This window comes from Methylobacterium sp. 190mf (genome assembly GCF_900107945.1).
Classification (GTDB): Bacteria; Pseudomonadota; Alphaproteobacteria; order Rhizobiales; family Beijerinckiaceae; genus Methylobacterium.
The window spans coordinates 1-105,646 of sequence record NZ_FNVI01000023.1; the positions used below are offsets into that span (position 1 = coordinate 1).

Here is a 105,646-nt window from a genome sequence, read left to right on the forward strand (position 1 = left end):
GATCAGCGTACGCAGGAACGTCTCGTACGGGTCGAGCTTGGAGCGGCGGGCACGCCCCTGCGGCCGGGCGGCCACCGTGCCAGTCGCGGCGAGCGCCGCCATCCAGCGGATCGCGGTTGCTTGGCCGACCCCGAAGCGGGCGGCCGCCTGACGGCGCGAGGTCGCCGCAGCCGCGGTCACCACCCGCTCGCGCAGGCCCAAGCTGTAGGGGCGGCCCATGCATCACTCCGGCTGTCGACCGGCCTGAGTGAATCAGCCTCCCAGCGCCGCGTGAACCCTACCAACCCGACTCAGCCCAAACCGAAAACGCTCTAGTGTTACGAACGATGATCAAACTGAGCTGAAGCGTTCGGCCTGATTCATCCTTCCTCTGATTCTTTGTAGTCAGAGACGCACAAGTCTGGGGGGCCGCCGGTCTGGGAGTTCGCGGCTTGGGTCAGCCGAATCGCCTGACGGGTCGCGGCTTTCCGAACGTCGTCCACACTGCTCCACTACGATCTCGCGCGGCTCGGCGGCTGGTCGAAGCGCGCGGGCGCCTGAGCTTGTTCCGTTTTCGTTCGCGAGTGGGGGGGGGGGGGGGGGGGGGGGGGGGGGCCACCAGAATTGGGCACCTGGGGGATGCAGGGCCTAGTCGGGTGTACGTCGACTGCGCCACCTGCAAGCGCTCGGGCCGCTATACCGTGGTCAGCCTGATCGGTCGCTACGGGGCCGACATCTCGACGCTCGACCTGCTCCGGCACCTGACGGCCGCGTGCCGCTATCAGCGCGCCCGGGTGCCGCTTACGCGGAAGTACGAGCACCTGTGTCTGGCCGCGATCACGCTGCCGCCGGCCGCCAAGCAGATCCCGCCCGTGCCGCCGGGTGTGCCCTACACGGTCGAGATCTGGCGAGAGACCAGCGGCAATGTCGAGCTGCACCTCGCGACGATCTACCCGCTGTCGATGGCCGAGGCGGCGTTCGATGCAGCCTGCCTGGAATGGCCGACGCACGAGGTCACCCTTCGGGACCGCGCGCGGGTCATCGTGAGGCGGGAGAGGCCACCGCGCTGGGCGCTGTCTCGGCGCACCAAAGCCGCCACATCTCGCTAAGGGCCAGACCAACCTCCCTGGCATGGCCGGCGTGATCCATGTGGGGGCTGGCGACCAAGCGCTCGCGCAGGCCGCTACGCAATTTGAGAAATTCGTCCGGATCGCTGGCGAGACGGCAGGCGATGGCGACATAGCTGTCGACATCGCGGGCGATGAGATCCGGCAGCCCTAGGATCCCGAGAATGGCGGCGCCCACCCGCGAGATTGTCTGGGGTCCGGCAAGCGTCACTACAGGGACGCCCATGTAAAGAGTGTCGAATGTCGTGACGTTGCCGTTGAAGGGGAACGCATCCAGCGCGATGTCGACACTGCCGTGCATCGCATAGCGATTGGCAGCATTGCGGGGCGCGAAGTCGACGCGGTCGAGTGGCAGGCCGCAGGTCGCGAGACGTGCTTCCACTGGCCCGCGCGTCCTTGGATCGTCGATATCGGTTACGATCAGCTTCAGCCGGGCGTTGGGCACCGCTGCTAGGATCGCGGCCCAGGCCTTGATTGCGGCGTCGGTCATCTTCTCGAAGCGGTTGAAGCAGCCGAAGGTGACGTGCCGGTTTCTGGTGACGGGCGCTGTCTCGGCAACATCCGGCGCCGGTAGGAACGGCCGGTAGCAGGTGCCAGTGCCAGGCATCCGCCAGAGAACCTCGGAATGCAGGTGCTCGGTCTCGCCGATCGGATCATAGACAGCGTCGGTAAGGCGGTAGTCTATGGCGGCCAGCCCCGTGGTGACTGGCAGTCCGATCCAAGTCACCTGAACTGGCGCAGGCTTGCGCGCGAAAACCATTAAGCGGTTGCCGCCGCTATGGCCGGCTAGGTCTATGAGGATGTCGGTGCGATCGGCCTCGATGAGGTTCGCCGCGGCCTCGTCGTCGAGAACATCGATTCGGCGCCAAGAGTCGAAACGGGCCTTCAGCGTCTCCGTCACCGCGTCTTCGCGACTGGTGTTGCTATAAGCGAGGAGGTCAAAGCGTTCCCGATCGGCATAGTGGAGGAAGGGTTCGAGGAACCGCACCACCGGGTGATCGCGAAAATCCGCCGAGACGAAGCCAATGCGCAGGCGCCGATCCAGATTGCGATCATTGGCGAAGGGCCGGATGCGCAGCAGTGCGTCAGCATGGCAGCGGCCGTAGGTCTTAGCCTTCTCCGAGAAGCTTTCCACCGAACTATGCTCGGCAAAGAGCTGCGCATGTGCAAGGTTGCAAAGCGCGAAAGCGGCGGCGGGATTGATTTCTAGCGCCTTCTCCAAATTGGCGATCGCCTCTTCGGTGCGCCCAAGGCGGTGTAGCACCGCGCCGAGATTGTTGTGAAACTCGGCCGAGCCGGGAACCCGAGCGATCAGATCGCGCCAACAGTCAGCGGCGTCCTGCTGGCGCCCAGTGTCCTGATACACGATGGCGAGATTGGCGCGGGTGTCATCCAAGGCAGGGTCGAGTTCGAGCGCCTTCTCGAAGGCCGAGCCAGCAGCGACCAGGTTGCCGATTGCCTGGAAGGCGAGACCGAGATCGGCGAAGTACGTAGCGTTGCCGCTGTCGCGGTAGATCGCGATGGTGATCAAATCGATGGCGTGCTGTGCACGCCCGGTGCGCAAGGCGGTGAGCCCGGCAAGATGCACCGCGTCACCATTATCTTTGTCGATAGAGATTAAGAGTTCGAGGAGGCACTCGGCGTCCTCGAGCCGCCCAGCGGCGAAGGCGAGGCGAGCGTTCGCGCCGAGCACCTTAACCAGCGGCTGGCAGTGCTCGGACACGATCTGGGGTGAGAAGCCGTGCACCAGAAAGTGATCGAGGATGCTACGGGCGTCTGTCACCCGGTCGCAGGCGAGGAGCGCCCCGATTAGTGCCACCCAGCGAGAGGCCTGCTCAGGTGCCGAGCGAAGCGCCGCGGTGTGATGAAGGACCGCACGGGCATGATCGCTCAAGAGCGTGGCGATGAGGCCAAGATTGTAATGCGCCGCTGCGTGTCCCGGATCGAGATCAAGGCATCGTCTGTAATGCTGATCGGCTTCGTGCAGGCGCCCGGCGGCATGATGGGCGGTGGCCATATTGAGAATGGGTCCCACCAAAGCCTTCGGCTCCCGCAGGGGCTCGCCCCGGCTCATCGCAAGTCCTTCCGACGTCACGGCACCATCGGTCGACATGCTTAATGACGTGTAAACTAAATTAAGGCTTCTATCGCGGAGCGCCACCGGGTGACGTTCCGGTGTAGCTCGCTGACCGCGAGGCCGTCAGCTCCTCAAACTCGCCTACTCGGCGTCGAGCTCCTGTTGGACCTTCTCTGCCCGTTGCTGACGGGTCGCGTGCTGCGCTACGGGCGTGAACAGCCGGCCGAGAGCGGCTGGAATGAGCTCAGGTACTCGGAAGCCCCGCGTTGCTATTCGCTGACGTCCGGATCCAGGCTCCCGCCTCGCCGGACCGGCGGCGCCCCGAGATACACGAACCGCCGCGAAACCCAGCCCTCGCCCCTCCGGTAACGGACGAACACCCAGTTGCCATTGCGCTCGCCAGTCGGGACGATGCCGCGCCCGTCGGGTGGAATCATGCCTACGATCCGCGCGTCCGAGGTTGGAAACTCGCGGACGTTCAGCACGTCGTTCGGCGCGGTGTCGATAACGCGAAGCGTCGCCTGCGCATATGCACCGCTCGCTCCGGTGACGGCTGCGAAGAGGCCGGCGAGGAGTAGGCGCCTCATCTCAGGTGGCCCTTCGACATCAAGATTCGGCGTTCTCTGGGGCGAGCCGCATCGCTCGCAGCTTTGCCGTTTGCTCGTCGAACGCTTGTCGCTCTGCCTCAACCTCCGCCCAGACCTCGTTGGCTTGATTGTGCCTCTCTGCAGCCTTCGCCGCCTTCGTCTCCCGATAGCCTTGAACGTGGCTAGGATTCTCGGACATCGACGCTCCTCTCAACCTACAGGCGAAAAACCTAGGGCGCGTTTCGCCTACGTCAGTAGCCGAAAGGCTCTCGGTTGCGGTGGATGTCGCCTTCCGGAGCCGCAATCCGGGCCCCTCGCCGATCTCCTTAATGAAGGTCACGCCAGCTGCTCTGACGTGGTGGGCCCGGCAGGACTCGAACCTGCAACCAAACCGTTATGAGCGGTCGGCTCTAACCATTGAGCTACAGCCCCCTAGGCCCGGATAGCCGTTGCGGCTTAGCATGTGCAACTCGGGCCGCTGCCACGAAGCAGGGATGGGGTCAGTGCCGCACGGTCGGCACGACGCCCGCGAAAGATGCCATGCCGTCCGCTTCGACCGTCGCGGTGAAGGCCTCGTAAGCCTCACGGTCCGTCGTGAAGGTCTCCTGCCAAGCGGTGCAGCCGCCAGACGACAGATCGATCACCACTAACTGCCAGGGGTCCTGCGTGTCGGCGTAGCGGTAGATCTCGACGTCGACGATCGCACCATCGCGACTGAAAGAGCCCGACAGCGGAGAGTGCTCGAATTCTCGGTCCTCATCGTCCACTGACCGCTTCCATTCGCTCTACGGCCTTGCCCACGGCCTCACGCAAGACGGTCGGCCAAGCCACATCATGGTCGTGGAGAAATTGGGCGGCGCTGATGAGGGCCTTAAGCCTCTCCGGACGGGCGGACTCCTCCGCCTCAGACTGCAGGAATTGCTCTGCCAGCGCCGTCGCGAGCCGAAGGATTTCTTGGATCTCATCGGGCTGGGCGTCAGTGTCGCTCACTTCAGGTAGCCCTTCGCCTTCAGATGCTCGGTAAGGGATTCGCCTATGGCGTCGTGCATCACGGCTTTTTTGCCTCAGCTTTGGCGGCGTCCCGTTCAAGGCGCGCGGCCTTCAGGCGTGCGGTGTTCTGGTCCGCCGCACTGACTGCCGGCTCATCAAAGGCCTTGCTGCCAAACCGGTCCTGCATCTTCGCAAAAGCTGCCTCAGCCTGAATACGCTCTTTGCTGTGGTTGTCTGCCATACGGCAATCCTCAATTCGCTCCCTCTGGAACGTCGCGCTACCACACGCGACGCGACCGGAGCACCAGTTAATGCGCGACCGCGTCGTCGCGGAAGCCGCGGGCGTCGAAGATCCGCCGGACGATACCGGTGCGCTTCGCCTCGTCCAGCCACGCCGTAACGCAGGCGAGGGCGGCGGGGCGCCCCTTAGGCACGGCGACGGCGACCTGCGTCTGCTGGAAGCCGCCCGCGACGATCCGGGAACCTGGAACCTGCAGGACCACCGGCCGCAGCGTGTCGCGCGAGAGGGCAATGGCGTCCGCCTGCCCGGCGCGCATGCGCGCGACCGCCTCGGCCACGGACGGGACGGGGAGGGGTTGCGTCCGGGTCAGCGTGCGGGCGGAGGCGCGGAACGTCGTCGTGCCGTCGATCGCCACGACCCGGAGACCCGGCCGATCCACCTGCGCCACGTCGGTGATGCCCGACCCGACGCTGACCAGATAGGTGCTCTCCAGGTCGTAGTAGCCCGGCCCGAAATCGATCACCTGCCGCCGGGCCACGTCGACCGGCATGAAGCTGACATCGATCGCCGCGGCCTCGAGGGCGGCGGCCGCGGCGCCCGAGTTCGGGAACAGCGTGACGGCCAGCGGCAGGCCGACCTGCCGGGCGAGATCCGCGCTCAGATCGGCTGTCACGCCGTCGAGCGCTCCGTCGGCGGCACGGCTGACGAAGATTAGGCCAGCGGACGGCGCCTCAACGAGACCGACTCGGAGCATACCGGTCGGAGCGAGTTCCGCTTTCACGGAGGCATCCTGCACGGGGCTAGCTATCGTCATACCGGCGAGAGGAGCAGAAGCGAGCAGAGAAGTGGCGCGCTTTGGGATCGCAGCGGTGACACCTTGGTGACACCGACCATTCCAAGATCAGCGCTGACGCCTGCTAAGCCATTGATAATATTGGCGCACCCGACACGATTCGAACGTGTGACCTTTGCCTTCGGAGGATTAGCCTAACATGTTTTCCCGTGATTGCTAGAGTTTACTCGTTATTGCCAAACCGCTGCTGCCCCTTGTGAAATTGGCGCGCCGGGCATTTCTCTCGTCTCCGCCGGATGGGCTCGGTTTGCTTCCGCGTGCTTCCGCAGTGCTTCGGCAGAACCGGAGGGGAGGGCATGCCCAAGCTCAGCAAGCGCGTGGTCGAGGCGGCCGAGTCGCAAGGCCGGGACTACTTCTTCTGGTGCGATGAGCTCCCGGGCTTCGGGGTGCGCATCTTCGCATCCGGCCGGCGCAGCTACCTCGTGTAGTACCGCGCCAGCGGGCGGTCGAGGCGCTTCACGATAGGGCTGCACGGCGCCCTGACGGCTGACGAAGCCCGCCGTGAGGCGAAGGGGCTGCTGGGCCAAGTGGCGAAGGGCGAGGATCCGGCAGAGGAGCGCGCCACGCGGCGGGGCTCCATGCAGGTTGCGGGAGCGATGAGTGAGACCGGCCAAGCCTGAGCGATCAGATGGTGGCCGGGAACTCGGGCGCCGCAGCAATGACATGCCGACCCTGCAGCATCACGAACGGTCCCGACGGTACCGAGACGCCCAACGCATCCGGTCGGCTCGCTCACTGGCAGCTCGGCCTGTGCACGGCCCTCATGGACCGCTGCATCGATCGCTTGGGCGACGTCGCCGAGGCTGCCCGCCGCGACAGCGAGGCCGACCTGCTCGCCACCGCCGCTGAAGCCCTGAGGACGAGGCTCTGAGACATGGGTGACGAAATTCGCTTCCAGATCCGCTCGAAGCCGGCTCGCATGGAGGAGCAGACGCGCGTCGCGCTGGCGCTCCTGCGCAGCAGGGGTGGGTGGCCCCAGGATTGGGCTGCACTTCAATCCGGCGCTGCGTCGTGCCCTGGCGCGTGGCGATTGGGCGCCGGTGTGGCCAAGGACGCGACGGCGCTCGAGCCGAAGCTGGTCAAAGGCCTGGACGGCAAGGAAGGCCTCGATCTCGGCGACGGCACGATGAAGATGCCGGACGGGTCGATCCGGTCAATCGTCCCGGCGGCGCCAGCTGGTGGGATCGGTGGCGGTGGCGGCCGCGGAATGTCCGAACTCCGTGAGCACGTGGCCGAGTTGGGCCGGCACATCGAGCGCTTTGGCCAGTCCGGCTTCCACGCTCAGATCGAGGTGACGGGGCTGCGGCAGGCGGGCCTGCGAGCCACTTCCATGAGGATCAAGGCCCGTGGCGGCCTGAGTGCCGACTTGGGGGTGACTGAGCCCGGCGCCAAGGAAGACATGAGCGACTGGACCTGAGGGCCTAGATCTCTCTCAGACATGTTCAGAAACTATCCTGGAAGCCGGCATATATCCAACGTTCTCCGTCGTCCCAGCATAGATACGCCTTGACTAGGCGTCGTTGTTGCTGCGTGAGTCTCAGCCACATACGCAGGAGGCTTCAATGGACGACATTACATCAACCTCGGCTCTGGATCAGAGCAACCTAATCGAGCTCACGGCCGATATCGTGTCCGCTTACGTCTCGAAAAACTCTGTGCCTACGTCCGAAATGCCGGCGCTTCTGTCCGCGATCCATGGCGCGCTCAACGGCTTGAACAACCCCGCCGCTCCGGCCGAGGCTAAGGTCGACCGCGCCACTCCGAGCCAGATCCGGAAGTCGATCAGCAACGACGCGCTGATCAGCTTCGAGGATGGCAAGTCGTACAAGACCCTGAAGCGGCACCTCAAAGGAGTGGGCCTTACCCCGGACGAATATCGGGCGAAGTGGGGCCTGCCGGTCGACTATCCTATGACCGCCCCGAGCTACTCCGAGATGCGCTCGGCCCTGGCGAAGAACACCGGCCTCGGCAACCTGCGCAGGAACGCAGCCCCGAAGGCTGCCGTCACCGACGAGAAAGTTGCGGAGGCGCCCAAGGCCCGAGGCCGGAAGAAGGTGGCCGAGCCTGCGGTCGCGCCGGCCGGGAAGCCTGTCCGCGCTCGCAAGGCGAAGAAGGCTGCTGTCGCCGCGGAGTGAATCTGCCTAGCGCGAGAGCGGTGGGAAGTCGCCAGCCCGCGCGCGGGTCTACCCAGCATCCCTGATGCGATGACCTCGAACCGCCCGGCTCCGGCCGCGGCGGCTTTTTCGTGTCGGTAGCCTCCCCCGAACGGGTGATGTCACGGCGCCCGCTACGCTGCTATCCCGTTACCGAGACTCACCACCTTCGGCCCCGCCGGCACCGCCGCGCGGGGCTTTTTCGCACTCTGCTCTGCTCTTCAGATGCGCTCTAATTGCAGGTCAACTTCCGGCCCTCGGCCATCCCGACCTTGCGGTAGTGTTCCAGACCGGACTTGATCGCCCGGCCTATGACCGCCCGGCGCACATCCGGATTGCAGCGCAGATACTCCTCCTCGTTGAACGCGTAGTCGCCACGCCCGCCCCGCGAGCCTCGGTCATAGTCCCGATCGTAGTCGCGGCGGTCACGATCGCCGTAGCCTCGATCTCCGTAGCCTCGATCTCCGTAGCCTCGGTCGCGGGGTCCATAGTCGCCGCGATCGTAGCCGTAGTCGCGCCCGCCGTATGGCTGTGCGAAGGCCGGAGCGGTTCCGCTGAGTAGCGCCAGGCCAAGGACGGTCGCTGAGATCACCTTCATGTCGTGCTCTCCGTTGTTGCGGGGCGTGAACGCTTTCAAAGATGGGTAGTTCGATTTGCCTGGGCGGGCGTCGGGTCCTCGCTTCCAGCGTCACTACCGTTGGGGGGAGGGCTTGCCTTTCCCTGCTCCTAACCCACTCTCAGTTTCAGGTTTGGCGGGATTACTCCCTTGTCGGTGCCGAGCCTAAGAAGCCCGCCCGGTCCGCCGGCGCGGGCTTTTTCGTGCCTGGAATCCTGGCGCGGGACGGCTCGCCCGCCGGCATCCGCACGACACAGAAACCAAGGCCGGCCATTCTGTCGCCGGGCCGCGTTGCGTATCGGCTCCCGCAGGTGAGGCAATCGTATCCCATGCCGCCGCATAGCGAGCCGCTCGCTCCCACCACCCGAGGCGAAAAAGCTGGCCGGCTCGCAGCGAGCGAGATGATCAAGACGCTGAGCCCGCAGACAGGTAGCGTTCAGGGCCTCGTGCGCCGGGTCGAGGAGGTCGGCATCATCGTGGCCCAGGAGCATCTGAAAGCCGGCATGCTGCCCGCTGAAGTCCGGGCTTGGCACATCGGTTTCCAAGCGGGGATGAGCCTCGAGCTCGGAGATTTCATGCGCCGCTTTTGAACAGCCTCCTGACGCTCTCGAACTGATGCCTGCAACATTCCTGAAAGTATCTTCACGCTCAGCTTCCCAGAAGAGTTTGGTCATGAAAGTTTCGAAGATATCGAGGCGTGGTTAGATTTTCAGAAAAACCGCCTTAAGAGGTGGGCGAATCCGAATTAGTGCTCAGGTACTAACTGCTCAATGCATCCGGCGCCCGCTGGGATCATCAGCAGGCGCCTTTCCTGTGCGTGCCCGTTGTTGATAGTACGATAGGGCGCCTTGCTCTTATCTCGCCCCGTTACCCGCCGGTATGTCAGCAAGCCCCGCAATCGATCTTCCGCTCGCCGTCGCCTCCTGGCTTTCGCTCGATCGCTGGCTGCACGAGAATAGCGCACCGGTCTCGGGCGCCGCACGGGTCAGCCGAAACCCCTGACCGGTCTTTGCTTTCCGAACGTCGTCCACACCGCTCCACCACGATTCCTCGCGCCGCGGCCGCCGTCGGTTGAAGCGCATCGCCGCCTCAGGCTTGTTCCGTATTCGTTCGCGAGCGGAGGGCCACCAGAATGGGGCGCCTGGGGGATGCGGGGCCCGGTCGGGTCTTCGTCGACTGCGCGGCCTGCAAGCGCTCGGGCCGCTACACCGTCGCCAGCCTGATTGACCGCTATGGGGCCGACACCTCGACGCTCGACCTGCTCCGGCACCTGACAGCCTCGTGCCACTACCAGCGCGCGCCCGGGGCGCCGCCCGCGCGGAAGTACGAGCACCTGTGCCTCGCGGCGATCACGCTGCCGCCAGCGCTCAAGCAAATCCCGCCGGTGCCGCCGGGCACCCCCTACACGATCGAGATCTGGGACCGGATCGGCGGCAAGCTCGAGTTGCACCTCGCCACGATCTACCCGCTGACCGCGGCGATCGCCGCATTCGAGGCCGCCTGCCTGGAATGGCCGACGAACGAGGTCACCCTGCGGGATCGGGCTCGGATCGTGCGGAAGCGGGAGCTGCCGCCGCGGAGCGCCACCGGGTGACATTCCGGCCTCACACGCGGCCTCGGGCCGCGACAACGGCTTGCCGCCGGAGCATCTACCCTAGAACGGCCGTATGCCGACCGCCGCCTACCTCGCGCCGCGCGCTCGCCGCCGAACTCATGATGAGCGAGAGCACCGTGGACGATTACGTCCGACGGGACCTCCTGCCGCCGCCGATACGCATCTCGCCCAGCTGCGTGCGCTGGCGACCGTGGACGCCATCCTCGGCCCCTGAGAACCCGAGATGGTCGGTTGAGGATCCGAGCCCAGAGGAGCGTGCGGCTTGCGCGATCGAGGCGTCGCGGCAGCCTACGCTTTCGGATCGAGCAGCCGCGGAGGGTGTCGCTCGGATACTCGCCGCCTCGAAAGAGCGGTCTCGGCCGACGAGGAAGGCTAAGGGCCGTTCAGCCGCCTAGCGATCACATTTGCGGTAACGCGATTTGGGACAGCACCGGCTCGGAAGAACGCACGATGCTTCCGCAGCGCTTCCGCGGCAATCTCTCAACCGCAGGGCTTAGCCCCCTAGGTCATTGAGAAAATTGGCGCACCCGACACGATTCGAACGTGTGACCTTTGCCTTCGGAGGGCAACGCTCTATCCAGCTGAGCTACGGGTGCTGGCCGTGGCCATTCCCTAGCCCAACCGCGCCGGGAGCGCAACGGCGCCCGCACCGTCGCGTGCGAACGCGGGCGACGCGGCCAGATCTCCGGCGCGTGTTGCCCCGGCGTCCTTGCCTTCGCGCGCCGTTTCCCGGCCCCTGGGCGGCGGGCAGAGGCGTCGCGGAGCGGGCAGGGGTGGCGGAGACGACGGGCGGCCGGGATCCGCGGGCGAACAATTTCGGGTCCCTGCGCCTCCTGTTCGCGGGCCTCGTGATCCTCGCGCACGCCCCCGAACTCGTGGACGGGAACCGGTCCCGGGAGTTGCTGACGCAGGTCTTCGGAACCCTGTCCCTGGGGGAGATCGCCGTCGACGGCTTCTTCCTCGTGAGCGGCTACCTGATCACCGCGAGCTACCGCGCCAAGCGCTCCTTCGGCGACTATCTCGCGCGGCGGGCGCTGCGGATCTACCCGGCCTTCGTGGTCGCGTCCCTGCTCTGCATCGCCGTCGTCGCGCCCCTCGGCGGCGGCAACCTCGCGGCCGCCTCGCCACTCGAGACGCTGCTGCGGCTGTCGCTGCTGCTGATGCCGGTGGTCCCGGGCGCCTTCGCCGAGTTGCCCTACCCGCTGCTCAACGGCTCGATGTGGACCATTCCGTGCGAGTTCGGCTGCTACCTGCTGCTCGGCCTCGTCGGCACCGCCCGCGCCCTGCGCCGCCGCGGGCGCTATCTCGGCCTGCTCGGGGGGCTCGGCAGCCTCCTCGCCCTGCGCTGGCTCTTCCTGCCCGTCGGGCATCCGGGCGACACCCTCGGATCCCTGTCGGAGATGATCCGCCTCACCTTCGTGTTCTGCTGCGGCGGCGCCTTCCGGCTGTTCGCCGACCGGATCGCCTACACGCGGCGCGGCGCGACCCGCGCCGCCCTGCTGCTCCTGCCGCTGATGTTCAGCCGACCGCTGGCCGAGCCGGCCTTCGCGATCCTCGGCGGCTACCTGATCTTCTGGTTCGCCTTCGCGGTGCGCCCCACCGCCCTCAGCCGCGCCACCGCCCAGGTCGACCCGTCCTACGGGCTCTACCTCTACGCGTGGCCGGTGCAGAACCTGCTCGTCGCGCGGATCCCCGGCATCTCGCCCTGGACGGTCGCCGCCCTCGCCCTCGCGGCCGCCATCCCGCTCGGCCTGCTGAGCTGGTACCTGATCGAGCGGCCGATGCTCCGGTTCCGGCCGGGACCGGGCGGCGCGCGGCCGGAGCCCGACGCGATCCCGGCGGCCGCGCCCGCCCTCGGGGCCTAGCGCCTAAACGCCCGCGGCCGCCGGTAACCGGCGCCACCCCGGCGCGTTCTCGATGGAGCATCGGGACGCGGTCGCGGAGGCGGGACATGACGCAGGCTCTGGATCGCGCGACGCTCGACCGGCTGGTCGCCCTCGGCCGCGACCGGGGCCTCCTCACCGCCGACGATCTGCGCGCCGCGCTGCCCGTCGAGCGCATGGACGTCGACGCCCTGGTCCTCGTGATGCTGGAGCTGGAGGCGGCGGGCGTGAGCGTCGAGCCGGAGGCCTTCGGCCCCCCGACGGACCGAGCGATCCCGGTCTCGGTCGCGCTTCCGGCGCCGCGGCCCGGCACGCCGCCGGTCCGGGCCGCGGAGGCGGGGCAGGGCGCGGCCTTCGCGCCGCCCGCATCCGCCGCGCCGGCCGCCCCGGAGCCGGTCCCGGACGACGGCGCCGATGCCGGCCGGGCCGTCCGCCTGGCCGGCCTGGCGACCGTGCTGATTCTCGGCGCCGTGCTCCTGATGCTGTGAGCGCCCGGCGCGGAACGCATCGGGCCGCGGCTCCGTTGGCGAGAGCCGGCCGGTGACGGCCCCGAGGATTCTCGTATCCATGCGTCAGACCCCGGACGGAACCCTCGCCCTGCTGATCGCGGCCCTGCGCGAGGGCACGGCGCATGTCGAGGCGCTGCTCACGCTGGCGCGGACGGAGGTCGACGGCAATTTCCGGGCGATCGTGTCGCTGATCGCCATCGTCGGCACGATCCCGGTGCTGCTGATCGTCACCTTCTTCCTCGGCCTCGACGCCGTGGTGAAGCTGCTGGCCGTGCCGTTCGGTGCCGAGGCGCCGGCCGCGCTGATCGTCGCCGCGCCGTTCCTCGTCATCGCGCTCGGCCTCGGCTGGATGGGCGCCCGCCGGATGGCGCTCTCGAACCTCGAGCCCTGGCGGACGTGGCGGCAGGTGAAGCGCGATGTCCAGGAGGTGACGCGCGCCGGCGCGTGATATCTGGACCGGAAAACCCAAAGGTATCAACGCGTTTCAGATGAATGCTCGCGCGCGGCCTGAGCGCGGGTCGACCGCGCGCGACGCGCGGCGTGCGGAGGAGCGCTTTCAACCGATCTGCCAGGATCCGTGCTCAAAGCTCTGCTCTGACGACTGAATCCGTCCCAGCCGGCCCGCACCTAGCCCGTCGGCGCCAGCATGGTGCCGAGACCCGGATCGAGCGGGACGTCGAGGCGGCAGCGCAGGCCCTCGGCCTCGAAGGCGAGGTCGACGGTGCCGGCGAGTTCGCGCCGCACGCCGCCGGCGATCAGCCGCGTCCCGAAGCCTACCCGGGTCGGCGCCCGCACCGGCGGGCCGCCGCGCTCCTCCCAGCTGAGCCGCAGGCGCCGTTCCCCGGCCGCGCCGGCGGCGAGCGACCACGCCACCCGGACGCGGCCCTCGCGGACCGAGAGGGCGCCGTACTTGGCCGCGTTGGTGGTCAGCTCATGGACCGTCATGCCGAGGGCCAGCACCTCGCGGGGGCTCAGCGACACGTCCGGCCCGTCCAGGCGGATCTGGTCGTCGCCGGTCCGGTAGGGTCCGAGCTCGCTCTCCAGCACCTCGCGCAGGGGGGCCCCGCTCCAGTCCTCGCGGGTCAGGAGGTCGTGGGTCTTGGACAGGGCCAGGATCCGCGCCTCCAGGACCTCCGCGGAGCCGCGGGACTGCCGGGCGAGGGCCTGGACGGTGGCCAGGGTATTCTTCACCCGGTGGTTCAGCTCGTGCAGCATCGTGCCCTGCTGCGCCTGCAGGGCGCGCCCGCGCTGGATCTCCGCGCGCAGCTCGGCGGTGCTGCGCTGGAGGGTGCCGGCCATGGCGTCGAGTTTGCTGCCGAGCCGGTCGAACTCCGCGGCCCCGCGCAGGCCGGTGCGGGCGGCGAGGTCACCGGCCTGCCACGCCGCCGCGGTGCGCAGGAGCCGGTCGACCGGGCGCCGGATGAACACCCGCCCGGCCACGAGGGCGGCGGCGAGCGCCAGGGCCGCCCCCAGGGCGATCAGAACCAGCCCGCGGCGGGTGGCGGCGTCGATATCCGCGAAGGCGGTGGCGTAGTCGCGCCCGACGACGACGCGCACCCCGGCCAGCGGGCCGTCCGGCATTGCGGTGGCGATGATCCGCTTCCGGCCGTCGAGGCCGGCGGCGACGCGGACGTCGCTGCCCTGGGCCTCCAGCATGGCGGCCCGGTCGGCTGGGATCGGCCTGCCGATCCAGGCCGCCTCGTCCGGGCGGCGGGCGATGATCAGGCCGTCCCGGTCCGTCACGGTGATCGCCGTTTCCGGCTGATGGAGCGCCTGCTCCAGGTGATCGGAGAGCCAGTCGAGGTCGACGGCGGCGAGCAGGACGCCCGCCGGGGCCCCCGCCGACTCGCCGACATGGACGGCCCGGGCGAAGTGGATCGACGGCCGCTTCGTCTGGAAGCCGACCGCGTAGCCGCCCATCGCGTAGCCACCCCGCTCCAGGGCGCGGCGGTGATAGGCCCGGCCGCGGCTCGAGTAGGAGCCCGCGGGCGCGCCGGCGCTGTCGCAGATCACGGCCCCGTCGGGGTCGGTGAGGGCGATCAGCAGCACGTGCGGCAGCCGCGCGGCAGCCCGCCGCAGGTAGGCGGTGCAGGCCGCCGGCTCCCGCACCTGCACGGTGGCATCCTCGGAGATCAGGTCGAGGGCCTGCTGCATCCGCTCGGAGATCTGGGCGAAATCCTCCGCGACGTCCCGCGCGGTGGCGCGGGCGTCGGCCCGCACGGCCGCGTCGCGGCTCGCCCGCAGGGCGACCTCGTTGTAGCCCTGGATCGCCAGCGCCGGGGCGAGGGCGAGCAGGACGAGCAGCAGGATGCGGGTCGTCAGCGACAGCGGCATCGGCGGTCAGTCGCGACCGGCGATCGGCGCGGGCGCCCGCGCGGCCAGGGTCTCCACGGAGCACGGCTCGGTGATCATCCGAATCCCCGATTCGAGTCCGCAGGTGGCGAAGGTCGCGTTCTCGGCGGAGCCGGCGACGCGCAGGCCCCTCGGATCCGGCCGTCGCGGCCACCGGGCAGGCCGACATGGCCGACCAGCAGCCCGGCCGCCGCGTCCGCGCCCATGGGGCGCCGCCGGATCGGGCGGATGCGATCGGCGCGCGCGTTGGCGAATTCGAGGGCCGGACGCCGTCTCATGTCGGCGTTGTTGCAGAACCGGTCGGCCCTTGCCAGTGCGCCGCGCGGTCGGGGCGGCGGGAGCGTGGGCCGGCTCGCCTCAGCGCCCGCGGGGCCGGCCGGCCTCCGGACGCAGGTGCAGGAAGCTGCGCTCGCCGGTCGCGGCCTCGGCCACGTGCTGGATCGTGTCGAGCAGATCGGACACGGCCCGCGGCCCGGCCGGCCGGAAGCCCGCCCTCGGCTCGACCCAGCGTCCCTGCGTGCGGTCCGCGGCGATCTGCGCCTCGCTCAGCGCGTCGAAATCCCGGCGTCGGGTCATGGCTCAGCCCTCCACCGGGGACTCTGTCGGGGGCATGGTTGACGAAAGGTTAACGCCAGATCCGTCGGGGCGGCGCGCCGCGAATACCCGCCGGCTTGATCCCCGGCACAGGCCTCTCTAAACAGCGAAAACCGAGGTAAATCAATAGATTAGTGTGATTATAAACTGCGGTCTCCGGACCGGCCCGGATCGCGGCACCGGTCGAGGTACGGCGTGCGGGGGGCGATGACCGGTTCCGCCGGACCCGCCATCGGCACCCGGGTCGTCGACACCCTGGCGGCCCTGCGGCCGCTGGCGCCGTTCTTCTGCCTGTACGTGACCTTCGGGGCGACGCTCGGCTTCCTGTCCGGCGGGGCGCCGCTGATCCTGCGGGCGCGGGGCGTGGAGCTGGCCGAGGTCGGGCTGCTGCAGCTCATCAACCTGCCGGTCGGGCTCACCTTCCTGTGGGCGCCCCTGCTCGACCGGCTCCGCCTGCCGATCCTCGGCCACCGGATCGGCTGGATCGCGGCGGCGCAGGCCGCCTCAGTGCTCCTGCTGGTCGTCCTGAGCCTCGGCGAGGCTTGGCCGCTTTCGGCGCTGCTCGCCCTGGCGATCGCCGCCTGCGCCTGCGTGGCGACCATGGACATCGCCCTCGAGGCCCTGGTGGTCGAGACCGTGCCGGCGGAGCGGCGCGCCTTCGTGGCCTCGGCCAAGCTGTGCGGCGCCTCCCTCGGCGGGATCCTGGGGGTCGGCGTGCTGATCGGCTCCTACGACAGCCTGGGCTGGCGCGGGGCGGTCCTGGCCTGCGCGGCCCTCGACGCCCTCTGCCTGCTGCCGATCCTGGGGTACCGGGAGTCGCGCCTGCGCGAGACCCGGAGCGACGGTGCGGGCACCGCGGCCGGTGCGGGCCCGGAACGCTGGTCGGGCTCCCTGGCGCGGCTGCGTCGCCTGGGCGGTCGCGTGCTGGTGCTCGGCGCCTACTTCGCCGCCTCCTACCTCGTGGGCGGGCCCAACACCCTGGCGCTCCTCGATCTCGGCGTCCCGCTCGGGCAGGTCGGCACGCTCACCGGCACCGTGCTCCCGGCCGTGAACCTCGTCATGGCGCTGGCGGCCGGATGGCTGGCCGCGCGGTTCGGCACGGTCCGGCTGATCGCCGTGGGGGCCCTCGGCGTCCTGGCCTCCGGGGGCCTGATGGTCGTCGCCTGCGCGGGCCGGGTGCCGGATCTCGGCATCGCCGCCGCTGTGCTGGGCTTCGTCGCGGGCGGGTTCCTGGGCGTGCCGGTCTTCAACATGATCTACCGCTGGGCCCAGGGGCCGAAGCCCGCCACCGACTACGCGCTCCTGTTCGGCGCCGCCTTCTTCGCCGCGATGCCGCTGCGGGTGGCGGCCCCGGCGCTCGCCGGCTGGATCGGCTGGCCGGGCTACTTCGCCGCCACCCTGCCGCTCTACGCCGCCGCTGTGGCGTGGCTCGCCGTCGCGGTGGACCGGACCCTGCGCGACGACGGGGCGGCGCGATGATCGCCGAGGTCGCCGCCCAGGTTCCCGACACGCTCGCGGCCTACCGGGACGGGGTCGCCGAGGGCCCAGGCGGCCCGGACGCGCTGCCCCTCGGCGCCCTGCGGGACGAGGCCGTGTTCGACGCGACGCTGGCCGCCTTCGGGGCCGGGTTCGGCGCGGAGTTCCGGACCGCCGACCCGCGAGTCCGGGTCTCCTACTGGAGCCAGTTCTACCTCGCGGCCCTGGCTACGCCGGCGCTGACCGCCCTGGTGCGCCTCGGCCGGCCGCTGCCGCTCGCCTTCGACGCGGTCAGCCTCGAGCTCGACGCGGCCGGCCGGCCGCGCCGCTTCCGCCTGCCCGCGGACGGGTCGGCCTGCGCGGCCTGCCCGGCGCCCGGCCTGACCGGGCTGGTGGAGGCGCATCTGCGCCCGTTCGTCGAGCTCTGCCACACCCGGTGCGGGATCGCCCCCAGGGTCCTCTGGGGCAACGCCGCGGTGATCCTCGACTACGTCGCCCGGGAACTCGGGGACCCGCTCGCCGGGCTGGCTGGGGACGGGGAGGGGGCCGGCACCACCTGCGCGAGCGCCTGTACCACCACCTGCCCTACCGCCCGCGCCGCCGCCCGCGCCGCCGCCTGTGACGACGTCGCGGCCTGCCTCGGATGGCGCGCCGGCCCCGGCTGCGCTAGGAGCCCGCTCGAGAGTCCTCTTGCGCAGGCGCTCTGCCCGGGACCTTCGGGCTGCCGGCGGCGGCGCGTCTGCTGCCTGCGCCACCGCCTGCCGGGGGTGCCGTCCTGCGGCGCGCTCTGCCCCGTCGAGTGCGCCGCCCAACGTTGATCCGAGCCGCGCGATGCTGAAGGCCTTCCTCGCCTATTACCGGCCGTACCGGACGCTGTTCCTGGTCGATTTCGGCTGCGCGGTGCTGTCGGGCCTGCTGGAGCTCGGATTCCCCATCGCCGTGAAGGGCTTCATCGACAGCCTGCTGCCCCGGCAGGACTGGGGCCTGATCCTGCTCGCCGCGGCCGCGCTGGCGCTGGTCTACGTCGCCAATGCCGGCCTGATGGTGGTGGTCACCTACTGGGGCCACGTGCTCGGCATCAACATCGAGACCACGATGCGGGCGCGGGCCTTCGACCACCTGCAGAAGCTCTCCTTCCGCTTCTACGACGGCCAGAAGACCGGCCACCTCGTGGCCCGGGTGACCAAGGACCTGGAGGAGATCGGCGAGGTCGCCCATCACGGGCCCGAGGACCTGTTCATCGCCGTGATGACGCTGTTCGGCGCCTTCGCGCTGATGCTCTACGTCCACGCGCCGCTGGCGCTGATCACCGCGGCGATCCTGCCGCTGATCGCCTTCGTGTCGATCCGCTACGGCGGCCGCATGACCCGCAACTGGCAGGCCCAGTACGGCCGGGTCGGCGCCTTCAACGCGCGGATCGAGGAGAATGTCGGCGGGATGCGGGTCGTGCAGGCCTTCGCCAACGAGCCCCACGAGCGCGCCCTCTTCGCCCTCGACAACGCCCGCTACCGGGACACCAAGCTCGAGGCCTACCGGCTGATGGCGGCCGGCCTGTCGATCAACTATCTCGGCCTGCGCCTCGTCCAGATCGCGGTGCTGCTCGGCGGCGCCGCCTTCGTGGTCCGGGGCGACCTGACGCCCGGGGGCTTCGTGGGCTTCCTGCTGCTGGTGGGCGTGTTCTACCGGCCGCTGGAGAAGATCGGCGCCGTGGTCGAGACGTACCCGAAGGGGGTCGCGGGCTTCCGCCGTTACCAGGAACTGCTGGCCACCGAGCCCGACATCACCGACCGGCCCGGCGCCCGCGCGGTCGGCGCCCTGCGCGGCGACATCCGTTTCGAGGGGGTGGGCTTCGGCTACGGGCCCGGCCGCCCGGTCTTCGCCGGCCTCGACCTCGCGGTGGCGGCCGGCGAGACGGTGGCGTTCGTGGGTCCCTCGGGGGTCGGCAAGACCACCCTCTGCGCCCTGCTGCCGCGCTTCTACGAGGTCGAGGCGGGCCGCATCACCGTCGACGGGATCGACATCCGCGACATCACCCTGGCGAGCCTGCGCCGCCAGATCGGCATCGTCCAGCAGGACGTGTTCCTGTTCGCCGGCACGATCCGGGAGAACATCGCCTACGGCCGCCTCGACGCCGCCGAGGCCGAGATCGACGCCGCCGCGCGGCGCGCCCGTCTCGGCGGGCTGATCGACAGCCTGCCGGAGGGCCTCGACACCGTGGTGGGCGAGCGCGGCGTGCGCCTGTCGGGCGGCCAGAAGCAGCGCATCGCCATCGCGCGGGTCTTCCTCAAGAACCCGCCGATCCTGATCCTCGACGAGGCGACCTCGGCGCTCGACACCGAGACCGAGCGGGAGATCCAGCGGGCGCTCGCCGAGCTCGCCCGCGGGCGCACGACCCTGGTGATCGCCCACCGCCTCGCCACCATCCGGGACGCCGACCGCATCGTGGTCCTGGGGGAGGGCGGGGTCGTCGAGGAGGGCCGGCACGCGGCTCTGCTGGCCGCCGGCGGCCCCTACAGCCGCCTGCACGCGGCGCAGTTCGGGCGCGGCGAAGCCGGCGCGGGCGTCCTCGCGGCGGAGTGAGAGCCGGCCTCGCTAGGGTGCCGCCGGCGCACTCGACTCGCGCACGACGAGGCGCGCGGGGAACAGCGTCTGGGCGAAGTCGTCCGGCGCCCGCGTCCCCTCGATCAGTTCGACCAGCGTCGCGAAGGCGGACCGGACCATGTCGAGCACCGGGACATCGACCGAGGTCAGGCTCGGGACCGCGTAGGCCCCCTGGCTGAGGTTGTCGAAGCCGACGACGCGGATCTCCGCGGGGACCCGCACGCCGCCCTCGTGCAGCGCCCGCAGCACGCCGAACGCCACCCGGTCACTGGCGGCCACGACGGCGTCCGGCCGGGCGCCGGGTCCGGCCTCCAGGAGAGCCCGCGCGGCCCGGTAGCCGCCCGCGGCGGTCCCGTCGTAGGAGACCACGAGGGCGTCGCGCAGGGGCAGCCCCGCCTCCGCGAGGGCATCCCGGTAGCCGCGGAACCGCTCGGTGGCGGCGGCGGGCCGGCGCGCGTCGCTCGCGAGCAGGCAGATCGACCGGCTCCCCGACGCGATCAGGTGGCGGACGGCCCCGTGGACCGCGTCGCGCTCCGCCAGCGCGACGTAGTGCGTGCCGGGCACCTCCAGGCCGAACACCACGAACGGGCATCGCTTGGCCTGGAGCAGGCCGATCAGCGGGTCGTCCCGATCCTCGGCGAAGACCACGAGGCCGTCGACCCGGGCCTCGCTGACGAGGCCGGCGATCCGGCCCGGGCCGTCCGGGTCGTCGGCGCGGCGGCAGCGGTGGACCAGGGTGTAGCCCTGCCGGTCGGTGACGGTGGCGAAGGTCCGGAGAACGTGGCCGTGATCGGCCGTCTCCCCCGGGCGACCCCCGTCGGCGGCGGGCTCCGGCGCCGGAGCGAACACGCAGGCGATGCTGCGACTGGGCTTCTTGCGCAGGGACCGGGCGGCGAGGCTCGGCACGAAGTCCAGGTCGCGCATGGCCGTCTCGATGGTCTCGCGCGTGGTCCGGGCGACCTTCTGCGGGTGGTTCAGGACCAGCGAGACCGTCTGGAAGCTCACGCCGGCCCGTCGGGCGACGTCCTTGATCGTCGTCTGGCCCATCGTCACCTCGAGAGCCGGTCCGGATGGCCGCGCCCCCGCGCGGCGCCGCCTCGTTCGGTGCGCCAATCTAGATCTGTATCGATCGGAGATAAAGCCGCGGGCCGGGCGGCGAAGACGGCGTATGCCCGCGCAAAGGCTGCGCAGGACCGGTCATTCGCGCGCGAAATCCGATCCATCCTGCGGTTTCTCGGTGCCCCGATCCCGCCGTTCGGACGGCCCGCCGGGCAGGAACCTTGTCCCCCCTGTGCGGTTCGCCGGGCAGCACCTCAAGCGATGATCGGGGCGTCGGGTGCCTCACCCAATCCGGATGCCACTCCCATGATGCACCGTCGCATGCACAGACGCGCTCTCCTCACCACGATGCTGGGCGCCACTGCGGCCCTGGCGGTCACCCGCACAGCCCTCGCGCAGGTCACACCGGCCGGCGTGATTCCGACCGGCGCCTATCTCCAGATGGCCACCGGCGGCGGGCTGTTCCTGGAGAACACGGCCCGCGACGCCCACGCGAAGACCACCAATCCCGCCGTCAAGAAGTTCGCCCGCGCGGAGGTGGTCGAGCAGGTGAACCTCGCCCGCAAGATCAGCGCCTACACGGGCGGCGCCCCGATCCCGGGCCCGGCCGCGGCGGGCCCGGGTGGCCTGATCGGCGGCCTCGTCGCGGCGCCGGTGGCGGTGGCCGGCACGGCCGTGAATGCGGCGGGCAGCGTCGCCGGCAGTGTTGCGGGCGGTGTGATCGGCGGACCGGCTCCGGCCCAGGGCATGACCACCGACGCGCAGAAGGCGCAGATCCTGGCGCAGCTCAGCGCCATGCCGCCGGGGCCGCAATATGATGCCACCTTCGTGAACGCCTCGCTCCAGGGCCATCAAGAGGCGCTGAGCATCCACGGCGCCTACGCCCGGTCGGGCGAGGATCCCGGCCTGCGCGCGATCGCCCGCGGCGCCCTGCCGCTGATCAACCTGCACATCGCCCGGCTCGACCGGATGCAGGCGATGATGGGCGCTCAGCCGGGGTGAGCGGCCGGACGACGGGGTCGGTGCGCCGCGCGGCGCACCGGCCTCCTCGCGGTTGTCTCGTAGTTGTCTCGCAATTGTCCCACCGGCCTCGAACAGGACCCCGTCAGCCGGCCCGATCGCGCAGGCGCCGCACCAATCTGAGCAGCACGCCGCGGATATGGGATCGAAGCTGGGTGTTTTCTGCCATGGGACGCCGTTCGAAGCGCCGGATCGCGGCGCCTCGAGAAACACATCCCTTGGACGGACCGTTGCTACGTAAAAAGCGGGATCGTTGCCGCGGCCGAGCCGCAGAACCACCCTCCAAGGACGTAGCCCGTGGCCCGGATCGACGGCGCCCCGCGGCCCATATGATGGGACCGGATCGTCGACAGCACGCTCCTGATGTGCGCGCGCAGCTTGTCCTTGCGGAGCGCGGCCGTCTCGGCGCACGGGTCGGGCGGGTTGGCGGAGGTCGACATGTCACGGGGCCCCGGCTCAGGCGCGCCACCGCTCCGGGCCGTCGGACGACGGCGGGGGGACGCCGGAGATTCTTGTACTTGATAACGTGAGCGGAATCTCGGGCGGACGGCGCAGATCCGAGCAAACTCCATGTTTTAGATGCATTAAGGTTTATCTGACCGAAGACCTTTCCCAGTCGTGTATCGCACTACGTAGAGATATCGGGACGATCGCCGCGGGGCTGCAGCAGGGGGGAGGTCGGTGTCCGAGCGCTTCTACTTCGACCTCGAGAGCGGCGAGGAGACGATCCGGGACGACGACGGCGTGGAGGTCGGCAGCCTGGCCGAGGCCATGGCCGAGGCGCGCAGCGTCATCGCCGAGATGGCCGACGAGGTCTGCGCGGCCGATCCCGACCGGTCCTGGAGCTTGGTCGTGCGCGACGCCGCCGGGCACGCCCGCCACCGGCTGCCGATCCGGCGGTAGCGCCCGACAAGAAGCCCGCCGCGGCCTGGCCGGGCGGGCTTGAAGGTGATCTCGTCTCGGAGAAGGCCCGACCGTAGACCCGGCACGGGGCGACCGCATCCCCCATCCGGAGGACGCCGACGCACGATCCCGCGACCGCAGGCCCGCGACTGCCGACCCGCGACCGCCCGCCGCGGCAGCTCGGACGCCGGAGGACCCGCCCCGCTGGAGGAAAGATCTGCGCAGGGGACTCACGTCCTCGGCGCCGGGTCGGTCAGCCCGCGAAGGCGCGGGGCGGCAGGCCGGCGACGCCGACGTCGAGCTCGAACAGCGCGCCGGCCTCCGGCACGTGCTCGGCCCCCCGCGCCGCCGAGGTGACGAACAGCCGGTCGAGGCCGGGACCCGCGAAGGCGCAGCTCGTGATGTTGGGGGCGGGCAGGGGGATCGCGCGCAGCAGGCGCCCCGCGGGATCGAAGCGGCTGAGCCGGCCGCCGCCCCAGTGGGCGATCCACAGGCAGCCCTCTTCGTCCGTGGTCATGCCGTCGGGCCAGCCCCAGTCGTCGGGGAAGCGCAGGAAGGGCCGCTTGCCCGTCAGCGCCCCGTCGGCGGCGAGGTCGAAGGCGTAGACCGTCCGGGCGGCGCTGTCGCTGTGATAGAGGATCCGGCCGTCGCGGCTGAAGGTCGGCCCGTTGGCGACGCCGTAGCTGGTATCCATCCGCCGCCACGTCAGGTCCGGGTCGAGCCGATGCAGGGCGCCCGACACCACGGTCTCGGCCTGGTGCATGCTCCCGGCCCAGATCCGGCCGGCGCCGTCGACCTTGGCGTCGTTCAGGCGGTTGTCGGGATCGTCGGGCTCGGGGTCGCCGATCGGCGCGAGGCGGTCCGCCTCCAGGTCGTAGGTCGCGAAGCCGCTCTTCAGCCCGACGACGAAGTCGCGCCGGCCCGCGCGGGGGATGATCCAGCCGAGCGGTTCCGGGAACGGGCGCGTGCCCACGGCCCCGTCGGCGAGGTCCAGCCAGTTCAGGGCCGGCGCCTCGATATCGACCCAAAACAGCACGCCCCGCTCCGGAACCCAGATCGGGCCCTCGCCGAGCCGGTCGCGCCGGGGCCGGTCGAGGATGCGGATCCGCGGGTCCATGGCGGGCTCCCCGATCTGGCCGACGCTCAGGCGCCGGCCGGCCGCGCTGCGGCGCCGGTCCGGCAGCCCCAGAGCGCGTAGAACAGGACGTAGAGCTCGCAGGCGGCGGTGATCAGGAAGGAGTGCTGCAGCCCGTACCGGTCCGCCGCCCAGCCCTGCACCACCACCAGCGACCCGCCCGCGATCGCCATGATCAGCAGCCCGGCGCCCTCCTCGGTGAGCGGACCGAGGCCGCGGATGCCCAGGGTGAAGATCGTCGGGAACATGATCGCGTGGAAGAGGCCGACCGAGATCAGCGCCCAGAGGGCGAGGTGGCCGGTCGCGAAGGTCGCCACCAGCATCACCGCGCAGGCGCCGATCGCCGCGCCGGCCAACACGGTCTCGGCCGGGCGCCGCTGCATCAGGTAGCTGCCGACGAAGCGGCCGACCATCATGCCGCCCCAGAGCAGGAACAGGTAGCGCGAGGCCTGGGCGTGGGTCAGGTCGCCGATCTCGGGCTGCGACACGAAGTTGATGAACAGGTTCGACACCCCGATCTCGGCGATCAGGTAGATGAAGATCGCCGGCACGCCGAGCACGAGGTTGCGGTGGCGCCAGAGCGACAGGCCGGCGCGCTCGGCCCTGGCGGCCCGAGCGGTGGCGCCGCCAGAGCCGCTGATGGCGGGCAGCGGGAAGCGGGCGATGACCGCAGCGAGGACGACGAGCACCACCGCCACGATCAGGTAGGGCAGCTGCACCGACTGCGCGTCGGCCAGGCGCTCGGCCGGGGTCAGGGTGGCCCCGGCGGCGGCGTTGCCCAAGGCCGAGCGGCCGAGGATCAGGTAGCCCCCGAACAGCGGCGCCAGGGTTGTCCCGAGAGAGTTGAACGCCTGCACGAGGTTGAGCCGCGTCGGGGCGCTCTCGGCCGGGCCGACCACTGCCACGTAGGGGTTCGCGGCGACCTGCAGGAGGGTGATGCCGCTGGCGATCACGAACAGGGCCGTGAGCGTGATCGCGTAGGAGACCCGGTGGGCGGCCAGGATCATCCCGAGCGTGCCCAGCGCCATGATGCCGAGCCCCGTCACCAGGGCGCGCTGATAGCCGACGCGCTCTATCAGCTTGGCCGCTGGGATCGAGGCGACGAAGTAGGCGATGAACCAGACGGACTCGATCAGCGTGGTCTGCGTGTAGTCGAGGTCGAACACGCTGCGCAGGTGCGGCAGCAGCGTGTTGTTGATGACCGTGATGAAGCCCCACATGAAGAACAGGCTCGCCAGCAGCGACAGGGCCGGGCGGTAGCCGCCCCGGTCGCGCGCGGCCTCCGCCCCCGTCCGGGCCGCCGCGGTCCCCGCGGTCGCGATCGGTCCTGCCATCCGGCGTTGTCCTCTGCCTCTCGGACCGCCTTGTTGGGGTCCCGTGTTGTTCCTTTTATTTGTCTGAGTATATACCGGGTTCGCGGACGTCAACGGCGAGTCCCGTCGCGGTCCGGCGCACGACCGACGCGGCGGGCGGAATCACGAAGGGGGAGAGCGCTATGCGTGGAGTGGGATCCCTGGCGCTGTGCGCCTGTGCGGCCCTGCCGGGCCTGACGCCGGCACCGGCCCGGGCGGCCGAGCCGACCCGGGCGGTGTTCGGCACGCTGCCGGACGGCCGGACGGTGGAGGAGGTGACGCTGACGAACGGCAAGGGCGTCACGGCGCGGATCCTGTCGTGGGGGGCGCTCCTGCGGAGCCTCGACGTGCCGGACCGCTCCGGCAAGGCCGCGGACGTCGTGCTCGGCTACAACGACCTCGCCTCCTATCTGGCCAAGGGCAACTATTTCGGCGCGAGCGTCGGGCGCTACGCCAACCGCATCCGCGCCGGGCGCTTCTCCCTCGACGGCCGGACCTACACGCTGGCCACCAACGACGGCCCGAACACCCTGCACGGCGGCGCGGCCGGCTTCGACAAGCGGCTCTGGACGATCATCGCGGTCAAGGGCGGCGCGGCCCCCTCGGTCACCCTGCGCTACGTCAGCCCGGACGGCGAGGAGGGCTATCCCGGCACGCTGACGGCGACCGCCACCTACGCGCTGGACGACACGAACACCCTCACGGTCACCTACGGCGACGACCGACAAGCCGACGATCGTCAATCTGACCAACCACAGCTTCTTCAACCTCGCGGGCGAGGGCTCGGGCCGCTCGATCCTCGACCAGATTCTGACCATCCCGGCGGAGCGCTTCACGCCGGTCGACCCCACCCTGATCCCGACCGGGGAACACCTGCCGGTGGCCGGGACGCCCTTCGACTTCCGCGAGCCCGCGGTGATCGGTGCGCGGATCCGCGACGGGCGGGACGCGCAGATCGTGCGCGGGCGCGGCTACGACCACAACTGGGTCGGGACCGACGCGCCCACGGCCGAGCCGCACCCCGTGGCGCGGGTCGAGGATCCGGACTCGGGCCGCGTCCTCGACGTGGCGAGCAACCAGCCCGGCCTCCAGTTCTACGCCGGCAACTTCCTCAACGCGACCGCGGTCGGTAAATCCGGCCTCGCCTACCGCCAGTCGGACGCCCTGGCGCTGGAGCCGGAGCTCTTCCCCGACACGCCGAACCAGCCGGCCTTCGGCTCGGCCCGGCTCGATCCCGGCAAGACCTACCGGAACGTGATCACCTACCGCTTCTCGACCAGCCCCGCCCACCGGACCCAGAAATGACCGACCGACCGATTGCACGGCCCCTGCGCTCGCGCGCGTGGTTCGACAACCCCGACAATATCGACATGACCGCGCTCTACCTGGAACGCTACCTGAACTTCGGCCTCAGCCTGGAGGAGCTGCGCTCGGGCAAGCCGATCATCGGCATCGCCCAGACCGGCTCGGACCTATCCCCGTGCAATCGCCACCACCTCGTCCTCGCGGAGCGGATCCGCGAGGGCATCCGCGAGGCGGGCGGGATCGTCCTGGAGTTTCCCGTCCACCCGATCCAGGAGACCGGCAAGCGGCCGACCGCCGGCCTCGACCGCAACCTCGCCTATCTCGGGCTCGTGGAACTGCTCTACGGCTACCCCCTCGACGGGGTCGTGCTGACCACGGGCTGCGACAAGACCACCCCGGCCTGCCTGATGGCGGCCGCCACCGTGAACATCCCGGCCATTGCCCTGTCGGTGGGTCCGATGCTCAACGGCTGGTTCAAGGGCCAGCGCACCGGATCGGGCACGATCGTCTGGAAGGCCCGCGAGATGCTGGCGGCCGGCGAGATCGACCACGACGGCTTCATCAAGCTGGTGACCTCGTCGGCGCCCTCGACGGGCTTCTGCAACACGATGGGCACCGCCACGACGATGAACACGCTGGCCGAGGCGCTCGGCATGATGCTGCCCGGCTCGGCCGCGATCCCGGCGCCCTACCGCGACCGGCAGGAGGCCGCCTACCTGACCGGGAAGCGCGTCGTCGCCATGGTGGCCGAGGACCTGAAGCCCTCCGACATCCTGACCCGCGACGCCTTCCTCAACGCCATCGCGGTCAATTCCGCGATCGGCGGCTCGACCAACGCGCCGATCCACCTCGCGGCGATCGCCCGCCACATGGGGGTCGCGCTCGACATCGCGGACTGGCAGACCCACGGCCTCGACGTGCCGCTCCTCGTCAACCTGCAGCCGGCGGGCGCCTATCTCGGCGAGGATTACTACCGCGCCGGCAGCTTGCCCGCGGTGGTGGCGCAGCTCATGCGCCGCGGCCTGATCCGCGAGGGCGCCCTCACCGTGAACGGGCGCACCCTCGGCGACAATTGCCGCGGCGCCGCGATCGAGGACGAGGACGTGATCCGGCCGATCGACCGGCCGCTCAAGGAGGCGGCGGGCTTCCTGGTCCTGCGCGGCAACCTGTTCGACGCCGCGGTGATGAAGACCAGCGTCATCGGCGCGGAGTTCCGCAGCCGCTACCTGTCGAACCCGGAGGATCCGGACGCCTTCGAGGGCCCCGTCGTGGTGTTCGACGGGCCGGAGGATTACCACGCCCGGATCGACGACCCGAGCCTCGGCATCACCGAGGAGACCCTGCTGGTCATGCGTGGGGCCGGGCCCGTGGGCTACCCGGGGGCGGCCGAGGTGGTGAACATGCGCCCGCCCGCGCAGCTGATCCGGGCCGGCGTGCACGCGCTGCCCTGCCTCGGCGACGGGCGCCAGTCCGGCACCTCCGGCTCGCCGTCGATCCTCAACGCATCGCCCGAGGCAGCGGCCGGCGGCGGCCTCGCCCTCCTGCGCACCGGTGACCGGGTGCGGATCGACCTGCGCCGCGGCACCGCCGACATGCTGGTCGACGCCGACGAGATCGCGCGGCGGCGCGCGGCCCTGGAGGCGGCGGGCGGCTACGCCTATCCGGCCTCGCAGACCCCCTGGCAGGCGATGCAGCGCGCCGCGGTGGGGCAGATGCACACCGGGGCCATCCTCGAGGGCGCCGAGGCGTTCCAGCGCATCGCGCAGACGCGGGGCGTGCCGCGCGACAACCACTGAGGCCACTCGGGCCACTCGGGCGATGCCCGCGCCGGCGGCGCCCCGCCGCCGGCACCGTCAGGGCCGCATCGCCAGCTCGGTGTCGGCGAGGGCGAGGCGGACCAGCTCGGTCATCGTCGCGCGGGCGGCGTCCGGGTCGCCCGCCACGATCGCGTCGTAGAGGGCGCGGTGATCCGGCATCGGGTCCCGGGGCAGGCCCTGGCGGCGGTGCTTGAAGATCGTCGTCCACGTGACTGCGGCGGCGATGGAGCTCGACAGGGCGATCAGCGCGCCGTTGCGGGCCGCTTCCAGGATCGTGTTGTGGAAGGCCTGGTCGGCCGCCCGCCCGGCCTCGGTGGCGAGGCCGTGGCGGCCCATCTCCTCCAGGGCGTGGCCCATCCGGGCGATGTCGAGGCCGGAGCGCCGCTCGGCCGCGAGCGCGGCCGCGGCCGGCTCCACGATCATCCGCAGCTCGAACAGGTCGCGGATGAAGGACTCGCTCGGCTCCGACTCGAAGGCCCAGGCCAGGATGTCGGGATCGAGCAGGTTCCAGCGGCTGCGCTGGCTGACGCGGGTGCCGGTGCGCGGGCGGCTCTCCACGAGCCCCTTCGCGCTCAGGATGCGGATCGCCTCGCGATAAGCGGTGCGCGAGACGTTCAATTTCTCAGAGAATTCGATCTCGCCGGGCAGCACATCCCCGGGCGCGTAGCGGCCGCCGAGGATCGCCGCGCCCAGATCGCGGGCGACCGAGCCGTGGATGCGGCGCGACCCCGAGGCGAGGGGCAGCGTCACGTTCTCCGAGCTCCGCTCCTGCCTCACCGCATCCACCTCCGGTCCGGGCCACCGGGTCGGGGCAGGAACGGCGTGATCGTATCCTGAAGTTGTAGGAGCGCAAAGAGGAACGCCCGCCGCACCGGGACCGCGGCCGCACTTGCGGCCGGGAGCGAACTGCTCTAGCTTATTTGTATTAGTAGTGAACCGCTAGGGCCCGTCTCGGTCCGCGGCGGCGTCCCGAGCGGCGCCGCCGAATCGGCCACGGCCGCGGTCTTCCGGGCCGCCGGCCCCGCGGAGGTCGAGGCCGCCTGCGCCCCGGCGGAGGCGGCGTTCCCGCACGTCTCCGGGGCGCCCCTGGAAACACGCGCGCGCTGTCGCGAGGCTGTCGCCGACGGCATCGCCGAACTCGGTGCGCCGCCGATCGAGCGGGCGATGGCCGAGGCGGGCCAGCCGCGCGCGCGGGTCGAGGGCGAGCGCGCCCGCGCGGTTGGGCAGCCGCGCCTGTTCGCGGATCCGGTCCGCTCCGCCCGCAGGTCCGGCCGGGTCATGGCGAAGGGCTGGCCGACCGGCGCGGAGGTCGCCCCCGCGATGGTGCAGGGCGGCCCGTTCCCGGCGACCTCGGACGGCCGCAGCAGCGCGGTCGGACCGCCGGCGATCGAGCGCTTCCTGCGCCCGGACAATCCCCGGCACCGCGCGCGCCGGATCGACAGTGCTCGCGCCCCGCAACCCGGCCGCTGACAGGCCGCCGCGCGACCCTCGACGGCCGCGCGTTCAGGACGCCCCGAAGCGGGCATCCCCGGGAGGACACAGATGGGACGATCACTCCTACAATTCCGCGCGGCCGACGGGCAGCGGGCCGTCGCGCTGCTCGCCGACGGCCGGGCGCGGCGGGTGCTCGGCGTCGACAGCGTGCTCGCCCTGGCGCACAGGGCCCTCGCGGCGGGGGACGATCTGACCGCGACGGCGGAGCACGCGGGGCTCGGCGCGCCCGTCGATCTCGACGCGGTCCGGCTCCTGCCGCCCATCGACCACGCCGATCCCGCGCACCTGATGCTGAGCGGCACCGGCCTGACGCATCTCGGCTCCGCCGAGGGCCGCGACGCGATGCACCGCGCGGCCGCGACCGACCCGGCGCCGACCGATTCGATGCGCATGTTCCGGATGGGCGTCGAGGGCGGGAAGCCGGCGCCGGGCGAGACCGGCGCGCAGCCCGAGTGGTTCTACAAGGGCGACGGCTCCGGCCTCGTCGCCTGCGGCGAGCCGCTGGTCTCGCCGGCCTTCGCCCGCGACGGCGGCGAGGAGCCGGAGATCGCCGGGATCTACCTGATCGACGCCGACGGAACGCCGGTGCGCCTCGGCTTCGCCCTGGCGAACGAGTTCTCCGACCACGTGACCGAGCGCGGCAACTACCTGTGGCTCGCCCATTCCAAGCTCCGCCCGGCCGCCCTCGGCCCGGAGCTGTGGCTCGGGGCCCTGCCGCCGGACGTGCGCGGCACGAGCCGCATCCTGCGCGACGGAGCCGTGCTCTGGGAGAAGCCGTTCCTGTCCGGGGAGGCCAACATGTCCCACAGCATCGCCAATCTGGAGCGGCACCACTTCAAGTACGCGCCGTTCCGGCGCCCCGGCGACGTGCACGTCCACTTCTTCGGGACCGCGACCCTGTCGTTCAGCGACGGCGTCGCGACCCGGCCGGGCGACGTGTTCGAGATCGCGGCGGCGCCGTTCACGCGGCCCCTGCGCAACCCGCTGGCGATCGCGCCGGCGGACGCGCCGTCCGTGCGGGTGCTCTGACATGGCGGCCCCGATCCGCATCGGCCTCGTGGGCGTCGGCAAGATCGCCCGCGACCAGCACCTGCCGGCCATCGCCGCCTCGCCGGACTACGCGCTCGTGGCGGTGGCGAGCCGGCACGGCGGCCTCGACGGGGTGCCGAGCTACGCCACCCTGGAGGCGATGCTGGCGGCGCACGGCGACCTCGACGCCGTCGCCCTGTGCCAGCCGCCGCAGGCGCGGTGCGCGGCGGCCCTGGCGGCGATCGCGGCGGGCCGCCACGTCTTCCTCGAGAAGCCCCCGGGCGCGACGCTGGCCGAGGTCGGGCTCCTGGTCGCGGCCGCGCGGGACCGGGGCGTGAGCCTGTTCGCGAGCTGGCACTCCCGCTACGCGCCGGGGGTGGAGCCCGCCCGCCGGTGGCTGTCGGGCCGCAGGATCCGGTTGGTGGCGATCGCCTGGCTGGAGGATGTCCGGCACTGGCACCCGGGCCAGGACTGGATCTGGGACGCGGGCGGGATGGGCGTGTTCGATCCGGGGATCAACGCCCTGTCGATCGCCACCCACATCCTGCCGCCGTTCTTCCTCACCGGCGCGACCCTGTCGGTGCCGGCGAACCGGCAGGCGCCGATCGCCGCCGACCTGCACTTCGCGGACGTCGCCGGCACCCCGATCCGCGCCCGGTTCGACTGGCGCCAGACCGGGCCGCAGACCTGGGACATCCGCGTCGAGACCGACGACGGCCCCCTGGTCCTGTCGCGGGGCGGGGCCGCCCTGTCGATCGCCGGCCGCGACCAGCCGCTCCCGCCCGAGGCGGAGTACCGCGGCCTCTACGACCGCTTCGCCGCCCTGGTCCGCTCCGGCACCAGCGACGTCGACCTGAATCCGCTGATCCACGCCGCCGACGCCTTCATGCGCGGCGAGCGCCGCGCGGTGGAGGCCTTCACGGACTGACCGGGAGGCCCCCTGCGAGACACGAACGCGACAGAGCCAGGCAAGGCCGCGCGGTAAAGGGGGAGTCACACATGGGAAAGCATCGGGGCAAGCATCGGGCAAAGCATTGGCGATGGGCCGCGCTCGCGTTCTGCGCCGCGTCGGTCACGGCGGGCGCGCGCCCGGCAGTCGCGCAGGTCGAGGCGACGGCCCCGGACGGGGGACCGTCCCTGGTCAATCCGGGACCGAAGGCGAGCCCGGCGCAGAAGGCCCGGTATCGGGCGAACCGCGCCCGGCGGCGGGTCATCCGGGAGGCGCGGAGCTTCTCGGGCGCCAGCAGCGCCGCCGCCAGCCTCGACGTGCAGGGCAGCAGCGCGACGCCGCCCAGCCTGCCGCCGGGCACCCTCGATCTCGGCAACGGGATCAGCATGGTCCTGAACTACACGGGGGAGTTCGCCGCCAACCCGTCCGGCGGCATCCGGCAGGGATCGGCCTATGCGGGCCAGATCGTGTTCGGCCTCGACGCCGATCTCGGCCGCCTCGCCGGCATCGACGGCGGCTCGGTCCACACGATCGTCACCCAGCGCCACGGCCGGAGCTTGGCGCAGGATGACATCGGCTTCAACGGCAGCGTGCAGGAGATCTACGGCGGCGGCCAGACCGCCCAACTGACGCTGCTGTCCTACGAGCAGAAGCTGTTCGACAACCGCCTCGACATCGAGGTCGGCCGCCTGCTCGCCAACCCCAACTTCCTGGCCTCGCCGCTCTACTGCAACTTCCAGAACAACGCGACCTGCGGCGCGCCCAAGTCCATCTTCAAGCTGACGAACTTCACCTACTGGCCGATCGCGACCTGGGGCGGACACGCCAAGGCCTGGGTCACCGACAGGGTGTTCCTGCACGCCGGCATCTACGAGGTGAACCCGCGCGACCAGCTGCCGACCCGGAACGGCGTCGACTGATCGACCAGCGGCGCCACCGGATACCTGGTGCCGGTGGAGATCGGCTACTCGACCAATTTCGGCAACGACCCGCTGCCGCGCAACTACAGCATCGGCGCCGTGTTCGACCGGTCGGACTACACGGATCCCGTTCTCGACCGGCGGGGCGCCGCCCAGGTCTTCAGCGGCCTCGACCCGCTGACCCGGTTCGGGCGGTCGGCGGTCTACGCCCGCTTCGACCAGATGGTCTGGCGGCCGGATCCGAACGGCGTCCAGGGCCTGTCGGTGTTCGGCGTCGCGATCGGCGGGACCGGCGGACGGCAGACCCAGGATTACTTCCTGGAGGGCGGCGCCGTGCTGACCGGCACCTTCCCGGGCCGGCCCTACGATACCCTCGGCCTCGTCTTCGCCATGGAGAAGCTCTCGCTCCTGGGCACGGCCAACATCCGGGCGGCGCGCGCGTCGCTGGGACTCGGCACCCGGACCGTCGAGTCCCTGCAGACCATCCTCGAGCTGAGCTACGGCATCCAGCTCACCCCGGCGGTGCGGCTGATGCCGAACCTGCAATACGTGATCGACCCGGACCAGACCCGCTTCCCGTTCCGCCCGAAGCCGATCCCGGACGCCTTCGTGATCGGCGCGAAGCTGTCGGTGGACCTGTTCACCCTGGCCGGCCTCGCGAAGGGCCCGGGCAGCCAGTGACGCCCTGACCGCCCCGGCGCCCGCTCCCTGCGGGCGCCGGGCACGCGGACCCGGGCGGGGGAGGGGCCGTCCCGCGACCGCGAGGCCCGTACACGCCGGCTCCCGGACCCGCGGGGGCAGCGGCCGCGCCGCGCCCGTCGGGCAGGCGCGCCGTGCCGGCCGCGCGGCGGCGTTTCGCGCTGCGCGCGGCTTCGTGTACGAGACCGGGCTCCGCGTACCGTCGCGCGGTCGACGGGCCGCCCGCCCGTGGGACGACGGCAGAGACCTCGACATGGCAGTGACCGATCACGACGCGGCACCGGTCTCCACCGGGGTGACCGGCCTCGACCATATCCTGGCCGGCGGCTACGCGTCCCAGCGCTCGCACCTCATCGAGGGGCGGCCCGGATCCGGCAAGACGACGCTGGCGATGCAGTTCCTCCTCGACGGCGTGCGCCGGGGCGAGCGCTGCCTGTACATCACGCTCTCGGAGAGCCGGCGCGAGCTCCTGAACGTCGCGGAGCGCCACGGCTGGTCCCTCGACGGCATCGAGATCTGCGAGCTCGTCGCGCCGGAACTCAGCCTCGACCCCGGGCAGCAGCAGAGCCTCGTCCACTCGTCCGACCTCGAGCTCGGCGAGACCGTCCGGATGGCGATCGCCGAGATCGAGCGGCTCAAGCCGCAGCGCGTGGTGTTCGACAGCCTCTCGGAGATCAGGCTGCTCTCGCAGGGATCGCTGCGCTACCGCAGGCAGGTCCACGCCCTGCGCAGCTTCCTGCTCATCCAGAACACCACGGCGCTGCTCCTCGACGATCTCACCGCCGAGACGGACGACCTGAACCTGCACAGCCTCAGCCACGCCGTGATTCGGCTGGAGCAGCTTGCGCCCCTGTACGGCGGCGAGCGGCGGCGCCTGCGTGTGATCAAGATGCGCGGCACGCCGTTCCGGGGCGGGTTCCACGACTACGTCATCCGGCGCGGCGGCCTCACGGTGTTCCCGCGCCTCGTCGCGGCCGAGCATCTCGGCACCTTCCCCGACGCTCAGTGCGGCACGGGCAGCCCCGAACTGGACCAGTTGCTCGGCGGCGGCCTCGACCGGGGCACCAGCACGATGCTGATCGGGCCGTCCGGCGTCGGCAAGTCGACGGTGGCGCTCACCTGCGTCACCGCGGCGATCGCCCGCGGCGAGCGCGCGCTGATCCTCAGCTTCGACGAAACCACCGGCGTCCTCAGTCGCCGGGCCCGCGGCCTCGCCATGCCGATCGAAGACGCGATCGTCGCCGGAGCGCTCATCGTCGAGCAGATCGACCCGGCCGAGGTCTCGCCCGGCGAACTCGCCGACATCGTCCAGAACGCGGTCGAGCACCGGGGCGTGACGACGGTCGTGATCGACTCCCTGACCGGCTATCACAACGCCATGCCGGAGGAGAATTACCTGCTCCTGCAGATGCACGAGCTGCTGACCTACCTGAACCAGCAGGGCGTGCTCTCGCTCCTCGTCCTAGCCCAGCACGGCATGATCGGGGCGATGGGCGCGAATGTCGACCTCACCTACCTCAGCGACACGATCCTGCTGTTCCGCACCTTCGAGGCCGACGGGCGGCTGCGGCGCGCGATCTCGGTCGTGAAGAAGCGGACCGGCAGCCACGAGGACACGATCCGCGAATTGCGGATCGACTCCGGCGGGATCCGCGTTGGCGAACCGCTCAGCGCGTTCCGAGGTATCATGACCGGCGTTCCGACATTCGAGGGTGAGCGGTCGTCGCTCCTGCCGACCCGCGCGGCTGATGACCGAGGCTGAACTGCCGGTTCTCATCTTCGCGCCGGGTGGCCGCGACGCCGCCGTCGCCGCGGCGATCCTCGGCGAAGCGCGGATCGCGACACAGGTGTGCGCCAGCCTCGCGGACGTGGTCTCCCGGCTCGACACGGCCGCCTGCGCGGTGCTCACCGAGGAGGCGCTGCTGTCCTCGAACCGCCAGACCCTGGCGGACTGGATCGCCGCGCAGCCGCCCTGGTCCGATTTCCCGTTCATCCTCCTGCGGCTGCGGGGCGCCGAGCCCAACGCGCAGCTGACCGATATGCTCGGCAACGTCAGCGTGCTGGAACGCCCGTTCCACCCGGCGACGCTGGTCATGGCGGCCCGCTCCGCCCACCGCGCCAAGCGCCGGCAGCTCGAGGCGCGCGCCCATCTCGAGGAGCGCGAGCGCACGACCGAGCGGCAGGCGCTCCTGATCCGCGAGCTGCATCACCGGGTGAAGAACACGCTGGCCACCGTGCAGGCGCTGCTCGGGGCCTCGGCCCGGTCAGCGACCAGCGTCGACGCGTTCTACGCGTCGTTCTCTGCGCGGGTGATCTCGCTGGCCAAGACCCACAATCTCCTGACCGAGGATTACTGGCAGCAGGCGCCCCTGCGCGAGATGCTGATGAACGAGCTCGGGCCCTACAACGACGTCGAGGGCGCCCGCATCCAGCTGGACGGCCCCGCGATCGACCTGATGGGCGACCTCGCGGTCCCGACCGGCATGGCCATCCACGAGCTGACCACCAACGCGGCCAAGCACGGTGCCCTGTCGGTCCCGGAGGGCCGGATCGCGATCCGGTGGGATATCGAGCAGACGCCGGCCGCTCGCATGCTCCACCTCGACTGGACCGAGCGGGGTGGTCCGGCCACGGCGGTGCCGACGCGGAAGGGCTTCGGCTCGACGCTGCTGCAGCGTGTCCTGAAGGTCCAGTGCCAGGCGGACATCGCCTTCGATTTCCAGCCGGCCGGGCTGCACTTCACCATGCGGGCGCCGCTGCCCGAGACGCGCGTCGTCCCGGCGTACTGAGGCGGTCAGGGTTCCGGACCCGGCGCCGCGCTGGTCGCGGGGTGTGCGCTTTCACACAGAAGTGTCTTGCCTTCTGCGGTTCTGATCGAACTTATCGCAGGTGCGAGATTTAGGATGTCGCAGCACAGCGATACGTCTTGCGATGAATAGATTTGCTCCTCTCGTGGCGGCCGCACTGGCCTGGGCCGTGTTCGGTACCTGGGCCGAAGCCCGTCGCTCGTCCTTGCAGAAGGACGTTCCGGCACTCCGCCCGGGGATCGAGGCCGATCTGGCCGCGAGAAACTGTCCGGCCGTCCGGATCGACACGGAGCGTTTCCGTCAGTTCTCGCGCGAGAACCATCTGAACCACGCGGACTTCTTCACGAAGAAGCGCTCGATCGCCCTGCAGCACGACCTCGACGCGGAACTGGCGCAGCTCCGGGAGCGTCCGGAGGAGGCCTGCGCGCAGATGTGGACCAAGTACGGCGACGACGGCACCGTGCAGCACCTCCTCGTCCGCAAGTAGGCACCGCCTGTTGATCCGGAGCCGCAGGGCGGGTCGACGACGACGACGCTGGCGACCGCGAGGGTGTCAGCGCGGGTGGCGTTCCGGTCGCGTCGGCCTCCCCCGCTGCCCCGGATCCCGGGCCTAGCGATTCGGTTCCGAGTCCGCCCACGTATCGAGAACACGCTTCTCCCGCCGGGCGCGTTGAGAGAATAAAACCCCGTCTCTCGCGCCAATGAACCGCCGACACGCAATATCTCGCGCCCATCCCGCGCGGCGATCGAGATGAAATTCCATATTGGACGCCCGGTTTCGGGGAGAACGTTTTTCCTTCACCGGGCAATTGGGAACGCCGTTTCATTGACGGCGGAAGTCGCAGCCATCAATTCTAGCGGCCTGTTCGGATGTCCGGCCGCGCAACCTCCGCTCTTCGGAGACGGTGCGGTCCGTCATCCCGTCTCACAGCAAGGCATCCGGAATGACACGACCGAGACTCGTCGGGCTGAGCGCCAACGTGCAGCGGCCCTCGAAGACCCGCACGCTGGTGGATGCCGTGCTCCGCGAGGCCAGCGCCCAGGCCTCTCTCGACGCGGAGATCCTCGACTTCGTCGATGCCGGGACCAGCCTCGGCGCCGCCTGGACCCGCGACCAGCTCGCGCCGGCCGCGCGCGGCGTGCTCGCGGCCATCGAGGAGGCGGACGGGCTGATCGTCGGCTCGCCGGTCTACAAGGGCGCCTATACCGGCCTGTTCAAGCACCTGTTCGACCTGGTCGATCCGGGGGCGCTCGCCGGGAAGCCCGTGGCGATCGTGGCCACGGGCGGCGGCGCGCGCCACGCCCTCGTGGTCGAGCACGCGTTCCGGCCGCTCTTCGGCTTCTTCGGGGCGCTCCAGATCCCGACCGCGGTCTACGCCTCCGATCCCGATTTCAGCGACGGCGCGCTGACGGAGGCCGGGGTGCGCGCCCGCGCCCGCGAGGCCGGCGGGCAGCTCGCCGCGCTGCTCGTGCACCGGGCGGCCGCGGCGCCACTCACCCTCGCCGCCGCCGAGTGAGCCGGCCGATGCTCGACCGTCGCGCCCTGCTGGCCGCCCTCGCGGCCCTGCCCCTAGCACCGGCCCTCGCGCCGGCTCTCGTCCCGGGCGCCCGGGCGGCCGAGCCCGGCGTGCTGCGGATCGGCTACCAGAAGAACGGCATCCTGGTCGTCGCCAAGCAGCAGAAGATCATCGAGAAGCGCCTGGAGCCCCTCGGATACGCGGTGCGCTGGGTCGAGTTCTCCTTCGGGCCGCCGCTTCTGGAGGCCCTGTCGCTGGACGGGATCGATCTCGGCCAGACCGGCGACGCCCCGCCGATCTTCGCCCAGGCCGCGCGCTCTAACCTCGTCTACGCGGCCGCCCAGGAGGCCGGCGGCTCCGGCGCCGGGATCCTGCTGCCGAAGGGCTCGGAGATCCGCAGCCTCGCCGAGCTCAAGGGCAAGCGCGTCGCCTTCGCCAAGGCGTCGAGCTCCCACAACCTGACCATCGCGGCGCTGGAGAAGGCCGGCCTGAGCTACGCCGACATCGAGCCGGTGACGCTGGCGCCCGCGGATGCCGCGGCCGCCTTCGCCCGGGGCAGCATCGACGCCTGGACGATCTGGGACCCGTACTTCGCCATCGCCGAGCAGGGGGAGGGCGTGCGCGTGCTGGTGCGCGCCACCGACGTCACCCCGCAGAACAACTTCTTCCTGGCGAGCCGGCCCTTCGCGGAGAGCCGGGCCCCGGTCCTCACCGCGGCGATCGACGCCCTGGGCGAGGTGGCGGCCTGGTGCACGCAGAATCGCGGCGCGGTGGCGGAACTCCTGTCGCAGGGCACCGGCGTGCCGCTGGCCGCGACGCGGCGGGCGGTGGACCGGACCGACTACGTGATCGGACCGATGACCGACCGCGTCGCCGCCGAGCAGCAGCGGGTCGCCGACCGCTTCCACGCCCTGAAGCTGATCCCCAAGCCGATCCGCATCGCCGACGCGGTCTGGACGCCCCCCGCCCGCAACGGCTGAGACCGACCGCAGAGAGCCATGACCGACCGATCGCCCCGCGCGCTGTCCCTGTCATCCGCCGGCGCCCCGAATCGCCGCCTCCTCCTGTCCGCCGGCCTCGGCCTCGCGGCGGCCGCGCTGCTGCGGCCCGCCCGCGCGGCCGGCAGCATCCGGATCGGCTACCAGAAATACGGGTCCCTCGTGCTGCTGAAGGCCCGCGGCACCCTGGAGAAGGCCCTCCAGCCCCTCGGCACTGCGGTGGCGTGGTCCGAGTTCCCGTCCGGCCCGCCGCTCCTGGAGGCGCTGAATGCCGGGGCGATCGATTTCGGCTCGGCCGGCGAGGCGCCGCCGATCTTCGCCCAGGCGGCGAGCCCGGAGCTGCGCTACGTGGCCGCCGAGCCGCCGGCGCCGCGGGGCGAGGCGATCCTCGTGCCCAAGGACAGCCCGATCCGCAGCGTCGCCGACCTGCGCGGCAAGACCGTCGCCCTCAACAAGGGATCGAACGTCCACTACCTGCTGGTGCGCGCTCTGGAGCAGGCGGGCGTCCCCTACGACGCGGTGACGCTCGCCTACCTCGCGCCGGCCGACGCCAACGCCGCCTTCGTGCGCGGCTCCGTCGATGCCTGGGTGATCTGGGACCCGTTCCAGGCCGCCGCCGAGCGCGCCACGGGCGCCCGGGTCCTGGTCGACGGGCGCGGGGTCGACGGGCACGCGCTCGCCCCCAACCGCCAGTTCTACCTGTCCCGGCGCGGCTTCACCGACACCAGTCCCGCGATCGTCTCGGCCGTGCTGCAGGCGATCGGGGAGATCGACGCCTGGGCCGAGGGCCATGCCGACGCCGTGGCGGCGGAACTGGCGCCCTCGGTGGGCATCCCCGCGCCGGTCCTCGCCGTGGCGCTCGGCCGCCTGTCCTACGGCGTCGCGCCCCTCGACGCGGCCGCGATCGCCGACCAGCAGAAGGTCGCCGACAGCTTCCACCGTCTCGGGCTCCTGCCGAAGCCCGTCCGGGTCGCCGACGCGGTCTGGACGCCGCCCGGGCCCGCGGACGCCCTCAAGTCCGAGAAGCGGACGGAGAACCGCTGATGCGCCCCTCGAAGCTCGATCGCCTGCGCGACTCCGCGGTGCCCTGGCTGCTGCCGGCCGCCATCCTGCTCGGCTGGCAGGCCGCGGTCTCGGCCGGCCTCGTCTCCAACCGCTTCATGCCGGCGCCCCTCGACGTGGTCCGGGCCGGCTGGGAGGCCGGGCGGACCGGGGAGCTCTGGACCAATCTCGGCGTCAGCACCCTGCGGGCGCTGGCGGGCTTCGTGATCGGCGGCGGCATCGGCTTCGGGCTCGGCCTCGCCAACGGCCTGTCGCGCCTGTCGGAGCGGCTCACCGACACCTCGGTGCAGATGGTGCGCAACGTGCCCCACCTGTCGCTGATCCCGCTGGTGATCCTGTGGTTCGGCATCGGCGAGGAGGCCAAGCTGTTCCTCGTGGCGCTCGGCGTGTTCTTCCCGATCTACGCCAACACCCTGCACGGCATCCGCTCGGTGGATCCGGGCCTCGTGGAGATGGGCCGGGTCTACGGCATGTCCCGCACCGAGCTGTTCACCCGCGTGGTGCTGCCCGGCGCCCTGCCGTCGATCTTCGTGGGCCTGCGCTACGCGCTGGGCATCATGTGGCTGACGCTGATCGTCGCCGAGACGATCTCGGCCTCGTCGGGGCTCGGCTACATGGCCATGCAGGCCCGGGAGTTCATGCTGGTCGACGTCGTCGTGCTGGCGATCCTGATCTACGCCGCCCTCGGCAAGTTCGCCGACGCCCTGACCCGCCAGCTCGAGCGCGCCTGCCTCGCCTGGAATCCCGCCTACAGGAGCGCCTGATGCTGCTCGACGCCGTCCGCCGCGAGGCGCTTCCCGACCCGGGCACGGACCCGCGCCCGGCGCCCGGCCCCGCCCGGGGGCACAGGCAAGCGGATCTGCCCGCGGATCTGCCCGCGGATTCGCCCCCCTCGCCGCCGGCCCGCGGGATCGCCGTCACCGTCCGCGACCTGGACAAGAGCTTCGACGGCACCGCCGTCATCGAGGGCCTGAACCTGTTCCTGCCGGCCGGCGGGTTCACCGCGGTGGTCGGCCGCTCCGGCTGCGGCAAGAGCACCCTGCTGCGCCTCATCCTCGGGCTCGACACGCCCACGGGCGGGCGGATCGACCTGGAGGGGCCGGAACGCTCCCCGCGCCGGTCCGAGCCGCCGAAGCGGATCATGTTCCAGGAGCCGCGGCTGCTGCCCTGGGCGCGGGTCGTCGACAACGTGGCGGTCGGCCTGTCGGGGCACGGCTCCCGGGCCGAGCGCCGGGAGCGGGCGCTCGCGGCGCTCGCCGAGGTCGGCCTCGCCGACAAGGCCGGGCAGTGGCCCGCCACCCTGTCGGGCGGCCAGCGCCAGCGCGTGGCCCTGGCCCGGGCGCTGGTGAGCCGGCCGGGCCTTCTCGCCCTCGACGAGCCGCTGGGCGCCCTCGACGCCCTGACCCGGATCGGCATGCAGGACCTGATCGAGCGGATCTGGCGGGCGCAGGGGTTCACCGCGCTCCTCGTCACGCACGACGTCGCCGAGGCCGTGGCGCTGGCCGACCGCATCCTCGTGGTCGAGGCCGGCCGGATCGCCCTCGACCTGCGGGTCGACGTGCCGCGGCCGCGCCGGCGCGGGGATCCGGACCTCGCCCGCCTCGAGGGCCGCATCCTCGATCACCTGCTCGGATCGCAGCCGACCGCCTGAACGCGGGGCCGCCGTTTCCCGGAAGCGGCGGCCCGCCCTAGCTCTCGACGATCACCGGACCCGCGCAGTCGGGTCCGGCTTTTCCGCATCCGGCCACCGGGCCGCACAGGAGATTCCGATGACAGCAGCCAATGACGGGCGCGCCGACGTCCTCTGGTTCCTGCCGACCCACGGCGACGGCCGCTATCTCGGCGCGCGGGAGGGGGCCCGGGACGTCTCGCTCAGCTATCTCCGGCAGATCGCGCAGGGGGCGGACGAGCTCGGCTATTACGGCGTGCTGCTGCCCACCGGACGCTCCTGCGAGGATTCCTGGATCGTCGCCTCGGCGCTGGCGCCGCTGACCAAGCAGCTGCGCTTCCTCGTGGCGGTGCGGCCGGGCCTGATGGAGCCCTCCGCGGCGGCCCGCATGACCGCGACCCTCGACCGGATCTCGGACGGGCGCCTCCTGATCAACGTCGTCACCGGCGGCGACCCGGTGGAACTCGCCGGCGACGGCGTGTTCCTGTCCCACGACGAACGCTACGCCGTCACCGACGAGTTCCTGACGATCTGGCGCGGCCTGCTCGCGGGCGAGACCGTGACCTTCCGGGGCGATCACCTGCGCACCGAGAACGGCCGGCTGATCTTCCCGCCGGTGCAGAAGCCCTATCCGCCGCTCTATTTCGGCGGCTCGTCGGCGGCCGGCATGGCGGTCGCGGCCGAGCATTGCGACGTCTACCTGACCTGGGGCGAACCCCCGGCCCAGGTCGCCGAGAAGATCGCCGCCGCCCGGGAGGCCGCCGAGGCGAAGGGCAAGACCTTCTCGTACGGCATCCGCCTGCACGTCATCGCCCGCGAGACCGAGGCCGCGGCCTGGGAGGCCGCCGAGCAGCTGATCTCGAAGCTCGACGACGCCACCATCGCCAAGGCGCAGGAGACCCTGAAGCGGCAGGATTCCGTCGGCCAGAGCCGCATGATGGCGCTCCACGGCGGCAGCCGCGACAAGCTCGTGGTGGCGCCGAACCTCTGGGCCGGCGTCGGCCTCGTCCGCGGCGGCGCCGGGACGGCGCTGGTCGGCTCGGCCGACCAGGTCGCCGACCGGATGAAGGAGTACATCGATCTCGGGATCGACCGCTTCATCCTCTCGGGCTACCCGCACCTGGAGGAGGCCTACCGGTTCGCCGAGCTGGTCTTCCCGAAGCTGCCGCTGCGCGCCACGACCGGGCGGCCGGCCGGCAATGCCCGCAACGACGGCCCGTTCGGCGAGATCATCGCCAACGACCTCGTTCCGACCCGCCGCGTCAGCGCGCACTGACCGGCGGCCCCGCCGGCACGGGGCATGGCTGATCTGCGTTCGGGCAGCCCGGGCGTCATGGTCATGCCATCCTTGGCGCCCATCCGCACCGCCCATCGCCGCGCGACCCGCTCGCGCGGCCTGGACGAGCGTAGGATTTCGATGACTTCGACCAAGACGGCCCTCCTGGCCATCGGTCTGTGCCTCGGCCCCGCCGCGGCCTTCGCGGAGCAATCCCCGGCCCGGGAAGCCCTCAAGCAGTACTGCACCGGCGACTACATGGATTTCTGCAGCGCCTACGCGCCGGGTGGCCCGGAGGTCGAGGCCTGCTTCAAGGCCAACCTGAAGAAGCTCTCCCCGAACTGCTCGGCGGCGATCACCGCCTACAAGAAGGAGCAGCGGGCGACCAAGCGCGTCAGCGAGGCGCGCTGAGGGCCGAAGGCCCGTCGCGGCGGCCGCGACCCGGGAGCCCCCGACGGCGCGGCGGATCGGCCGATCCGCCGCGCGATCCACCGCGGCGATCCCACAATGCTGCCGCGCAGAAGCGGCCTGCACGATAATTTAAGCCGGCACCTGCCATCGGTTGAGAACTGGCGTGGCCAAGGTCAGGTCCTGCGATTCGGCGACGATCCGTGCACGTGATCGCACGGGATCTGCACCGGGATCTGCGATCTCCGCGCCCATCGGGATTTCGAGACGCGGGTACCGTGCCGATGACGACAACCGACCTGACGTCCGCCGGGACCGCATCCCCGGCCGGCGGCCGCGCGGCGATCCTGCGCGGGGCCCGCATCGGAGCGGCGGCGGCCGTCACCGTGATGGTGCTGCTCCTCGACCTCATCAGCTACTCCCAGCTCATCTTCTCGGGGCCGCTGGTGGAGAGCCGCGCGGCCGGCCTGTCGGCGCTGCTCGCGGCCTACGTGCTGGGCAGCCTCGTCTTCATCGCGCTGCGCCGCACCGCGCGGATCTCGCTGTCCTTCATCGGCGCGGCCGCGATCGTGCAGGCGGCGATCGCCTCGGCGGTCGCCGGGCAGCTCGAGGCCGCGGGCGTCACCGATCCGGAGACGGTCGGCCAGCTCGTGCTCGTCGCCTGCGGCGTCTCGACCTTCGCCACCGGCGTGATCTTCGCGTTGCTCGGCACCCTGCGGGCCTCCCTGCTGGTGCAGCTCCTGCCCTACCCGGTGCTCGCCGGCTTCCTCGGCGGCGTCGGCCTGCTGTTCCTGCGCAGCGGCGTGCAGATCGGCGGCCATGTCGACGACCCGCTCGCGGCCCTGCTCCACGCCGTCGATCCGGCGAACCTCGATCCGGGCCGGATCGATGCCGGGGCGCTCGCGCGCATCGCCCTGACCCTCGTGATCGGGTTCTGCGCCTTCTACCTCCCCCGGATCGTTCGGCACTGGGGGACCTACCCGACGGTGATCCTGTCGAGCCTCGCGGTGGTCCATCTCGGGCTGGCCTGGACGGGCACCAGCGTCGCCGCCGGGCAGGCATCGGGATGGCTGATCGAGCCGCTGCCGACGGGCACGCTGCTGCGGCCGCCCGCCATCGGCAGCCTGACGGCCTTCGATCCGCACCTGCTCCTGCCGATCTGGCCCAAGATCGCCACCCTGGTCGTCGTGGCGGTGATCATCCAGATCCTCTACGTGGTGAGCGTCGAGCTGGAGATCCGGCGCGACCTCGACATCGACCGGATGTTCGTCGCCTCGGGCGCCACCAACTTGGTCGGCAGCGTGTTCGGCAGCTCCGCGATGGGCTTCGGCCGGACCTCGACGCTGCTGCTGCACAACATCGGCGGCGGCCACTGGCTCGGCTGGTGGCTGACCCTCGCGGTCATGGCGGCGCTCCTCATCGTCGGCGCGAGCCCCCTGGCGCTGCTGCCCCGCCCGCTGGCCGGCGGCGCCCTGATCGCCATCGGCATCGGGCTCCTGTTCAACCTCGGCGTCGCCAGCCGGACCCTGCCGGGCTGGGAGATCGCCATCGCGCTGGTCGTGTGCACCGCCACCGCGTATTTCGGGGCCACCACGGGCTTCCTCGTCGGCGTCCTGCTGGCGATCCTGATCTTCGGGGTCCAGTACGGGCAGATCGGCGCGATCCGCCGGTCGCTCTCCGGGGCGGACCGGCGCAGCAGCGTGATCCGCGGCCCCGACGCCGCCGCGCGGCTCGAGGCGGCCGGCGGCCGGACCCGGATCTACACCCTGCAGGGCTACCTGTTCTTCCTCAACGCGCAGGCGATCTTCCGCCGGGCCGCCGCGGAGGCCGGGGATCTGCGCGTGCTGATCCTGGATTTCCGCGAGACCGTGGGACTCGACAGCTCGGCGCTGATCGCGTTCCGCAAGGTTGGCCAGCTCGCCGAGCAGCGGCGCTTCGAGGTGCTGCTGGTCCACGTGGATCCGGTCGCGCGCCTGCTGATCACCCGCAACGGCCTCACCGCCGACCCGCGTGTCCGGATCCTTGACACGCTGGACGAGGCCCTGCGCGCCGCCGAGGCGACGCTCCTGGCGGAGGCCGGCGGCGCCGGCCCAGGGGAAGTCGCCGTCTTCGCCCGGCACATGGCCGACCGGCTCGGCAGCACGTTCGGCCCGGACGACTTCGCGCCCTACCTGACGGTCCGCGAGCTCGCGGCGGGCGCGGCGCTGATGCGCCAGGGGGAGGCGGCCGATGCCCTCTACTTCCTGGAGCAGGGCCTCGTCTCCATCGAGATGGAGGTCCCCGGCCGCGGCAACCTGCGCCTGCGCACCACCACGGCCGGCACGGTGATCGGCGAGATCGCGCTGGTCCAGGGCGGGCGGCGCACCGCCACCGCCGTCGCCGAGAGCCCCTGCCGGGTGGTCGTCATCGACCGTGCCGCCCTCGCGCGGATGGAGCGGGAGCGCCCGGACCTCGCGCTCGCCTTCCAGCGCTTCCTGATCCTGGAACTGGCCGGCAAGGTCTCCGACACGAACCGGCTGCTCGAGGCCGAGATGCAGTGAGGCGCCCGGCGGCGCCCGCTCTCCCGGTCAGGGGTCAGGCCGCCGCCAGCACCACGGCGAGCCCGAGATGGGTGACTTGGTGCAGGAACTGGTCGATGCCGATCAGCCACCAGAACCAGGCGTCCGTGGCCGGCAGGCGGGTCCGCTGGCCGACCAGCACCTTGCCGCGATCGATCCCCGTGTGGATCGCGAAATCAACGAGCGCCAGCCACCACAGGGCCGGCTTCACCGCCAGCGCGATCGCCAGCGTGCCGAGGCCGTGCAGGCCGGTATGGGCGCAGAGGGGCGCGAGCCAGGCGGACGACCGCTGCTTGCCCTGCGCCATCCAGTTGGTCTGAAGGAAGAAGTCCGCCGCGAGGTGCTTCACGGCGAACGCCAGGACCAGCAGCGCGAAGGCACCCACCGGGACGAGCGTATCGACGGACGGCATCGCGGCCCTGGCTCTCCTGCCGCGATCCTGCGGGGACGGGTTCGGCGGCGCGCACCGCGCGCCGAATCGAGGAAGCGCCAGCATACACGCGCCGACGGACCCTGGCGCGACCGGAAATCCGGCGCGGCCGCCGGCCCGATCCCGGGCGTGGCACCGTGGAATGCAGAATCCGGAACGATTTCTCGCCCCGCGCCGGGACGAACGTCCAGATCTTTCATCTATTCCCTCGAACGGATGTCGATATTTCGAGTTTTAATAATTCTAATCCACGAAGATAGACGTTGTTACACAGAACAGCCGCGTGTTACGCGTCCCACCCGCACGCGCCGTGCCGATGGGAGCTTGTGAGCGGGACAGTGGCGACCTGGAACTGCGACGCCGGTCCCTCCGGCCACGGGATCGCCGCGGTCCCGCCGGGCCGGCCCGGCCGCCCTCCGCCCGGCGGATCATGGAACCTCGCGGCGTTCGAGCGCCATCGCGCCGCCTATCTGGCGCGGGCGCGCCGCATCCTCGGCTGCCCGGCCCAGGCGGAGGACGTCGTCCAGGACGTGCTGCTCCGGCTGATCGCCGATCCGCCCCTGGCCGAGACCGCGATCCAGGCCGCCTATGTCGGGCGGATGGTGCGCAACCTCGCCCTGGACCGGGCGCGGCGGCAGGGCCTCGAGCGGCGCCTGTTCACCGGCCTCGACGCCGCGCCGGACCCGGCCGATCCCAGCACCGGGACCCCCGAGGCGGCCGCGGCGTCGCGGGAATCCCTGCGGCAGGTGGAGGCCGCGGTGGCCGAGCTGCCGGAGCCGGTGCGCACGGTCTTCCAGCTCCACCGGGTCGAGGGCGTTCCGCAGATCGAGATCGCGACCCGGCTCGGGGTCTCGCGCGCGCTGGTGTGCGGCCTCGTGCGCCGCGGCCACCTGCACTGCCTCGCGGCCCTCGACCGGCGCTGCGCCGCCTGCCCGGCGCGCGCCGAGGCCCCAGGCCGGCAGCGGCGCCGGACCGCGCCCGTCGGCCAGGACCTCGGCCGCGGCCCGGCGCAGGCGATCATCAGCCCGCCGGCGACGGGCCCGTAGGCGGGGGCGGGGGTATCACCGGACGCTCACCCCTGTTCGCGGAGTGCGGTCTAGGCGGGCACCGCGGGAGGCCGCGGCACGGCGTCGGCGGCGGCCGCCCCCGGCACCCAGAGCCGGTCGCGCACGAAGTGCTCGCGCGACAGCGCGACCAGGGCCGCGCGCTTGTGGGGGAAGTCGACGGTCGCGATCGTCGCGAAGCCGGAGCCGTGGAGGTTCCGGATCTGCTGGGCGTGATCGGCCCGCGGCTCGCCGACGACGCGCTGCGTGCGCGGCTCGTCGAGGAACAGGTAGTGCATCAGCGACGGCAGCCAGGCCGAGAGCGCGGGCCGCCCGCGCACGGACGCGTCGCCGATCGCGACGTGCCAGCCGCGGTCGTAGGGGCCGGCCTCGTAGAGCGGCCCGAGGCGGCTCTCCCGCGCCCAGTACAGCTCGAAATAGCCGAACGGCCTGCCGTCGAGGCAGCCGAGCAGCGGCAGGGTCGCGGGGTCGGCCTGGAGCCCGGCGATGTAGGCGGCGTGCGCCTCAAGGGTGCCGGTCTCCTGCCAGATCGAGGCGATGCGGGGGTCGTTCATCCAGGTCGAGAACAGGGCGACGTCGCCGGGCTCCGTCATCGTGCGGAAGCTCAGACGCCGGTCGAGCCAGGGGATCGCCCGCGCGTAGACCGTGCCGGCCGGCGTCCGGGGCCGCAGCGGGTGGCGGCGGCCGGCCGTGGCGGTGAACAGCTCGGGGAAGGGCGGCCGGGCCCGCGGGAGCCAGCGGGCGGCGCATTGCCAGAGGAGCCCCGGCAGGATCTCGACCCCGTCGCCGTCACCGAGGGCCCGGGCCGCGCCGAGATCGAGCAGCCGTCCGGACGTCGCCGGATCGGCCGCGACGACGATGCGCAGGACCTGCATGTCCTGGGCGGTCAGCGCCTCGGCGCGCGCCAGGATCGCCTCCGCGGCCGCCGCCGGCGCGACCGGCTCGGCGAGGCGGATCACCGGCACTTCGCGGGTCCCCTCCAGGGTGAGGGACACCGGCGCGGCGTCCCGCGCGGTTTCCCGCGCCCCGTCATCGCACGTCCTCGGGGGATGCGCCCCCGCGTCGCGCATCCGCTGGCTCGAAGCGTCCGTCATCCGTCCTCCGCGCGTCGCCGGCACCTCCGCGTCGCCGGCACCTCCCTGACGGATGGGCCCGTCCGGCGTTCAGAGGTTTCGTGCGGGCGCCGTCCGCCGGCACCGGGTGCGACAGCATGAACGGCGCCCCGCCTCAACCGTCACTCCGTCGAAGCCCGAGCGGCGCAGGAGCGAGCGGATGGACAGGCACGGCCAGGAGGCGGGCGCGGACACGGCTGCGGAGGCAGGTCCGGGCACGGCCGGGGATACCGCCGAGGCCCGGGCGCCGTCCCCCGCGCGAGCCTCCGGACGGACGGCCGCCTGACATGCAGGCGCCCGAACCGACCTTCGAGACCCTGCGCGACGCCCATGTGGCGGCGCTCACCGGCTCCCTGATCGACGGCGTCGAGCACGGCCCCGGGGGCGCCGGCTACGTCTGGTCGCGCAGCATCCCGGACCCGACCGTGAACTTCGCCTTCGGCGTGCACCGTCCCGACCAGTTCGCCTGGGCGGGCGCGGCCGCCCTCGGGCGCGCGCGGGCGCCGGCCTTCCTGGCCCGGGACGACGGCGAGATCGCGCTGCTGCGCGCCCTGTTCGAGCCCGCGATCCTCTACCCGGCACGCTGGATGGTGGCGCGGGAGCTTCCGGCGCCGGCCCCGGCCGGCAGCGCCGTCACCGTGCAGGCGACGCCCGCGCCGGGGCCGGATTTCGAGAGGGTCTTCGCCCACCTGTCCGACGCGCCGGGCGTGCGGACGCATCTGCGCCGCTACTACATCCCGGCGCTGCGCGCGGCCCGGGGCCGGCACGGCCTCGTGACCCTGCACCTCGTCCTGCGCGACGCCGCCGGCCCGGCGGCCTGCGCCAGCCTCTACCTGCGCGGCGAGACGGCGGGCCTGTACAATGTCAGCACGCGGGCCGACCGGCAGCGCCGCGGCCTCGGCACCGCCGTGACGGTCGCGGCCCTGCGCGAGGCGCGGGCGCGGGGAGCCGCGCAGGTCTTCCTGCAATGCCCGGCCGACGGCAGGACCGAGGCCCTCTACGCGCGGGCAGGCTTCCGGACGGCCTGCGCGCCGACCCTGCTGTGCACGACCCCGCCCTGAACGGGACCTCTCAGAATGGCTCCGCGCCGTACCCGTCTGGCGTGAGGCCGAGGACGAACCCGATCTCCGCCTCCACGTCGCGCAGGACGAGCGCGCTGGCCGGGCCGGTCACGACCTTGCCCCGTCCCTCGATCCGGGCGCCGTAGCGACCGCGGGGTTCGAGGGCGGCCAGCGCCGCGAGGGCACGGCGCACCGCCCGCGGGTGGCGGACGCCGTTCTCGTCGCGCCAAGCCGCCTCCTCGCCGGGCCAGACCCGCCGGGGCAGGTGCTGCACGCCGGCGCGCGCGGGCGGCCGCAGGGCCGCGGCGAGGCGCGCGCGGAGCCTCACGGCCGGCCGATCCAGGCGGCGCGCAGGATCCGCAGGGGTGCGGCCGGCACGGGCCTCCGGACGGGCGCGAGCGGGAGCGCATCGAGCACCACCGCGCCGGCGAGCGCCGCGGCCAGGGGCGCGTAGTCGGCCAGATGCACGCCGTCCCGGTGGAGGCCCGGACCGGCGAGGCCGCCGGTGCCGGATCGCCACGGCGCGAACGGGTCGAAGAAGGTGCGGCCCCCCGCGGCGCAGAGTGCCGCGAGGCGATCCGAGAAGACCGCGACGGCGGCGGGATCGCGCCCGGTCGCCCCGGCACCGATCGGCGGGATCGCGGCGACGAAGACCTGCGCGGCCCAGGCCTCCAGGCGGCGCAGGATGTCCCGGACATCGGCCTCGAACCGGTCGACCACCCGGGCCCGCTCGGGATGGCGCCAGCGCTGTATGTCGTTGGTGCCGATGATCAGCACCGCGGCCGCGCAGCGGACCGGGACGCGCAGCGCCGCGAGCTGGCGGCCGCAATCGGTCGCGGTGCTGCCGCCGACCGCGACGTTGATGCAGGGCCGGCCGCCGAGATCCGGCGCGCCGACGAGCTCCGCGTGGGAATTGCCGGCGAGCAGCACGCTGCCGGGCGCGGCCGCCCGGAGGGCCGCGCGGATGCCGGGACGCCGCTCGGTGAAGCGGTGCCCGACGATCCGCCCGTGCCGCCAGTGCCGGGCCGCATTCTCGATCCAGTGGGCGCCCATGGCTGTCCTGATCAGGCGTGAGGGAGCGGCCGCTCCCGGACGGCCGGGACCGGAGGATGACGGGCGCGGGCCGGTCCGCAGCCCGGATACAGGGGACGACAGGTCACGCGCGGCCGAACGACTTGCCGCCGCGCGACGGATCACCGGATAAACTTCGCAGATACACGCGTTGATATGATCCCGTACATCGGATCGTCTACATCCCGTATATGTGGGAAAAAATCACACGTCAATCGCGGCGCGGGCGCGATCGGGCGCATGTGCCGGGCCGGACACCTTCCGGCGGCCGCGGCGCCGCGCTACCTCGGGACTCGCGGGGCGCCGTCGGCCGCCCGGGAGCGGCGGGGAGCCAGGATGGCGAGCGCGATGATCAGGGACCGGGTCTTCATCGTCACGGGCGCGGGCTCGGGCCTCGGGGAGGCGACGGCGCGGGGCCTCGCGGCGGCGGGGGCGCGGGTGGTCGTGGCCGACATCGCCCGGGAGGCCGGCGCCCGGGTGGCGGCGGACCTCGGGGCGCAGGCCCGGTTCGCCGAGACGGACGTCACCCGCGAGGCGGACGGCGCGGCGGCGGTCCGGACGGCGCTCGACGCGTTCGGGCACCTCCACGGGCTGGTGAACTGCGCCGGCATCGCGCCGGGGGAGAAGGTGGTCGGCCGCGACGGGCCGCACCGGCTCGAGACCTTCGCGCGGGCGGTCTCGGTCAACCTCGTGGGCACGTTCAACATGATCCGGCTGGCCGCCGACGCCATCGCCCGCGAGGCGCCGGACGCGGCCGGCGCCCGGGGCGTGATCGTGAACACCGCCTCGATCGCGGCCTTCGACGGCCAGATCGGGCAGGCCGCCTACGCGGCCTCGAAGGGCGGGGTGGTATCCATGACCCTGCCGATCGCCCGGGAGCTCGCCCGGCACGGCATCCGGGTGGTCACCATCGCGCCGGGCATCTTCGAGACCCCGATGATGGCGGGCCTGCCCCAGGACGTGCAGGACACGCTCGGCCAGAGCGTGCCGTTCCCGCCGCGCCTCGGCCGCCCGTCGGAATACGCGGACCTCGTCCGGCACATCTGCGAGAACCCGATGCTGAACGGCGAGACGATCCGGCTCGACGGGGCGCTGCGGATGCCGCCGCGCTGACGGCTCAGCCGATCGACACGCTGGTCAGCACCTCGGCGGCGCGGCGGACCTCGGCGGCGATCATCTCCTCGCTCGGGCCGTCGATCGGCAGGTCCGACAGGATCGCCGCCACGTCGCGCTTCACGTCCTCGCGGATCTCCGGGTTCTCCTCGGAGAGCCGACCGATCAGGACGCCGAGCACGATCTCCAGGGCGGACAGCTTGGCGTGCAGGCGGGTGAACTCGTCCAGGGGCTCGGGCTCGTGCGCGGTCATGGCCTGCTCCATCGGGGGGACGTCCGCCGTCCCCGAGGGCGCGCCGGATCGCCCGCGTGTCATACAGGGGCGCCGGCCGTCCGTCTCGCCGGGCCGTCGACCCCGCGCGGCCCCAGGCGCCGACCCGGCCCCGCCCGGGCGACGGGACCCGAATTTTTTCCCGATCGCGGGCAACCGGATTTCCGGACCCGACGTTTCACGCATCCGTGAACGAACCCGCGAAGGGACACACCGCCATGATCACCCGTCTCACCGCCGCAGCCGGCCTCCTCGCCCTCTCCACCGGCCTCGCCCTGGCCCAGACGCCCACCGCGACGCCCGCCGAGCCGGCCACGAAGGCCGACAGCAACATGAAGGAGTGGCAGGTCGCCAAGGTCGCCAAGGTCGGCCTCGCCCAGGCGCTGGCCACCGCCGAGTCGCAGGGCGACGAGAAGGGCGGCCGCGCCATCGACGCCGATTTCGAGAAGGCCGGCAGCAAGGATCCGGCCCACTACGCGATCAAGGTCGTCTACCCGAGCGGCAAGCTCGTCGAGTACGGCATCAACGCCGATACCGGCGCCCTCTACAAGACCGAGAACCAGCCGTTCGAGCGCTACTTCACCCGGCTGAAGGCCTCCGACTTCCAGAACGCCAAGACCTCGCTAAAGGACGCGCTGGCCATCGCCGAGCAGAAGGCCGGCGGCGGCAAGGCCTACGAGGCCGAGGTCGAGAAGGACGGCTCCTCGGTCCAGTACGAGATCAAGGTCGCCGGCGCCGACAAGGAGCAGGAGGTCAAGGTCGGACCGGACGGCAAGGTCCTGAACTGAGGCCCTGAACGGAGGTCCCGGGCTGCGGCAGTGAAGGCTGCCGCAGCCCGCACCGACCTCGCGAGCGCAGCCAAGCGATCCAGGCGGCGCCGCGCTGATCCAGGGCGCGCTGCCCTGGGTCGCGTCGCCGCGCGCGCGAGGACGACCGGGTCGGTTGCTGCATCCTGTCGCTCCACCGTCCGGGGAGCCGTCGAGCCCTCACGGCGATTCCTCCCTTTGCGATGCGGCCCGAGCTGCCGCGAACGGGGAGGGCGGCATGGACGCCGGCGCGCAGGACACCGACGGCCATCTCGGCCGCCCCCACACCCGTGTCGAGGGAGCCGACAAGGTCACCGGCCGGGCCCTCTACAGCTCCGACCTCACCGGCCCGGACCGCGACACGGCCCACGCGGCCCTGGTGACCAGCACCATCGCCCGGGGCCGCATCACCGGGTTCGACCTCGCGGCGGCCGAGCGGGTGCCGGGACTCCTCCGGATCTTCACCCACCGGGACTTCGCGGGCGCGGTGGCGCCGGTGAAGCACCTGATGGCCGGCGGGTACGCCAACAGCTCGCACCGTCCGCTCGATTCCGACGCGATCGCCTATGCCGGCCAGATCGTGGCGCTGGTCGTCGCCGAGACCCAGGAGGCCGCCGAAGCGGCGGCCGGTGCGGTGAAGGTCGCCTACGCGGAGGAGCCCGCCGCCGGCGGCTTCGACGCCCCCGGGGCCGAGACCGTGCGCCTCGCCGACCTGAAGCCCCACCACGCGGACATCGCCCGGGGCGATGCCGAGGCGGGTTTCCGGGACGCGGCCCTCCGCGTCGAGGCGCGCTACGCGACGCCGGTCCAGCACCACAACCCGATCGAGCTGTTCACCACCCGGGCCGCCTGGGACGGCGAAAGGCTCACCGTCCACGAGCCGACCCGCTACGTCGGCGCCGTGCAGCACGGGCTCGCGGCGCAGCTCGGGCTCGATCCCGCGCAGGTGCGGGTGGTGGCGGGGCTGATCGGCGGCCATTTCGGCTCGAAATTCGCCCTGTCGCAGCACACCGCGCTGGTCGCGCTCGCGGCGCGGCACCTCGGCCGGCCGGTCTCGCTGGTGCCCAGCCGGCGACAGTGCTTCACCATCGCCAATTATCGGCCGGAATCGCGCCACCGCATCCGACTCGGCGCCGACCGGACGGGTCGGTTCACCGCCCTGGTCCACGAGGCCGAGACCGTGACGTCGCGCTTCGATCCCTTCGTCATGGAGGGCACGGAGGTGACGGCGAGCCTCTACGCCTGCCCGAACATCCGCACCGAGGAGCGGGCCGTGCGGGTCGATCGCAACACGCCGGGGCCTATGCGGGCGCCCCCGGAGGTGCCGTTCCTGTTCGCCCTTGAGAGCGCCGTCGACGAGATGGCGGTGGCCCTCGGCATGGACCCGATCGCGCTGCGCCGCCTCAACGACACGGCGATCGATCCGGTCTCCGGAAAACCGTTCTCGACCCGGCCGCTGATGGCCTGCTTCGACGCGGGCGCCAGGGCCTTCGGATGGTCGCGCCAGGTGCCGCGCCCGGGCGCGATGCGCGACGGGCCCTGGCGGGTGGGTCTCGGCTGCGCGACCTCGGTGCGGCCCACCAAGATCGCCGCCGCGACCCTGCGGGTCCGGCTCGGCCCGGACGGCGCCGCGGAGGTCGCCTGCGCGCACCACGAGATCGGCAACGGCATCACCACGCTGCTGGCGATGGGCGCGGCGGACGGGCTCGGCGTGCCGGTGGAGCGGGTCACCGTCCGGCTCGGCGACACCGACCTGCCGGCGGCGGGGATCTCGGGCGGGTCGAGCACGACCACCAGCCTGATGAGCGCCCTGGCGCTCGGCTGCCGCCAGATCCGCGAGAGCCTGGCGCAGGCCGCGACCGGGCAGGGCGGGCGCCTCGCCGGCCGCGATCCGGGCAGCCTGCGCCTCGCGGACGGCCGGCTCGCGGCGCCGGACGGGGCCGGGATCGCGCTCGGCGAGGCCGTCGGCCCGGAAGGCGTCGAGACGGTCGCGGAGTTCGTGCCGGCGGGCGGCGACCGGGAGAAGGCGCTCGCGGGCCTGCAGCAGGGCCATATCGGGCTCGCCCTCGGTGGGGGCCGGAAGGCCGTCTCCTGGGGCTTCGGCGCGCAGTTCGCCGAGGTCCACGTCCACGCCGAGACCGGGGAGATCCGCGTCGCCCGGCTCACCGGCGCCTTCGCGGCGGGGCGCATCCTCAACCCGCTGACCGCGCGGAGCCAGCTCACGGGCGGGATGATCTGGGGCCTCGGCTCGGCGCTGCTCGAAGAGACGGTGGTGGACGGCGCCGCCTACCGCAACCCGGATCTCGCCGAGTACCTCGTCCCCACGGCGGCCGACGCGCCGGAGGTGGAGGCGCTGCTGGTGCCCGACCCCGACGATCAGGTCGACGCGCTGGGCCTGAAGGGCCTGGGCGAGCTCGGGATCATCGGGGTGAACGCGGCCATCGCCAACGCCATCCACCACGCCACCGGCCGCCGGATCCGCAGCCTGCCGATCCGGCTGGAGGACGTGGCGTGAGGGATGACTCTCCTCCCCCTTGCGGGGAGGAGTTTGGGGATCGCAGATCCCGCGTGGGGGTGGGGCCGGAAAGGGCTCGGCGGTTCCTTCTGAACCACCCCCACCCCTAACCCCTCCCCGCAAGGGAGAGGGGAATATCGGACGCGCTTGCCCGCCGCCTACTCCATCGTCGGCGCGAGCTTCTTCACGCTCGCCACGTCCTCGCCGAGCCACGCCGCGTTCTTGGCGGTGCCGTCGAAGGTGGCGCTCGTCTTGAACAGCTCGTACTTGCCCTCCAGCGCGTAGGGCTTCGAGCGCGACAGCAGCTCGGCCACCGTAGTCTTGTCCATCGGCTTGAAGGTCTTCACCGCCTCGAAGGCCTGGTCGAGGTCGCGCTGGTTCTGGATACCGGTGATCACCACCGAGACCGGCAGGTTCAGCGAGAAGTGCAGGTACTCGAGCGGCTTGATCGGTGCGTCCGCCTTCAGGATCACCCCGTCGCCGAAGGTCTTCATGGCGAGCGGCGCGATGCCGTTCTGCACGAGGTAGGGCAGGACGAGGTGGCTGAACGAGCGGAAATGCGCGTCCATCACGTTGACCGGCATCTGCACGGCATCGAAGTGGAAGCCGCGCTCGGCGGCGACCTCCAGCATCTGCAGGTGGATGCGCGGGTCCTTGTGGCCGGTGAAGCCGATGTAGCGCAGCTTGCCCTGCTTCTTCGCCTCCAGGAAGCCCTCCATGGCGCCGCCCTCGGCGAAGACCCGGTCCGGGTCGTCGTAGCGCAGGATCTCGTGGTGCTGGACGAGGTCGATCCGGTCCGTGCGCAGGCGCAGGAGCGACTGGTCGATCTGCTTGAGCGCCTCCTCCTTGGTCCGCCCGTCCATCTTGGACATCAGGAAGACCTTGTCGCGGTAGCCGCCCTGGGCCAGGGCCGCGCCCATGCGCAGCTCGGAGCGCCCCTCGTTGTAGTCCCAGCAATTGTCCATGAAGGTGATGCCGCGGTCGATCCCGGCATGGATCAGCCGCGTCGCCTCGTCGTCCGTCACGGCGCTCTTGCCGAGATGGAACCCGCCCATGCCGATCGCAGAGATCTTTTCGGAGCTCTTCCCGAACGACCGGTAGAGCATCTCGCCCCGGCGCTCACCGGGATCGGTGACGAAGGGCAGGTCCGCGGGGTCCTGCGGGCGGTTGCCCGGGAGGACGGGGGCGTTCACGGCCGCACCCGCGCTGCCGGCGCCCGCGAGGCCCGCGCCGAGCACGGCGCCCTGGAGGAAGCTGCGGCGTTCCATCGGCTGTCTCCGTTCGAGGATGTCCCGGTGAGGGGAGGTAATGCGTCGGGCCGCGTCATCGTTCGGTCCCCGTGGCGAGGCGTCCCGCCGCGTGGAGCAGGCGCAGGGCGGCGCAGGCGGCGCCGTAGCCGTTGTCGATGTTGACCACCGTGATGCCCGGCGCGCAGCTCGCCAGCACGGCATCGAGGGCCGCGCGCCCGCCCGCGGCGACACCGTAGCCCACGGAGGTCGGGACCGCGATCACCGCGCCGGCCACGAGGCCCCCGACGACGCTGGGCAAAGCCGCGTCCATGCCGGCGGCGACGATCACCACCGGGTGCGCGCGGATTTCCTCGATCCGCGACGTCAGCCGCCACAGGCCGGCGACGCCGACATCGGCGAAGAGCGAGGCCGCCCGCCCGGCATAGGCCAGCACCCGCAGGGCCTCGCGGGCGACGGGCACGTCCGAGGTGCCGGCCGCCACCACCGCGACCCGGGCCGGACCGGTGATCCGGGGGGTCTCGCCGAACACCGCCGTGCGCGAGACCGGGCAGTAATCGAGCCGCGCGGCGTCCCGGAGCCGGTCGCGCTTCTCCGGGTCGAGGCGGGTGAGGAGCAGCGAGGCGCCGCGCGCCCGGGCGGCCTCCAGGATCGCGTCGATCTGCTCCGGGCTCTTGCCGGCGCAGAAGATCGCCTCCTCCAGCCCGATCCGCTCGGGCCGGGCGAAATCGAGGGTGAACTCTTCGGCGATGCTCACGCCCGGGCCTCCCGTGGCTCGACCAGGAAGGCGCTGCCGACCCGGTAGGGGGCGAAGCGGACCGGGCCGGCGAGACGGGCCGGCGCCATGTCCCGGATGCCCGCCCCGAGCGTCTCGCGATCCTCGGCGTCGAGGGCGGCGAGGCTCGCCGGATCGAGTTCCACCACCACGCCCTCGGCGCGGACCCGACAGCGGACGGCCCGTCCGGCGCCGTCGGTCGCCAGCGCTCCGCCGACCAGCCGCTCGACCGCGTGAATGAAGGTCAGGGTCTCCGGCTCGATGGCGATGCCTGTCTCGACCCGGCTCGACAGGCAGGGCGCGGCCGGCAATTCCGCCACGGCCCCGAGGCCGAGGTCGCGGGCGAGCGCCCGGACCGACGCCTTGTCGAACCCGGCCTCCACGTAGGGGTGGCGCACGCCGTGCTCCCGGGCGGCGTCGAGGCCGGGGCGGTACTCGCCGAGGTCGTCGCGGTTCGCGCCCGACAGGATCTGGCGGTGGGTGACGCGCCGGACCGCGCCGTAGAGGTTGGTCTTGCAGAAGAAGCAGCGGTTGACCGGGTTCGCCCGATAGGCCGGGTCGGCGAACTCGCCGGCCTCGATCACCCGTAAGGACCAGCCCTCGCGGGCGCCCTCGGCGCGCACGCGCGCGGTCGCTTCCTCCGGCACGGCCGGCGAGACCGCGTGGACCACCAGAGTAGCGCTTGGCGCCAGCCGGTGTGCGAGGGTGGCGAGCGTCAGGCTGTCGACCCCGCCGCTCACCGCCACCGCGACGGGGCCGAGCCCGGCGAGGACGGATTCCAGATGCTGGCGCGTCACCGCTCCTCCTGCTCCTGTTCCAGGGCGAGGCGCTCGGCCTCGCGGCGTAGGGCGGCCCGGGCCGCGTGGCCCGCTCGGTCACGGGCGTCGTCGGCCTCGGCCTTGGCGGTGCGCCCGCCCGGCCGCGCCACGATCTTCACGCGAACCGACCGGCCGTCGTGCTCGACTGTGCGGGCGGCGCGCGCGAGCACCGCACCCTCCACGGGGTGGTAACGCAGGCCGATGGTCGTGGTCTCCCGGAAGCAGGCCGCGACCGCCGCCTCCAGGCTCTCCGGACGGACCAGGACCTGGATCCGGGCCATCATCCGGCCCTTCTTGCCTATGACCGGCATCTGCACGACGTCCACGATGCCGGGCTCGGCGCGCAGCCGGTCGAGGCCCGTGGCGAGATCCTCGCCGGACTGGTCGTCGACCTCGAAGGCGATCACCGCGAGATCCCGCCGGCCCGGGCGGGACGCGGCGCCGTCCTCCAGCACGAGGGCGCGCAGGCAGTTGCTCAGGCCCGGCAGGACCTTCGTGCCGAAGCCGATGCCGGTGCGCCCGAGGATCCCCCGGGGGCGACCCCGCCCGGGATCGTCGCCGCAGAGGTGGCGCAGGATCGCCGCGCCGGTGGGGGTGACGCGCTCGCCGGGGATCCCGTCGTCGAGGGTCGCGAAGCCCGCCAGCAGAAGCGTCGTGGCGGGGGCCGGGACGGGGAGGGGGCCGTGCTGGGTCCGCACCCGGCCGGAGCCGAGCGGCAGGGCCGAGACGCTCCAGCTACGCGCCTCCAGGGCGGCGATCAGGTGGGCGGCGGCGACGACGTCGGCGATCGAGTCGGCGGCGCCGACCTCGTGGAACGCCACCGCGTCGACCGCGATGCCGTGGACGCGGGCTTCCGCCGCGGCCAGATGCCCGAAGATGCCGAGCGCGTGCGCTCGCACCGCCGGCGCGAGATCCGCCGCCTCCAGCGCGGTGCGGATCTCCGACCAGGGACGGTGGCCGTGGTCGTGGGCATGATCGTGGGCATGATCGTGGGCATGATCGTGGGCATGATCGTGGCCGTGATCGTGGCTGTGATCGTGAGCATGCGGATGGTCGTGCTGCCCGGTATGCGCGTGCCGGTGCGGCGCGGGCCCGGGCTCCGCCCCGGGCGCCGACACGGTGAAGCGCGCGCCAGTGAGGATCCCATCGTTGTGCGCGCTGACCGCGCAGGCGATGCGCGCGTCGACCGCCTGGACGCTGGCGGACACACCGGCCCGATGCTCGGGGAAGGCGTCCAGCAGGGCGGCGGCGAACATGTCGCCGGCGACGCCGCCGAGCGCGTCGAGGTGGATGTGCATCGTGTGTCGCGCGGGCGCCGGTGGCGGGTGACGGGTCCGCCTCAGATCGGCCGCGGCCGCCCCGCGGCAAGGCGCACGCGGCCTCCGATGCCGCGGCGTATCGCCCGCGCCGCTCAGGAGAGCTGCAGGTAGGCCGGATCGAACAGCCCGCGCTCCCGCAGTCCGTCGAGGTCGCGGATCGTCAGGCGGCGGCTGCGCAGGGCGACGAGGCCGCCGGTGCGCAGCTCCTTCAGGGTGCGGTTGATGTGCACGCTCGTCTGGCCGAGGGCGTCGGCGAGGTCGGGCTGGGTCACCGGCATCGGCAGCGTCGTCCCGTCCGCGAGGCCGACGCGCGTCAACCGCAGGTGCAGCTCGCAGAACAGGTGCGCCAGCCGCTCGATCGCCGAGCGCCGGCCGACGCTGGCGATCCACTCGCGGTGGATCGCCGTGGCGGCGAGCAGCTCCCGCCACAGACACTCCTCGACGGCGGGCCGGCCGCGGACCGCGTCGCCGATCTGCTCCGGGGCGATCCGCGCGACGGTGACGGGCGTCAGCGCGCCGATGGCGTGGTCCATGCGTGCCCGGCGGAACACGAACGGGTCGCACAGGTCGCCCGGCAGGAGCAGCGCGACGATCGCCCGCCGCCCGTCCGGGAACTGCTTGTACCGGCAGGCCCAGCCGTCGAGGATCAGGTGCGTGTGGTACGGATCGCTCTGCTGCCCCTCGATATCCTGCCGGGCCGCGACGTGGCGGACATGCAGGCGGCCCAACCCGTCGAGGATCGCGCGGTCCTCGGGCGCGAGCCTGACATGCTGCTCCATCTTCCGTACGAACGGGTTGTCCACGTCCGCCTCCGGTCAGATCACCGGGGCGCCGGCGTGCCGGCGGCCGGGCAGTCGCCGGGACAGGCGCCGGGACAGGCGCCGGAGCAGGCGCCGGGGAGGTCGCCGAAGCGGGGGGCCACGGGGGATCGGGCGACGTCGCGCCCATCCGAAGCGTCCCGAACGACGGCGCCGCCATGGGTATCGGTCAAATAATGAGGCACGGATATTTCTATCGGCAGGGGGCCAAACCGTCGCCCGAACATCGAAGTCCGGATCTTCTTGATCGGCTTGTGCCTGCAGCAGAAAAACGCGCGCCAACCTGTGTTAAGTCGGCGTTCTCGCCGGCGACGCCCTCCGCGAGCCCCCCTCGCTCAGGAGGCCGTGCCCCCGGGTGAGGGCCGGGCGCCGCGCTACTCCGCAGCGGCGCCCACCGTATCGGCCATGCGCGCCCGGCGCGTGCCCAGGGGCTGCGGTTCGCCGACGGTCGTGTCCTCGGCGGTCTGATGCTCCATCTCGGCGTTCACCTGGGCGCCGGCCAGCACGATCATGGTCGAGAGCCAGATCCAGGTCATGAAGCCGATCGCCGCGCCGAGCGAGCCGTAGGTCTTGTTGTAGCTGCCGAAATGGCCGACGTACCAGGAGAACAGCAGCGACGCGACGATCCACAATACGGCCGCGAGGGCGCCCCCGGGCGTGACCCAGCGCCAGCGCGGCGCGTCCCGGCTCGGCCCGTAGCGGTAGAGCAGGGCGAGGCCCAGCAGCACCGCCAGGAGCAGGACCGGCCACCGCAGCAGCGCCAGCCACCACGCGTCCGCGCCGAGCCCGACGAATTCCAGCACCACCGGCACCACCACCACCGCGGCCAGCGCCAGGAGGAGGAACAGGAGCGCCCCCGCCGTGAAGGCGAGGGAGACGAGATTGAGGACGAGGAAGTTGCGCTTCTCGCGCTCGTTGTAGACGAGGTTGAGGGCGTCGAAGACGTGCTTCACGCCGCCATTGGCGCTCCACACGGACAGGGCGATGCTGATGAGCAGGCTGAACCCGAGGGTGGTGTTGCCCTGCTCGTTCAGCCGCTTCACTTGGTCGCCGACGATCTCCAGAGCGCCCTGGGGCAGGATGCCCTGGAGGCTGGCGAGCTGGTCGTTGATGGTCGAGGCGTCGGCCACGAGGCCGTAGCAGGAGACCAGGGCCGCCACCGCCGGGAAGATCGCCAGGAGCGTGAAGAAGGTGACGCCGGCCGCGATCAGCGACAGGCGGTTCTCGCCGATGTCGTGATAGGCGCGCAGCGCGATGTCCTTCCAGCCCTTGGCGGGGATCTCGGTCGGCGTCGAGGCCTGCCGCCCGCGATCGGCCTCGGCCCGGGCCACGGCGTGGGCCTCCCGTCCCGCATGCGCAGGCGACGTCCGGCGCGCCCCGTCCCGGTCGGCGGACCGGCCGGGCGCACGGTCGACCGAGGCACCGACCGCGCCGCGCGCCGACCGGCGGGGAAGGGCGACGATGCCGATCAGCGCGGTGGCGAGGGCGAGGGTCCAGACCGTCGAGGCGCCTCCCTCGGGCGCGGCGGCCCTGGCGGGGGCTGAATCGGGGGCAGGCATCGGCGACCTCGGAAGGGTTCGGGCAGACGGGGGCGGGCCTTCGGGGCCGCGCGTCGCTGCGGCCATTCGGACGCGCCCGGGACGGCGCGTCCGAATGGCCGCAGCTGCGAGGGGGAACGCCGCGGCGCGGGGAAGGGTTCGCCGTGCAGTTGCAACTCGACGACACACGACGCGGAGAACCGGCATGCCACGCCTGGACGGCGGGACGGTGGTCATCACCGGGGCCTCGAGCGGCATCGGCCGGGCGGCGGCCGAGGCCTTCGCGGCGCGGGGCGCCCGGGTGGTGCTGGCGGCGCGGCGGGCCGACGTGCTCGACGGAATCGCCCGCGACCTGCGCGCGTCGGGCGCCGAGGCCGTCGCGGTCCCCACCGACGTCACAGAGCCCGAGGCGGTGGACGCCCTGTCCCGGGCGGCACTCCGGGCCTTCGGCGGCATCGACGTCTGGATCAACAATGCCGGGGTGGGGGTGTTCGGCCCCCTGCTGGACGCTCCCCTGGACTTGCACAGGCAGACGATCGCGGTGAACCTGCTGGGCGCCGTGCACGGGGCCTACGCGGTGCTGCCGCATTTCCTCGACCGCGGCCGGGGGACGCTGATCAACACGGTCTCGATGGGCGGCTGGGCGCCGACGCCCTTCGCCGCCGCCTACACGGCCAGCAAGTTCGGCCTGCGCGGCTTCTCGGCGAGCCTGCGCCAGGAACTCGCCCGGCACCGCCACATCCGCGTCTGCGCCGTATTTCCCGCCATCGTTGACACGCCGGGCCTGGAGCACGGCGCCAATGTCAGCGGCCGGCGGCTCAATCCCGGGCACCTGTACTACGCGCCCGAGGCCGTGGCGGAGACCTATCTCCGCCTCGCGCGCCACCCGCGCGACGAGGTCGCGGTCGGCTGGCCGGCCCGCCTCGCGCAGGTCGGCTACGCGCTGGCTCCGTACCCGACCGAACACCTGATGGGTGCCGGGTTCCGGTGGGCCCTCGACCGGGCCGAACCCGGGCCGCGCACGCACGGGGCCCTGCGCGCGCCGACGCCGGAGGGCACGCGGGCCGACGGCGGCTGGCGCGCGCGCAAGGGCGTCCCCGATGCCGGAACCCTGAGTACGGCCCTCGGCACGGGGCTCGCCGCCGCAGGGGCCTGCGCGGCCGTCCTCGCCGGTCTCGCGGCGGCGCGGCGGTTCGGCACCCGCGGCTGAGCCCCGTTCGGGACAGGCGTTAACCCATGTTGCGGCATGGGCGGCCGGGGCGCGCCACAACCGGTCCTCTGGGCTTGACCGGCCCGCCCGCCGACGACCGGACCGAATGCCCGACACCGAAGGCCCATCGCTCCTCGATCCCATCGCGGACGTCGCAGAGGAGGCCGGGGACGAGACCCGCTTCGGCCTGCCGGAGGCCGTGCGCGCCCATCTCGGCACGCTCCTCGGGCGCGCCTACGACCGGATCGACCTCGACTCGGACAGGGATGCGAACCCCTTCGCCGACCTGCTCGCGCGCCTGGAGACCGCCCTCGCGCAGGCCGAGGGCGAGCGCGACAGAACGTTCCGCGCGGGCCTGCTGCAGGTGGTACCGGCGCTGCACCGGTTCGCGGTCTCGTTGACGCGCGACCCGGCCGCGGCGGACGATCTCGTGCAGGACACCCTGCTGCGCGGCTGGCGCGGCCGCGGCGGATTCACCCCCGGGACCAACCTGGAAGCGTGGCTGTTCACGATCCTCCGCAACGTCTTCTACAGCCAGCACCGCAAGCAGGGCCGCGAGGTCGCCGACACCGACGGCAGCTACGCCGACCGGCTGACCAGCATCCCCGAGCAGGGGGGCCATCTCGACCTGCAGGACGTGCGCGCGGCCCTGGATCGGCTCGCGCCGGTGATGCGGGAGGCGCTGGTCCTCGTGGCGATCGAGAACCTGAGCTACGAGGAGGCCGCCGTCGTCATGAACTGCCGGATCGGCACCGTGAAGAGCCGGGTCTGGCGCGCCCGCGAGCAACTCGCGCGCATGCTCGGCTACGGCGGCGACGAGATCGGCAGCGACGGGGTCATGCTCTCGGTGACCGGCACCTCGGCCTGATCGCGACGATTCTCACGATCGAATACGCCAATTCGACACTTCGACGGCCGTATTCGCAAGCAAATTGACTTAGGTGAAAGCGCCCGGGCCGCCGCCTGGGCGATATGGGGCGGGTTGGGTCGATCCGTCGACTCGGCCGGGCTCCCATCGGTGTGACACCCCCCCGATCCACCGATGGGAGCCTCTTCACCGGAAGCCGCAGCGGATGCGCGGGCCGGACACCCCCGCCCCCGATCTCAGGTCGAGCTGCCCCGATCCGCATCGAGCTGCTGCAGCAGCTCCGCCAGCCGGGGATCCAACGCCTCGTCGATCACCGGATCATACATCGCCCGCATCTGGTGGCCGAGCCGCACGCGCGTCTGCGCGTCGAGGGTCGGGCCGCCCGCGATGGGGATCACCCGCAGGGCGGCGGGTGCCGCGCCGGGGGCGTAGCGCTCGGTCGGTCTCGGGGCGGCACGCCGGTGCTCGGACCGCGGTTCAGGCCGGTGTTCGGGATAAGGCATGCCTCCTACATCGGCCCGCACCCCCGCCGCGGCAACCACCGGTCCACCCGATGGCACGCCCGGCGGCACGACCGGCGGCACGACCGGCGGCACGACCGGCGGCGTCTCGTCGTCCGCCTCAGGCATCGTCCTCCGGGGCGAAGACCTCGCCCTTCTCGGCCAGCACGGTGTTGGCCGCGTCGCGGGCCAGCTCGTCCCGCGCGGCCGCGGGATCGGGGCGGCCGAGGGCCCGCGCCAGGGCCCCGTCCCAGCCGGGCGCCGGCGCCTGGCCCTGCCCGGCGAGGATCGCGCCGGCCCGGCGGCAGACCCGGTCCCAGTCCGGCGCGCCGAGGGCGGCCCAGTCGGTCCCGAGGCCGAGTTCGGTGGCGGCTTCGGTGGCGGCCTGAGTCGCGGCCCGGGTCGCGGCGTCGGCCGGGCCCGGCGGCGGGGCGGGGATGTCGGTCATGGCGATGCGGCCTCCTGCCGGGCTGTCGATGCTCCGGCGCACGATATAGCGCGCCGGTCCCCGCCCATCAGCGCAGGCCGTGGGCCGCGAGTTCCTCCGGCACGCAAGCGGCCGCGTCCTGGCGCACCAGGATCGCCTCGAGGGTGACCGGGCGGTCGTCCCAGGCATCCACGCCGACATCGCAGGAGCGCGTGGTGTCGGCGAGCCAGCCGTGGCTGTGCCCGTAGAGGTGGCGCGTCTCCCGCCACAGGCCCGGCCAGGCCCGGTGCGCGTAGTGCGACAGGAACAGGCGGTGCGGCCGCCCGCGCGCGTCCGCGACGGAGAGGCGGGCGCTCTCCACCGGCGGCTCGGCCCAGGGCAGGTCCAGGACACGGTTCGAATCGTGGTTGCCCCGGACGAGGCGCTTGGCGCCGTTCAGCCGCGCGAAGATCGCTGCGCAATGCGCTCGGCTGGCATGCGCGGCAAAGTCCCCGAGGTGCCAGACGACGTCCTCCGGGCCGACCACGGCGTTCCAGCCGGCGACCAGGGCCTCGTCGTGGGCCTCGACGCTGCCGAACCGAGCACCGCGGTGGCGGAGGATGTGCGGGTCGCCGAAATGCGTGTCCGCGGTGAAGAAGATCGCCATGGTGTCGAGACCTGGGCCGCGGGCGCGTCCCGTCCAGGCCGGCCGGCGCGGGGCGCGCGGCCGCACCGCCGCTTCGGGCCCGCTTCCAGCCCGACTCGGGCCCGCTTCCGGGAAGCCCCACGGGCCGGTAAGGCTGCGGCGATGCTGGATCCCGCCATCTACGCCCATCTCCTGGACGCGGCGCGCGCCCATCCGCCGCTGCGGGCCGCCCTCGAGCGGGCCGGTCCGATCCGGATCGAGCCGCCGGCGCATCCGTGCGTCGCCGACCGCCTGTTCGTCGAGGTGGTCAACCAGCAGCTCTCCGTCCGGGCGGCGGCGGCGATCTGGGCCCGGATCGAGGCCGCGGCCGCGGCGGCGGGCGCGAGCCCGAGGGGCCTGTTCGAGGCCGGGGACGCGGCGCTGCTGCGGGCCTGCGGCCTCTCGGGCAACAAGGTGCGGGCGCTCGGGGCGATCGTGGCGACCGAGACGGCCGGCCTCCTCGGGCCGGGCCTCGCCGCCCTGCCGCATCCCGAGCGGGCGGCGATCCTGTGCGGCATCCGCGGCGTCGGCCCCTGGACGGCCGACATGGTCGGCATCTTCCACTTCCACGACCCGGACATCTGGCCCGCGGGCGACGTGGCGGCGGTGGGCTGCCTGCGCCGCCTCACCGGGCAGGCCGACACCGTCGCGGTGGCGGCCGCCTTCGCGCCGTACCGCTCGATCCTGGCCCGCTACCTGTGGCGGATCAAGGACACGGCGCCCGCACCGGCGGACCTACCGGCGGACCTGCCGACCCGGACGGAACCGGCGCCCTGGGCCCGGCGCCCCCGCGGCACGGCGAAATCCGGGTGACGGCCGGCCGGAGATCGGCTATCCGTCGGCGCCTCCCGGGCCCGTAGCTCAATGGTTAGAGCCGGCCGCTCATAACGGTCTGGTTGCAGGTTCGAGTCCTGCCGGGCCCACCACCAATTAGCTAAGGCGCTGCAAACGCTTAAAGATCGTCGACCATCTCGCTTGCAATCGGGCCGGGATGCATCACAAATTGCCTAACATGGGCGACGACGTTCCTGAGGGTCGGCCAGATCTTGATCCGGCCGGAAGGTGAGCTTCCAAATCTCATTAGGCGGCTTGCAAGGCCGTTTCCAGGGCCAATTCCTGGGCCGTTGGCCACCCCAGGGCGGTCTGAGGACCGCTCTCGTTGTAGTGCCGCCGCCTCGTCTCGATCTTGTTCCTCAGGTCGGCCAGCGACAGGGACGCAGTTCGCGTTCAGGCACTCGTCGCGTCGGCGGCCGTCTGCTTCCTCTGCCCCCCATCTCCAAAGCAGCCGTTCCATTATCGGCCAGATTTCGTCACGCTGGATCGCAATCGCGGGTAAAACCAGACATTCGGCTTGGCGCCCATACCCGCCGCTGGAGCGCGCTGCCTGCCTCGCGGCAAGCAGACAGTGTCGGCATCAACTGGAACTGTCGTTTGCCGCAATGAAGCGATCGATACTGGCGCCGGAGAACATTGCATGTCCTGAAAGTCGATGGTGCCATAGCACTGATGGGTAGGCTCGGAACGGAAATCAGCTATCCCGTAAGATCGTCGGAGCGATGACACGGCGTATTTTATGCGATCAGCCGGCCGGCCAGAAACTGGTTGTGCCGCCGGAATCATGCTACTTGCAGGCATGTCTGAGGCTCTCGAGATTGCTCATGGCACCTTTGGTCGCGTGGCGCTCCTCGACATGGACCGGAGCCTTGTTCGGCACGCGCATCCGCACTGCCACGTTCTTCTGAAGGTCGAAGGGGACGACACCGAGTTCCTCGTCGGGGACCGTGTTGTTGCGCTGACCGACGAACAGGCCGTGCTCGTCAATGCCTGGGAAACGCACGCTTATCTCCATGATCCGCGCCGCGCCAAGGCGATGATCCTGGCCCTCTATATCGAGCCGGACTGGCTGGGGGCCTTCCGGCGCAATTGGGCGGCGAGCGGGGCGCCTGGCTTCTTTGGAAAGCCCTTGGGCGGCGTGACCCCGACGATCCGCCGCTTCGCGCACGACCTCGCTGCGGAGATGGTCTACGCGCCGCACTCCTCGCACATTCAGGATCAGTTGCTGTCGGGCCTGATGATCGCGGTAATCGAGCGGTTCACCGCGTGGCGTGAGGAGGCCGAGTCGCTCCGCGCCGCCGCCAGGCGCAACGCCAGCGATTGGCGCATCCGGCGGACTATCGCGCGAGTGCGCGCCGAGCCCGGTGCCACGTTGGGGATCGAGGCCCTGGCCCGTGAGGCGGGCCTTTCCCGAGCGCAATTCTATCGCCTGTTCGAGCAATCCACCGGAGCTCCGCCCCACGTCTTCCTCAACGCGATCCGCATCGAGCAGGCCGTCGAGTCGATCGTGGGCAGCGAGGAATCCTTGGCGGCGATCGGCACGCGCCTCGGCTTCGCCGCGCCTGCCCATTTCTCGCGCTTCTTCCGGGATCATGTCAGCGTGCCCCCAAGCGTATTCCGCAGCATTGTCCGGCGAAGCGGCCAACCCGCAGTGTGAAGCCAAAGGCCCTCCGCCACGTCGAAAATGAGACGTTTGGGTAAGTCGCGAGATGCCTCGGCATCGTGGCGCCCGCCCGGATCCGTCACTCTGCCCGCGACAAGGACCCCATCGAGAGGTCCGGTGGAGGAAGCGGCTTGGGCATCGTGTCAACGAGCTATGTCGGACGGTCCGTAGAGCGCGTTGAGGACGCCGCCCTGCTCTCCGGGCTCGGCCGCTACATCGACGATCTCGGCACGCGGCCCGGCACGCTGCACGCGTCGATCCTGCGCTCGCCCCACGCCCATGCGGACATCCTCGCCATTGACGTCCAGGCGGCCAAGGCGCTGCCCGGCGTCACCGCCGTGATCACGGGCCGCGACCTTGATGCCGTCACCACCGGTCTCGTCCCCGCCCTGCGGGCGGCCGTCGATGCCCGCGCCATCGCGGTGGACCGGGTGCGCTATGTCGGCGAGCCGGTGGCTATCGTCGTCGCCCGCGACCGCTACCTCGCGGAGGACGGCTGCGACCTGATCGAGGTTCAGTACCGGGTCCGCCCGGCGGTGGTCGACCCGCTGGCGGCCCTCGCCCCCGACAGCGAGATCCTGCACGAGGGTGTCGGCGCGAATCTCGTGAGCGACCGGCGTTTCCGCTACGGTGACCCCGAGGTCGCCTTCGCAGATAGCCCGCACAGCCTGTCCGTGACCGTGCGCTACCCGCGCAACACCGGCTCGCCGATGGAGACCTACGGCGTCGTCGCTTCCTACGACCCCACCGACGACTCCTACGACGTGCTCGCGAACTTCCAGGGGCCGTTCAGCATTCACGCGGTCGTTGCCCGGGCGCTCAAGGTGCCGGGCAACCGCCTGCGCCTGCGCACGCCCCCGGATTCCGGCGGCAGCTTTGGGGTGAAACAGGGCGTCGCCCCCTACGCGGTCCTGATCGCCGCCACGGCCCGCCTCGTGGGACGGCCGGTGAAGTGGATCGAGGACCGGCTGGAGCACCTCTCGGCCTCCGTCTCCGCCACGAACCGGGTCACGACCCTCCGGGCCGCCTTCGAGGCGGACGGGCGCGTCACCGCTCTCGATTGGGATCAGGTCGAGGATTGCGGCGCCTACCTGCGGGCGCCCGAACCCGCCACGCTCTACCGGATGCACGGCAACCTCACCGGCGCCTACGCCATCCGCAACGTCGCCGTACGCAACCGGGTGGTGCTCACCAACAAGACCCCGACCGGCCTCGTGCGCGGCTTTGGCGGGCCGCAGGTTTACTATCCGCTCGAACGGCTGATGCAGCGCATCGCCGTGACGCTGGGCCTCGATCCCTTCGCGGTGATCCGGGCAAACCTAATCCCGGCCGACGCCTTTCCCTACCGCACCGCGACAGGCGCTCTCTACGATTCCGGCAATTACCAGCGCGCCCTCGACGAAGCCGCCCGGGATGGCGGGCTCGTCGAGTTGAAGCGGCGACGGGACGCCGCCCGCGCCGAGGGCCGCCTCTATGGGATCGGCCTGACGGCGGCGGTCGAGCCCAGCGTCTCCAACATGGGCTACATCACCACCGTCCTGACGGCGGAGGAGCGCACCAAGGCCGGGCCGAAGAACGGCGCGCAATCGACCGCCACCATCACCCTCGATCCGGTCGGCTCGGTGACGGTGCAGGTCGCTTCGGTGCCGCAGGGCCAAGGGCACCGGACAGTGCTGGCCCAGGTGGTGGCCGACGTCCTCGGCCTCCCGATGGAGCAGGTCCGGGTCACGGCCGACCTCGACACCGCCAAGGACGCATGGTCCATTGCCTCCGGCAACTATGCGAGCCGCTTCGCCGCCGCCGTGGCGGGGGTCGCGCACCTCGCCGCCACCCGCCTGCGCGACAGGCTCGCGCGGATCGCGGCGGCGCAGCTGAACCTACGTCCCGAGGACCTGCTCTTCGCGGATGGGCGCATCGCCTCGCGATTGAACCCGGATGCAAGCCTGCCCTTCGCGCGGGTGGCCGCCACGAGCCACTGGTCGCCGGGCCTCGTGCCCGAGGATCTCGGCGCGGTGATCCGCGAGACGGTGTTCTGGACGCCCCCGGAGCTGACCGCTCCGGACGCGGAGGACCATATCAATTCCTCCCTCTGCCACGGCTTCATCTTCGACATCTGCGGCCTGGAGATCGACCGGGTCACGGGGAAAATCGCCATCGACCGCTACGTCTCGATGCACGATTGCGGGCGCGTACTGCACCCGGGCATGGTCGAGGGCCAGGTGCGCGGCGGCTTCGCGCAGGCGCTCGGCGCGGCAGTCTACGAGGAACTCGCCTACGGCGACGACGGCGCCTTCCTGTCCGGCACCTTCGCCGATTACCTCCTGCCCACCGCGACCGAGGTGCCGGACCTGCGCATCCTGCACGTCGAGAGCCCGTCTCCCTTCACGCCGCTCGGCGCGAAGGGGGTCGGTGAGGGAAACTGCATGTCGACGCCGGTCTGCCTCGCCAACGCGGTGGCCGACGCCCTCGACCTCGAGGCCATCGACCTGCCCCTGACGCCTGCCAAGCTCGCCGCCCTCGCGGCAGGGGGCGACGAGCTGGCGCCGCCGGCCGGTCGAGCCGCGAAGGCCGCCGCGAAGGCGGGCGACCGGACCCTGCGCGGCGACGGCGCGGCCACCGTCACTGCCCCGCCGGAGACGGTCTGGGCGATGCTCCTCGACCCGGACGTGCTCGCCTCCGTCATTCCCGGTTCGCATGGGGTGCGGAAGCTCTCCGACACAAGGTTCCGGGCCGACGTCACCCTCGGCGTCGGTCCGGTGAAGGGTCGCTACAAGGCCGAGGTGATCCTCTCCGATCTCGATGAGCCCCGGGCGGTGACGCTCACCGGCACGGTGACGGGCGGCCTCGGCAGCGGCGGCGGCACCGGCCGTTTGACCCTGGAGCCCGACGGCTCGGGGGGCACGCGGATCGCCTACGTCTACGAGGCGGCGGTGGGCGGCAAGGTCGCGGCGGTGGGCGGACGCCTCCTCGACGGGGCCGCGCGGGTGATCATCGGCGGGTTCTTCACGGCCCTCGCCCGGCGAGCCGGCGGGTCCGGCAAGCGCGGGCTCCGCCTCCCGGCCGCCCTGCGATGGCTCCTCGCGCGTCTGGGGGTGTCCGCATGAAACCCGCGCCCTTCGCCTATCTGCGCGCCACGTCCGTGGACGACGCCCTCGAAGCCCTGCGCCAGCACGGCCCCGAGGCCCGGATCATCGCGGGCGGCCAGTCCCTGATGCCGATGCTCAACATGCGGCTGACGAAGCCCGCCGTGCTCGTCGACGTGATGCGCATCCCCGCTCTCAAGGAGCCTCGCCTCGACAAGGGGGCCCTCGTTATCCCGGCGGGCGTGCGGCAGGCGATCCTGCTCGACCGGCCGGGGCTCGCCCGGGACTTGCCGCTGCTGGCCGCCGCCCTGCCGTGGGTCGGGCACATCCAGACCCGGGCACGGGGGACACTGTGTGGCTCCGTCGCCCATGCCGACCCGAGCGCAGAGATTCCCCTCTGCCTCGTGGCGCTCCAGGGCGAGGTGCATCTGCGCAACCGGCGAAAGGTCCGGCGCGTCGCGGCGGAGACCTTCTTCGCTGGCATGATGGCCACTGACCGGGCCGACGACGAGATGATCGAGGCCATCGCCTATCCGCTGCGGCGGGAGGGCACCGGCACGGCCTTCGCTGAGATCGGGCGGCGACACGGCGACTACGCGATCGTCGCCTGCGCCGCCGTGGTGGACGGCACCCGGATGCGGCTCGCTGTCGGCGGCGTCGCCGACCGGCCCACAGCCCGCGACTTCCCCCACCTCGACGGCTCGGCGCTCGACGATGCCCTCAACGCCTTCGCCTGGGACCTCGGCGCGGGGGACGACCTCCACGCCACCGCCCGCTACCGCCGCGACCTCGTGCGCAGCCTCGGCCGCCGGGTGCTGGAACAAGCCGCCAAGGTCGCCCGCGGCGACACCCATCAGGAGGCCGTGCCATGCCACAGCTAGACGCGCAGGACCGTCACACGGTCGCCTTCACCCTCAACGGGCGCGAGACCGCGGTCGAAGTCGAGACCCGCACCCTGCTGACCGACGCCCTGCGCCACGGGCTTGGGGCCACGGGCACGCATGTCGGCTGCGAGCACGGCGTCTGCGGCGCCTGTACGGTGTCCATCGACGGGGTGCCCGCCCGGGCCTGCCTGACCCTCGCGGTGGGGGTCGAGGGCTGTGCCGTGCGGACCGTCGAGGGTCTGGCCCCGGAGCCTGGCCGCCTCGGGGTGCTGCAGGTGGCCTTCCGGCGGCGGCACGCCCTGCAATGCGGCTTCTGCACCGCCGGCATCCTGATGTCACTCGACGCCTATCTCGCGCTCCGGCCGAACCCGTCACGACGAGAGATCACGGAAGTGATCGGGGGCCATCTCTGCCGCTGTACCGGCTACGCGCCGATCATCGAGGCCGCCCTGGAGGCGGCTGCGGAACTCAGGGGCGACATCCCGGCCCCGTCATCCCCGGAGGCCGCCCATGCTTGATCTCGGCACCAGCTTCCTCGCGAGCGTCTCCCGCGATCCCTGGGCCCTGGCCCTCGTCGACGGGGAGACCCGGCTGACCTACGCGGAGTGGTTCGGGGTCATTTCCGCGACCGTGGCCGGGCTCGACCGGCTCGGGCTGAAGCCCGGCGACCACCTCGTCACGGTCCTTCAGAACCGGCACGAGGCGGCGACCCTGCACTGGGCCTGCCAATTCTCGGGAGTCGTGATCACGCCAATCAACTGGCGGGCCAAGGCCGAGGAGATCGATTTCGCGATCGAGAACGCGGAAGCCCGCGCCATCGCCTACGAACCGGTCTCGGCCGCGAGCCTGCGTGAGAGCGCGGCATCGCAGCTGATCCCGCGCATCGCCGTCGGCACGCCACCCGGCCCCGGCGAGACGGCCTTCGCCGACCTCGCCGCCACCGAGGGGCCGTCGGCGACGCCCCGGGCCGACGCGGAGGCGATCTCGCTGATGCTCTACACCTCCGGCACCACCGCCAAGCCCAAGGGGGTCCCACGGCGACACCGGGCGGAGCGCGCGGCGGCCGTGGCCCATGTAGCGCAAAACCTCTACGGGCGCGGCGAGCGCACGCTCGGCGTGATGCCACTCTACCACACGATGGGGGTGCGCTCGCTCCTCGCCATGTCGCTGATCGGCGGGACCTTCGTCTGCCTTCCCCGGTTCGATGTGGCGGGGGCGCTGCGGCTGATCGCGGCCGAGCGGATCACCAACCTCTACCTCGTGCCGACCCTCTACCACGACCTCGTGCACCACCGGGATTTCCAGGCGACCAACACGACCTCCGTGCGCAAGCTCGGCTTCGCCGGGGCACCGATGACGGACGGCCTGCTCGCCCGCCTGACCGAGGCGTTCCGGCCGGACCTCTTCGTCAATCATTACGGCTCGTCGGAGGTCTACACCTTCACGATCAACCACGAGGCGGCGGTTAAGCCCGGCTCGGCCGGGCGGGCGGGCCTCAACACCATGGTACGTGTCGTGTCCCTGGGGGGCGATCCTAGCCGGACCGCCGCGCCGGGCGAGGAGGGCGAGATCGCCGTCATCGCCAAGGGCGACGAAGCCTTCGAGGGCTACTGGCATCGCCCCGAGGCCGACGCCAAGGCCTTCCGCGACGGCTGGTACTTCACCGGCGACACCGGCTTCGCCGACGCCGACGGCGACCTCTACGTCACCGGGCGGGTGGACGACATGATCATCACCGGAGGCGAGAACGTCTCGCCCGTCGAGATCGAGAGCCGCCTGTCCCTGCATCCGGCGGTGTCCGAAGTCGCCGTCGTCGGCCTGCCCGACGAGCGCTGGGGCCGGATCGTCGCGGCCTTCATCAAGCGGAGCGGCAGCACCGACGCGGCGGCGCTCGACGCCCATTGCCGGGCCGGCGGCCTGCCGAGTCACAAGCTGCCGCGCCGCTACGTCTTCGTGGACGAGATCCCGAAATCGCCGGTCGGCAAGCTGCTGCGCCGCCAACTCGTGGCCGGCGAGTACGTCCTGGAAGGCGGGGCCGAGCCCCATGCCGAAGGTCACGAGGCTGCCTGACGGTCCCGCCCCCACTCCGAATCACAAGCGAGAGACCAAACCCATGACGAGCGACACCCACACCATCGACCCGCGCCTGACGAACCTCGACGGGTTCCGCGTCGAGATCGACTCGGAGCGCGAGCGCGCCGACGTGATCCTGGCGCGGCCGCCCATGAACGTCATTGCGATGCCCCAGCGCGACGAGATCCGTAAGGTATTCGAGGCGCTGGACGAGGATCCCCGCGTGCGGGTCATCGTCCTGCGGGCGGAGGGCGAACACTTCTCGTCGGGGGGCTACATCAAGGGCTTCCTCGACGCCTCGCCCGAGCACGTCTCGAAGCTCGCCTGGAACATGGCGGCGCCGGCCCGCTGCTCGAAGCCCGTCATCGCCGCCAACCGGGGCTATACGTTCGGCGTCGGCTTCGAGATCTCGCTGGCCTGCGACTTCCGCATCGTCTCCGAGACCTGCCGTTACGCCCTGCCCGAGCAGAAGCTCGGGCAGATTCCCGGCTCCGGCGGCTCGGCCCGTCTCCAGAAGATCGTTGGCATCACCCGGACCAAGGACATCGTGATGCGCTCCAAGCGCATCCCCGGACGGCAGGCCCTCGACTGGGGCATCGCCACCGAATGCGTGGCCGACGCGGACCTGGAGAAGGCCACCGACGCGCTGGTCGACGAATTGCGCGCCTTCTCCCCCATCGCCCAGCGCACCGCCAAGAAGCTCCTCAACGACACCGAGGATGCGAGCCTCTCCATCGCCATCGAGCTCGAAGGGCATTGCTACAGCCGCCTGCGGCAGGCCGATGACTTCCGCGAGGGCGTCGAAGCGTTCCACGCCAAGCGCGCGCCGCGCTTCACCGGCTCATAGCCCGGCCGCGCCGGGGGGCTGCATAGCGGCTCCCCCCATCCCGTGACCTTCACCGCATCGCTTCGATCCCGCCCAGGCGGGAAACGACGGCGCGCGCCCGAATGGCTCCCATCCAGACCCAGAGCCCGAACCGGCCCCACCGCGGCAACGACCGCATCCCCCGGAGGAACCCCATGCAGACCGCCGCCACCTTCGCATCCGATCCCCCCGCCCTCGCCAGGCCCACCGGCCGGCAGACGGCGACGGCCGCCATGGCCTCGCTGTTCGGCTGGGGGCTCGATCTCTTCGACCTGTTCATTCTGCTCTACGTGGCGCCGGTCGTCGGCACCTTGTTCTTCCCGGCGGACAAGCCGATGCTGTCGCTGGCCGGAGCCTATGCCTCCTTCGCGGTAACGCTGCTGATCCGGCCCCTCGGCTCCGCCCTGTTCGGCTCCTATGCGGACCGCTTCGGCCGCCGCCGCGCCCTCATGGTGGCGGTGATCGGCGTCGGCCTGTCGACGGCGGTCTTCGGCCTCCTGCCGACGGTCGGCCAGATCGGATGGCTCGCCACCGGGATCTTCCTATTCTTCCGCCTCGTCCAGGGCGTCTTCGTCGGCGGTGTCGTTGCGGCATCCCACACGATCGGTACGGAATCTGTGCCGGAGCGGTGGCGGGGGCTGATGTCCGGGGCGGTCGGCAGCGGGGGCTCGGCCATCGGCGGCCTCCTGGCCTCCCTGGTCTTCTATCTCGTCTCGCTCATGGCGCCGGGCGAGGCCTTCGCCGACTGGGGCTGGCGGGTGATGTTCTTCTCGGGCCTACTGACCTCGGTGATCGGCCTGATCCTCTTCCGCAACCTCGAGGAATCCCCGATCTTCAAGGAACTGCAGGCCCGCAAGGCCGCGCTCCGGGAGAGTGCTCCGGCGAAGGCCTCGCCGATCCGCTCGCTGTTCTCGCCGTCCAACCGGGGAAGCTTCGCGGTCGCGACGCTCATCTCCTTCGGCGGCGGCGCGGCCTACTACCTCACGTCCGGCTACCTGCCGACCCTCCTCAAGCTCGTGAACGGCGTACCGAACGCCACCGCCTCGATGATCCTGATCGGCGCCAACGTGGCGGCGGCGATCGGCGCCTGCGGCATGGGCGAACTGAGCCAGCATATCGGGCGCAAGCGGTCGTTCTTGCTGATGGGAGTCATCCGCCTGTTCGCCTTTCCCGTTCTCTTCCTGACCATGGCGAACACGACGAGCCTCATGGGGGTCGCGGCCTGTGCCTTCCTTCTCTCGCTCATCGCCAACGCCAGCTACGCGCCGCTGTTGATCTTCCTCAATGAAAAATTCCCGACGGCGGTACGGGCCACGGGGACGGGCCTGACCTGGAATATCGGCTTCGCGCTGGGCGGCATGCTGCCGACGTTCGTCTCCCTCATCGCCGATGGGCCGACGCAGATCCCGATGGTGCTGACGGTCGTGATGACATGCGTCACGCTAGTCTATCTCGTTGGCGCCGTTATCACTCCGGAGACGCAGGGCAACCTCGACCGGGCGTGACGGCCCCCCATGCAGGCGGAGCCACCTCCCAGGGCGAGCGTTCTGCTGGTCCTCCGCCTGCACGCCCCTGACCAGTCCGTCCTTCCCTATTCCGAGGGAAGGACGATACGTGCTGGTCGAATCCCGGTGGGAGCGATGAAATGGCTCGTCTGCAATCCTCCGGCTTCTTCGATCTCGGCGATGGTCGACTGGAATATCATTTCGTCGGTCGACAGCCGGAGGTGGCCCCCACGCTTGTGTTGCTCCACGAAGGCCTCGGTTCGGCGATGCAATGGGGCGCCCTGCCCGAGACCCTCGCCCAAACGACAGAGTGCGGTGTCCTGGCCGTCTCCCGCCAGGGATATGGCGCGTCGAGCCCGGTGCCCTTGCCTCGCCCGGCCGACTATCTCGAGCACGAGGCCCGCACAGTCCTCCCGCGGTTACTCGACGCCGCAGATTTCAGGAGCGGCGTGTTGATCGGCCACTCCGACGGCGCCTCGATCGCCGCTCTCGCCTTGGCGGAAGGCGATGCCCGCCTGCGGGGCGGTGTGCTGATGGCGCCGCATTTCTTCGTGGAGGAGGTCACGCTGTCCGCGATCCGGCGAACCCGAGCCGCCTACGAGCGGGGGCTCTTGAGGACCCGCCTCGGCCGCTGGCACACCGATGTCGAAGGGGCCTTCCGTGGCTGGAACGACGCATGGCTGGATCCGGCCCGGCGCGGATGGACGATCGAGGCTGCGCTGACACGCCTGACCGTCCCCGTGACACTTATACAGGGAACCGAGGACGCCTACGGGACGCAAGCCCAGATCGCTGCAGCCCGCAGATCATGTCCACCCAGCCTGCTCACAGTCCGTGAGATGCCGGGTGTCGGTCATGAACCACATCGCGAAGCTTTCGCGGACACGGTCGCTCTCATCTCGGCTTTCGTCGAGTATGTCTTGAAAGACAAACCAGGATAAGGATCTACACAATCCTGACGGCGCTATGATGAATGACGGAGCTGTCTCCGACAACAGAAGCACATCTTCAGTTCGCGATTCTGCGAGAGGCCGAAACGCCACGTCTGCTATATGTCCCGCACTTCCGCAAATCGCCTTTCCGCTTCCGGCCAGCATTTTCCATCACGAAGCACTTCTGTAAACGTCTTCGATGAGTGGTTTTCTGTCTATCGAATTTCGGCCAGCAAGGCATGAAAGCGAACGTCGGCCACATGCATACTCACGAGGGAAGCCAGGCATTGGCCTGCTTGAGGTGAGCGCCATTTGTTCGTTCAGGTGTGAGGCCTAGATCATGCCGCTATGCCACGCCATCTTCGGCCACTACCTCCCGCGTCACGGCGAATTGGCCAACACAGCCCGTAGTGCTCCGCATTTCACTGCGTTCGTGGTCAGCACGTGCAATGCCGTTGCAAAGTTCTGCACCTGCCGCACATTGAAGCGGACCTACGGGCCTAAGATCGCGATCCTGCGAAATGCATGATCCGAGCAGGCCGCCGGCTCAGCCCGGATTGGATGGCGGGTCGCCCTCCCGACCCTGAGCCGGCCGACAGGCGCCCTAGCCGTGATCGGTCCGCCGGATGCGCTGGCTTTGCTGCCCGAGGCCCTCTATCCCTAGCGAGACCGTGTCGCCCGGCTGCAACCAGACGGGCTTGGGCTTGATCCCCATGCCGACGCCCGGCGGCGTGCCCGTCGCGATGATGTCGCCCGGCAGGAGCGTCATGTACCGACTGCAGTACGCGATGATCTCGCGAACGCCGAAGATCATCGTGCGCGAATTGCCCGTCTGACGGCGGGTTCCATTCACGTCGAGCCACATGTCGAGCTGCTGCGGATCGTGGATCTCGTCCTTTGTCACGAGCCAGGGTCCAATTGGACCGAACGTATCGCATCCCTTGCCCTTGTCCCATTGGCTGGACTGAAGCTGGAAGGCCCGCTCCGAGACGTCGTTCACGACGCAGTATCCGGCAACATGATCGAGGGCGTGCTCCTCGGTGACGTACTGCGCCGTCGATCCGATCACGACGCCGAGTTCCACTTCCCAGTCGAGCTTGGTTGAGTCGCGGGGCTGGATCGTGTCGTCGTTCGGCCCGCAGACGGCGCTCGGAGCCTTGAGGAAGATGATTGGCTCGCTCGGGATGGCCATGCCGGCCTCGGCCGCGTGGTCCGAGTAGTTGAGCCCGATGCAGATGAACTTCGAGAGGCCTGTGAAGGGAACGCCGAGGCGGGGGCTTCCTTCTACCCGGGGCAGCCGCGTCGGATCCGTCTGTGCGATCCTGGCGAGACCGTCGGGCGCGAGTTCGGACGGACCAAGATCACGGCACACCGACGAGAGGTCGCGGAGGACGCCTGCAGCATCGACCAGAGCAGGCCGCTCGGACCCAACCTCACCGTAACGACAGAGCTTCATCGATCATCTCCGGATCAAGGGCGAATCAAGTGGGAGGAAGCCGGTCCAGCGGGTGCCCCTTCGGCAAGAGAGCTGAGCCAGTCGCGGGCGAGGGGCACATCGGCCGGTGTCAGGTCGTGGCCGCAGGGTAGGACATGGTGGGTCGCTTCGGCGCCCAGCTCGGTCAGGCAAAGTGCCAGATCGGCCCCGAGTGCCGGCGGCGCGATCGTATCCGTCTCGCCCGAGACAACGACGGCGCGCTGCCCGACAAGGGCAGCGGCCGCGGTACCAGTCAGCGGTGGAACGGCGCGCAACAGGATCGCGCCCGTCAGAAGAGCAGGATGCAGAAGCATGAGTGCGGCCGCGATGTTGGCTCCGTTCGAGAAGCCGAGGGCAAGCGGGGGCCCGAAACCGTAACGGTCGCGGGCGGCCGCGACGAAGGCCGCCAGCTCATCGGCTCGGCGGACGACCTCGGATGAATCGAAACGACCGTCCGGATGGCGAGCGAAGTGGCGCAGCTTGCCACCTTCCGATACGGCTCCGCGGACGGCCAGCATCGGCGCGCCGGGGGCCGCTGCCTGGGCAAAGGGCACAAGCTCGTCTTCGTCACCTCCGGTGCCGTGCAGCAGGAGGAGCGGCGATCGGCTCCCTTCCGACGCATACCAGCGGTGGGCCAAGCTATCGAGGCTCACCGGCCTGCCTCCGACCCGAAACTGAGCCCGGAGTTGGCGGGGTGGGGCGTGACTCGCGTGAACGGGCGGCGTGTCGCCAGGAGTAGCACCACGATGCCCGTCAGCATCAAGCCCGTCATGAACCACAGGCCGGGCGTCAGGCTCCCCGTCGCGTTCCGGATCCAGCCCAGCAGGAAGGGGCTCACGAAGCCACCCGTGAGGCCAAGGCAGTTGATCAGCGCCAAGCCGCCCGCGGCCGAACGCTCGGGGAGATAGGCCATCGGGATGCCGTAGAAGATCGGCATCGCGCCGAAGAGCGTCGCGGTCGCGACGGAGAGCAGTGCCAGGACGACTGGAAGGTTCGCGCCGGCGAGGGACGCCCCAATCAGCGCGCAGGCACCGACACCGACACAGACGGCGTAGTGCCACCGCCGCTCTTGCCGTCGGTCCGAGCGTCGGGACAGCCACACCATGCCGATGCCGCCGATCGCATAGGGGATTACGGACCATAGGCCAATTGCGGCGGCTCCCTGGACACCGGCGGCCTGCATCATCACGGGCATCCAGAAGGTGATCGCATAGAGCCCGCAGACGAGGGTGAAGTACGCCAGCGCGAGGACGTAGATTCGTGGGTCGCGGAACGCCGCACCGAATGCATGGCCGCCGGCAGCCAAGTTCGCGTCCCGGTCGATCTCTGCCAAAAGGAGCATCTTCTCGGATGATGTCAGCCAGGGAGCATCTTGAGGCTTGTCGACGAGGATCCGGAGCGCGACGAGCCCGAGAAGCACGGCCGGCATGCCCTCCAGAAGGAACATCCACTGCCAGCCCCTGAGGCCGAGGACGCCCTGCATGCCTTCGAGGATGAAGCCTGAGACAGGTGCACCGATCACACCGGCGAGCATGCTGCCGCTCAGAAAAATTGCAGTCATTTCCGCCCGGCGGCGGTTCGGATACCAGAGCGTCAGATAGTACATCACCCCGGGGGCGAGGCCCGCCTCGAACGCTCCCAGGATCAGCCTCAGCGCGTAGAACGAATGGGGCCCGGTGATGAACATCGTTGCCGAGGAGGCGAGCCCCCACAGGATTAGGATGCGCGCCAGCGTTCGCCGGGCGCCGACGCGCTGAAGGACGAAGTTGCTCGGGACTTCGCACAGAAAGTAACTGACGAAAAATAGTCCGGCGGCGAGGCCGTAAACCGCGTCGTTGAAGCCCAGCTCCGCGCGCATGTGCAACTGCGCGTAGCCGATATTCACCCGGTCGAGATAGGCAGCCACGTAGCATGCGAAGAGGAACGGCAGCAGCCGCCACTGCAATTTTCGATAGAGTGCGGCGCTATCCACATCATCCGTCGCGAATGACTTAGCCGGCGGTCGGCCAAGCACGGGCGGATCACCTCCGGGCGTCACGTCCATTTTCATGATCTCCCTATTCTGTTCCGGAACTTCCGTCCGGTTCGAAGGCACGCCGGGCGCAAGTTCTCTCGCGCTCGCCCTCAGAGACGTGAGAACCAGTCCTCAAGTTCGATATTGAGGGGGAGGAGGATGCGAACGACGCAGTTGTACCAAGCCGTCGTCAGGACCAGTTCTAGTCGCTCCTGCTCGTCCAGGAACCCGCACAATTCGGCCCAGAGGCCGTCATCGACACGGCCGGTCCGCGTCACGTCGCGAGCGAAGCGCATGACGGCGCGTTCGGAAGCGGTGAACCGGTCATCCGTCTCGAACTGCGCAAGCTGCTCCAGCTTGGCTTGGGACAGCCCGGCCTTCACCGCCGAGTTCCAGTGATGCGCGACCTCGTAGTCAGCCCGCGTCTCAAGCCCGACCGTCAGGACGGCTAGTTCGCGAAGTTGCCGGTCGAGCAGAGTGCTCTGGCGCAGCGACATCGCCATCGCGAGAACCCCGTCACACAGCGCAGGCGCGTTGGCGACGGCGAGAAAGACGTTCTCGACCGGCTTTCCCCGCAGCGCTTCCAGGCGGTCGAACAATCCCTGGTGATCTGGTCCGACGCTGGCCCGGCTCGCGTTCCCAATCCTCGGCACTTCGAGCTCCCAATCAGGGCGTTTGCGCGGAGTGGCGGACCGTGAAGGTAGAAGCCGTCAGCCCAGCGTCAGCATCGTATAGCGCGCCGGGTTGCATCGATATAATGATATCGATGCATTCAATTGATCGATGCCGTCGATCGAACGGGCAGACCGATGGAACTCCGTCACCTGCGTTACTTCGTGGCTCTGGCTGAGCACCTGAGCTTCACCCGGGCCGCGCGGCAGACGCACATCACCCAATCGACCCTGTCTCACCAGATCCGGCAACTGGAGGATCAGGTCGGGCAACGCCTGTTCGACCGCGTCGGCAAGCGCGTGTTCCTCACTGAAGCCGGGCAGAACCTGCTGCCCCGTGTCCTACGGGCCCTCGGCGAACTGGACGAGGGCCTTCGGGCGCTGTCCCCCCAGGATCAGGTCCTGACCGGTTGGCTTAGGATCGCCGCGACGCACACCTTTAACGTCAATCTCGTCCCCGCCTGCCTGACCGAGTTCCTCACCCGCAATCCTTCGATGCGCGTCGTCGTGGAGGAACTCGCCGCTAGCGTGATCGAGGAGCGGCTCCTAGCCGGTGCCCTCGATCTCGGAATCTCCTACAGGCCAGACCACCAGCAGGATCTCGCCTTCGAACCCCTCTATGACGAGCCTCTGGATCTCGTGCTTTCGCCTGAACACCGGTGGGCAGCCCGGAAATGGGTCCGCATGGCGGAACTCCACCATCAGCCGGTCGTGTTGCTCTCACCGGAATTCACCACCCGCAGGCTGCTGGATGACTGCTTCCGGCAATGCGGCGCCGTCCCGCACCTCGTCGCAGAGATGAACACGATCGGTCCCATCCTCGGCCTCGTTCGGCGTATGAACATCGTCGCGATCCTGTCGAGACAGGCCGTCCCAGAGGATGGGACGCTTTTGTCGGTTCCTCTGGAAACTCCCACGCCCATGCGGAGCCCTGGCGTGCTATTGCGCCGGAACGAGGTCCTGCCTCCGCACGTCGCATCCTTCCTGCACACGCTCCGACGAGCCTGCGATAAGGCTTCTCATTCGACGCGTCGGTTGTAGCGGGGATGTCGTCGCGGGAGCTCGCCAGTGTGTCCACGACCGCTACGGCGAACGAGCCCGAATTGGAGTCAGATATGGCAGCCAAGCAGGTCACCCTCACCTTCGACAACGGCCCCACACCACATGTGACGGATCAGATCCTGGGGATCCTAGACCGGGCCGGAATCAAGACCACCTTCTTCGTGATCGGGCAGAGGCTCGACGACCCCGCTGCAGCCGATCTCATGCGGGCTGCTCATACAGCGGGGCATTGGATCGGAAATCACACCTTTACGCATTCGGTGGCACTCGGGGACCGGACGGACCGGGACTATGCGCTCCGAGAGATCGAGGAGACGCAGCAAAGGATCGGTTCGCTGACGCGACCGGAGAAGCTCTTCCGCCCCTACGGGAACGACGGACTGATCGGCCGGCATCTGTTGAGTCGGGCGGCGCTCGATCACCTCCTCGCCGAACGCTACACGACGATCACCTGGAACAGCGTCCCCGGTGACTGGAAGGACGCGGACGGCTGGGTCGAGACCGCGATGGCCCAGGTGCGGGAGCAGGACTGGAGTGTCATGGTCATTCATGACATCGAGGCTGGATGCCTCGTCCGGTTGCCTGAGCTGCTTCAACGTCTGACAGATCTTGGAGCGACCTTCGAGCAGGCGATTCCGAGGTCGGTGATTTTGACCGAAGCGGGACGGACTGTGTCGATGTCTCCGGACTTCATGGCCGATTGATCGGCACACCCTCGCAGGGCGTGCGACAGATCTGCCGGCATCATCGATCGATGGCATCGATTGAAACGACGAAAATATATCATCGCAACACTGCAAAATGGCCTGCTATGCTTCGTAGCGAGACTTGGCTCGGTCGGGACGGCGCGAATTATTCGAACAGGATCGCGCCGCGGAAGCCAAGCTCGCGATGGGGGATTTGGAATGGCCGATGCGTCCAAGACGCGCGTTGCTATCGAGCAAGCGTCTGAGAACGAACGAGCCAGGATCTATCGGAAGATCAGCCTCCGGCTGATCCCGATGATTTTCCTATGCTATGTCCTGAACTACATCGACCGTGTAAACGTCAGCTTCGCCAAGTTGACGTTCCAGAGTGACATCGGCCTGTCGGACGCGAGTTACGGCTTCGGCGTCGGCATCTTCTACGTCGGGTACATCCTCTTCGAGGTGCCGAGCAATCTTCTCCTTGGCCGCATTGGCGCGCGGAAGACGCTGACACGTATCATGTGTCTGTGGGGCCTCGTGTCCTGCTCGATGGCGTTTGTGACGAGCCCGGCGACCTTCTACCTGGCTAGGATCCTACTCGGTGCGGCCGAAGCTGGCTTCTTCCCGGGCATCGTCCTCTACCTCACCTTCTGGTTCCCCCATCGCCTGCGCGGGCGGGTGATGTCGCTGTTCGTCCTCGCCATTGCGGTGTCGGGCATCGTAGGCGGACCAGCCTCCGGTTGGATCATCCAGCACCTCGCTGGCGCGGCCGGCTTCAAGGGCTGGCAATGGCTGTTTCTCGTAGAGGGGGCGCTGCCGGTACTCGTCGGAGTCGGCGCGTTCTTTGTGCTGAGTGACCGACCCGCGGATGCCGCCTGGCTGACGCCACGGGAGAAGGCGATCGTGGCGGCCGATCTCTCATCCGGGACCTTCGAACAGGGACCCGCGCCCGCGAGGGCCTTCCTGTCGGCCCTGCGAAATCCGAAGCTGTGGATCGCGACCTTCGGATATTTCTCCATCACCTGGGCGGGGACCGTTCTGAACTTCTGGGCGCCGACGATTATCCATCGATCGGGCGTAGCCGACGTGTTCAGCGTCGGGCTCTTGTCGGCGATCCCCTATTCCGTGGGTGCCGTCGGCATGCTCCTGCTGTGCCGTAGTTCGGACCGGCGGCTCGAGCGGCGGTGGCATTTCGCCCTATCCGCCTTCCTGGCCGCGACGGCCGCCCTCGCCATCTCCCTCGTCGCGCAGAACGTTGCGGCGGCCATCGCCTGCCTGGCCCTGCTCGCCATCGGCTATCTGTCGGCGACCGCCCTGTTCTGGACCATACCGGTGCGCTTCCTGACCGAAGCCGAAGCCGTGGGAAGTCTCGCCTTCATCAGCAGCATGGGGCAGGTCGGAAGCCTGGCGGCGCCAATCGCGTTCGGATTTTTCACGAGCCTGACGGGCGGTCTCGCCGTCTCGACGGGTCTCGTCGCTTTCGTCCTTGCCACCGGCGGAATGGCTATTCTCTCCCTCCGCAACCCGCGTTTGGTTGAAAGACCTCTGTCATCAAAGCCAATAAACACGGGCTGCGACTTCGGCACGCGGTCGTGACATCGCTCCTGTCGCTAGTGTCCAATTCCACAGCGGGCATGCTCTGAAGCGGATCGGCCGCTTACGGCCAGACTACGTCTCGCCGGATCGTCGGGGCGCGTAGGACCGACCGTTTCGCTTCGCGCTCAACCCGGCCATTCGGGGTACACCGCCGTGTTCTCCGAAGCGGACGCTCCGGCAGCGCCACGCGTAAGACGGTGGATCGCGCGCACCTGCTCTCGATTGTCGAGAAGATCCAGGCCAGGAATGCCGCCCCGCTGATCCGCGCTGAGGCCGTCGCGGCGGATGCGTCTTCATTCGGGCCTGCCTGAACAAGGTGGAGAATCAACCCGAACGCGCCCGCGCCGAGGCGTTCTGGGACCGCGTCATGCAGGAAGTCGCCCAACATCGGCTACGGTATCGCCTTCGGGCGCGCGATAGTCGCTCTCCCGAGGAGCGACCTGGCGCAGGTCAGCCCATCGCATTGCGGAGTTCGCCTACGTGGATGTCGTCGAGATCCATCGCTCGCCGTGGCGGACCATCGGCCTCTTCCTGGCCTCCGTCGGTTTCGCGGCCTTCGCCGGCTGGCTGATCTATGCGCACCCGACAATCGGGCGCACGGCCGTGACGCCCGGAAGCTTCGCCGAGTTCGAGGCCTATGCCGGCGTCGCGTTCTTCGGCCTCTGCACGGTGCTGATGTTCCCCAAGCTGTTCCAGTCGAAACCGGTGGTGTCCGTCGGGCCGCGTGGGATCTACGATCGCAGGCTGTCGACCGACTGGATCCCCTGGGAGACGATCCGCAGCGTGACCCCGATGCAAATCCAGCGGCAGCGCATGCTGGTGCTGGAGATCGACCCGACGGCCGACGCGCATCTGTCCTGGACGAAGGGGGCGCGCCGCAGGGCCAAACTGAATCGGGTCTTCGGGCGGTCCGGTTACTGGATGACGGCGGCCGATCTGCGCGGCGGCTTCCCGGCATTGGCCGAGGCGGTGTCCGCGGCCCGGCGCAACGCGTAGCCTGGGGTCCGCCGGCTATTCCATCGCCGCCCGGTCGCTCATCCGGGAACTGACCCGGTGATCGCGGCTCTCCAGCCCGGCTGTCGACGAAATCACGACGTCGGACAGGCCGAGCCACGAGGCCATCAATCGCAACTCCGCGAGTATCCGCTCCATCGTAGCCGCCGGCGCACCCGGCTCTTGATGCGCGCGTAGGACGATCAGCGCCCCGGCCCGTCGATCCGCCTTCAGGTCGACCCTGGCTACCAGCGCGCCGTCCATGAGGAACGGCAGCACGTAGTAGCCGTGCTCGCGCTTGTGGGCGGGCGTGTAGATCTCGAGGCGGTACCGGAATCCGAAGAGGCGCTCCGTCCGTGGCCGGTGCCAGACGAGCGGGTCGAACGGCGACAGGAGGGCCGCGCCGCGGTGACGGCGGCCGGGCCGGGCATCCCTGTGCAGGTACGCCTGCTGCTGCCATCCGCGGACGGTCACGGGAATGAGCACGCCCTCCTCGACGAGCTGCTCGATGGGCAGGCGCGCCTCGGTCGGCGAAAGGCGGTAGTAGTCGCGCAGGTCGTTCGCGGTCGCCACGCCGAGCGCCTCCGCGGATCGCGCGACGAGTTCGCGCCGGGCGTCCACCGGAGCCGGGGTCGGTCGGGCGAGGACGGAGCGGGGCAGCACCCGTTCGGGCAGGTCGTACACGCGCTCGAAGCTGCCCCTCCGATGCGTCGACGCCACGAGTCCCGCCCAAAAGAGCCATTCGAGCGCGTGCTTGGCATCGCTCCAGACCCACATGCCCTTGGACGCCTTCGGGCCCGAGACGTCGGAGGCAGCCAGCGGGCCCTCCTGCCCGATCCGGGCGAGCATGGCGTCCGCCTCCGCGCGCCGCTCGCCCGCGAACGCCTTGAGCTGGTTCCATACGCCGTGGCCCTGGCGGGCGCGGTCCATGCGCCAGCGCAGCAGAGGCTGGAGATCGATCGGCAGGAGGGACGCCTCGTGACCCCAGTACTCGAAGAAGCGCTTCGAGCCTGCGACAGCCAGGGCGTCGAGGGCGCCGCGGTCGTAGGGCCCCAGGCGCGAGAACAGCGGCATGTAGTGGGCGCGGACGAGGACGTTCACGCTGTCGATCTGGAGCAGGCCCAGGCGGCCTATCTGCCGACGCATCCGCGAGACGGCGATCCCGTCCGACAGCGGGCGCATGCCGAGGCCCTGGGCGGTCAGCGCGATGCGGCGCGCTTCGGTAATCGACAGTTCCAGCTTCGATCCAGCCATGGGATGGGCGGGGAGGCGGGCGTCACGATCCTACGGCCGCAGGTGCTGACCTTCGGAGGATAACCCTCCACCGTCATCTGCTCAGCGGATCGTGTGGCTGGCGGCCTCGACGGTGGCTGGCCGGGACGGCTTGTTGAACACCGTCTGGCAGCCCGGACTCAGGCGCGCCCTGTTCCGGACCATGCAGGCCGTGATCCGGTCACGGTCCGGGATCTCGCTCAGGCAGAGCTTGAATGCGTCTCCTCGGCACAGGCGCGCCGCCTCGGCATCGTCGGCCCTGGCGGGCGTGCCGACGAAGGGCGTCGATGCGACGACGACGGCGGACAGACAGACGATTGCTTTCATGGTGCCGAGGTGCCCGATCTGGATCCTTCCGAAGGGCGGGCGTCCGATGGGCCAAGTGGCATCTGCGCTCGCCGATCCCACAACAGGATCCGGAACCTCGGGTTCCGCCCGGGGATGCCGCCCCATGCGCCCGGCACAGGCGCACCATTCGTGGGCAGGGCCAGCGGCCCGGTCTACCGGTCGCAGCGGCCGTCGATCCGGTCCTGAAGACCAGTCGCGACATAGACGAAGGCGCCGAGCAGGGCGACGGCCGTGGGCGTCGCAAACAGGAGCCACGTGTAGTCGTGCGGGCTCATCGCAGCTCCTTCGCACCCAGGGGGAGGGGCGTGCCCGCCCATGGATGGACCCGAACGGCGGGAAGCGATAGCCGGCCGGGCCTCAGGCTCGGCTTCCCGGCTACCTCGTGGCGCAGCGCTTCAGGGTGAACGGCTCGCCGGCCTTGAAGCCGCGTGCGATCGACGCGATCATCGTGTCGCCGGCGACCGAGAGCGTCCATCGCGCCTTCCTGGCCGAAGGACCGCCGCCGCAGACCTCGTCGAGCTTCCATCCGAAGCTGCCGGCCGTACCGCTCCCAAGAAAAAACGCCCCCGACGTTTCTGACGAGGGCGCGAGGTGCGTTGAGGACGACCCATGCGTCAGGTCACTGGTATAATGCATGCCAGAGCGAGAGGTGCAACTCCCGAGTCCCGGCCACCTAGCTTGCGATCCGCGCTGGGACCACAACGGCTGCCTCGATCCAGTTTGCAGTCGGGATGGCGTACAACGCTCGGCCGACGACACGCGAGAGTGCATGACATCGCTGCTGCAGATCTCATCGACCGACACCAGTCCGATACTGGCCCTCAACAACGCGCACGCGGCCGAGCTCTCCCTGCTCGACGAGGAAGGTCTCTCCGAGCTCGTGGCGGGGAGCTTCCACGTACGCCGGATTGGCCGCAATGACGCTTTCCTTATCGCCCTCGATGAGCGGCATCCGACCTATGCGAGCCCGAACTATCTATGGTTCCGCAGTCGCTACCCGCGCTTCGTGTACGTCGACCGGGTCGTGGTCGCCGGCATTGCCCGCGGCCTCGGCCATGCGCGGCGGCTCTACGAGGATCTCTTCCGGAAGGCCCGCGAGGCCGGTCACGACCTGATCGTGTGCGAAGTCAACTCGATGCCGCCCAACCCGAGCTCGGACGCCTTCCACGCCCGGCTCGGTTTCGAGGAGGTCGGCGCAGCCACCATTCTCGGCGGAGCCAAGACCGTCCGCTATCTCGCTCATCGCCTGCCCGGCCCACGCTGACCTTGCACGAGCCGACGGCAAGTCCATACAGACAGGCCAGTCAGGTTCGTCGACGCCCGCGCTTTCCCGATGCCTCCAGAGGCCGCGCGGCACGCTCGAAGCCGGCCCAGGGATCCTTGCCGAGCGCCGCCAAGCGACCGGGCAGGGTGGCGACGTCGAAGCGCGCTCCGGAACCGAGGGACGGGAGTTCGTCCCAGCCGACCGGCACCGAGACCGGCGCTCCCGCGCGGGCGCGGGTCGAGAAGGCCGCGACCGCGGTCGCACCACGCTGGTTGCGCAGGTAGTCGATGAAGATGCGACCGTCCCTGGCCTTCTTCGACACGGTCGCGACGTAGCGGTCGGGCGCGTCCCTGGCCATCTCGGAGGCCAGGCGCTTCGAGAACGCCTTCGCCTCATCCCACCCAGCCTTCGGTTCGACCGGGACGACGACGTGCAGTCCCTTGCCGCCGGTGGTCTTGACGAAGGCGCCGAATCCCGACGTTCGCACCCGTTCGCGGACCTCGAGCGCGCCGGCGACGAGGTCGGTCCAGGCCACCCCGTCCCCGGGATCCAGATCGAAGACCAAGCGGTCCGGCCGATCCGGGTCCGCGGCCGTCGCGCCCCAGGGATGGATCTCCAGGACGCTCGCCTGGACCAGGGCGCGCAGGCCATCCGGGTCGCCGATCACGACCGCCTTCCCGGTCCCGCCTTCGAGGACGCGGAGAAGGCGTTCGTCGATCCCGGACCAGCCGTGCTTCTGGTAGAAGCACGAGCCGAGGCCAGCCGGGCACCGGACGAGCGACAGAGGCCGGTCGATCACGTGCGGCAGGATGCGCTCGGCGATCTCGGCGTAGTACTCCGCCAGCCCCTCCTTCGTCAGGCCGACGTCGGGCCAGAGCACGCGATCTGGATGCGTGAGCGTCACGGTCGACTCCGTGGTTCTCCGCTTCGACGCCCGTGAGCGCGCCGGCGCCGCCTTCCGGACGACCCCGTCGGGCGCCACGCCGGTCCGGATGGTCTTGAACGACGCATGGCGCAGTTGACCGTCGGCGGTCCATCCGCGGAACGTCACCTCGCAGACGAGACGAGGCTCCACCCATCGTGCATTGCGGCGCGCCAGGGGCGGAAGCTCGTTGTTGAACGGCGGTGCCGGGATCCGCAGGGACTCCAGCTGCGCCCAGAGCTCCCGCGCGACCGCATCGCCGAACCCTGTGCCCACCCGACCGACGTGGACGAGGGTGCCGTCCTGATGCGTGCCCAGGATCAACGAGCCGATGGATCGGGAGGACGTGCCGGAGGGCATGAAGCCCGCGACGACGAACTCCTGGGACTGGGTGCACTTGACCTTGCGCCAGAGGTCGCTGCGGCCGGAGCGGTAGGGCGCGTCCGCCCGCTTCGCGACGATGCCTTCGAGCCCGAGTCGGCAGGCGTGTCGGGCCATGGTCGCGCCGTCGTCGACGAGATGCTCGCTGAACCGGATCCGGTCGGCGGACCCCGCATCGTCCAGGCTCTGCAGCAGCAGAGCCTTGCGATCGGTCAGGGGGAGGGCGCGGATGTCCTTGCCGTCGATGTAGAGCAGGTCGAAGGCGTAGAAGAGCGCCGCGCCCGTGTCGCCGTCGGCGAGGGCCTGCTGAAGCGCCGCGAAGCTCGAGATGCCGCTCGCGTTCTCGACGACGATCTCGCCGTCGATCAGGGCGGAGGGCAGCTTCAGCTTCTGGAGGGCCTTCGCGATCGGCGCGAACTTCGACGTCCAGTCGAGGCCGGAGCGCGTCGACAGCTTCACGGTGCCGCCGTCGATGCGCGCCTGCATGCGGTAGCCGTCGTGCTTGATCTCGTACAGCCATCCCTCTCCGGTCGGCGCCGCGTCGACGAGGGTCGCCAAGGCCGGCTCGACGAAGGGCGGCAGCACGGCCTTCCGAGCGCGCGGGGACCGGGCCGAGGCGGTCTTCGTCACGCGCGCCGAAGCGACCTTCGCGCGTGCCGCGTGGTCGGGTCTGACCTCGCCGCCGGCAGCGAGCTCGCGGTTGGTCCGGCCCGACAGGACCGACGCGTCTTGCTCGCCGAGGATGTCGCCCTCGCGGCGCGCGTGCTCGTCCTCGGCCTTCATCAGCAGCCAGGGCTGCTTCTTCTCGCCGCCGCGGCCCTTCATGCGCACGAGATGCCAACGGCCGCCGAGCCGCTCGCCCCGCAGAACGAATTCGAGGTGGCCCTTCTCGAGACCGGCGGCCGGATCGCCGACCGGCTCCCAGGATCCGATGTCCCAGACGATCATGGTTCCGCCGCCGTACTGGCCCTTGGGGATCGCCCCTTCCCAACGCAGGTAGTCGAGAGGATGGTCCTCGGTCCGGACTGCGAGCCGCTTCTCGGCCGGCGACAAGCTCGGCCCGCGGGTGACGGCCCAGCTCTTGAGCACTCCGTCCATCTCGAGCCGCAGGTCGTAGTGCAGGCGTCGGGCGTCGTGCTTCTGGACGACGAACCGTGCCTTGGCGGTCTTCCGCCCACGGCGTCCCCGCGGCTCGGACGAGGCCTCGAAATCCCGCTTCTCGCGGTACGGCTTGAGGAGCTCGGACATGTCTTTCGGCAAACCGCCGCGGTCGATCGCCGGTTCCGGGATGCCGCTTCGACTGCGGGGACAGGCAAGATCTCGCAAGTTATCCACAGGGCTGGCCGTGCAGGAACGAGTCGAGAGCGACTCTCGTTGAGTCGCCGAATTCGTGGTCGGCACCGCATCGACTCATCGCCGGCGACGAATACTTGTACGAATTCTGGAGGCTGCGGTGGCATCTCGCGCCAATTGGAAGGGGCATCTGCGTCTTTCGCTCGTCTCCTGCTCAGTCGGACTGTATCCGGCGATCAGTTCGTCGCGGGACCTGAAGTGCCACACGATCAACCGTGAGACCGGCAACCGCGTGAAGCAGCTGCTGGTCGACTCGCTGACCGGGGAGAGTGTCGACCGCGATGACCAAGTGAAGGGCTGCGAGGTCGCCAAGGACGACCTCGTCCCCGTCGAGGACGAGGAGCTCAGCGAGATCGCGCTGGAAAGCACGCATACGATCAACATCGAGGCGTTCTGCAAGCGCGAGGAGGTCGACGAGCGCTACCTCTACAAGCCCTACTACCTCGCGGCCGAGGACAAGGTCTCGCGCGAGGCGTTCGCCGTCATCCGGGATGCGATGAGGAAGAAGGGGATGGCGGGCCTGGGCCGGATCGTCATCTACAAGCGGGAGCGCATCGTCCTGATCGAGCCCTACGGCAAAGGCCTGCTGGCGACCCTGCTGCGGTACCAGGACGAGATCCGGTCGCCCACCGCCTACTTCGAGGACATGCCGGACGGCAATCCGACCGACGAGATGCGGTCCCTGGCTGAGGAGCTGATCGCCCGGTCGACGAGGAAGTTCGATCCGTCGAAGTTCGAGGACCGCTACGAGGAAGCGCTGATCGCGCTGGTCAAGGGCAAGGCGAACAACCCCGAGAAGGGCAAGGGTCGATCGAAGGTGGCGGCACCGAGCTCCAGCAACGTCGTGAACCTGATGGAGGCCCTCAGGCGCAGCATCGACTCCGAGAAGGGTGGATCCTCCGCTCAGCCGGCCGCTGCCAGGAAGAAGGCGGGTTCGAAGCGGTCGCGGCTAAATTCGAACCGCGGCGCGGGCAAGGCGACGTCCTCGAAGTCGCGGAAGGCCGCGTGATGGCCGCTCGTCCGCTCCGGCCTCCGGCCCTGGCCCTCTCCCGTAGCGCCGCACGGCGGCGACGGGCGTGCCGAATGCTCGAGAGACTCGGCTACGACCCGCTCGGGTTCTCCTCCAACAAGGATGCGGAGGCGTGGCTGGAGGAGGACACGCCGGAAGCCGCGATCGTGGACGATCCCTGCGATAGAGAACTGGAAGGCCTGTTCAGCGTCCTCAAGGCGCGGAACGTCGATCTGATCGCCCTGGATGGCCCGCCGCCGCAGCCTTCCAGGGCGTGAGGCTGGAAACTCCGGTCACGACATGGCGACATGACCGAGCCGGGTCTTGGCGAACTGAGGCTGACCGAAGCGGGCCTTCGGTATTAGGTAGTTGACGAGAGCGGCGACGAGATCACAAGGGACGAGTTCCTTGTGCTTCTCGAGTATGAATTCGGCATAGTTTGCGTTGCCGGACACGCCGCAGGCGAGGCAATATCGAACCACGGCCTCGGTCGAGCGTCCTTGAAGCGATAGATACGTGTCGATATTCTTCACGAACACGGTATCCGCAAACACCGTCCGACCTCTGGCCATGTGATCCCTGTGCCGGGTCGCGTACCGCCAATTCTCATTGGTCAGATGCAGCACCTCGAAATCTTGTCCGCGCATGTAGGCGACGGTCTCGTCGAAGTGCGGCTCCCCCTCGTAGGCCGGCATGAAACGGAGCTCGGCCTGTACGACGGCGGCCCCGGCGATGTGCTGCCGGGCGTCGCGCAGGACCAAGCCGTCTATGCCCTCCAGATCGCTCTTGAAATAGTCGAGACCTGAGACCCCGATTTCATCGAGGGCATCCGACATGCGCTTGGCTTTGACCTTGTGAACCGCTTTGACCCGTGCCAGATCCCGGAGGCCGAACGCCTCGAGGATCTCCTGCTTGTCCTCCAGCAGTGAGGACGCGTAGATGAAGTGCTTCTCGCGGAATTCATAGTCTCCCGCGGTAGGAGCGATGACACAGTTGATAGGCGAGTACCGACCGAACTTCGATCTGTTGGAGCCTACAGACAGAGCGTCGAGCGATATGAAGTGGATCGCGCTAGCGATCTCGGATGGGACGCGCACGATCGCCTCGCCCGAAGATCCGAAATCCGCCATGTTGAGAAAACCGTCGAGGCACGCCGTTATTGTCCGCGCATCCTTCTTGGCGTCATCACTTATCGCTTCGACACGATCGGCGAATTCCTCGACGGAAAAGCTCCGCAGAAGGGCCGAGCACGTGCCGAGGAGGTCGCTGTCGAATGGATTCTCTAGGACTATTGCCGAGATGTAGTTGACCGCGTTCGGCAGGTCGCCTTGTTGGAAGCTGACGACCGAAAGTCCGATCAAGGCTCGAGGGTTTTTGTCTTCTACCTTGAGTATCGCCTCCAGAAGATTTCTGGCTTCTTGGTGCCGTCCCGCTTGGATATCGGCGTTGGCTCGATCGAGAGCTTCATCGACGGACATCTCGGCCATTCTATTGCGCCCACGCTGGAGATTGCAGGTGGCTTATGCAAGCGCGCGAAGGGTCCTTGGCGCAGCCTGGCAAGACACCGCGACAGTGACCTGAGGCATGGTCCGCCACATCTGTCTTAAGGGTTAACGCTTGCCTATGCCGGTTGGCCGCTCGAGCCGCCGGGATGGAACCGGAGGCTCTCGGTCAAGGCCGGGACATCTGCTTATGAGTGACGCGTTTCGCTCCGTTCCTTTCCGATCCGGATCGATTGAAGGCCGTCCGCATCTCTGGTCGGCCTTTTCCGAAGCGATTGTTCCGCTTTCGGCCAGCATCTGCCACCACGACGCGCCCATCTGAACGTCCAAAATGGGTGGCTTCAAGATGGTCCGCTTCGGGGATGCAAACCGGCGGAAGCGGACACCCTGAAACTGCTATCGGGACGCTAGACCTGCTGCATCCCGCCGTCGACGCACAGTTCGGCCCCCGCGACGAAGCTCGCCTCGTCGCTCAGTAGGAACAGCGTGGCCGCTGCCACCTCCTCGGGACGCGCCATGCGGCCGAGCGGGATCGGCGCGATGAGTGCGGCCCGCCCGTCCTCAGATACGCTCGCCATCATGGCGGTATCGGTCGGACCGGGGGCCACCACGTTCACGCGGATGCCGTGTGGGGCCAGTTCCGCCGTCCATGTGCGCGCGTAGGAGCGCAGCGCTGCCTTCGTCGCGGCGTAGGTCCCGTAGGGCGTCACGCCCATGACGTCGGCAATCGACCCCATCAGCACGACGGCCCCACCCCGCCCCATTGCGCCCAGAGCCGCTTGCAACCCGAAGACAGCCCCACGGACGTTGACCGCAAAGTGCCGGTCGAAATGCTCGGGCGTCCCGTCGCGCAGGGTCGCGGGTTCCGAGATGCCCGCGTTGAGGACCAGCGCGTCGATCCGGCCATGCATCTCCCGCACCGTCGCCACGACGCGGTGCAGATCCTCCTGTTGGGCTGCGTCCGCGACGAGGCCCTGCGCACCGCGCCCGATCCTCGCAGCGGCTGCGTCGACCTCGTCGGCGCGCCGCCCGGTGAAGACGACCGACGCGCCTTCGACCGCCAGCCGCTCGGCGACCGCAAGGCCGATGCCTTTCGCCCCGCCGATCACCAGCGCAACCTTGTCTTGCATGCGAGCCATCGGGGCATCCCTTCATCTGCGATGGCGCAGCAGATACACAGCGTGTATCTGCTATCAAGAACGCACTTAAGGTAGCCTAGATATGGCCGACGATACCGACTTCGATGCCGCGTCCGCTTGCGCGCTCGCCAACATGGCGCAGGTCCGCCCGGTGCTGGACAAGATCGCCGACAAGTGGACGATCCTGATCCTCACGGTGCTTTGCCCGCGGCCTTCACGGTTCAACGCGATCAAGCGGCGGCTCGACGGCATCACGCACAAGGCGCTGGCGGACGCGCTGAAGCGGCTGGAGCGCAATGGTTTGGTGACCCGGACGGTGCTGCCGACCGCACCTATCGGCGTCGAGTATGCGATCACCCCGCTCGGCCATTCACTACGCGAGCCCTTTGAGGCGCTCTGCGCGTGGGCACTCAACAACGGTGCGGCGATTGATGCGGCCAACCGCGAACATGACAGCATCAAAATGAAGCCGTGAAAACGCGTCCGCTTTCGGATCGCCGGATGCCGGGACCGAACATCTAGTAGTCCAAATCTCACGCTTGGTACCCATACGCACATGTCGGCTCAGGGTGGGAAACGGCCCGACTGCTTTGAGCGTGGGAAATATCGAAAGCTGCCGTTAGCGATCCGGGGCGCTTTCTCGAAAATGATGGTGTTTCGAGAAAGTCGGTGAATGGCCGCCTGCAGCATTGCGGTCGGTGCTTATCCCTCGGCGGCCAACATCGTCAGCCGTTCACGCAGCCAGCGTTGTGCCGGATGGTTGGTCGTCCGGTCATGCCAGACACTCGCGATGGTAAAGCCAGGAATGGTGAGCGGCGGATCTAGCACCTGCACCCGATCCGACCAGCCATCGGCGATCCGCCGTGGGACCAAAGCAATCATGTCGGACCGTGACACGACCTCCGGCACGATCAGGAACCCCGACGTGGACAGGGCTACGGTGCGGCGGCGGCCGACGGCCTCTAGTGCCGCATCGGTAGGTCCCGAGAACCCGCCGCCTTGGGGAGACACCACAACGTGCTCCAAAGTACAGAACACGTCCATGCTGACATATCCCTGTACGGTCGGGTGTCCCTGCCGGGCGATCACCGTGTAATCCTCACAATAGAGCTGACGCTGGCGCATGGCCGCCGGTGCATGGTCTGAAGATGCCAAGGCAAGGTCGACCTCGCCGCGCTCCAACTGCGTGGCGAGCGCCAGCACGTCCAGGGCACGCCAGGCGATGCGGACCCTGGGCGCCTCGGTCCTGAGCGCGACCGAGAAGCGGGTGAGCAGCGCATACTGCTGGTAGTCGGTCGCGGCGATCACCAGGGTGGCCTGCATAGTCGCCGGGTCGAACGGTGCTCCATCTGCCACGACCCTGCGGACACCCTCCAGTGCTTCATGCAACGGTTGTCGAAGCTCGACGGCGCGCTGGGTCAGGACCATTCCGCGCTGTGCCGGAATGAGGAGGGGATCGCCGAAAGCCTCGCGAAGCCGCGCCAACCGGGCGGACAAGGCGGGTTGGCTCAGGTTCAGGCGCCGGGCGGCACGCGTGACGTTCCTTTCCGCCAGCAGGGCTTCGAGCGTGACGAGCAGGCCGAGATCGAGGTTCTTGGTATCCATGCGCTCGATAACAACAGGCAGAAGGTTTGATTTCAACACTGCGACGCGCCGCGCGATATGCCGAGCAGGCTTCAGTTCCGGGAGCCTCCATCGACGACGCGGATAGCAGTTTGCCGGAAGCCCTTACCCTCCAACCGCATCGCCCCTCCTCGATCGCGTTCCCGCTGCTCGCGGCCATCCTGTTCCTGTTCTTCGTGTCGAGCAGCGTGCCGTCGCCCTTGTTTGTCGTGTTCCAGGAGCGTTGGGGTTTCTCCCCGGGCATGCTGACGGTCGCGTTCAGCATTTACTCCCTGGTGCTGCTAGTGACGCTGCTCGTGGCCGGGTCGCTCTCCGACCACCTGGGACGGAAGCCGGTGATCGTTGCGGCGCTGGTCATCCAGGTCGTGTCCATAGCGCTTTTTCTGACGGCAGACGGCATCGGCGGATTGCTGGCCGCCCGGATCGCCCAGGGCATATCCATGGGCGTGGTCAACGGCGCCCTGTCGGCCGCGGTGATCGAGGCGGCGCCGCCGGCCCGCAGAGCCCTTGGCAGCCTGTTTACCAGCATCTCGCCGCTCGCGGGGCTGGCGACGGGCGCCTTCGTTACCGGCGCGCTGCTCGGCGTGACGGACAAGGCGGAGATCTGGGCGTTCGGCTTGCTCGGGGGGCTGTTCTGCCTGGGTGCGTCGATTGTTCTGCTTATTCCCGAGACGGCAAGCCCGGTGCCCGGCCTGCTTCGTTCCATGGTGCCGAGCGTGCATGTTGCCCGTTCGGCGCGCGACGGCTTCACGCGCGGGCTGCCGTTGCTCCTGTCGATCTGGGCGCTGGGCGGCTTCGTCAGCGCGCTTGGGCCGTCGCTGTTGCGCACTGTCTTCGGCGTCAGTAGCGGATTGCTGAACGGCGCCACCGTCGCCGTGCTGTGTGGCGCTGGCGCCGTGTCGCCGCTGATGATGCGCGGGCTGCCGCCCGGGCGCATGGCCGTCGTGGGCATGGCGGCGGTGACGGCCGGGGTTGGCCTCTTGCTCGTGTCGATCGGCACTGGAGCGTTGGCGCTGTTCTTCGTCGGCGGTGCGGTCGCCGGCGCCGGGCTAGGCGCATCGTTCAGCGGCCTTATCCAATCGCTCGTGCCGCTCACCCCTGTGCACGAGCGTGCCGAACTCTTCGCGGCGATCTTTCTGGTCACCTACCTGTCCTTGAGCGTCCCGCCCATCGCCGCCGGCTTCGCCGTTCCGCTGACCGGCTTCCTGGGCACGACCCAGGCTTATCTCGGCGCCGTCCTGATCGTCTCGGCGATCGCGACCGTCCTGCAATGGCTGCCCTCGCGCAGCCGAGGAGCACCCGCATGAAGGCTATCCAGGCACATCCGCAGCAAGGGCTCGACGGCCTGACGTTGATCGACCTCTCCGATCCCGGTGATCCCGGAGCGAGCGCCATCCGCGTGCGTGTGCATGCCTCCTCCCTAAACTTCCACGATCTGGGCGTGGTGACGGGACGGCTGCCGGCCGCCGATGGCCGCATTCCCATGGCCGATGGCGCCGGGGTGGTGGAGGCGGTCGGTTCCGAGGTCACTGAGTTCAAGCCCGGCGACCATGTCGTGTCCACCTTCTTCCCGACCTGGCTGGACGGTGAGGCGACCCTTGCCGATTTCGCCACCACGCCGGGCGACGGGATCGACGGCTTTGCTCGGGAGGTCGTGGTGGCGCCAGCCACGTCCTTCACGCGCGCGCCGGTCGGCTGGAGCCACGCCGCTGCGGCGACCCTGACCACGGCCGGGGTGACCGCTTGGCGCGCCCTGGTGGTCAACGGCGGTCTCAAAGTCGGGGACAGCGTGCTGGTGCTCGGCACGGGCGGCGTGTCGATCTTCGCGTTGCAGATCGCGCGAGCCATGGGGGCCACGGTGATCGCGACCTCCTCCTCCGACGAGAAGCTGGAGCGGCTTCGCACGATGGGCGCTGCCCATGGCATCAACTACCGTCAGAACCGAGAATGGGGCGAACGGGTGCGGGAGCTGACGGGCGGCACCGGCGTGGATCATGTCGTGGAGGTCGGCGGCCCGGGCACCCTGACGCAATCGATCAAGGCCGCGCGCGTGGGCGGCCACATCTCGCTGATCGGCGTGCTGACCGGGCGGGCGGGCGCCGTGCCGACGGCCATGCTCATGGCCCGGCAGCAGCGCCTCCAGGGTCTCATCGTCGGCAGCCGACGTCATCAGACTGACCTGATCCGCGGCATCGACGCCGTCCGCGGACACCCGGTGATCGACCGCTCCTTCCCGCTCGCCGAACTCGCCGATGCCTTCCGGCTCCAGGAGACTGGGGGCCACTTCGGCAAGATCGTCGTCGAGTTTTGATCAACGCATCCAGCAGGAGCATTGAACCATGAAGGTTCTTCTCGTATTCGCCCACCCGGAACGCCATTCCCTGAACGGCGCGCTGCGCGACGTCGCCGTGGCCGAGTTGGAAGCGCAAGGGCATGAGGTCCGCGTCAGCGACCTCTACGCTGAGGGATGGAAGGCGAGCGTTGACCGCGCGGACTTCCCCGAGATGGTGGAAGGCGAGCGGCTCCGGGTGGCCGAAGCGTCAGGTCGGGCGTTCACCGCCGGGGCGCTGACGGAGGACGTGAAGGCCGAGCAGGAAAAGCTGCTCTGGGCCGATATGCTAATTCTGCAGTTCCCGTTGTGGTGGTACCACATGCCGGCCATTCTCAAGGGGTGGGTGGACCGGGTCTACGCGTTCGGGTTCGCCTACGGCGTCGGCGAACGGAGCGACACGCATTGGGGCGACCGCTTCGGCGAAGGCACGCTGGCCGGCAAGCGCGCGATGCTGTTCGTCACGGTCGGCGGGTGGGCGACGCATTACGCCACGCGCGGCGTGAACGGTCCAATCGAGGACATCCTGTTCCCAATCAATCACGGCATCCTTTACTATCCCGGCTACACCGTCCTGCCGTCCTTCGTGGCCTACCGCGTGGACCGGATGGACGAGGCCGGCTTTCAGCGGGTGGCAGATCAGTTGAAGGAAAGACTGCGGACCATCGAAACCACTGCGCACATCCCCTACAGGATGCAGAACGGTGGCGACTACCAGGTTCCCAGCCTGGAGTTGCGGCCAGAACTGGGCGACCCTGGCGTGTCCGGCTTCGCCTTGCACGTGGATCAGAGCCGAGCAGGGTAATTCATCCTGCAGATCCTAAAGGCATCCTTCCATGCGCTGGGCCTGAGCGGTGCGCAAACTCGCCCGGCGTTGCCTTCCGAAAACGACGATGTTTCGGGAAAGAACGTCAGCCCTGCTCGGCAGGATCAGTCTGCACAGCATCGGCGAAACGACGCATCAACCGAGTGAGGTCCGCGACATCCCGTTCTGAACAATTGCCGGAAATCGCCCGCGCCATGGCGTTGCGCGCCAAGTAGCAAAGCCCGCTGAACACGTCGCGCATGCTGTGCTCGCGCTCAGCGGCCGCCGTGGGCAGGAGCGTCAGGTAAGGCGCGATCAGCGTCCGCTCTTCATCGTTGATGTCAGATGGGTAGGCGCGACGGGCGGTCATCCAGCCAAGACTGGCGCACCCTCAGGTTCGCGATACCCTCTAGGACCGCTTTCAGGAAATCCGGACGGCTCTCTGGACGACTGCAACGGGTCGATAGGGTACCGTCCGCCTTTTCGACACCATTCCTTCGAAGCGGAGTAGCCGCATTAGGCTATGCCCGGAAATGCCGCCACAGCAGCAACCAAGCCGTCCAGTTGGTCGTGTTTATGCTCAGCATTCAACAAGTTTATGCGCTGATGTGCTTCGATATGCGGTCGCCATCATTCCTGGCGGGGGGCGCGCGATAAAAGGTACCCTTGCCCTGCTTTTTGGCGGCATACAGGGCGCGATCCGCGCTAGCGAGGAGCGCCTGGCTGTCGGAGGCATCTAGATCCCGTTCTGCAATCCCGACGCTCACCCCGATCCGGACCAACGTGCCTTGGCTGAGGTCATAGGGCAGCCCCACAGCCGAGATGATCATGCTGGCTATCACCTCAGCGGATGCAGCTCGGGGCCCTGACAACAGTACGGCAAACTCGTCGCCGCCAATACGGGCAACAATGTCGGTGGCCATGACCACGTCCTTCAGCCGGCGCGCCACCAGCTGCAAAAGGAGGTCGCCAGCAGCGTGGCCGTAGGTGTCGTTCACGCTCTTGAAGCCGTCCAGGTCAAGGTAGAGCAGTGTGACCGCATGCTCTTCCTCACCCTCCGTACCCTCGAGTGCGGATCCCAGGGATTGATTGAGGAAGGTGCGGTTGGGCAGCCCGGTGAGCCCGCAGTGAAAGGCTTGATGGCGCAGCGCCAGCTCGGCACGCAGCAGCGCTACATAGTCGGTGTGCAAGCGCCGGTTCACGGCCGCGACAGCCACGAGGTAGAGCGGCGCCAGCCCGCAGAGGGCCAGGAGCCAGGGTTGGCCGCTCAGTACCGCGCCGATCGTGAAAGGCACAACCACGCTGATCATCTGGACCACGGTCATCCGCGGTGCACCAGGATTGCGGGCTGCTAGACCTCCCACAAATCCCGTTGTCGCAAGGCAGGCGAACGGCACCAGCACCGGATCGGCCGAGGCCATACATAAGCCAACCCCGCAGCCGATCTGGGCGCACCACAGCATGGAGCTGAGTACGTAAAGGTCCGTAAGCGGGAACCCGCCGTCTGTTGGTTGAGCCGGGCCGCGAAGGGCGCGCCTCATCACCAACATGCTGATGAGGCGCACAAAGGTGAGTGCCAGGTCGGCGCACAGCCAAGAGAGCATCATCAGCGTGGGAACACGCAGGACGGCGAGACTAGCCAGCGCGGCACCGACGACGGCAGCCACGCAAAGGGGGGCAGTCCCCACGACAAGGCGCCTCCGCAAGACCCGGAGTACGTCCGGAGGAACCTGCAGTGGCGAGGTGGTCAGCCAGGAAACGAAGCGCCAAGCTGGTGGAGGCGGGGCATTGTGGGCGAACGCCATGGCCAATCAGCGCATGGCAAGGCTTGAGCCCCGGTTAAGAGATCAAGCAAAACGAGTCCTGTCGACGCTACTACGAACGTCTTGGCGGAAAGGTCGTTAAGTAAAGCATGCATGACGCGCCCGGCGGAGCCGCGCCGCCCGCTTTGCGCCTCCATTGACCGGAGCTGGCCTCGGCGTTCAGCCTCGCAGAGGCTCGCTGACTATCCCGAGCCGACCTTGAACCGCGTTCTGTCTATGACCGCTTTCGAGAAATGCGGACGGCTGTGGCTGCGGCCGGAATGGGTCGGAAGCCGTATGACTGCTCGGGGTGGAATGCTGCCGGTCTGCTTCTGCGCCACGCGGGCACTCGAGCGGACATGTCCTCGACGATCCAGGCGGTCAGAGGCCGGAGGTCAGTTTTGTAAGCCAATCGCGCGAGTCTTTGACTAGGACAGTCTCCATAGACCTGTAGAGAAGCAGAAGACCTCCGCCAAGTCCAACTAGACCGCATGCGCCGAGTCCAGCCGCACTCGTGACGCCGGCTCCGACCCGAAGCCTCTAAGCCAAATGATTATCAGTCCTGCGCTAATTTACGGCTTGCGCTGCGGATCGCGATCGAAAATCTTGCTTTGAATACGCGTCTACGGAGAATTCGATGCCAGCCGCAAGTTGTTGCATAGGAAAATATCTAGGTTCATTTCTGCTATATACCGCCGGATCCAGCGTCGTTTTCGCGGATATGAGGGTGAATCGTTCCGTCGACGGCAAAATTGTCTCGATGTCTAACCTGTCGCCGGCGAAGGACTGTTCTTCGATGGCCTTGCGCGGCCGCATCAGCGATCTAACATTCGAGCAGGGAACGGTACGCGGATTCACACTTAACCAAAAAGGCGGCGAGCAGCACATCAACGTACCCGCTTTGTACGATTTTCCCGATCCACGCCAGAAAGCGATTACTCGCGATGGATATTCCACATTGATCCGCAACGGCCGCACCGTGACGATCAAGGCTCTGTTCTGCGGCGCAGCGGGAAAAATCGTGAAAATGGACGCGATCTCAACAGAGTAGGGACCATATCATGTCAACCAGATCGGGTGCGGTCGCCCTCCTATTCATGCTGTGTTGCGTCCAGGTCGCGAACTCGGGGTGGAAGCCGGCAAAAGGAACTCCGTATCCTGCGTTCACCTCCTGCGTCTCCTCCAATCTGTGCATATTCGTCTCGTGCCGGCGCGGTGGCGAAAGGTCCTTCGAGATCTACTCCGTCGAGAACGGTCTAAGCGCTGGAGATACGCTATCCCTCTCCGCTGCCGGACGACAGATCAAGCTGACCGTACCGCCGAGGACCAACAACGAGCTGTACAGCTGGCCGTTGCGACCGGACATAGATGAATTACTGAGCTCGGGCGGTAAAGCGGCCATCGTCTTCGACGAACGCACCAAGTGGCCCGTAAGGACTGACGGCTATGCATCGGCGAAGTCAAGCCTGTCGCGTCAATGCAAAGGCTGACTCTGGTCTGCTTGGGACGACTATCGGGAGACGTACGATGTTTATGGTAAGACTGACTTTCGTGATCCTGATGGGTTCGCTCTTTGCAGCGCCGGCTGTGGCGGAATCAAGAGCGGCGGCCTACTTGGCAAAGCAGGAGATCAATGACGGGTGCGATGGTCGTCAAGGGCGCATCGATCCCGCCGGCCTGATCGAGCGGGATCTCGATGGTGACGGCATGCCCGACTTGATTATATCCCACGAGGCGATCCGATGTGCCGGTAAAATGTCACGGAGCAGTCATTGCGGCATGCAGGTTTGCTCCGTACTGTTCTATCTGCGTCGCGGATCATTGCTCCAGAAGGCCCACGATATGCTGGGTGCCAACGTCAAGGTAGGCCGCGAGCGCATCCCGAAGGTCCATATGGATGCCCATGGCGGAGGTGGAGGCTACGTTCGTTGGAATGGGAAGTCTTTTGATTGAGAACTGATGTCTCGCGGCGACGTCCAACATTCATAGATATCCGCGGTCGGAGCCATCACAAATCATGACATCTCCAGCATTCGGCCGATGCGGCTACAGCCGGACGATCGGCGAGATGCGCTTGGAGGCGGCGTTCGATCGGATCGCTCCCCGGCCGAGGTTCTCGGCACCGACTGCCAGGATCCGGGACGATCCGACGACCGACGACCGACGTCGGTCGCCGATCAAGCTGTCCCGACATGCGTGGCCCGCGATCGGGTGGCCGTGCACCGCAACGTCGGGCATGATGCCCTGCACATGATCGGCGGACCTGGGGAGGTCACATGCGGTTCCTGGTGGCGACGATTGTTCTGATCGGACTGTGCGGTCAGGCGAATGCCCAGGGCAAATCGAAGAAGCCGCAACCTCAGCAGCCGTCGACCCGCTACCTCAGCTTTTCGGAAGGGTCCCTGGACGGTTCGGCGACGTATCTGATCGACGGCGTCCTGAAGTTGACCTCGCAGGGCAGCCAGATCACCGACGCGAGCATCGACGTCTGCTACCCGACAAGCACCCTGTCGCGGCGCGTCGACCGTCTGGTGATCCCGCTGAAGGCCGACGGCGCGAACTTCTCCGGAGCCGGAGCAAGCTCGGCGGGGGATCGGGTCGCCGTGTCGATCAAGCGGAGCGGCTCGAAGGACGAGCAGCAGCTGAACGGCTCTCTGAAGCTTCCGGACCATAGCGTCGCCATCGCAGCCACCGGCCTGACGTTCTCGGAGGAGGATCCGACCGCGCTGCCCTCCGGTTCGACGGCAGAGGACGAGACTGAAGACGTGAGCGACAAGCCCGTACCCGATCCCGGAACCCTCTCGGTGACGACGAAGCTTCCGAACGTCGTCGATCTGGTGAAGCTGGTCCGCACTGAAGGTGCCCGGATGGATCCCGCCGGTCTGGTCCCGAACTGCGCCGACCTGAGAGGCGGCACCTCGTCGATCTCGATCGACGTCGATCCGGAGAGAGCTCCCGCGCTCCTCGAGAAGGTGAAGAAGCTCCCGGGAGTGGCGACTGCGGAATACGGGCAGGTCGCCGACAAGTCCCAGCTCGTCAAGCTCAAGGCGAAGCCGGGCGACGCCGATCTGATCGCCGCCCTCGGTCGCGCATTGCCGAAGGCTATCCCCGATGCGACGATCGTCTCGTCGGGCAAGGACGCCGGGCGAGGCGAGATCCAGATGGCCCTCACCCGCAAGGTGTCCTACCTGGATCCGATGGGAGCTCAGGAAGCGATCTCGCTCCGGGCTACCGCGTGGCAGGATCCTCAGGACAAGTCCGTCTCCTACGTCCAGCTCCGGGGTGTCGATGCGAGACTTGTCGATACCGGCAAGGAGAAGGTCTTCTCGGTAGGGCCCGCCGAGTCCGAGGGGGAGGACGCCGTCGTCGCCTCCGATCTCGACACGGCGGCAGCACAGCAGGCGATAGCTGCGGCATTGGCTTCTGATCTGCACGGGCAGATCTGGGTCGAAGATGCGTGGGTGTCGAAGTAGCAGGTCGCCCGCACGCCTGGATGCCGACGACGGGCGAGTGCTGGAGGCGGCCGCACACTCGAAACGCCGCCCGCACCGTGGAGCGCGATCGGTACCTGCCGAACGGGAGCCCCGGCCGCATGGTCGACGAGGAGGCCGACTTGGAGAGTAACACGATCGGATGATGCGTCGGAGGCTATGCCGGCCGAATGCGGGGGAGGGGCCACGTAAACGATCGGCGGGCGACGACATGCATCCGCCGATCGTAAGGCTAGCTAGGAACGCTCGAAGGTCCGTCGATGCTCTACCACGCGGCCTGGAGGCCGGCGGTGAACACCTGGGCGGTGGCGCCGGGGCGGACGTCGCCGGTGTAGCCCACCGACAGCCGCACGCCCGCGGCGACCGCCCCCGTCAGGCTCACCCCCAGAACCGCGCCGTCCCGGCCCAGCGCGCTCGTCCGGCCCGCGAACCCCGCCCCGAACAGGCTCGAGCGAACCACCGCCGCCGTGTCGGCCAGCTCGTGCGCCCAGTACGCCCGACCCTCAAGCCGCAGATCCGGAATGCCCGCCAACGCCCAACTCGTCACCCGCCCGCCGACCAGGCTGCGCGCCGCGTCGAGGTCGGCGACCGCGAAGCCCTGCCCGCCGAAGCCCTGCCCGACCAGACCGCCCCGCTCGGACACACGGCCCCGCGTCAGCCGATCGTAGCTGAAGCCCACCTCCGGCACGACCTCGACCGGCAGGCCGGTCGCCAGCGCGTAGCCGGCAAAGCCCGACACCCCGCCGTTCCAGCCCGACGACAGCCCGGACGCCTGCGACACCGCCGCGCCCAGCGCCACCGTCCGGTCCACCCG

The 105,646-nt window shown here is 70.0% G+C and carries 100 protein-coding genes, 3 tRNA genes and 5 pseudogenes; 63 read left to right on the top strand and 45 right to left on the bottom strand.

Annotated elements, in window-relative coordinates:
- A pseudogene (locus C4T42_RS23645) lies at positions 1-219 on the bottom strand (IS630 family transposase); the annotation flags it as partial.
- 416 nt (positions 220-635) lie between these two features.
- On the opposite strand from C4T42_RS23645, the gene C4T42_RS23650 reads away from it, so the two are divergent.
- Positions 636-1,088, top strand: a complete 453-nt coding sequence (locus C4T42_RS23650) for a hypothetical protein (RefSeq protein WP_103985957.1) — start codon at positions 636-638, stop codon at positions 1,086-1,088.
- Here C4T42_RS23650 and C4T42_RS23655 read toward each other — a convergent pair.
- The 7 genes from C4T42_RS23655 to C4T42_RS23685 all read right to left on the bottom strand — a co-directional run bounded on the left by C4T42_RS23655 (position 1,018) and on the right by C4T42_RS23685 (position 5,815).
- Positions 1,018-3,219, bottom strand: coding sequence for a glycosyltransferase family 41 protein (locus C4T42_RS23655; RefSeq protein WP_103985958.1), 2,202 nt, complete (start codon positions 3,217-3,219; stop codon positions 1,018-1,020). The genes C4T42_RS23650 and C4T42_RS23655 overlap by 71 nt on opposite strands.
- Before the next feature lie 233 nt (positions 3,220-3,452).
- Complete coding sequence (locus C4T42_RS23660) at positions 3,453-3,770, bottom strand: SH3 domain-containing protein (protein WP_103985959.1); 318 nt, start codon at positions 3,768-3,770, stop codon at positions 3,453-3,455.
- 356 nt (positions 3,771-4,126) lie between these two features.
- Positions 4,127-4,202 (bottom strand) — tRNA-Ile (locus tag C4T42_RS23665).
- 68 nt (positions 4,203-4,270) lie between these two features.
- Positions 4,271-4,537 (bottom strand): hypothetical protein, encoded by a 267-nt coding sequence (locus C4T42_RS23670; protein WP_020094746.1) that lies wholly within the window; start codon positions 4,535-4,537, stop codon positions 4,271-4,273.
- Positions 4,527-4,760 carry a hypothetical protein gene (locus C4T42_RS23675; RefSeq protein ID WP_103985960.1) on the bottom strand — a complete coding sequence of 78 codons (234 nt, stop codon included), beginning with the start codon at positions 4,758-4,760 and terminating at the stop codon, positions 4,527-4,529. Before C4T42_RS23675 ends, C4T42_RS23670 begins: the two co-directional genes overlap by 11 nt.
- Before the next feature lie 58 nt (positions 4,761-4,818).
- Positions 4,819-5,001, bottom strand: a complete 183-nt coding sequence (locus tag C4T42_RS23680) for a hypothetical protein (protein ID WP_100253048.1) — start codon at positions 4,999-5,001, stop codon at positions 4,819-4,821.
- Between the two features lie 67 nt (positions 5,002-5,068).
- On the bottom strand, positions 5,069-5,815 hold the full coding sequence (locus C4T42_RS23685) for a transporter substrate-binding domain-containing protein (protein WP_175556431.1): 747 nt from the start codon (positions 5,813-5,815) through the stop codon (positions 5,069-5,071).
- A 335-nt stretch (positions 5,816-6,150) separates the two neighbouring features.
- Between C4T42_RS23685 and C4T42_RS23690 the strand changes: the two are divergent.
- From C4T42_RS23690 to C4T42_RS23705, 4 genes and pseudogenes are all read left to right on the top strand, one after another.
- Positions 6,151-6,414 (top strand): annotated as a pseudogene (locus C4T42_RS23690) (Arm DNA-binding domain-containing protein); the annotation flags it as partial.
- Positions 6,415-6,482: 68 nt separating this feature from the next.
- Positions 6,483-6,725 (top strand): hypothetical protein, encoded by a 243-nt coding sequence (locus tag C4T42_RS23695; RefSeq protein WP_103985961.1) that lies wholly within the window; start codon positions 6,483-6,485, stop codon positions 6,723-6,725.
- 3 nt (positions 6,726-6,728) lie between these two features.
- Positions 6,729-7,271, top strand: coding sequence for a hypothetical protein (locus C4T42_RS23700; protein WP_244603266.1), 543 nt, complete (start codon positions 6,729-6,731; stop codon positions 7,269-7,271).
- Between the two features lie 145 nt (positions 7,272-7,416).
- Positions 7,417-7,989: a MucR family transcriptional regulator gene (locus C4T42_RS23705; protein WP_042669442.1), complete on the top strand. Its 573-nt coding sequence runs from the start codon at positions 7,417-7,419 to the stop codon at positions 7,987-7,989.
- Positions 7,990-8,239: 250 nt separating this feature from the next.
- Here the strand turns inward: C4T42_RS23705 and C4T42_RS23710 are convergent, their stop codons facing one another.
- Positions 8,240-8,605 carry a hypothetical protein gene (locus C4T42_RS23710; protein WP_042669441.1) on the bottom strand — a complete coding sequence of 122 codons (366 nt, stop codon included), beginning with the start codon at positions 8,603-8,605 and terminating at the stop codon, positions 8,240-8,242.
- 419 nt (positions 8,606-9,024) lie between these two features.
- Between C4T42_RS23710 and C4T42_RS23715 the strand changes: the two genes are divergently transcribed.
- Positions 9,025-9,213, top strand: coding sequence for a hypothetical protein (locus tag C4T42_RS23715; protein WP_091980681.1), 189 nt, complete (start codon positions 9,025-9,027; stop codon positions 9,211-9,213).
- Between the two features lie 542 nt (positions 9,214-9,755).
- Positions 9,756-10,217, top strand: coding sequence for a hypothetical protein (locus C4T42_RS23720; RefSeq protein WP_042669439.1), 462 nt, complete (start codon positions 9,756-9,758; stop codon positions 10,215-10,217).
- A gap of 540 nt (positions 10,218-10,757) precedes the next feature.
- On the opposite strand, the gene C4T42_RS23725 is transcribed toward C4T42_RS23720, so the two are convergent.
- A tRNA-Arg gene (locus C4T42_RS23725) sits at positions 10,758-10,834 on the bottom strand.
- A gap of 177 nt (positions 10,835-11,011) precedes the next feature.
- Here C4T42_RS23725 and C4T42_RS23730 point away from each other — a divergent pair.
- From C4T42_RS23730 to C4T42_RS23740, 3 genes are all read left to right on the top strand, one after another.
- Positions 11,012-12,103, top strand: a complete 1,092-nt coding sequence (locus C4T42_RS23730) for an acyltransferase (protein ID WP_042669438.1) — start codon at positions 11,012-11,014, stop codon at positions 12,101-12,103.
- A gap of 86 nt (positions 12,104-12,189) precedes the next feature.
- Positions 12,190-12,609, top strand: a complete 420-nt coding sequence (locus C4T42_RS23735) for an RNA polymerase sigma factor region1.1 domain-containing protein (RefSeq protein ID WP_042669437.1) — start codon at positions 12,190-12,192, stop codon at positions 12,607-12,609.
- Positions 12,610-12,688: 79 nt separating this feature from the next.
- On the top strand, positions 12,689-13,078 hold the full coding sequence (locus tag C4T42_RS23740) for a phage holin family protein (protein WP_042669436.1): 390 nt from the start codon (positions 12,689-12,691) through the stop codon (positions 13,076-13,078).
- A 179-nt stretch (positions 13,079-13,257) separates the two neighbouring features.
- Here C4T42_RS23740 and C4T42_RS23745 read toward each other — a convergent pair whose 3' ends face one another.
- On the bottom strand, positions 13,258-14,964 hold the full coding sequence (locus tag C4T42_RS23745; protein WP_103985962.1) for an HWE histidine kinase domain-containing protein: 1,707 nt from the start codon (positions 14,962-14,964) through the stop codon (positions 13,258-13,260).
- A 375-nt stretch (positions 14,965-15,339) separates the two neighbouring features.
- On the bottom strand, positions 15,340-15,558 hold the full coding sequence (locus tag C4T42_RS23750) for a hypothetical protein (protein WP_020094759.1): 219 nt from the start codon (positions 15,556-15,558) through the stop codon (positions 15,340-15,342).
- Between the two features lie 225 nt (positions 15,559-15,783).
- Here C4T42_RS23750 and C4T42_RS23755 point away from each other — a divergent pair, with 225 nt between their 5' ends.
- The 3 genes from C4T42_RS23755 to C4T42_RS23765 are packed head-to-tail and all read left to right on the top strand — an operon-like array spanning position 15,784 to position 19,632.
- Positions 15,784-17,055: an MFS transporter gene (locus C4T42_RS23755; protein ID WP_103985963.1), complete on the top strand. Its 1,272-nt coding sequence runs from the start codon at positions 15,784-15,786 to the stop codon at positions 17,053-17,055.
- The gene (gene fhuF / locus C4T42_RS23760) at positions 17,052-17,870 is read left to right on the top strand and encodes a siderophore-iron reductase FhuF (protein ID WP_103985964.1); all 819 of its coding nucleotides are present in this window, start codon (positions 17,052-17,054) and stop codon (positions 17,868-17,870) included. The genes C4T42_RS23755 and fhuF overlap by 4 nt, the downstream gene beginning before the upstream one ends.
- A 13-nt stretch (positions 17,871-17,883) precedes the next feature.
- A complete protein-coding gene (locus C4T42_RS23765; RefSeq protein ID WP_042675783.1) occupies positions 17,884-19,632 on the top strand; it encodes an ABC transporter ATP-binding protein in 1,749 nt (582 codons plus the stop codon).
- 12 nt (positions 19,633-19,644) lie between these two features.
- On the opposite strand, the gene C4T42_RS23770 is transcribed toward C4T42_RS23765, so the two are convergent.
- Positions 19,645-20,700 (bottom strand): LacI family DNA-binding transcriptional regulator, encoded by a 1,056-nt coding sequence (locus C4T42_RS23770; RefSeq protein ID WP_103985965.1) that lies wholly within the window; start codon positions 20,698-20,700, stop codon positions 19,645-19,647.
- Positions 20,701-21,033: 333 nt separating this feature from the next.
- Between C4T42_RS23770 and C4T42_RS23775 the strand changes: the two genes are divergently transcribed.
- Positions 21,034-21,714, top strand: coding sequence for a DUF4142 domain-containing protein (locus C4T42_RS23775; RefSeq protein WP_103986000.1), 681 nt, complete (start codon positions 21,034-21,036; stop codon positions 21,712-21,714).
- A 699-nt stretch (positions 21,715-22,413) separates the two neighbouring features.
- Entirely contained in the window at positions 22,414-22,635 is a 222-nt protein-coding gene (locus tag C4T42_RS23785) for a hypothetical protein (RefSeq protein ID WP_091980657.1), read from the top strand.
- A 253-nt stretch (positions 22,636-22,888) separates the two neighbouring features.
- Here C4T42_RS23785 and C4T42_RS23790 read toward each other — a convergent pair whose 3' ends face one another.
- A complete protein-coding gene (locus tag C4T42_RS23790; RefSeq protein WP_103985966.1) occupies positions 22,889-23,752 on the bottom strand; it encodes an SMP-30/gluconolactonase/LRE family protein in 864 nt (287 codons plus the stop codon).
- Positions 23,753-23,778: 26 nt separating this feature from the next.
- On the bottom strand, positions 23,779-25,104 hold the full coding sequence (locus C4T42_RS23795) for a sugar MFS transporter (protein ID WP_103985967.1): 1,326 nt from the start codon (positions 25,102-25,104) through the stop codon (positions 23,779-23,781).
- A gap of 161 nt (positions 25,105-25,265) precedes the next feature.
- Here C4T42_RS23795 and C4T42_RS23800 point away from each other — a divergent pair.
- Both C4T42_RS23800 and C4T42_RS23805 read left to right on the top strand, forming a co-directional pair.
- A pseudogene (locus tag C4T42_RS23800) lies at positions 25,266-26,427 on the top strand (aldose epimerase family protein).
- Positions 26,424-28,223: an IlvD/Edd family dehydratase gene (locus C4T42_RS23805; RefSeq protein ID WP_020094770.1), complete on the top strand. Its 1,800-nt coding sequence runs from the start codon at positions 26,424-26,426 to the stop codon at positions 28,221-28,223. Before C4T42_RS23800 ends, C4T42_RS23805 begins: the two are co-directional and overlap by 4 nt.
- A gap of 57 nt (positions 28,224-28,280) precedes the next feature.
- On the opposite strand, the gene C4T42_RS23810 is transcribed toward C4T42_RS23805, so the two are convergent.
- A complete protein-coding gene (locus C4T42_RS23810; protein ID WP_244491948.1) occupies positions 28,281-28,994 on the bottom strand; it encodes a FadR/GntR family transcriptional regulator in 714 nt (237 codons plus the stop codon).
- A gap of 174 nt (positions 28,995-29,168) precedes the next feature.
- Here C4T42_RS23810 and C4T42_RS32495 point away from each other — a divergent pair, with 174 nt between their 5' ends.
- The 15 genes and pseudogenes from C4T42_RS32495 to C4T42_RS23885 all read left to right on the top strand — a co-directional run bounded on the left by C4T42_RS32495 (position 29,169) and on the right by C4T42_RS23885 (position 45,612).
- Positions 29,169-29,714 carry an aldehyde dehydrogenase family protein gene (locus tag C4T42_RS32495; protein ID WP_244603271.1) on the top strand — a complete coding sequence of 182 codons (546 nt, stop codon included), beginning with the start codon at positions 29,169-29,171 and terminating at the stop codon, positions 29,712-29,714.
- 72 nt (positions 29,715-29,786) lie between these two features.
- Complete coding sequence (gene araD1 / locus C4T42_RS23820) at positions 29,787-30,767, top strand: AraD1 family protein (RefSeq protein ID WP_103985969.1); 981 nt, start codon at positions 29,787-29,789, stop codon at positions 30,765-30,767.
- Between the two features lies 1 nt (position 30,768).
- On the top strand, positions 30,769-31,695 hold the full coding sequence (locus C4T42_RS23825; RefSeq protein WP_103985970.1) for a Gfo/Idh/MocA family oxidoreductase: 927 nt from the start codon (positions 30,769-30,771) through the stop codon (positions 31,693-31,695).
- A 71-nt stretch (positions 31,696-31,766) separates the two neighbouring features.
- A pseudogene (locus C4T42_RS23830) lies at positions 31,767-33,317 on the top strand (carbohydrate porin).
- Between the two features lie 271 nt (positions 33,318-33,588).
- The gene (locus C4T42_RS23835; protein ID WP_103985971.1) at positions 33,589-35,097 is read left to right on the top strand and encodes an ATPase domain-containing protein; all 1,509 of its coding nucleotides are present in this window, start codon (positions 33,589-33,591) and stop codon (positions 35,095-35,097) included.
- Positions 35,084-36,124: a sensor histidine kinase gene (locus C4T42_RS23840; protein WP_103985972.1), complete on the top strand. Its 1,041-nt coding sequence runs from the start codon at positions 35,084-35,086 to the stop codon at positions 36,122-36,124. Before C4T42_RS23835 ends, C4T42_RS23840 begins: the two co-directional genes overlap by 14 nt.
- Before the next feature lie 142 nt (positions 36,125-36,266).
- Positions 36,267-36,629, top strand: a complete 363-nt coding sequence (locus C4T42_RS23845; protein ID WP_103985973.1) for a hypothetical protein — start codon at positions 36,267-36,269, stop codon at positions 36,627-36,629.
- 457 nt (positions 36,630-37,086) lie between these two features.
- Complete coding sequence (gene msuE / locus C4T42_RS23850; protein ID WP_103985974.1) at positions 37,087-37,659, top strand: FMN reductase; 573 nt, start codon at positions 37,087-37,089, stop codon at positions 37,657-37,659.
- Positions 37,660-37,667: 8 nt separating this feature from the next.
- Positions 37,668-38,639 carry an aliphatic sulfonate ABC transporter substrate-binding protein gene (locus C4T42_RS23855; protein ID WP_020094780.1) on the top strand — a complete coding sequence of 324 codons (972 nt, stop codon included), beginning with the start codon at positions 37,668-37,670 and terminating at the stop codon, positions 38,637-38,639.
- An 18-nt stretch (positions 38,640-38,657) separates the two neighbouring features.
- On the top strand, positions 38,658-39,701 hold the full coding sequence (locus tag C4T42_RS23860; protein ID WP_020094781.1) for a sulfonate ABC transporter substrate-binding protein: 1,044 nt from the start codon (positions 38,658-38,660) through the stop codon (positions 39,699-39,701).
- Entirely contained in the window at positions 39,701-40,483 is a 783-nt protein-coding gene (gene ssuC / locus C4T42_RS23865) for an aliphatic sulfonate ABC transporter permease SsuC (protein WP_020094782.1), read from the top strand. The genes C4T42_RS23860 and ssuC overlap by 1 nt, the downstream gene beginning before the upstream one ends.
- Positions 40,483-41,370 (top strand): ATP-binding cassette domain-containing protein, encoded by an 888-nt coding sequence (locus tag C4T42_RS23870; protein ID WP_181049207.1) that lies wholly within the window; start codon positions 40,483-40,485, stop codon positions 41,368-41,370. The genes ssuC and C4T42_RS23870 overlap by 1 nt, the downstream gene beginning before the upstream one ends.
- A gap of 118 nt (positions 41,371-41,488) precedes the next feature.
- A complete protein-coding gene (gene ssuD / locus C4T42_RS23875) occupies positions 41,489-42,664 on the top strand; it encodes an FMNH2-dependent alkanesulfonate monooxygenase (protein WP_020094784.1) in 1,176 nt (391 codons plus the stop codon).
- 141 nt (positions 42,665-42,805) lie between these two features.
- Positions 42,806-43,075, top strand: a complete 270-nt coding sequence (locus tag C4T42_RS23880; RefSeq protein ID WP_012318328.1) for a hypothetical protein — start codon at positions 42,806-42,808, stop codon at positions 43,073-43,075.
- 281 nt (positions 43,076-43,356) lie between these two features.
- Positions 43,357-45,612: a cyclic nucleotide-binding domain-containing protein gene (locus C4T42_RS23885; protein WP_091980640.1), complete on the top strand. Its 2,256-nt coding sequence runs from the start codon at positions 43,357-43,359 to the stop codon at positions 45,610-45,612.
- A 34-nt stretch (positions 45,613-45,646) separates the two neighbouring features.
- On the opposite strand, the gene C4T42_RS23890 is transcribed toward C4T42_RS23885, so the two are convergent.
- Entirely contained in the window at positions 45,647-46,042 is a 396-nt protein-coding gene (locus C4T42_RS23890; protein WP_103985975.1) for a DUF3307 domain-containing protein, read from the bottom strand.
- Between the two features lie 344 nt (positions 46,043-46,386).
- Between C4T42_RS23890 and C4T42_RS23895 the strand changes: the two genes are divergently transcribed.
- Positions 46,387-47,106: a sigma-70 family RNA polymerase sigma factor gene (locus C4T42_RS23895; protein WP_244603267.1), complete on the top strand. Its 720-nt coding sequence runs from the start codon at positions 46,387-46,389 to the stop codon at positions 47,104-47,106.
- Positions 47,107-47,156: 50 nt separating this feature from the next.
- On the opposite strand, the gene C4T42_RS23900 is transcribed toward C4T42_RS23895, so the two are convergent.
- Positions 47,157-48,218: a GNAT family N-acetyltransferase gene (locus tag C4T42_RS23900; RefSeq protein WP_244603268.1), complete on the bottom strand. Its 1,062-nt coding sequence runs from the start codon at positions 48,216-48,218 to the stop codon at positions 47,157-47,159.
- A 305-nt stretch (positions 48,219-48,523) separates the two neighbouring features.
- On the opposite strand from C4T42_RS23900, the gene C4T42_RS23905 reads away from it, so the two are divergent.
- Positions 48,524-49,297 carry a GNAT family N-acetyltransferase gene (locus C4T42_RS23905; protein WP_091682592.1) on the top strand — a complete coding sequence of 258 codons (774 nt, stop codon included), beginning with the start codon at positions 48,524-48,526 and terminating at the stop codon, positions 49,295-49,297.
- 10 nt (positions 49,298-49,307) lie between these two features.
- On the opposite strand, the gene C4T42_RS23910 is transcribed toward C4T42_RS23905, so the two are convergent.
- On the bottom strand, positions 49,308-49,625 hold the full coding sequence (locus tag C4T42_RS23910; RefSeq protein WP_103985977.1) for a hypothetical protein: 318 nt from the start codon (positions 49,623-49,625) through the stop codon (positions 49,308-49,310).
- Positions 49,622-50,350: an SGNH/GDSL hydrolase family protein gene (locus C4T42_RS23915; RefSeq protein WP_103985978.1), complete on the bottom strand. Its 729-nt coding sequence runs from the start codon at positions 50,348-50,350 to the stop codon at positions 49,622-49,624. The genes C4T42_RS23910 and C4T42_RS23915 overlap by 4 nt, the downstream gene beginning before the upstream one ends.
- Positions 50,351-50,704: 354 nt before the next feature.
- Between C4T42_RS23915 and C4T42_RS23920 the strand changes: the two genes are divergently transcribed.
- On the top strand, positions 50,705-51,481 hold the full coding sequence (locus tag C4T42_RS23920; protein WP_091682588.1) for a 3-hydroxyacyl-CoA dehydrogenase: 777 nt from the start codon (positions 50,705-50,707) through the stop codon (positions 51,479-51,481).
- Between the two features lie 4 nt (positions 51,482-51,485).
- Here C4T42_RS23920 and C4T42_RS23925 read toward each other — a convergent pair whose 3' ends face one another.
- Positions 51,486-51,734 carry a hypothetical protein gene (locus C4T42_RS23925; protein ID WP_026605197.1) on the bottom strand — a complete coding sequence of 83 codons (249 nt, stop codon included), beginning with the start codon at positions 51,732-51,734 and terminating at the stop codon, positions 51,486-51,488.
- 236 nt (positions 51,735-51,970) lie between these two features.
- Between C4T42_RS23925 and C4T42_RS23930 the strand changes: the two genes are divergently transcribed.
- Together C4T42_RS23930 and C4T42_RS23935 are read left to right on the top strand one after the other, a co-directional pair.
- Positions 51,971-52,540, top strand: a complete 570-nt coding sequence (locus tag C4T42_RS23930) for a PepSY domain-containing protein (RefSeq protein WP_020094795.1) — start codon at positions 51,971-51,973, stop codon at positions 52,538-52,540.
- A gap of 256 nt (positions 52,541-52,796) precedes the next feature.
- A complete protein-coding gene (locus tag C4T42_RS23935; RefSeq protein ID WP_103985979.1) occupies positions 52,797-55,073 on the top strand; it encodes a xanthine dehydrogenase family protein molybdopterin-binding subunit in 2,277 nt (758 codons plus the stop codon).
- A gap of 158 nt (positions 55,074-55,231) precedes the next feature.
- Here the strand turns inward: C4T42_RS23935 and C4T42_RS23940 are convergent, their stop codons facing one another.
- The 6 genes from C4T42_RS23940 to C4T42_RS23965 form a co-directional block, all read right to left on the bottom strand.
- Positions 55,232-56,341, bottom strand: a complete 1,110-nt coding sequence (locus C4T42_RS23940) for an aldo/keto reductase (protein WP_103985980.1) — start codon at positions 56,339-56,341, stop codon at positions 55,232-55,234.
- 55 nt (positions 56,342-56,396) lie between these two features.
- The gene (gene larB, locus C4T42_RS23945) at positions 56,397-57,077 is read right to left on the bottom strand and encodes a nickel pincer cofactor biosynthesis protein LarB (protein ID WP_103985981.1); all 681 of its coding nucleotides are present in this window, start codon (positions 57,075-57,077) and stop codon (positions 56,397-56,399) included.
- Positions 57,074-57,892 (bottom strand): adenine nucleotide alpha hydrolase, encoded by an 819-nt coding sequence (locus C4T42_RS23950; protein ID WP_103985982.1) that lies wholly within the window; start codon positions 57,890-57,892, stop codon positions 57,074-57,076. Before C4T42_RS23950 ends, larB begins: the two co-directional genes overlap by 4 nt.
- Positions 57,889-59,211, bottom strand: a complete 1,323-nt coding sequence (locus C4T42_RS23955; RefSeq protein ID WP_103985983.1) for a LarC family nickel insertion protein — start codon at positions 59,209-59,211, stop codon at positions 57,889-57,891. The genes C4T42_RS23950 and C4T42_RS23955 overlap by 4 nt, the downstream gene beginning before the upstream one ends.
- 113 nt (positions 59,212-59,324) lie before the next feature.
- Positions 59,325-60,035, bottom strand: a complete 711-nt coding sequence (locus C4T42_RS23960) for a Crp/Fnr family transcriptional regulator (RefSeq protein ID WP_103985984.1) — start codon at positions 60,033-60,035, stop codon at positions 59,325-59,327.
- 389 nt (positions 60,036-60,424) lie between these two features.
- Positions 60,425-61,609: a YihY/virulence factor BrkB family protein gene (locus tag C4T42_RS23965; RefSeq protein WP_103985985.1), complete on the bottom strand. Its 1,185-nt coding sequence runs from the start codon at positions 61,607-61,609 to the stop codon at positions 60,425-60,427.
- 184 nt (positions 61,610-61,793) lie between these two features.
- Here C4T42_RS23965 and C4T42_RS23970 point away from each other — a divergent pair, with 184 nt between their 5' ends.
- Both C4T42_RS23970 and C4T42_RS23975 read left to right on the top strand, forming a co-directional pair.
- The gene (locus C4T42_RS23970; RefSeq protein ID WP_103985986.1) at positions 61,794-62,798 is read left to right on the top strand and encodes an SDR family oxidoreductase; all 1,005 of its coding nucleotides are present in this window, start codon (positions 61,794-61,796) and stop codon (positions 62,796-62,798) included.
- A 106-nt stretch (positions 62,799-62,904) separates the two neighbouring features.
- Positions 62,905-63,666: a sigma-70 family RNA polymerase sigma factor gene (locus C4T42_RS23975; RefSeq protein ID WP_020094805.1), complete on the top strand. Its 762-nt coding sequence runs from the start codon at positions 62,905-62,907 to the stop codon at positions 63,664-63,666.
- A gap of 236 nt (positions 63,667-63,902) precedes the next feature.
- Here the strand turns inward: C4T42_RS23975 and C4T42_RS23980 are convergent, their stop codons facing one another.
- The 3 genes from C4T42_RS23980 to C4T42_RS23990 form a co-directional block, all read right to left on the bottom strand.
- Entirely contained in the window at positions 63,903-64,295 is a 393-nt protein-coding gene (locus tag C4T42_RS23980) for a hypothetical protein (protein WP_244603269.1), read from the bottom strand.
- On the bottom strand, positions 64,288-64,614 hold the full coding sequence (locus tag C4T42_RS23985) for a hypothetical protein (protein WP_020094807.1): 327 nt from the start codon (positions 64,612-64,614) through the stop codon (positions 64,288-64,290). Before C4T42_RS23985 ends, C4T42_RS23980 begins: the two co-directional genes overlap by 8 nt.
- Positions 64,615-64,681: 67 nt before the next feature.
- On the bottom strand, positions 64,682-65,239 hold the full coding sequence (locus C4T42_RS23990; protein WP_020094808.1) for a metallophosphoesterase: 558 nt from the start codon (positions 65,237-65,239) through the stop codon (positions 64,682-64,684).
- A 141-nt stretch (positions 65,240-65,380) separates the two neighbouring features.
- On the opposite strand from C4T42_RS23990, the gene C4T42_RS23995 reads away from it, so the two are divergent.
- Complete coding sequence (locus C4T42_RS23995; RefSeq protein ID WP_056527170.1) at positions 65,381-66,070, top strand: hypothetical protein; 690 nt, start codon at positions 65,381-65,383, stop codon at positions 66,068-66,070.
- Between the two features lie 37 nt (positions 66,071-66,107).
- Positions 66,108-66,183: transfer RNA gene (locus C4T42_RS24000), tRNA-Ile, on the top strand.
- Between the two features lie 154 nt (positions 66,184-66,337).
- Here C4T42_RS24000 and C4T42_RS24005 read toward each other — a convergent pair.
- Positions 66,338-66,512 (bottom strand): annotated as a pseudogene (locus C4T42_RS24005) (integrase core domain-containing protein); the annotation flags it as partial.
- A 378-nt stretch (positions 66,513-66,890) separates the two neighbouring features.
- Between C4T42_RS24005 and C4T42_RS24010 the strand changes: the two are divergent.
- The 8 genes from C4T42_RS24010 (at position 66,891) to C4T42_RS24045 (ending at position 77,105) form a co-directional block, all read left to right on the top strand.
- Complete coding sequence (locus C4T42_RS24010; RefSeq protein ID WP_020096244.1) at positions 66,891-67,748, top strand: AraC family transcriptional regulator; 858 nt, start codon at positions 66,891-66,893, stop codon at positions 67,746-67,748.
- A gap of 137 nt (positions 67,749-67,885) precedes the next feature.
- Positions 67,886-70,858 carry a molybdopterin cofactor-binding domain-containing protein gene (locus C4T42_RS24015; protein ID WP_103985988.1) on the top strand — a complete coding sequence of 991 codons (2,973 nt, stop codon included), beginning with the start codon at positions 67,886-67,888 and terminating at the stop codon, positions 70,856-70,858.
- Positions 70,855-71,718 carry an FAD binding domain-containing protein gene (locus C4T42_RS24020; protein ID WP_042669572.1) on the top strand — a complete coding sequence of 288 codons (864 nt, stop codon included), beginning with the start codon at positions 70,855-70,857 and terminating at the stop codon, positions 71,716-71,718. The genes C4T42_RS24015 and C4T42_RS24020 overlap by 4 nt, the downstream gene beginning before the upstream one ends.
- Entirely contained in the window at positions 71,706-72,239 is a 534-nt protein-coding gene (locus tag C4T42_RS24025) for a (2Fe-2S)-binding protein (protein ID WP_042669571.1), read from the top strand. The genes C4T42_RS24020 and C4T42_RS24025 overlap by 13 nt, the downstream gene beginning before the upstream one ends.
- Complete coding sequence (locus C4T42_RS24030; RefSeq protein ID WP_056531127.1) at positions 72,232-73,791, top strand: AMP-binding protein; 1,560 nt, start codon at positions 72,232-72,234, stop codon at positions 73,789-73,791. The genes C4T42_RS24025 and C4T42_RS24030 overlap by 8 nt, the downstream gene beginning before the upstream one ends.
- A 43-nt stretch (positions 73,792-73,834) precedes the next feature.
- Complete coding sequence (locus C4T42_RS24035) at positions 73,835-74,641, top strand: enoyl-CoA hydratase-related protein (RefSeq protein ID WP_020096249.1); 807 nt, start codon at positions 73,835-73,837, stop codon at positions 74,639-74,641.
- A gap of 173 nt (positions 74,642-74,814) precedes the next feature.
- Positions 74,815-76,164: an MFS transporter gene (locus C4T42_RS24040; protein ID WP_103985989.1), complete on the top strand. Its 1,350-nt coding sequence runs from the start codon at positions 74,815-74,817 to the stop codon at positions 76,162-76,164.
- A gap of 140 nt (positions 76,165-76,304) precedes the next feature.
- Complete coding sequence (locus C4T42_RS24045) at positions 76,305-77,105, top strand: alpha/beta hydrolase (protein WP_103985990.1); 801 nt, start codon at positions 76,305-76,307, stop codon at positions 77,103-77,105.
- 595 nt (positions 77,106-77,700) lie between these two features.
- Here C4T42_RS24045 and C4T42_RS24050 read toward each other — a convergent pair.
- The 4 genes from C4T42_RS24050 to C4T42_RS24065 form a co-directional block, all read right to left on the bottom strand.
- Positions 77,701-78,552 (bottom strand): fumarylacetoacetate hydrolase family protein, encoded by an 852-nt coding sequence (locus tag C4T42_RS24050; RefSeq protein ID WP_091683068.1) that lies wholly within the window; start codon positions 78,550-78,552, stop codon positions 77,701-77,703.
- A gap of 14 nt (positions 78,553-78,566) precedes the next feature.
- Positions 78,567-79,223: a hypothetical protein gene (locus tag C4T42_RS24055; RefSeq protein WP_056531139.1), complete on the bottom strand. Its 657-nt coding sequence runs from the start codon at positions 79,221-79,223 to the stop codon at positions 78,567-78,569.
- Positions 79,220-80,614 carry an MFS transporter gene (locus C4T42_RS24060; RefSeq protein ID WP_244527064.1) on the bottom strand — a complete coding sequence of 465 codons (1,395 nt, stop codon included), beginning with the start codon at positions 80,612-80,614 and terminating at the stop codon, positions 79,220-79,222. The genes C4T42_RS24055 and C4T42_RS24060 overlap by 4 nt, the downstream gene beginning before the upstream one ends.
- Positions 80,615-80,694: 80 nt before the next feature.
- Positions 80,695-81,183, bottom strand: coding sequence for a carboxymuconolactone decarboxylase family protein (locus C4T42_RS24065; RefSeq protein ID WP_020096256.1), 489 nt, complete (start codon positions 81,181-81,183; stop codon positions 80,695-80,697).
- Between the two features lie 177 nt (positions 81,184-81,360).
- Here C4T42_RS24065 and C4T42_RS24070 point away from each other — a divergent pair, with 177 nt between their 5' ends.
- From C4T42_RS24070 to C4T42_RS32500, 4 genes are all read left to right on the top strand, one after another.
- On the top strand, positions 81,361-82,296 hold the full coding sequence (locus C4T42_RS24070) for a LysR substrate-binding domain-containing protein (RefSeq protein ID WP_244527063.1): 936 nt from the start codon (positions 81,361-81,363) through the stop codon (positions 82,294-82,296).
- Positions 82,297-82,370: 74 nt separating this feature from the next.
- Positions 82,371-83,021, top strand: coding sequence for a polysaccharide deacetylase family protein (locus tag C4T42_RS24075; RefSeq protein ID WP_029359437.1), 651 nt, complete (start codon positions 82,371-82,373; stop codon positions 83,019-83,021).
- Positions 83,022-83,222: 201 nt separating this feature from the next.
- A complete protein-coding gene (locus tag C4T42_RS24080; protein ID WP_103985991.1) occupies positions 83,223-84,599 on the top strand; it encodes an MFS transporter in 1,377 nt (458 codons plus the stop codon).
- Positions 84,600-85,079: 480 nt separating this feature from the next.
- A complete protein-coding gene (locus C4T42_RS32500) occupies positions 85,080-85,595 on the top strand; it encodes an STM3941 family protein (RefSeq protein WP_244603270.1) in 516 nt (171 codons plus the stop codon).
- A gap of 15 nt (positions 85,596-85,610) precedes the next feature.
- On the opposite strand, the gene C4T42_RS24090 is transcribed toward C4T42_RS32500, so the two are convergent.
- The 3 genes from C4T42_RS24090 to C4T42_RS32780 all read right to left on the bottom strand — a co-directional run bounded on the left by C4T42_RS24090 (position 85,611) and on the right by C4T42_RS32780 (position 87,487).
- Complete coding sequence (locus C4T42_RS24090; protein WP_020096261.1) at positions 85,611-86,846, bottom strand: crosslink repair DNA glycosylase YcaQ family protein; 1,236 nt, start codon at positions 86,844-86,846, stop codon at positions 85,611-85,613.
- Positions 86,847-86,927: 81 nt separating this feature from the next.
- Positions 86,928-87,191: a hypothetical protein gene (locus tag C4T42_RS24095; RefSeq protein WP_020096262.1), complete on the bottom strand. Its 264-nt coding sequence runs from the start codon at positions 87,189-87,191 to the stop codon at positions 86,928-86,930.
- 173 nt (positions 87,192-87,364) lie between these two features.
- On the bottom strand, positions 87,365-87,487 hold the full coding sequence (locus C4T42_RS32780) for a hypothetical protein (protein ID WP_020096263.1): 123 nt from the start codon (positions 87,485-87,487) through the stop codon (positions 87,365-87,367).
- 494 nt (positions 87,488-87,981) lie between these two features.
- Between C4T42_RS32780 and C4T42_RS24105 the strand changes: the two genes are divergently transcribed.
- A complete protein-coding gene (locus C4T42_RS24105; protein WP_103985992.1) occupies positions 87,982-88,476 on the top strand; it encodes a GNAT family N-acetyltransferase in 495 nt (164 codons plus the stop codon).
- Between the two features lie 40 nt (positions 88,477-88,516).
- Here C4T42_RS24105 and ligD read toward each other — a convergent pair whose 3' ends face one another.
- Positions 88,517-91,027, bottom strand: a complete 2,511-nt coding sequence (gene ligD / locus C4T42_RS24110; protein ID WP_103985993.1) for a DNA ligase D — start codon at positions 91,025-91,027, stop codon at positions 88,517-88,519.
- Between the two features lie 205 nt (positions 91,028-91,232).
- On the opposite strand from ligD, the gene C4T42_RS24115 reads away from it, so the two are divergent.
- Both C4T42_RS24115 and C4T42_RS24120 read left to right on the top strand, forming a co-directional pair.
- The gene (locus C4T42_RS24115; RefSeq protein ID WP_103985994.1) at positions 91,233-92,141 is read left to right on the top strand and encodes a Ku protein; all 909 of its coding nucleotides are present in this window, start codon (positions 91,233-91,235) and stop codon (positions 92,139-92,141) included.
- Between the two features lie 74 nt (positions 92,142-92,215).
- The gene (locus C4T42_RS24120) at positions 92,216-92,419 is read left to right on the top strand and encodes a hypothetical protein (protein WP_020096268.1); all 204 of its coding nucleotides are present in this window, start codon (positions 92,216-92,218) and stop codon (positions 92,417-92,419) included.
- Between the two features lie 15 nt (positions 92,420-92,434).
- Here the strand turns inward: C4T42_RS24120 and C4T42_RS24125 are convergent, their stop codons facing one another.
- Together C4T42_RS24125 and C4T42_RS24130 are read right to left on the bottom strand one after the other, a co-directional pair.
- A complete protein-coding gene (locus C4T42_RS24125) occupies positions 92,435-93,628 on the bottom strand; it encodes a tetratricopeptide repeat protein (RefSeq protein WP_081636586.1) in 1,194 nt (397 codons plus the stop codon).
- Between the two features lie 422 nt (positions 93,629-94,050).
- Positions 94,051-94,782: an SDR family oxidoreductase gene (locus C4T42_RS24130; RefSeq protein WP_020096270.1), complete on the bottom strand. Its 732-nt coding sequence runs from the start codon at positions 94,780-94,782 to the stop codon at positions 94,051-94,053.
- 82 nt (positions 94,783-94,864) lie between these two features.
- Here C4T42_RS24130 and C4T42_RS24135 point away from each other — a divergent pair, with 82 nt between their 5' ends.
- Entirely contained in the window at positions 94,865-95,257 is a 393-nt protein-coding gene (locus tag C4T42_RS24135; RefSeq protein ID WP_020096271.1) for a helix-turn-helix domain-containing protein, read from the top strand.
- A 227-nt stretch (positions 95,258-95,484) separates the two neighbouring features.
- Here C4T42_RS24135 and C4T42_RS24140 read toward each other — a convergent pair whose 3' ends face one another.
- Entirely contained in the window at positions 95,485-96,387 is a 903-nt protein-coding gene (locus tag C4T42_RS24140) for a LysR family transcriptional regulator (protein ID WP_091683054.1), read from the bottom strand.
- A gap of 110 nt (positions 96,388-96,497) precedes the next feature.
- On the opposite strand from C4T42_RS24140, the gene C4T42_RS24145 reads away from it, so the two are divergent.
- From C4T42_RS24145 to C4T42_RS24155, 3 genes are read left to right on the top strand one after another with little or no spacing between them, the layout of a single operon-like run.
- Positions 96,498-97,712: an MFS transporter gene (locus tag C4T42_RS24145; RefSeq protein WP_103985995.1), complete on the top strand. Its 1,215-nt coding sequence runs from the start codon at positions 96,498-96,500 to the stop codon at positions 97,710-97,712.
- Entirely contained in the window at positions 97,709-98,716 is a 1,008-nt protein-coding gene (locus tag C4T42_RS24150; RefSeq protein WP_103985996.1) for an NAD(P)-dependent alcohol dehydrogenase, read from the top strand. Before C4T42_RS24145 ends, C4T42_RS24150 begins: the two co-directional genes overlap by 4 nt.
- 28 nt (positions 98,717-98,744) lie before the next feature.
- Complete coding sequence (locus C4T42_RS24155; RefSeq protein WP_103985997.1) at positions 98,745-99,539, top strand: NAD(P)H-dependent oxidoreductase; 795 nt, start codon at positions 98,745-98,747, stop codon at positions 99,537-99,539.
- Positions 99,540-99,645: 106 nt separating this feature from the next.
- On the opposite strand, the gene C4T42_RS24160 is transcribed toward C4T42_RS24155, so the two are convergent.
- Together C4T42_RS24160 and C4T42_RS24165 are read right to left on the bottom strand one after the other, a co-directional pair.
- Positions 99,646-99,909: a hypothetical protein gene (locus C4T42_RS24160; protein WP_020096469.1), complete on the bottom strand. Its 264-nt coding sequence runs from the start codon at positions 99,907-99,909 to the stop codon at positions 99,646-99,648.
- 226 nt (positions 99,910-100,135) lie between these two features.
- Positions 100,136-101,206, bottom strand: a complete 1,071-nt coding sequence (locus tag C4T42_RS24165; protein WP_181049208.1) for a GGDEF domain-containing protein — start codon at positions 101,204-101,206, stop codon at positions 100,136-100,138.
- 862 nt (positions 101,207-102,068) lie between these two features.
- On the opposite strand from C4T42_RS24165, the gene C4T42_RS31580 reads away from it, so the two are divergent.
- The 3 genes from C4T42_RS31580 to C4T42_RS24175 all read left to right on the top strand — a co-directional run bounded on the left by C4T42_RS31580 (position 102,069) and on the right by C4T42_RS24175 (position 104,814).
- Positions 102,069-102,392 carry a hypothetical protein gene (locus C4T42_RS31580; protein ID WP_132367864.1) on the top strand — a complete coding sequence of 108 codons (324 nt, stop codon included), beginning with the start codon at positions 102,069-102,071 and terminating at the stop codon, positions 102,390-102,392.
- Positions 102,393-102,868: 476 nt separating this feature from the next.
- Positions 102,869-103,294: a hypothetical protein gene (locus tag C4T42_RS31585; protein ID WP_132367865.1), complete on the top strand. Its 426-nt coding sequence runs from the start codon at positions 102,869-102,871 to the stop codon at positions 103,292-103,294.
- A 323-nt stretch (positions 103,295-103,617) separates the two neighbouring features.
- On the top strand, positions 103,618-104,814 hold the full coding sequence (locus tag C4T42_RS24175) for a hypothetical protein (protein ID WP_103985999.1): 1,197 nt from the start codon (positions 103,618-103,620) through the stop codon (positions 104,812-104,814).
- Between the two features lie 283 nt (positions 104,815-105,097).
- Here the strand turns inward: C4T42_RS24175 and C4T42_RS24180 are convergent.
- The coding region (locus C4T42_RS24180; protein ID WP_146074027.1) for an autotransporter outer membrane beta-barrel domain-containing protein at positions 105,098-105,646 on the bottom strand (549 nt) is incomplete at its 5' end.

What these genes read in the sequence shown, in the direction of transcription:
- C4T42_RS23655 (WP_103985958.1), bottom strand. Translation starts at nt 3,219, where the DNA reads ATGTCGACCGATGGTGCCGTGACGTCGGAAGGACTTGCGATGAGCCGG.
- C4T42_RS23660 (WP_103985959.1), bottom strand. Translation starts at nt 3,770, where the DNA reads ATGAGGCGCCTACTCCTCGCCGGCCTCTTCGCAGCCGTCACCGGAGCG.
- C4T42_RS23680 (WP_100253048.1), bottom strand. Translation starts at nt 5,001, where the DNA reads ATGGCAGACAACCACAGCAAAGAGCGTATTCAGGCTGAGGCAGCTTTT.
- C4T42_RS23685 (WP_175556431.1), bottom strand. Translation starts at nt 5,815, where the DNA reads ATGACGATAGCTAGCCCCGTGCAGGATGCCTCCGTGAAAGCGGAACTC.
- C4T42_RS23695 (WP_103985961.1), top strand. Translation starts at nt 6,483, where the DNA reads ATGGTGGCCGGGAACTCGGGCGCCGCAGCAATGACATGCCGACCCTGC.
- C4T42_RS23700 (WP_244603266.1), top strand. Translation starts at nt 6,729, where the DNA reads ATGGGTGACGAAATTCGCTTCCAGATCCGCTCGAAGCCGGCTCGCATG.
- C4T42_RS23705 (WP_042669442.1), top strand. Translation starts at nt 7,417, where the DNA reads ATGGACGACATTACATCAACCTCGGCTCTGGATCAGAGCAACCTAATC.
- C4T42_RS23710 (WP_042669441.1), bottom strand. Translation starts at nt 8,605, where the DNA reads ATGAAGGTGATCTCAGCGACCGTCCTTGGCCTGGCGCTACTCAGCGGA.
- C4T42_RS23715 (WP_091980681.1), top strand. Translation starts at nt 9,025, where the DNA reads ATGATCAAGACGCTGAGCCCGCAGACAGGTAGCGTTCAGGGCCTCGTG.
- C4T42_RS23720 (WP_042669439.1), top strand. Translation starts at nt 9,756, where the DNA reads ATGGGGCGCCTGGGGGATGCGGGGCCCGGTCGGGTCTTCGTCGACTGC.
- C4T42_RS23735 (WP_042669437.1), top strand. Translation starts at nt 12,190, where the DNA reads ATGACGCAGGCTCTGGATCGCGCGACGCTCGACCGGCTGGTCGCCCTC.
- C4T42_RS23740 (WP_042669436.1), top strand. Translation starts at nt 12,689, where the DNA reads ATGCGTCAGACCCCGGACGGAACCCTCGCCCTGCTGATCGCGGCCCTG.
- C4T42_RS23745 (WP_103985962.1), bottom strand. Translation starts at nt 14,964, where the DNA reads ATGCCGCTGTCGCTGACGACCCGCATCCTGCTGCTCGTCCTGCTCGCC.
- C4T42_RS23750 (WP_020094759.1), bottom strand. Translation starts at nt 15,558, where the DNA reads ATGACCCGACGCCGGGATTTCGACGCGCTGAGCGAGGCGCAGATCGCC.
- C4T42_RS23755 (WP_103985963.1), top strand. Translation starts at nt 15,784, where the DNA reads ATGACCGGTTCCGCCGGACCCGCCATCGGCACCCGGGTCGTCGACACC.
- fhuF (WP_103985964.1), top strand. Translation starts at nt 17,052, where the DNA reads ATGATCGCCGAGGTCGCCGCCCAGGTTCCCGACACGCTCGCGGCCTAC.
- C4T42_RS23765 (WP_042675783.1), top strand. Translation starts at nt 17,884, where the DNA reads ATGCTGAAGGCCTTCCTCGCCTATTACCGGCCGTACCGGACGCTGTTC.
- C4T42_RS23770 (WP_103985965.1), bottom strand. Translation starts at nt 20,700, where the DNA reads ATGGGCCAGACGACGATCAAGGACGTCGCCCGACGGGCCGGCGTGAGC.
- C4T42_RS23775 (WP_103986000.1), top strand. Translation starts at nt 21,034, where the DNA reads ATGCACAGACGCGCTCTCCTCACCACGATGCTGGGCGCCACTGCGGCC.
- C4T42_RS23790 (WP_103985966.1), bottom strand. Translation starts at nt 23,752, where the DNA reads ATGGACCCGCGGATCCGCATCCTCGACCGGCCCCGGCGCGACCGGCTC.
- C4T42_RS23795 (WP_103985967.1), bottom strand. Translation starts at nt 25,104, where the DNA reads ATGGCAGGACCGATCGCGACCGCGGGGACCGCGGCGGCCCGGACGGGG.
- C4T42_RS23805 (WP_020094770.1), top strand. Translation starts at nt 26,424, where the DNA reads ATGACCGACCGACCGATTGCACGGCCCCTGCGCTCGCGCGCGTGGTTC.
- araD1 (WP_103985969.1), top strand. Translation starts at nt 29,787, where the DNA reads ATGGGACGATCACTCCTACAATTCCGCGCGGCCGACGGGCAGCGGGCC.
- C4T42_RS23825 (WP_103985970.1), top strand. Translation starts at nt 30,769, where the DNA reads ATGGCGGCCCCGATCCGCATCGGCCTCGTGGGCGTCGGCAAGATCGCC.
- C4T42_RS23835 (WP_103985971.1), top strand. Translation starts at nt 33,589, where the DNA reads ATGGCAGTGACCGATCACGACGCGGCACCGGTCTCCACCGGGGTGACC.
- C4T42_RS23840 (WP_103985972.1), top strand. Translation starts at nt 35,084, where the DNA reads ATGACCGAGGCTGAACTGCCGGTTCTCATCTTCGCGCCGGGTGGCCGC.
- C4T42_RS23845 (WP_103985973.1), top strand. Translation starts at nt 36,267, where the DNA reads ATGAATAGATTTGCTCCTCTCGTGGCGGCCGCACTGGCCTGGGCCGTG.
- msuE (WP_103985974.1), top strand. Translation starts at nt 37,087, where the DNA reads ATGACACGACCGAGACTCGTCGGGCTGAGCGCCAACGTGCAGCGGCCC.
- C4T42_RS23855 (WP_020094780.1), top strand. Translation starts at nt 37,668, where the DNA reads ATGCTCGACCGTCGCGCCCTGCTGGCCGCCCTCGCGGCCCTGCCCCTA.
- C4T42_RS23860 (WP_020094781.1), top strand. Translation starts at nt 38,658, where the DNA reads ATGACCGACCGATCGCCCCGCGCGCTGTCCCTGTCATCCGCCGGCGCC.
- ssuC (WP_020094782.1), top strand. Translation starts at nt 39,701, where the DNA reads ATGCGCCCCTCGAAGCTCGATCGCCTGCGCGACTCCGCGGTGCCCTGG.
- C4T42_RS23870 (WP_181049207.1), top strand. Translation starts at nt 40,483, where the DNA reads ATGCTGCTCGACGCCGTCCGCCGCGAGGCGCTTCCCGACCCGGGCACG.
- ssuD (WP_020094784.1), top strand. Translation starts at nt 41,489, where the DNA reads ATGACAGCAGCCAATGACGGGCGCGCCGACGTCCTCTGGTTCCTGCCG.
- C4T42_RS23880 (WP_012318328.1), top strand. Translation starts at nt 42,806, where the DNA reads ATGACTTCGACCAAGACGGCCCTCCTGGCCATCGGTCTGTGCCTCGGC.
- C4T42_RS23885 (WP_091980640.1), top strand. Translation starts at nt 43,357, where the DNA reads ATGACGACAACCGACCTGACGTCCGCCGGGACCGCATCCCCGGCCGGC.
- C4T42_RS23890 (WP_103985975.1), bottom strand. Translation starts at nt 46,042, where the DNA reads ATGCCGTCCGTCGATACGCTCGTCCCGGTGGGTGCCTTCGCGCTGCTG.
- C4T42_RS23900 (WP_244603268.1), bottom strand. Translation starts at nt 48,218, where the DNA reads ATGACGGACGCTTCGAGCCAGCGGATGCGCGACGCGGGGGCGCATCCC.
- C4T42_RS23905 (WP_091682592.1), top strand. Translation starts at nt 48,524, where the DNA reads ATGCAGGCGCCCGAACCGACCTTCGAGACCCTGCGCGACGCCCATGTG.
- C4T42_RS23915 (WP_103985978.1), bottom strand. Translation starts at nt 50,350, where the DNA reads ATGGGCGCCCACTGGATCGAGAATGCGGCCCGGCACTGGCGGCACGGG.
- C4T42_RS23920 (WP_091682588.1), top strand. Translation starts at nt 50,705, where the DNA reads ATGGCGAGCGCGATGATCAGGGACCGGGTCTTCATCGTCACGGGCGCG.
- C4T42_RS23925 (WP_026605197.1), bottom strand. Translation starts at nt 51,734, where the DNA reads ATGACCGCGCACGAGCCCGAGCCCCTGGACGAGTTCACCCGCCTGCAC.
- C4T42_RS23930 (WP_020094795.1), top strand. Translation starts at nt 51,971, where the DNA reads ATGATCACCCGTCTCACCGCCGCAGCCGGCCTCCTCGCCCTCTCCACC.
- C4T42_RS23935 (WP_103985979.1), top strand. Translation starts at nt 52,797, where the DNA reads ATGGACGCCGGCGCGCAGGACACCGACGGCCATCTCGGCCGCCCCCAC.
- C4T42_RS23940 (WP_103985980.1), bottom strand. Translation starts at nt 56,341, where the DNA reads ATGGAACGCCGCAGCTTCCTCCAGGGCGCCGTGCTCGGCGCGGGCCTC.
- C4T42_RS23955 (WP_103985983.1), bottom strand. Translation starts at nt 59,211, where the DNA reads ATGCACATCCACCTCGACGCGCTCGGCGGCGTCGCCGGCGACATGTTC.
- C4T42_RS23965 (WP_103985985.1), bottom strand. Translation starts at nt 61,609, where the DNA reads ATGCCTGCCCCCGATTCAGCCCCCGCCAGGGCCGCCGCGCCCGAGGGA.
- C4T42_RS23970 (WP_103985986.1), top strand. Translation starts at nt 61,794, where the DNA reads ATGCCACGCCTGGACGGCGGGACGGTGGTCATCACCGGGGCCTCGAGC.
- C4T42_RS23975 (WP_020094805.1), top strand. Translation starts at nt 62,905, where the DNA reads ATGCCCGACACCGAAGGCCCATCGCTCCTCGATCCCATCGCGGACGTC.
- C4T42_RS23980 (WP_244603269.1), bottom strand. Translation starts at nt 64,295, where the DNA reads ATGCCTGAGGCGGACGACGAGACGCCGCCGGTCGTGCCGCCGGTCGTG.
- C4T42_RS23985 (WP_020094807.1), bottom strand. Translation starts at nt 64,614, where the DNA reads ATGACCGACATCCCCGCCCCGCCGCCGGGCCCGGCCGACGCCGCGACC.
- C4T42_RS23990 (WP_020094808.1), bottom strand. Translation starts at nt 65,239, where the DNA reads ATGGCGATCTTCTTCACCGCGGACACGCATTTCGGCGACCCGCACATC.
- C4T42_RS23995 (WP_056527170.1), top strand. Translation starts at nt 65,381, where the DNA reads ATGCTGGATCCCGCCATCTACGCCCATCTCCTGGACGCGGCGCGCGCC.
- C4T42_RS24010 (WP_020096244.1), top strand. Translation starts at nt 66,891, where the DNA reads ATGTCTGAGGCTCTCGAGATTGCTCATGGCACCTTTGGTCGCGTGGCG.
- C4T42_RS24020 (WP_042669572.1), top strand. Translation starts at nt 70,855, where the DNA reads ATGAAACCCGCGCCCTTCGCCTATCTGCGCGCCACGTCCGTGGACGAC.
- C4T42_RS24025 (WP_042669571.1), top strand. Translation starts at nt 71,706, where the DNA reads ATGCCACAGCTAGACGCGCAGGACCGTCACACGGTCGCCTTCACCCTC.
- C4T42_RS24030 (WP_056531127.1), top strand. Translation starts at nt 72,232, where the DNA reads ATGCTTGATCTCGGCACCAGCTTCCTCGCGAGCGTCTCCCGCGATCCC.
- C4T42_RS24035 (WP_020096249.1), top strand. Translation starts at nt 73,835, where the DNA reads ATGACGAGCGACACCCACACCATCGACCCGCGCCTGACGAACCTCGAC.
- C4T42_RS24040 (WP_103985989.1), top strand. Translation starts at nt 74,815, where the DNA reads ATGCAGACCGCCGCCACCTTCGCATCCGATCCCCCCGCCCTCGCCAGG.
- C4T42_RS24045 (WP_103985990.1), top strand. Translation starts at nt 76,305, where the DNA reads ATGGCTCGTCTGCAATCCTCCGGCTTCTTCGATCTCGGCGATGGTCGA.
- C4T42_RS24050 (WP_091683068.1), bottom strand. Translation starts at nt 78,552, where the DNA reads ATGAAGCTCTGTCGTTACGGTGAGGTTGGGTCCGAGCGGCCTGCTCTG.
- C4T42_RS24060 (WP_244527064.1), bottom strand. Translation starts at nt 80,614, where the DNA reads ATGGACGTGACGCCCGGAGGTGATCCGCCCGTGCTTGGCCGACCGCCG.
- C4T42_RS24075 (WP_029359437.1), top strand. Translation starts at nt 82,371, where the DNA reads ATGGCAGCCAAGCAGGTCACCCTCACCTTCGACAACGGCCCCACACCA.
- C4T42_RS24080 (WP_103985991.1), top strand. Translation starts at nt 83,223, where the DNA reads ATGGCCGATGCGTCCAAGACGCGCGTTGCTATCGAGCAAGCGTCTGAG.
- C4T42_RS24090 (WP_020096261.1), bottom strand. Translation starts at nt 86,846, where the DNA reads ATGGCTGGATCGAAGCTGGAACTGTCGATTACCGAAGCGCGCCGCATC.
- C4T42_RS24095 (WP_020096262.1), bottom strand. Translation starts at nt 87,191, where the DNA reads ATGAAAGCAATCGTCTGTCTGTCCGCCGTCGTCGTCGCATCGACGCCC.
- C4T42_RS32780 (WP_020096263.1), bottom strand. Translation starts at nt 87,487, where the DNA reads ATGAGCCCGCACGACTACACGTGGCTCCTGTTTGCGACGCCCACGGCC.
- C4T42_RS24105 (WP_103985992.1), top strand. Translation starts at nt 87,982, where the DNA reads ATGACATCGCTGCTGCAGATCTCATCGACCGACACCAGTCCGATACTG.
- ligD (WP_103985993.1), bottom strand. Translation starts at nt 91,027, where the DNA reads ATGTCCGAGCTCCTCAAGCCGTACCGCGAGAAGCGGGATTTCGAGGCC.
- C4T42_RS24120 (WP_020096268.1), top strand. Translation starts at nt 92,216, where the DNA reads ATGCTCGAGAGACTCGGCTACGACCCGCTCGGGTTCTCCTCCAACAAG.
- C4T42_RS24125 (WP_081636586.1), bottom strand. Translation starts at nt 93,628, where the DNA reads ATGGCCGAGATGTCCGTCGATGAAGCTCTCGATCGAGCCAACGCCGAT.
- C4T42_RS24130 (WP_020096270.1), bottom strand. Translation starts at nt 94,782, where the DNA reads ATGGCTCGCATGCAAGACAAGGTTGCGCTGGTGATCGGCGGGGCGAAA.
- C4T42_RS24135 (WP_020096271.1), top strand. Translation starts at nt 94,865, where the DNA reads ATGGCCGACGATACCGACTTCGATGCCGCGTCCGCTTGCGCGCTCGCC.
- C4T42_RS24140 (WP_091683054.1), bottom strand. Translation starts at nt 96,387, where the DNA reads ATGGATACCAAGAACCTCGATCTCGGCCTGCTCGTCACGCTCGAAGCC.
- C4T42_RS24150 (WP_103985996.1), top strand. Translation starts at nt 97,709, where the DNA reads ATGAAGGCTATCCAGGCACATCCGCAGCAAGGGCTCGACGGCCTGACG.
- C4T42_RS24155 (WP_103985997.1), top strand. Translation starts at nt 98,745, where the DNA reads ATGAAGGTTCTTCTCGTATTCGCCCACCCGGAACGCCATTCCCTGAAC.
- C4T42_RS24160 (WP_020096469.1), bottom strand. Translation starts at nt 99,909, where the DNA reads ATGACCGCCCGTCGCGCCTACCCATCTGACATCAACGATGAAGAGCGG.
- C4T42_RS31585 (WP_132367865.1), top strand. Translation starts at nt 102,869, where the DNA reads ATGTTTATGGTAAGACTGACTTTCGTGATCCTGATGGGTTCGCTCTTT.
- C4T42_RS24175 (WP_103985999.1), top strand. Translation starts at nt 103,618, where the DNA reads ATGCGGTTCCTGGTGGCGACGATTGTTCTGATCGGACTGTGCGGTCAG.